This is a genomic window from Actinophytocola xinjiangensis, from assembly GCF_001921215.1.
In the GTDB taxonomy this organism is placed as follows: Bacteria; Actinomycetota; Actinomycetes; order Mycobacteriales; family Pseudonocardiaceae; genus Actinophytocola; species Actinophytocola xinjiangensis.
On record NZ_MSIF01000001.1, the window covers coordinates 115,074 to 228,848 of the forward strand.

Annotated in this window: 111 protein-coding genes and 1 pseudogene (2 of these 112 running past the window's edge); 61 read left to right on the forward strand and 51 right to left on the reverse strand. The window is 71.8% G+C overall.

Going from position 1 to position 113,775, the window contains the following annotated elements:
- The 13 genes from coaBC to BLA60_RS00625 all read left to right on the forward strand — a co-directional run.
- A protein-coding gene (gene coaBC, locus BLA60_RS00565; protein WP_075130682.1) for a bifunctional phosphopantothenoylcysteine decarboxylase/phosphopantothenate--cysteine ligase CoaBC crosses the window boundary here: on the forward strand, positions 1-822 show its 3' portion. Its footprint begins 408 nt before the window's first position; 822 of the gene's 1,230 nt are visible here — the last part of the coding sequence; its start codon lies beyond the left edge, outside the window; the stop codon is at positions 820-822.
- 68 nt (positions 823-890) lie between these two features.
- On the forward strand, positions 891-2,093 hold the full coding sequence (gene metK, locus BLA60_RS00570) for a methionine adenosyltransferase (RefSeq protein WP_075130683.1): 1,203 nt from the start codon (positions 891-893) through the stop codon (positions 2,091-2,093).
- Between the two features lie 9 nt (positions 2,094-2,102).
- Positions 2,103-2,480, forward strand: a complete 378-nt coding sequence (locus BLA60_RS00575; RefSeq protein WP_245811771.1) for a DUF5313 family protein — start codon at positions 2,103-2,105, stop codon at positions 2,478-2,480.
- 3 nt (positions 2,481-2,483) lie between these two features.
- The gene (locus BLA60_RS00580; RefSeq protein ID WP_075130685.1) at positions 2,484-4,463 is read left to right on the forward strand and encodes a primosomal protein N'; all 1,980 of its coding nucleotides are present in this window, start codon (positions 2,484-2,486) and stop codon (positions 4,461-4,463) included.
- Between the two features lie 100 nt (positions 4,464-4,563).
- The gene (gene def, locus BLA60_RS00585; RefSeq protein WP_075130686.1) at positions 4,564-5,112 is read left to right on the forward strand and encodes a peptide deformylase; all 549 of its coding nucleotides are present in this window, start codon (positions 4,564-4,566) and stop codon (positions 5,110-5,112) included.
- 2 nt (positions 5,113-5,114) lie between these two features.
- The gene (gene fmt / locus BLA60_RS00590; protein WP_075130687.1) at positions 5,115-6,050 is read left to right on the forward strand and encodes a methionyl-tRNA formyltransferase; all 936 of its coding nucleotides are present in this window, start codon (positions 5,115-5,117) and stop codon (positions 6,048-6,050) included.
- Entirely contained in the window at positions 6,047-7,486 is a 1,440-nt protein-coding gene (locus BLA60_RS00595) for an RsmB/NOP family class I SAM-dependent RNA methyltransferase (protein ID WP_075130688.1), read from the forward strand. The genes fmt and BLA60_RS00595 overlap by 4 nt, the downstream gene beginning before the upstream one ends.
- Positions 7,483-8,466, forward strand: a complete 984-nt coding sequence (locus tag BLA60_RS00600; RefSeq protein WP_245811772.1) for an asparaginase — start codon at positions 7,483-7,485, stop codon at positions 8,464-8,466. The genes BLA60_RS00595 and BLA60_RS00600 overlap by 4 nt, the downstream gene beginning before the upstream one ends.
- A gap of 74 nt (positions 8,467-8,540) precedes the next feature.
- Entirely contained in the window at positions 8,541-9,188 is a 648-nt protein-coding gene (rpe, locus tag BLA60_RS00605) for a ribulose-phosphate 3-epimerase (RefSeq protein WP_084734505.1), read from the forward strand.
- A complete protein-coding gene (locus tag BLA60_RS00610; protein WP_075130690.1) occupies positions 9,189-9,839 on the forward strand; it encodes a riboflavin synthase in 651 nt (216 codons plus the stop codon).
- Positions 9,836-11,080 (forward strand): bifunctional 3,4-dihydroxy-2-butanone-4-phosphate synthase/GTP cyclohydrolase II, encoded by a 1,245-nt coding sequence (locus BLA60_RS00615; protein ID WP_075130691.1) that lies wholly within the window; start codon positions 9,836-9,838, stop codon positions 11,078-11,080. The genes BLA60_RS00610 and BLA60_RS00615 overlap by 4 nt, the downstream gene beginning before the upstream one ends.
- 117 nt (positions 11,081-11,197) lie before the next feature.
- Complete coding sequence (gene ribH, locus BLA60_RS00620) at positions 11,198-11,695, forward strand: 6,7-dimethyl-8-ribityllumazine synthase (protein ID WP_075130692.1); 498 nt, start codon at positions 11,198-11,200, stop codon at positions 11,693-11,695.
- A gap of 29 nt (positions 11,696-11,724) precedes the next feature.
- On the forward strand, positions 11,725-12,135 hold the full coding sequence (locus BLA60_RS00625; protein ID WP_075131410.1) for a PH domain-containing protein: 411 nt from the start codon (positions 11,725-11,727) through the stop codon (positions 12,133-12,135).
- Between the two features lie 3 nt (positions 12,136-12,138).
- Here BLA60_RS00625 and BLA60_RS00630 read toward each other — a convergent pair whose 3' ends face one another.
- Positions 12,139-12,597, reverse strand: a complete 459-nt coding sequence (locus BLA60_RS00630; RefSeq protein ID WP_075130693.1) for a DUF4231 domain-containing protein — start codon at positions 12,595-12,597, stop codon at positions 12,139-12,141.
- Positions 12,598-12,654: 57 nt separating this feature from the next.
- Between BLA60_RS00630 and BLA60_RS00635 the strand changes: the two genes are divergently transcribed.
- The 4 genes from BLA60_RS00635 to BLA60_RS00650 all read left to right on the forward strand — a co-directional run bounded on the left by BLA60_RS00635 (position 12,655) and on the right by BLA60_RS00650 (position 14,970).
- Positions 12,655-12,867, forward strand: coding sequence for a ribbon-helix-helix domain-containing protein (locus BLA60_RS00635; RefSeq protein WP_075130694.1), 213 nt, complete (start codon positions 12,655-12,657; stop codon positions 12,865-12,867).
- Positions 12,864-13,211: a type II toxin-antitoxin system PemK/MazF family toxin gene (locus tag BLA60_RS00640; RefSeq protein WP_075130695.1), complete on the forward strand. Its 348-nt coding sequence runs from the start codon at positions 12,864-12,866 to the stop codon at positions 13,209-13,211. Before BLA60_RS00635 ends, BLA60_RS00640 begins: the two co-directional genes overlap by 4 nt.
- Before the next feature lie 96 nt (positions 13,212-13,307).
- Positions 13,308-13,787, forward strand: coding sequence for a Rieske (2Fe-2S) protein (locus tag BLA60_RS00645; RefSeq protein WP_245811773.1), 480 nt, complete (start codon positions 13,308-13,310; stop codon positions 13,785-13,787).
- Between the two features lie 148 nt (positions 13,788-13,935).
- Positions 13,936-14,970, forward strand: a complete 1,035-nt coding sequence (locus BLA60_RS00650; protein ID WP_084734507.1) for a GDSL-type esterase/lipase family protein — start codon at positions 13,936-13,938, stop codon at positions 14,968-14,970.
- A gap of 55 nt (positions 14,971-15,025) precedes the next feature.
- Here BLA60_RS00650 and BLA60_RS00655 read toward each other — a convergent pair whose 3' ends face one another.
- On the reverse strand, positions 15,026-15,547 hold the full coding sequence (locus BLA60_RS00655; protein WP_075130697.1) for a hypothetical protein: 522 nt from the start codon (positions 15,545-15,547) through the stop codon (positions 15,026-15,028).
- 53 nt (positions 15,548-15,600) lie between these two features.
- On the opposite strand from BLA60_RS00655, the gene uvrC reads away from it, so the two are divergent.
- The 9 genes from uvrC to BLA60_RS00700 all read left to right on the forward strand — a co-directional run bounded on the left by uvrC (position 15,601) and on the right by BLA60_RS00700 (position 24,586).
- Complete coding sequence (gene uvrC, locus BLA60_RS00660) at positions 15,601-17,589, forward strand: excinuclease ABC subunit UvrC (protein WP_075130698.1); 1,989 nt, start codon at positions 15,601-15,603, stop codon at positions 17,587-17,589.
- Positions 17,586-18,467: an RNase adapter RapZ gene (gene rapZ, locus BLA60_RS00665; protein WP_075130699.1), complete on the forward strand. Its 882-nt coding sequence runs from the start codon at positions 17,586-17,588 to the stop codon at positions 18,465-18,467. Before uvrC ends, rapZ begins: the two co-directional genes overlap by 4 nt.
- On the forward strand, positions 18,464-19,411 hold the full coding sequence (locus BLA60_RS00670; RefSeq protein ID WP_075130700.1) for a gluconeogenesis factor YvcK family protein: 948 nt from the start codon (positions 18,464-18,466) through the stop codon (positions 19,409-19,411). The genes rapZ and BLA60_RS00670 overlap by 4 nt, the downstream gene beginning before the upstream one ends.
- Before the next feature lie 88 nt (positions 19,412-19,499).
- A complete protein-coding gene (gene whiA, locus BLA60_RS00675; protein WP_075130701.1) occupies positions 19,500-20,486 on the forward strand; it encodes a DNA-binding protein WhiA in 987 nt (328 codons plus the stop codon).
- 322 nt (positions 20,487-20,808) lie between these two features.
- Entirely contained in the window at positions 20,809-21,813 is a 1,005-nt protein-coding gene (gap, locus tag BLA60_RS00680) for a type I glyceraldehyde-3-phosphate dehydrogenase (RefSeq protein ID WP_075130702.1), read from the forward strand.
- A gap of 10 nt (positions 21,814-21,823) precedes the next feature.
- Complete coding sequence (locus BLA60_RS00685; protein WP_075130703.1) at positions 21,824-23,023, forward strand: phosphoglycerate kinase; 1,200 nt, start codon at positions 21,824-21,826, stop codon at positions 23,021-23,023.
- Positions 23,020-23,805, forward strand: coding sequence for a triose-phosphate isomerase (gene tpiA, locus BLA60_RS00690; RefSeq protein WP_075130704.1), 786 nt, complete (start codon positions 23,020-23,022; stop codon positions 23,803-23,805). The genes BLA60_RS00685 and tpiA overlap by 4 nt, the downstream gene beginning before the upstream one ends.
- A 139-nt stretch (positions 23,806-23,944) precedes the next feature.
- Positions 23,945-24,178 (forward strand): preprotein translocase subunit SecG, encoded by a 234-nt coding sequence (secG, locus tag BLA60_RS00695; protein WP_075130705.1) that lies wholly within the window; start codon positions 23,945-23,947, stop codon positions 24,176-24,178.
- Positions 24,179-24,244: 66 nt separating this feature from the next.
- Positions 24,245-24,586: an RNA polymerase-binding protein RbpA gene (locus BLA60_RS00700; RefSeq protein ID WP_075123543.1), complete on the forward strand. Its 342-nt coding sequence runs from the start codon at positions 24,245-24,247 to the stop codon at positions 24,584-24,586.
- 67 nt (positions 24,587-24,653) lie between these two features.
- Here the strand turns inward: BLA60_RS00700 and BLA60_RS00705 are convergent, their stop codons facing one another.
- The 7 genes from BLA60_RS00705 to tkt all read right to left on the reverse strand — a co-directional run bounded on the left by BLA60_RS00705 (position 24,654) and on the right by tkt (position 34,256).
- Entirely contained in the window at positions 24,654-25,772 is a 1,119-nt protein-coding gene (locus tag BLA60_RS00705; protein ID WP_075131412.1) for an ATP-binding protein, read from the reverse strand.
- 373 nt (positions 25,773-26,145) lie between these two features.
- Positions 26,146-26,910: a 6-phosphogluconolactonase gene (pgl, locus tag BLA60_RS00710; RefSeq protein WP_075130706.1), complete on the reverse strand. Its 765-nt coding sequence runs from the start codon at positions 26,908-26,910 to the stop codon at positions 26,146-26,148.
- Entirely contained in the window at positions 26,907-27,881 is a 975-nt protein-coding gene (gene opcA / locus BLA60_RS00715; protein WP_075130707.1) for a glucose-6-phosphate dehydrogenase assembly protein OpcA, read from the reverse strand. The genes pgl and opcA overlap by 4 nt, the downstream gene beginning before the upstream one ends.
- Positions 27,878-29,407, reverse strand: a complete 1,530-nt coding sequence (gene zwf, locus BLA60_RS00720) for a glucose-6-phosphate dehydrogenase (protein ID WP_075130708.1) — start codon at positions 29,405-29,407, stop codon at positions 27,878-27,880. The genes opcA and zwf overlap by 4 nt, the downstream gene beginning before the upstream one ends.
- 5 nt (positions 29,408-29,412) lie before the next feature.
- Positions 29,413-31,020 carry a glucose-6-phosphate isomerase gene (locus BLA60_RS00725; RefSeq protein ID WP_075130709.1) on the reverse strand — a complete coding sequence of 536 codons (1,608 nt, stop codon included), beginning with the start codon at positions 31,018-31,020 and terminating at the stop codon, positions 29,413-29,415.
- Between the two features lie 9 nt (positions 31,021-31,029).
- Complete coding sequence (gene tal, locus BLA60_RS00730; RefSeq protein WP_154814039.1) at positions 31,030-32,151, reverse strand: transaldolase; 1,122 nt, start codon at positions 32,149-32,151, stop codon at positions 31,030-31,032.
- Positions 32,145-34,256, reverse strand: coding sequence for a transketolase (tkt, locus tag BLA60_RS00735; protein WP_075130711.1), 2,112 nt, complete (start codon positions 34,254-34,256; stop codon positions 32,145-32,147). The genes tal and tkt overlap by 7 nt, the downstream gene beginning before the upstream one ends.
- Before the next feature lie 199 nt (positions 34,257-34,455).
- Here tkt and BLA60_RS00740 point away from each other — a divergent pair, with 199 nt between their 5' ends.
- The 3 genes from BLA60_RS00740 to BLA60_RS00750 all read left to right on the forward strand — a co-directional run bounded on the left by BLA60_RS00740 (position 34,456) and on the right by BLA60_RS00750 (position 36,315).
- The gene (locus BLA60_RS00740) at positions 34,456-35,388 is read left to right on the forward strand and encodes a heme o synthase (protein ID WP_211288546.1); all 933 of its coding nucleotides are present in this window, start codon (positions 34,456-34,458) and stop codon (positions 35,386-35,388) included.
- An 85-nt stretch (positions 35,389-35,473) separates the two neighbouring features.
- Complete coding sequence (locus BLA60_RS00745) at positions 35,474-35,812, forward strand: ArsR/SmtB family transcription factor (protein ID WP_075130712.1); 339 nt, start codon at positions 35,474-35,476, stop codon at positions 35,810-35,812.
- A complete protein-coding gene (locus BLA60_RS00750) occupies positions 35,809-36,315 on the forward strand; it encodes an SRPBCC domain-containing protein (RefSeq protein WP_245811774.1) in 507 nt (168 codons plus the stop codon). Before BLA60_RS00745 ends, BLA60_RS00750 begins: the two co-directional genes overlap by 4 nt.
- Here the strand turns inward: BLA60_RS00750 and BLA60_RS00755 are convergent.
- From BLA60_RS00755 to BLA60_RS00770, 4 genes are all read right to left on the reverse strand, one after another.
- The gene (locus BLA60_RS00755; protein WP_075130713.1) at positions 36,302-36,610 is read right to left on the reverse strand and encodes a hypothetical protein; all 309 of its coding nucleotides are present in this window, start codon (positions 36,608-36,610) and stop codon (positions 36,302-36,304) included. The two genes, BLA60_RS00750 and BLA60_RS00755, sit on opposite strands and share 14 nt — an antisense overlap.
- A 65-nt stretch (positions 36,611-36,675) precedes the next feature.
- Complete coding sequence (locus BLA60_RS00760; protein WP_211288547.1) at positions 36,676-37,368, reverse strand: HD domain-containing protein; 693 nt, start codon at positions 37,366-37,368, stop codon at positions 36,676-36,678.
- Between the two features lie 114 nt (positions 37,369-37,482).
- Entirely contained in the window at positions 37,483-37,992 is a 510-nt protein-coding gene (locus BLA60_RS00765) for a hypothetical protein (RefSeq protein ID WP_342744688.1), read from the reverse strand.
- A 134-nt stretch (positions 37,993-38,126) separates the two neighbouring features.
- Entirely contained in the window at positions 38,127-39,128 is a 1,002-nt protein-coding gene (locus BLA60_RS00770) for a hypothetical protein (protein WP_075130714.1), read from the reverse strand.
- 170 nt (positions 39,129-39,298) lie between these two features.
- On the opposite strand from BLA60_RS00770, the gene BLA60_RS00775 reads away from it, so the two are divergent.
- Positions 39,299-39,907, forward strand: coding sequence for an FKBP-type peptidyl-prolyl cis-trans isomerase (locus BLA60_RS00775; protein ID WP_075130715.1), 609 nt, complete (start codon positions 39,299-39,301; stop codon positions 39,905-39,907).
- Positions 39,908-39,954: 47 nt separating this feature from the next.
- Here BLA60_RS00775 and BLA60_RS00780 read toward each other — a convergent pair whose 3' ends face one another.
- From BLA60_RS00780 to mptB, 6 genes are all read right to left on the reverse strand, one after another.
- Complete coding sequence (locus tag BLA60_RS00780; RefSeq protein ID WP_075130716.1) at positions 39,955-40,929, reverse strand: quinone oxidoreductase family protein; 975 nt, start codon at positions 40,927-40,929, stop codon at positions 39,955-39,957.
- A 37-nt stretch (positions 40,930-40,966) separates the two neighbouring features.
- A complete protein-coding gene (locus tag BLA60_RS00785; protein ID WP_075130717.1) occupies positions 40,967-41,911 on the reverse strand; it encodes an acyl-CoA desaturase in 945 nt (314 codons plus the stop codon).
- A gap of 82 nt (positions 41,912-41,993) precedes the next feature.
- The gene (locus tag BLA60_RS00790; RefSeq protein ID WP_245811775.1) at positions 41,994-42,944 is read right to left on the reverse strand and encodes a COX15/CtaA family protein; all 951 of its coding nucleotides are present in this window, start codon (positions 42,942-42,944) and stop codon (positions 41,994-41,996) included.
- Between the two features lie 46 nt (positions 42,945-42,990).
- Positions 42,991-43,767 carry an ABC transporter permease gene (locus tag BLA60_RS00795; protein WP_075130718.1) on the reverse strand — a complete coding sequence of 259 codons (777 nt, stop codon included), beginning with the start codon at positions 43,765-43,767 and terminating at the stop codon, positions 42,991-42,993.
- Positions 43,768-43,811: 44 nt separating this feature from the next.
- On the reverse strand, positions 43,812-44,747 hold the full coding sequence (locus BLA60_RS00800) for an ABC transporter ATP-binding protein (protein WP_245811776.1): 936 nt from the start codon (positions 44,745-44,747) through the stop codon (positions 43,812-43,814).
- 10 nt (positions 44,748-44,757) lie between these two features.
- On the reverse strand, positions 44,758-46,389 hold the full coding sequence (gene mptB / locus BLA60_RS00805; RefSeq protein ID WP_075130720.1) for a polyprenol phosphomannose-dependent alpha 1,6 mannosyltransferase MptB: 1,632 nt from the start codon (positions 46,387-46,389) through the stop codon (positions 44,758-44,760).
- A gap of 94 nt (positions 46,390-46,483) precedes the next feature.
- Here mptB and BLA60_RS00810 point away from each other — a divergent pair, with 94 nt between their 5' ends.
- Genes BLA60_RS00810 through BLA60_RS00845 form a run of 8 tightly spaced genes read left to right on the forward strand, consistent with a single transcriptional unit; the run spans position 46,484 to position 53,009 of the window.
- Entirely contained in the window at positions 46,484-47,194 is a 711-nt protein-coding gene (locus BLA60_RS00810) for a helix-turn-helix transcriptional regulator (protein WP_245811777.1), read from the forward strand.
- Positions 47,191-48,633: a Fe-S cluster assembly protein SufB gene (gene sufB / locus BLA60_RS00815; protein ID WP_075130721.1), complete on the forward strand. Its 1,443-nt coding sequence runs from the start codon at positions 47,191-47,193 to the stop codon at positions 48,631-48,633. Before BLA60_RS00810 ends, sufB begins: the two co-directional genes overlap by 4 nt.
- Positions 48,634-49,791, forward strand: coding sequence for a Fe-S cluster assembly protein SufD (gene sufD / locus BLA60_RS00820; RefSeq protein ID WP_075130722.1), 1,158 nt, complete (start codon positions 48,634-48,636; stop codon positions 49,789-49,791).
- Entirely contained in the window at positions 49,788-50,102 is a 315-nt protein-coding gene (locus BLA60_RS00825; protein ID WP_075130723.1) for a non-heme iron oxygenase ferredoxin subunit, read from the forward strand. Before sufD ends, BLA60_RS00825 begins: the two co-directional genes overlap by 4 nt.
- A gap of 19 nt (positions 50,103-50,121) precedes the next feature.
- Positions 50,122-50,895: a Fe-S cluster assembly ATPase SufC gene (gene sufC / locus BLA60_RS00830; protein ID WP_075130724.1), complete on the forward strand. Its 774-nt coding sequence runs from the start codon at positions 50,122-50,124 to the stop codon at positions 50,893-50,895.
- A 28-nt stretch (positions 50,896-50,923) separates the two neighbouring features.
- The gene (locus tag BLA60_RS00835; RefSeq protein ID WP_075130725.1) at positions 50,924-52,180 is read left to right on the forward strand and encodes a cysteine desulfurase; all 1,257 of its coding nucleotides are present in this window, start codon (positions 50,924-50,926) and stop codon (positions 52,178-52,180) included.
- Complete coding sequence (gene sufU / locus BLA60_RS00840) at positions 52,177-52,623, forward strand: Fe-S cluster assembly sulfur transfer protein SufU (protein WP_075130726.1); 447 nt, start codon at positions 52,177-52,179, stop codon at positions 52,621-52,623. Before BLA60_RS00835 ends, sufU begins: the two co-directional genes overlap by 4 nt.
- Positions 52,620-53,009 carry a metal-sulfur cluster assembly factor gene (locus tag BLA60_RS00845; RefSeq protein WP_075130727.1) on the forward strand — a complete coding sequence of 130 codons (390 nt, stop codon included), beginning with the start codon at positions 52,620-52,622 and terminating at the stop codon, positions 53,007-53,009. Before sufU ends, BLA60_RS00845 begins: the two co-directional genes overlap by 4 nt.
- On the opposite strand, the gene BLA60_RS00850 is transcribed toward BLA60_RS00845, so the two are convergent.
- The 3 genes from BLA60_RS00850 to BLA60_RS00860 are packed head-to-tail and all read right to left on the reverse strand — an operon-like array spanning position 53,006 to position 55,454.
- On the reverse strand, positions 53,006-53,968 hold the full coding sequence (locus tag BLA60_RS00850; protein ID WP_075130728.1) for a hypothetical protein: 963 nt from the start codon (positions 53,966-53,968) through the stop codon (positions 53,006-53,008). The two genes, BLA60_RS00845 and BLA60_RS00850, sit on opposite strands and share 4 nt — an antisense overlap.
- Positions 53,965-54,366 (reverse strand): MerR family transcriptional regulator, encoded by a 402-nt coding sequence (locus BLA60_RS00855; protein WP_075130729.1) that lies wholly within the window; start codon positions 54,364-54,366, stop codon positions 53,965-53,967. Before BLA60_RS00855 ends, BLA60_RS00850 begins: the two co-directional genes overlap by 4 nt.
- A gap of 23 nt (positions 54,367-54,389) precedes the next feature.
- Complete coding sequence (locus tag BLA60_RS00860) at positions 54,390-55,454, reverse strand: lycopene cyclase family protein (RefSeq protein ID WP_075130730.1); 1,065 nt, start codon at positions 55,452-55,454, stop codon at positions 54,390-54,392.
- Between the two features lie 23 nt (positions 55,455-55,477).
- Here BLA60_RS00860 and BLA60_RS00865 point away from each other — a divergent pair, with 23 nt between their 5' ends.
- The 3 genes from BLA60_RS00865 to BLA60_RS00875 all read left to right on the forward strand — a co-directional run bounded on the left by BLA60_RS00865 (position 55,478) and on the right by BLA60_RS00875 (position 60,613).
- Entirely contained in the window at positions 55,478-57,031 is a 1,554-nt protein-coding gene (locus BLA60_RS00865) for a deoxyguanosinetriphosphate triphosphohydrolase family protein (protein WP_075130731.1), read from the forward strand.
- Between the two features lie 189 nt (positions 57,032-57,220).
- Complete coding sequence (locus BLA60_RS00870) at positions 57,221-60,019, forward strand: S8 family peptidase (RefSeq protein ID WP_245811778.1); 2,799 nt, start codon at positions 57,221-57,223, stop codon at positions 60,017-60,019.
- Positions 60,020-60,178: 159 nt separating this feature from the next.
- The gene (locus tag BLA60_RS00875) at positions 60,179-60,613 is read left to right on the forward strand and encodes a type II toxin-antitoxin system Rv0910 family toxin (RefSeq protein WP_075130733.1); all 435 of its coding nucleotides are present in this window, start codon (positions 60,179-60,181) and stop codon (positions 60,611-60,613) included.
- A gap of 22 nt (positions 60,614-60,635) precedes the next feature.
- On the opposite strand, the gene BLA60_RS00880 is transcribed toward BLA60_RS00875, so the two are convergent.
- Positions 60,636-61,400 carry an SDR family oxidoreductase gene (locus tag BLA60_RS00880; protein ID WP_075130734.1) on the reverse strand — a complete coding sequence of 255 codons (765 nt, stop codon included), beginning with the start codon at positions 61,398-61,400 and terminating at the stop codon, positions 60,636-60,638.
- A gap of 178 nt (positions 61,401-61,578) precedes the next feature.
- Between BLA60_RS00880 and BLA60_RS00885 the strand changes: the two genes are divergently transcribed.
- Both BLA60_RS00885 and BLA60_RS00890 read left to right on the forward strand, forming a co-directional pair.
- Positions 61,579-63,207: an ABC-F family ATP-binding cassette domain-containing protein gene (locus BLA60_RS00885; protein WP_075130735.1), complete on the forward strand. Its 1,629-nt coding sequence runs from the start codon at positions 61,579-61,581 to the stop codon at positions 63,205-63,207.
- A gap of 131 nt (positions 63,208-63,338) precedes the next feature.
- Complete coding sequence (locus tag BLA60_RS00890) at positions 63,339-63,548, forward strand: helix-turn-helix domain-containing protein (protein WP_075123504.1); 210 nt, start codon at positions 63,339-63,341, stop codon at positions 63,546-63,548.
- Positions 63,549-63,552: 4 nt separating this feature from the next.
- On the opposite strand, the gene BLA60_RS00895 is transcribed toward BLA60_RS00890, so the two are convergent.
- A complete protein-coding gene (locus BLA60_RS00895; RefSeq protein ID WP_075130736.1) occupies positions 63,553-64,851 on the reverse strand; it encodes a glycosyltransferase family 87 protein in 1,299 nt (432 codons plus the stop codon).
- A 104-nt stretch (positions 64,852-64,955) separates the two neighbouring features.
- On the opposite strand from BLA60_RS00895, the gene BLA60_RS00900 reads away from it, so the two are divergent.
- Complete coding sequence (locus BLA60_RS00900) at positions 64,956-66,824, forward strand: ABC transporter ATP-binding protein (protein WP_075130737.1); 1,869 nt, start codon at positions 64,956-64,958, stop codon at positions 66,822-66,824.
- A gap of 2 nt (positions 66,825-66,826) precedes the next feature.
- Here BLA60_RS00900 and BLA60_RS00905 read toward each other — a convergent pair whose 3' ends face one another.
- From BLA60_RS00905 to BLA60_RS00915, 3 genes are read right to left on the reverse strand one after another with little or no spacing between them, the layout of a single operon-like run.
- On the reverse strand, positions 66,827-67,393 hold the full coding sequence (locus BLA60_RS00905; RefSeq protein WP_075130738.1) for a nucleotidyltransferase family protein: 567 nt from the start codon (positions 67,391-67,393) through the stop codon (positions 66,827-66,829).
- A gap of 47 nt (positions 67,394-67,440) precedes the next feature.
- Positions 67,441-68,271, reverse strand: coding sequence for an NAD(P)H-binding protein (locus tag BLA60_RS00910; protein WP_245811816.1), 831 nt, complete (start codon positions 68,269-68,271; stop codon positions 67,441-67,443).
- 5 nt (positions 68,272-68,276) lie between these two features.
- On the reverse strand, positions 68,277-69,140 hold the full coding sequence (locus tag BLA60_RS00915) for an SDR family oxidoreductase (protein WP_075130740.1): 864 nt from the start codon (positions 69,138-69,140) through the stop codon (positions 68,277-68,279).
- 92 nt (positions 69,141-69,232) lie between these two features.
- Between BLA60_RS00915 and BLA60_RS00920 the strand changes: the two genes are divergently transcribed.
- The 3 genes from BLA60_RS00920 (at position 69,233) to BLA60_RS00930 (ending at position 72,005) form a co-directional block, all read left to right on the forward strand.
- A complete protein-coding gene (locus tag BLA60_RS00920; RefSeq protein ID WP_084734512.1) occupies positions 69,233-70,039 on the forward strand; it encodes a TetR/AcrR family transcriptional regulator in 807 nt (268 codons plus the stop codon).
- Positions 70,036-70,722 (forward strand): alpha/beta hydrolase, encoded by a 687-nt coding sequence (locus BLA60_RS00925; protein ID WP_075130742.1) that lies wholly within the window; start codon positions 70,036-70,038, stop codon positions 70,720-70,722. Before BLA60_RS00920 ends, BLA60_RS00925 begins: the two co-directional genes overlap by 4 nt.
- Before the next feature lie 74 nt (positions 70,723-70,796).
- Positions 70,797-72,005 (forward strand): LCP family protein, encoded by a 1,209-nt coding sequence (locus BLA60_RS00930; RefSeq protein WP_075130743.1) that lies wholly within the window; start codon positions 70,797-70,799, stop codon positions 72,003-72,005.
- 4 nt (positions 72,006-72,009) lie between these two features.
- Here the strand turns inward: BLA60_RS00930 and BLA60_RS00935 are convergent, their stop codons facing one another.
- Positions 72,010-72,465: a peroxiredoxin gene (locus BLA60_RS00935; protein ID WP_075131419.1), complete on the reverse strand. Its 456-nt coding sequence runs from the start codon at positions 72,463-72,465 to the stop codon at positions 72,010-72,012.
- Positions 72,466-72,499: 34 nt separating this feature from the next.
- Between BLA60_RS00935 and BLA60_RS00940 the strand changes: the two genes are divergently transcribed.
- Positions 72,500-73,084, forward strand: coding sequence for a hypothetical protein (locus BLA60_RS00940; protein ID WP_075130744.1), 585 nt, complete (start codon positions 72,500-72,502; stop codon positions 73,082-73,084).
- A gap of 101 nt (positions 73,085-73,185) precedes the next feature.
- On the opposite strand, the pseudogene BLA60_RS45190 reads toward BLA60_RS00940, so the two are convergent.
- Both BLA60_RS45190 and paaI read right to left on the reverse strand, forming a co-directional pair.
- Positions 73,186-73,587: pseudogene (locus BLA60_RS45190) on the reverse strand (SEFIR domain-containing protein); the annotation flags it as partial.
- A 138-nt stretch (positions 73,588-73,725) separates the two neighbouring features.
- Positions 73,726-74,091: a hydroxyphenylacetyl-CoA thioesterase PaaI gene (paaI, locus tag BLA60_RS00950; protein WP_075131420.1), complete on the reverse strand. Its 366-nt coding sequence runs from the start codon at positions 74,089-74,091 to the stop codon at positions 73,726-73,728.
- Positions 74,092-74,214: 123 nt separating this feature from the next.
- On the opposite strand from paaI, the gene icmF reads away from it, so the two are divergent.
- Together icmF and BLA60_RS00960 are read left to right on the forward strand one after the other, a co-directional pair.
- The gene (icmF, locus tag BLA60_RS00955) at positions 74,215-77,457 is read left to right on the forward strand and encodes a fused isobutyryl-CoA mutase/GTPase IcmF (protein WP_075130746.1); all 3,243 of its coding nucleotides are present in this window, start codon (positions 74,215-74,217) and stop codon (positions 77,455-77,457) included.
- A gap of 14 nt (positions 77,458-77,471) precedes the next feature.
- Positions 77,472-78,335: a 3-hydroxybutyryl-CoA dehydrogenase gene (locus tag BLA60_RS00960; protein WP_211288548.1), complete on the forward strand. Its 864-nt coding sequence runs from the start codon at positions 77,472-77,474 to the stop codon at positions 78,333-78,335.
- A 118-nt stretch (positions 78,336-78,453) separates the two neighbouring features.
- On the opposite strand, the gene BLA60_RS00965 is transcribed toward BLA60_RS00960, so the two are convergent.
- Together BLA60_RS00965 and BLA60_RS00970 are read right to left on the reverse strand one after the other, a co-directional pair.
- Positions 78,454-79,920, reverse strand: a complete 1,467-nt coding sequence (locus BLA60_RS00965) for a S1 family peptidase (protein ID WP_075130748.1) — start codon at positions 79,918-79,920, stop codon at positions 78,454-78,456.
- A gap of 109 nt (positions 79,921-80,029) precedes the next feature.
- Positions 80,030-81,001 (reverse strand): LysR family transcriptional regulator, encoded by a 972-nt coding sequence (locus BLA60_RS00970; RefSeq protein WP_075130749.1) that lies wholly within the window; start codon positions 80,999-81,001, stop codon positions 80,030-80,032.
- A 136-nt stretch (positions 81,002-81,137) separates the two neighbouring features.
- Here BLA60_RS00970 and BLA60_RS00975 point away from each other — a divergent pair, with 136 nt between their 5' ends.
- Positions 81,138-81,995 carry an oxygenase MpaB family protein gene (locus BLA60_RS00975; RefSeq protein ID WP_154814040.1) on the forward strand — a complete coding sequence of 286 codons (858 nt, stop codon included), beginning with the start codon at positions 81,138-81,140 and terminating at the stop codon, positions 81,993-81,995.
- Entirely contained in the window at positions 81,992-82,597 is a 606-nt protein-coding gene (locus BLA60_RS00980) for a TetR/AcrR family transcriptional regulator (protein WP_211288549.1), read from the forward strand. Before BLA60_RS00975 ends, BLA60_RS00980 begins: the two co-directional genes overlap by 4 nt.
- Here BLA60_RS00980 and BLA60_RS00985 read toward each other — a convergent pair.
- Entirely contained in the window at positions 82,564-83,229 is a 666-nt protein-coding gene (locus tag BLA60_RS00985) for a TetR/AcrR family transcriptional regulator (protein WP_245811779.1), read from the reverse strand. The two genes, BLA60_RS00980 and BLA60_RS00985, sit on opposite strands and share 34 nt — an antisense overlap.
- Before the next feature lie 47 nt (positions 83,230-83,276).
- Positions 83,277-83,762 (reverse strand): CGNR zinc finger domain-containing protein, encoded by a 486-nt coding sequence (locus tag BLA60_RS00990; RefSeq protein ID WP_245811780.1) that lies wholly within the window; start codon positions 83,760-83,762, stop codon positions 83,277-83,279.
- Positions 83,763-84,051: 289 nt separating this feature from the next.
- On the opposite strand from BLA60_RS00990, the gene BLA60_RS00995 reads away from it, so the two are divergent.
- The 4 genes from BLA60_RS00995 (at position 84,052) to BLA60_RS01010 (ending at position 90,511) form a co-directional block, all read left to right on the forward strand.
- Positions 84,052-86,640 (forward strand): bifunctional FO biosynthesis protein CofGH, encoded by a 2,589-nt coding sequence (locus BLA60_RS00995; RefSeq protein ID WP_245811781.1) that lies wholly within the window; start codon positions 84,052-84,054, stop codon positions 86,638-86,640.
- Positions 86,641-86,726: 86 nt separating this feature from the next.
- Positions 86,727-87,812, forward strand: coding sequence for an S-(hydroxymethyl)mycothiol dehydrogenase (locus tag BLA60_RS01000; RefSeq protein WP_075130753.1), 1,086 nt, complete (start codon positions 86,727-86,729; stop codon positions 87,810-87,812).
- A 67-nt stretch (positions 87,813-87,879) separates the two neighbouring features.
- Entirely contained in the window at positions 87,880-89,127 is a 1,248-nt protein-coding gene (locus tag BLA60_RS01005; protein WP_075131423.1) for an aspartate aminotransferase family protein, read from the forward strand.
- Positions 89,128-89,317: 190 nt separating this feature from the next.
- Complete coding sequence (locus BLA60_RS01010; RefSeq protein ID WP_154814041.1) at positions 89,318-90,511, forward strand: outer membrane protein assembly factor BamB family protein; 1,194 nt, start codon at positions 89,318-89,320, stop codon at positions 90,509-90,511.
- Between the two features lie 18 nt (positions 90,512-90,529).
- On the opposite strand, the gene BLA60_RS01015 is transcribed toward BLA60_RS01010, so the two are convergent.
- The 3 genes from BLA60_RS01015 to BLA60_RS01025 are packed head-to-tail and all read right to left on the reverse strand — an operon-like array spanning position 90,530 to position 93,148.
- On the reverse strand, positions 90,530-91,357 hold the full coding sequence (locus BLA60_RS01015) for a class II fructose-bisphosphate aldolase (protein ID WP_075130755.1): 828 nt from the start codon (positions 91,355-91,357) through the stop codon (positions 90,530-90,532).
- On the reverse strand, positions 91,338-92,264 hold the full coding sequence (locus BLA60_RS01020) for a 1-phosphofructokinase family hexose kinase (protein WP_342744690.1): 927 nt from the start codon (positions 92,262-92,264) through the stop codon (positions 91,338-91,340). Before BLA60_RS01020 ends, BLA60_RS01015 begins: the two co-directional genes overlap by 20 nt.
- Positions 92,243-93,148 carry an ROK family protein gene (locus tag BLA60_RS01025; RefSeq protein WP_075130756.1) on the reverse strand — a complete coding sequence of 302 codons (906 nt, stop codon included), beginning with the start codon at positions 93,146-93,148 and terminating at the stop codon, positions 92,243-92,245. The genes BLA60_RS01020 and BLA60_RS01025 overlap by 22 nt, the downstream gene beginning before the upstream one ends.
- A gap of 40 nt (positions 93,149-93,188) precedes the next feature.
- On the opposite strand from BLA60_RS01025, the gene BLA60_RS01030 reads away from it, so the two are divergent.
- Positions 93,189-93,974, forward strand: a complete 786-nt coding sequence (locus BLA60_RS01030) for a DeoR/GlpR family DNA-binding transcription regulator (protein ID WP_075130757.1) — start codon at positions 93,189-93,191, stop codon at positions 93,972-93,974.
- A 4-nt stretch (positions 93,975-93,978) separates the two neighbouring features.
- Here the strand turns inward: BLA60_RS01030 and BLA60_RS01035 are convergent, their stop codons facing one another.
- The 6 genes from BLA60_RS01035 to BLA60_RS42880 all read right to left on the reverse strand — a co-directional run bounded on the left by BLA60_RS01035 (position 93,979) and on the right by BLA60_RS42880 (position 98,654).
- Positions 93,979-94,590, reverse strand: a complete 612-nt coding sequence (locus tag BLA60_RS01035; protein ID WP_075130758.1) for a TetR/AcrR family transcriptional regulator — start codon at positions 94,588-94,590, stop codon at positions 93,979-93,981.
- The gene (locus BLA60_RS01040) at positions 94,587-95,684 is read right to left on the reverse strand and encodes an acyl-CoA dehydrogenase family protein (RefSeq protein WP_075130759.1); all 1,098 of its coding nucleotides are present in this window, start codon (positions 95,682-95,684) and stop codon (positions 94,587-94,589) included. The genes BLA60_RS01035 and BLA60_RS01040 overlap by 4 nt, the downstream gene beginning before the upstream one ends.
- The gene (locus tag BLA60_RS01045) at positions 95,681-96,859 is read right to left on the reverse strand and encodes an acyl-CoA dehydrogenase family protein (RefSeq protein WP_075130760.1); all 1,179 of its coding nucleotides are present in this window, start codon (positions 96,857-96,859) and stop codon (positions 95,681-95,683) included. The genes BLA60_RS01040 and BLA60_RS01045 overlap by 4 nt, the downstream gene beginning before the upstream one ends.
- Entirely contained in the window at positions 96,856-97,308 is a 453-nt protein-coding gene (locus tag BLA60_RS01050) for a MaoC family dehydratase (protein WP_075130761.1), read from the reverse strand. The genes BLA60_RS01045 and BLA60_RS01050 overlap by 4 nt, the downstream gene beginning before the upstream one ends.
- Positions 97,309-97,315: 7 nt before the next feature.
- Complete coding sequence (gene fabG / locus BLA60_RS01055; protein WP_075130762.1) at positions 97,316-98,071, reverse strand: 3-oxoacyl-ACP reductase FabG; 756 nt, start codon at positions 98,069-98,071, stop codon at positions 97,316-97,318.
- 85 nt (positions 98,072-98,156) lie between these two features.
- Positions 98,157-98,654, reverse strand: coding sequence for an XdhC family protein (locus BLA60_RS42880; RefSeq protein WP_075130763.1), 498 nt, complete (start codon positions 98,652-98,654; stop codon positions 98,157-98,159).
- 18 nt (positions 98,655-98,672) lie between these two features.
- On the opposite strand from BLA60_RS42880, the gene nudC reads away from it, so the two are divergent.
- The 4 genes from nudC (at position 98,673) to BLA60_RS01080 (ending at position 102,401) form a co-directional block, all read left to right on the forward strand.
- Entirely contained in the window at positions 98,673-99,563 is an 891-nt protein-coding gene (nudC, locus tag BLA60_RS01065) for an NAD(+) diphosphatase (protein WP_211288551.1), read from the forward strand.
- 40 nt (positions 99,564-99,603) lie between these two features.
- Positions 99,604-100,359, forward strand: coding sequence for a class I SAM-dependent methyltransferase (locus tag BLA60_RS01070; RefSeq protein WP_211288552.1), 756 nt, complete (start codon positions 99,604-99,606; stop codon positions 100,357-100,359).
- A gap of 228 nt (positions 100,360-100,587) precedes the next feature.
- Entirely contained in the window at positions 100,588-101,229 is a 642-nt protein-coding gene (locus BLA60_RS01075; RefSeq protein WP_245811782.1) for a phosphoribosyltransferase, read from the forward strand.
- Complete coding sequence (locus BLA60_RS01080) at positions 101,226-102,401, forward strand: LLM class flavin-dependent oxidoreductase (RefSeq protein ID WP_075130767.1); 1,176 nt, start codon at positions 101,226-101,228, stop codon at positions 102,399-102,401. Before BLA60_RS01075 ends, BLA60_RS01080 begins: the two co-directional genes overlap by 4 nt.
- 22 nt (positions 102,402-102,423) lie before the next feature.
- On the opposite strand, the gene BLA60_RS01085 is transcribed toward BLA60_RS01080, so the two are convergent.
- The 8 genes in view from BLA60_RS01085 to BLA60_RS01120 are tightly spaced (at most 41 nt apart) and all read right to left on the reverse strand, a layout consistent with a single transcriptional unit that may run on beyond the window.
- Positions 102,424-104,937, reverse strand: a complete 2,514-nt coding sequence (locus BLA60_RS01085) for a DEAD/DEAH box helicase (RefSeq protein ID WP_075130768.1) — start codon at positions 104,935-104,937, stop codon at positions 102,424-102,426.
- 41 nt (positions 104,938-104,978) lie between these two features.
- A complete protein-coding gene (locus BLA60_RS46085; protein WP_075130769.1) occupies positions 104,979-105,737 on the reverse strand; it encodes an FHA domain-containing protein in 759 nt (252 codons plus the stop codon).
- 1 nt (position 105,738) lies between these two features.
- The gene (locus tag BLA60_RS01095) at positions 105,739-107,037 is read right to left on the reverse strand and encodes a vWA domain-containing protein (protein WP_075130770.1); all 1,299 of its coding nucleotides are present in this window, start codon (positions 107,035-107,037) and stop codon (positions 105,739-105,741) included.
- Positions 107,034-108,032: a PP2C family protein-serine/threonine phosphatase gene (locus tag BLA60_RS01100; RefSeq protein ID WP_075130771.1), complete on the reverse strand. Its 999-nt coding sequence runs from the start codon at positions 108,030-108,032 to the stop codon at positions 107,034-107,036. Before BLA60_RS01100 ends, BLA60_RS01095 begins: the two co-directional genes overlap by 4 nt.
- A complete protein-coding gene (locus BLA60_RS01105) occupies positions 108,029-110,350 on the reverse strand; it encodes a serine/threonine-protein kinase (protein WP_075130772.1) in 2,322 nt (773 codons plus the stop codon). The genes BLA60_RS01100 and BLA60_RS01105 overlap by 4 nt, the downstream gene beginning before the upstream one ends.
- Complete coding sequence (locus tag BLA60_RS01110) at positions 110,347-111,573, reverse strand: hypothetical protein (protein WP_084734516.1); 1,227 nt, start codon at positions 111,571-111,573, stop codon at positions 110,347-110,349. Before BLA60_RS01110 ends, BLA60_RS01105 begins: the two co-directional genes overlap by 4 nt.
- Complete coding sequence (locus BLA60_RS01115) at positions 111,570-112,583, reverse strand: glutamate ABC transporter substrate-binding protein (RefSeq protein ID WP_075130773.1); 1,014 nt, start codon at positions 112,581-112,583, stop codon at positions 111,570-111,572. Before BLA60_RS01115 ends, BLA60_RS01110 begins: the two co-directional genes overlap by 4 nt.
- Positions 112,580-113,775, reverse strand: the 3' portion of a protein-coding gene (locus tag BLA60_RS01120) for a hypothetical protein (protein WP_084734517.1). Its footprint extends 94 nt past the window's final position; 1,196 of the gene's 1,290 nt are visible here — the last part of the coding sequence; the start codon falls outside the window, past its right edge; the stop codon is at positions 112,580-112,582. The genes BLA60_RS01115 and BLA60_RS01120 overlap by 4 nt, the downstream gene beginning before the upstream one ends.

Consider the following 113,775-nt stretch of genomic DNA (forward strand, 5'->3'; position numbering starts at 1 on the left):
AACGTCGCCAGGCTGCGCTCACGCGGCGTGGTCGTGGCCGAGCCGGCCAGTGGCCGGCTGACCGGCAAGGACTCCGGCAAGGGCCGGCTGCCCGACCCGGCCGAGATCGTCGACCTCGCCCGTCTGCTGCTCGACCGCCAGGACGCGCTGCCGCGTGACCTGGAGGGTCGCCGGGTGGTCGTGTCGGCCGGCGGCACCCGCGAGCCGCTGGACCCGGTCCGCTACCTCGGCAACCGCTCGTCGGGCAAACAGGGCTACGCGCTGGCCCGGACCGCCGTCCAGCGCGGCGCCGAGGTGACCCTGGTGGCGGCCGCGACGGTGTCTCTCCCGGATGTCGCTGGAGCCTCGCTGGTCCGGGTCGGCACGGCCGAAGAACTGCGTGAGGTCATGCACCGCACCGCGGCCGACGCGGACATCGTGGTGATGGCCGCCGCGGTGGCCGACTTCCGGCCGACCGACCGGGCGACCTACAAGATCAAGAAGACCGACCGTGATCCGGACCCGATCGCGCTCACCCGCAACCCCGACATCCTGGCCGAGCTGGTCCAGTCGCGGGTGAACGGCCAGGTCATCGTGGGTTTCGCCGCCGAGACCGGCGACAGCGCCGGCGACGTGCTCGAGCACGCGCGGGCCAAACTCAAACGCAAGGGCGCCGATCTGCTGGTGGTCAACGCGGTCGGCGAGGGCAAGGCCTTCGAGACCGAGGACAACTCCGGCTGGCTACTATCTGCCGACGGATCCGAACGTGCCGTAGCCCTGAGTAGCAAGTCACACATGGCGTCCGATATATGGGACGCGATCGTGGCGCTCATAGAGGCCTGACTCGTTCTCAAGTTCCATCAGTACGCTTTGTGCAACGAATCCGCGAAAAATGACTGGGTAGGTATGACGTGACTGAGTCCGCGAGCAGGCTGTTCACCAGCGAGTCGGTGACCGAGGGACATCCGGACAAGATCTGTGACGCGATCAGCGACTCGATCCTGGACGCGTTGCTGGAGAAGGACCCCCGGTCGCGGGTCGCGGTGGAGACCATGGTCACCACCGGTCAGGTCCACGTCGCCGGTGAGGTGACCACCGAGGCCTACGCCGACATTCCCGCGCTGGTGCGCGACACGATTCTCAAGATCGGCTACGACTCCTCGGCCAAGGGTTTCGACGGCAACTCCTGTGGCGTGAACATCGCCATCGGTTCGCAGTCGCCCGACATCGCCCAGGGTGTCGACACCGCCTACGAGCAGCGGGTCGACAACGAGGAAGACGAGATCGCCAAGCAGGGCGCCGGCGACCAGGGCCTGATGTTCGGCTACGCGTGCACCGACACCCCGGAGCTGATGCCGCTGCCGATCGCGCTGGCCCACCGCCTGTCCAAGCGGCTGACCGACGTGCGCAAGAACGGCCAGCTGCCCTACCTGCGTCCCGACGGCAAGACCCAGGTCACCATCGAGTACGCCGGTGACCAGGCCGTTCGGCTGGACACCGTCGTCGTGTCCTCGCAGCACGCCGAGGGCGTCGACCTGGAGAAGCTGCTCACGGTCGACGTGCTGGAGCAGGTCGTCAAGCCGGAGCTGGCGGAGCTGGAGCTGGACACCGAGAACGTGCGCCTGCTGGTCAACCCGACCGGCCGGTTCGTCATCGGTGGCCCGATGGGTGACGCCGGCCTGACCGGCCGCAAGATCATTGTCGACACCTACGGCGGCATGTCCCGCCACGGTGGCGGCGCCTTCTCCGGCAAGGACCCGTCGAAGGTGGACCGCTCCGCCGCGTACGCCATGCGCTGGGTGGCCAAGAACGCCATCGCCGCCGGCCTCGCGACGCGCGTCGAGGTCCAGGTCGCCTACGCGATCGGCAAGGCCGCCCCGGTCGGTCTGTTCGTCGAGACCTTCGGCACCGAGACGGTGGACCCGACCAAGATCCAGCAGGCGATCAGCCAGGTCTTCGACCTGCGCCCGGCCGCGATCATCCGCGACCTGGACCTGCTGCGCCCGATCTACAAGCAGACCGCGGCGTACGGGCACTTCGGTCGCCCCGAGCTGGACCTGCCGTGGGAGCGCACCGACCGGGCGGACGCCCTGAGGTCGTTGGCCGGCGCCTAGACTGGGCTGGTGCGACGACCCACCCCGAGCAAGTGGCTGTGGTACGCGGTCGGCGGAACACTGCCGGCCGCGTACCGCGAGTGGGTGCTCTACGACCTCACCTGCCAGACCTGGGTGCTGCGGCACCTGGCGCGCGTGCAGGTGATGCTGAGCACCTGGCTGTTGGTCCTTTTCCTACCGGGACCGATGGACATGCTGTGGTGGGTGATGGCACTGGGCTACTTCACCTCGCTGTACTTCTCGTTCTCCTTCATGGAGGACGCGTGTGAGCGGCGGCTGGTGAAGCACGGCTTCCCGCCCGGTCTCAACCGGACGATCCGTGAAGAGTCCACTGTGGATCAGCGGGCGCGGTTGGCGTCGATGTACACCGCCTACTACAGCGGATAGTCGTTGACCGTCGCGCGCAAGGGGGAGCTCGTCGCGGCCAGTGAGCTCCCGGTCGCGAAGGTGGCCGTCGACGTACCGCTCGCCCATCTCGACCGGCCCTTCGACTACCTCGTGCCGGACACCCTGCACGAGTCCGCCGTGCCCGGTTGCCGGGTACGGGTGCGCTTCGCCGGCAAGCAGGTCGACGGCTTCCTGCTGTGCCGCACCGCCGAGTCGGACTTCGGTGGTCGGCTCGGCTTCCTGAGCAAGGTCGTCTCGCAGGAACCCGTGCTGGCGCCCGAGATCGCGACCCTGGCGCGCACGGTGGCCGACCGCTACGCCGGCTCCCTGATCGACGTGCTGCGCCTGGCGATCCCGCCCCGGCACGCCAAGGTCGAGGCCGAACCCCCGCCCGAACCCGCCCCGCGCCCCGCCATGCCGGACGCACCGGGCTGGCGGCGCTACCCGCGCGGCCCCGCCTTCCTGGACGCGGTGCGCGCCGGCCGCCCGGCCCACGCGGTCTGGCAGGCGCTGCCCGGCGAGGACTGGCCGGCCCGCCTGGCCGAGCTGGCGGCCACCGCCGCGGCCAGCGACCGGGGCGCGGTGCTGGTGGTGCCCGACTACCGCGACGTCGCCCGGCTGCACGCCGCCTGTGTCGCGCTGGCGGGCGAGGACGCGGTCGTGGCGCTGTCGGCCGACGCCGGGCCGGCCAAGCGGTACCGCCGGTGGCTGTCGGTGCTGCGCGGCGGCGCGCGGATCGTGGTCGGCACCCGGGCCAGCGTGTTCGCCCCGGTCCACCGCCCCGGCGTGTTCGTGGTCTGGGACGACGGCGACGACCTGCACGCCGACCCGCACGCGCCGTACCCGCACGTGCGCGACGTGCTGATCCAGCGGGCGCACGCGGTCGGCGCGTCCCTGGTGGTGGCCGGGATCGCGCGCACGGCCGAGGCCCAGCTGCTGGTCGAGTCCGGCTGGGCGCCGGAGATCGTGGCCTCCCGCGACGAACTGCGGGCGGCGGCACCGAGGATCGTGGCGCTGGGCGAGACCGACCTGCAGCTCGCGCGGGACCCGGCGGCCCGCGCGGCCCGCGTCCCGTCGGTGGCCTTCGAGGCCGCGCGGGCCGCGCTCAAGGACGGGCGCCCGGTGCTGGTCCAGGTCCCGCGCGGCGGGTACGTCCCGGCGCTGGCCTGCCAGCAGTGCCGCGGCCCAGCCCGGTGCCGGCGGTGCGCCGGCCCGCTCGGGCTGCCGGCCGGGGGAGGGGCCGGCACGCCGACCTGCCGGTGGTGCGGCGTCCCGGACACGGCGTTCCGCTGCGGCAACTGCGGGTCACGTCGGCTGCGGGCGATCGTCGTCGGCGCCAAGCGGACCGCCGAGGAACTCGGCCGCGCGTTCGCCGACGTGCCGGTGATCGGCTCGGGGGCCAAGGAGGTCGTGTCCGACGTCGCGGCCCGCCCGGCGCTCGTGGTCGCCACGCCCGGTGCCGAGCCGGTCGCCGCCGGCGGCTACGGGGCCGCGCTGCTGCTCGACGGCTGGGCGCTGCTCGGCCGGGCCGACCTGCGCGCGTCCGAGGAGGCGCTGCGCCGCTGGATGCAGGCCGCAGCCCTGGTCCGCTCACACCGCGACGGCGGCCGGGTGGTCGTGCTCGCCGAGTCGGCGCTGGCCCCCGTGCAGGCCCTCGTGCGCTGGGACCCCGCCTGGCACGCCAGCCAGGAACTGGCCGCGCGCACAGAACTCGGCTTCCCCCCGGCGGTGCGCATGGCGGCGGTGGACGGCCAGGCCACGGCGCTGGCCACGTTCCTGGAGGAGCTGACGCTGCCACCCTCGGGCGAGATCCTCGGGCCCGTGCCGATCGGCCCCGACGACCGGGAACGCGCGCTGGTGCGCACCACCCGGGCCGAGGGCCGCGCGCTGGCCGCGGTGCTGGCCGCGGCCCAGCACGTGCGGACCGCCCGCAAGGAACCGGACCCGATCCGGGTGCGGCTCGACCCCCTCGAACTGATCTAGCCGGCCGGCGTTCAGGTCGCCGAAGGCGCACTCAGCGTTGCGGCGAACCGGCACTGAATAGACTGAGCAGGCCCGACCCGATTTCGTCCCTGGGAGAACCGTGACCGTCCAGCCCATCCGGCTCTTCGGCGACCCGGTGCTGCGCACCGCCGCCGCCGAGGTCGTCGACTTCGACCGGGAGCTGCGCAACCTGGTCCAGGATCTCTGGGACACCATGGAGTCCCAGGGCGGCGCCGGCTTGGCCGCGCCGCAGCTCGGCGTCGGCCTGCGGGTGTTCACCTACCACTGCGAAGGGGTCGAGGGGCACCTGGTGAACCCCACCTGGGTCGCCACCGACGACCAGACCCAGCTCGGCGAGGAGGGCTGCCTGTCCATCCCCGGCCTGTACTGGGACTGCGTCCGGGCCAGGAGCGTCGTCGCCAGGGGCTGGAACATGCATGGCGAGCCGGTGCAGATCGAGGGCTCGGACCTGCTGGCCCGCTGTTTGCAGCACGAGACCGACCACCTCGACGGCGTGCTGTTCCTCGACCGGCTCGACGCCGAGACCCGCAAGGCGGCGATGAAGCAGATCCGCCAGGCCGACTGGTTCGACGGCGCGGTCCCGACGATCAAGCAGAGCCCGCACTCCCTGTTCGGCGGTGCCGTCTGACGATGCGGTTGGTATTCGCTGGCACACCCGACGTCGCGGTGCCGTCACTGCGCGCGTTGATCGACGGCGGTCGCCACGAGGTCGCCGCCGTGGTCACCAGGCCCGACGCCCCCGCCGGCCGCGGCAGGCACCTGGTCCGCTCACCGGTCGGCGCGCTGGCCGACGAGCACGGCATCGAGGTCCTCACCCCGCCCCGGGCGGGCGACCCCGACTTCCTCGACCGCCTGCGCCAGATCGCCCCGGACTGCTGCCCGGTGGTGGCCTACGGCGGGCTGCTGCCCCAGCGGGCACTGGACATCCCCCCGCACGGCTGGGTCAACCTGCACTTCTCGATCCTGCCCGCCTGGCGCGGCGCCGCTCCCGTCCAGGCCGCGGTCCGCCACGGCGACGAGATCACCGGCGCGAGCACGTTCCGCATCGTCAAGGAGCTCGACGCCGGGCCGGTGTTCGGGGTGCTCACCGAGACCGTCCGCGCCGACGACACCTCCGGCGCGCTGCTGGCCCGGCTCGCCGACGCCGGCGCCGGCCTGCTGCTGTCCACCGTGGACGGTCTGGACGACGGCACGATCCGGGCCGTCGACCAGCCGGCCGACGGCGTGAGTTACGCCCCCAAGGTGAGCACCGACGACGCCCGCGCCGACTTCACCCTGCCGGCCGTGGCCCTCGACCGCCTGGTCCGCTCGGTCACCCCCGAACCGGGGGCGTGGTCGGAGTTCCGCGGCGAACGGATCAAGCTCGGGCCGGTCCGCCGGACCGACACCCCCACCGGCGAGCCCCTGGACCCGGGCGAACTGCGGGTGGAACGCAGACAAGTACTGGCCGGTACCGCGACCACACCGGTCAGGCTCGGTGAGGTGCAGGCACCCGGCAAGAAGCGGATGGCGGCGACCGACTGGGCGCGCGGCGCCCGGGTCGAGCCAGGAGAGCGGCTGACGTGACACAGCAAGGACGGCGACAGGAGCGGTTCTCCCGACCGAGGAGCCCGCATCCGCCCAAGCGGCGCGGCGGCCCCAGCAGACCGCCGGTGGAGGACCCGGCGCGGCAGGCGGCGCTGGACACGCTGCGCGAGGTCCGGGTCCGCGACGCCTACGCCAACCTGCTGCTGCCCCAACTGCTGCGGGAACGCCGGATCACCGGCCGGGACGCGGCGCTGGCCACCGAGCTGGCCTACGGCGCGTGCCGCAGCATCGGCCTGCTCGACGAGATCCTCGACGCCTGCCTGGACCGCCCGCTGAACAAGGTCGAACCCGGCCTGCTCGACGTTCTGCGCCTGGGCACCTACCAGCTGCTGCGGACCAGGATCCCGGCGCACGCGGCCGTCGCCTCGACCGTGGACCTGGTGCGCGGCGAACAGGGCTCGCGCCAGACCGGGTTCGTCAACGCCGTGCTGCGCAGGGTGTCCGAGCTGGACGAGAACGCCTGGATGGACCGCCTCGCGCCCGACCCCGGCACCGACCCGATCGGCAACGTCGCCATGCGCAGCGCACACCCGCGCTGGGTCGCCCGCGCGTTCGCCGACTCCCTCGGCGTCACCGGCGACGAGCTGCGTTCGGCACTGGAGGCCGACAACGAGCGACCGGCCGTGCACCTGGTGGCCCGCCCCGGCGAGGTCACCGCCGAGGAACTGGCGGCGATGACCGGCGGCGAGGTCGCGCCCTACTCGCCCTACGGCGTCCGGCTGGCCGCCGGCGCCGGCGACCCGGCCGGGCTGGACCCGGTGCGCGAGCGCCTGGCCTCGGTCCAGGACGAGGGCAGCCAGCTGTGCGCGATCGCCATGACCCGTCCAGAGGTCACCGGCACCGACACCCGCTGGCTGGACCTGTGCGCCGGCCCGGGCGGCAAGTCCGCGCTGCTCGCGGCGCTGCTCGGGATCTCCGGCGGCCACCTGGACGCCGTCGAGAAGGCGCCGCACCGCGCCCGGCTCGTCGAGCGCTCCACCGCGGGCCTGCCGGTCACCGTGCACACCGGTGACGGCCGTCAGCCGGCGGCGCTGGGCATGGCGTCCGGCTCGTTCGACCGGGTGCTGGTCGACGCGCCGTGCACCGGCCTCGGCTCGCTGCGGCGCCGTCCGGAGTCGCGCTGGCGGCGCCAGCCCTCCGACGTCGGTGAGCTGACCAAGCTCCAGCGTGAGCTGCTGCTGACCGCGATCGACCTGGTCCGCCCCGGCGGTGTGGTCGGCTACGTGGTCTGCACGCCGCACCTGTCGGAGACCGTCGGCGTGGTGGCCGACGCGGTGCGGCGGACCGGGGTCAGCGCGCTCGACGCGCGCGAGTCCTTCCCCGAGATGCCCACCCTCGGCAAGGGCCCGTACGTGCAGCTGTGGCCGCACCGCCACGGCACCGACGCCATGTTCTGCGCCCTGCTCCGCAAGTGAGCGGCCACGTCGCGGTGATCGCGATGGGCGGCACGATCGCCATGGCGCCCAGCGCCTCCGGCGGCATCGTGCCCTCGCTGGGCGCCGACGACCTGGTCGCCGCCGTCCCGGGTCTCGCGGACCTGGCGGTCGAGATCCGCACGACCACGCTGCGTTCGCTGCCCAGCCCGTCGCTGGGGTTCGACGACCTGGTGGCGCTGTCGGACCTGGTCCGCGCGGAGCTGGCGGCCGGCGCGGTCGGCGTGGTGATCACCCACGGCACCGACACCATCGAGGAGACCGCGTTCTTCCTCGACCTCACCGTCGGCACCGACGCGCCGGTCGTGGTCACCGGTGCGATGCGCCACCCCGAGGCTGCCGGGGCCGACGGGCCGGCCAACCTCTACGCCGCCGTGCGGGTCGCCACCGCGCCGGCCGCGCGCGGGCTCGGCGCGCTGGTCGTCATGTCCGACGAGATCCACGGCGCCCGGTTCGTCCGCAAGAGCCACACGTTCAGCACCGCCGCGTTCGTCTCGCCGGCCTTCGGGCCGCTGGGCCTGGTGGTCGAGGGCGATCCGCGTATCCGTGGCGCCGCCAGGACCGGGTTCACCGTCGCCGCCTCCCCGGCCATCGCCGAGCTGCGCGTCGGCCTGCTCACCGTGGCCCTCGGCGACGACGGTGAGCTGCTGCGGCGTGCCGGTGACGCGTTCGACGGCCTGGTCATCGCCGGTCTGGGCGCCGGTCACGTACCGGCCGGGATGGTGGAGCTGGTGGCCGAGTTCGCCTCGGCGATCCCGGTGGTCCTCTCGTCGCGGACCGGGGCCGGCTCGGTGCTGCGCCAGACCTACGGCTATCCGGGCTCCGAGCGCGACCTGCTGGACCGGGGGCTGATCCAGTCCGGGTTCCTCGATCCGGCCAAGGCCAGGGTGCTGCTGGCGCTGCTGCTCGCCTCCGGCGCGACCAGGGACGACCTCGTCTCGGCCTTCGACAGGTATCGATGACCGCGAACTCGGCACGTTGTGAAACACCTGCCGAGTCGGGAGCCAATATGCTCTGGAACGTGCCAGGAAAACCGATGATCGCCCCCAGCATCCTCGCCGCCGACTTCGCCAGGCTCGCCGAGGAGGCCCAAGCGGTGCGCGGAGCGGACTGGCTGCACGTCGACGTGATGGACGGGCACTTCGTGCCCAACCTCACCATCGGCCTGCCGGTCGTCCAGGCGTTGCTGCGCAGTACCGACATCCCGGTGGACTGCCACCTGATGATCGAGGACCCCGACCGCTGGGCCGTCGACTACGCCGAGGCCGGCGCGCACAACGTGACCGTGCACGCGGAGGCGGTCGGCGACCCGGTCAAGGTGGCCAAGAACATTCGGGCGGCCGGCGCGCGGGCTGGTCTGTCGGTCCGGCCGGGTACCCCGCTGGAGCCCTGGACGGAATTACTGATCCACTACGACACGTTGCTGGTGATGTCGGTCGAACCGGGGTTCGGCGGCCAGGAGTTCATGCCAGAGGTGTTGGACAAGGTGCGGGCGGTCCGGCGGTTGGTCGACCGGGGCGAGCTGCAGGTGCTGATCGAGATCGACGGCGGCATCAACGCCGACACCATCGCCGAGGCGGCGGCGGCCGGCGTGGACTGCTTCGTCGCCGGTTCGGCGGTCTACGGGGCGGACGACCCGGCCGAGGCGGTCGGGCGGCTGCGGACTATGGCGGAGGGAAGCTAGATGTTCACCGGGATCGTGGAGGAGCGCGGCACGGTCGTCGCGGTCGAGAGCCTGCCGGACGCCGCCCGGCTGTCCGTGGAGGGGCCGCTGGTCACCGCCGACGTCCGGCACGGCGACTCGATCGCCGTGAACGGCGTGTGCCTGACCGTGGTCGCCGTCGACGGCGGCACGTTCACCGCCGACGTGATGCGCGAGACGCTGGACCGCTCCAGCCTCGGCAAGATCGGCCCCGGTGAACAGGTCAACCTGGAACGCGCCGCCGAGGTCGGCAAACGGTTCGGCGGGCACATCGTGCAGGGGCACGTCGACGGCACCGGTGTGGTCCTCACCCGCCAGCCCTCGGCCCACTGGGACCTGGTCCGCATCGGCCTGCCCAGCTATCTGGCCAGGTACCTGGTGGAGAAGGGGTCGATCACCGTCGACGGGGTATCCCTCACCGTGGTAGACGTGACCGACGACGACTTCTCCGTCAGCCTCATCCCGGAGACGTTGCAGGCCACGACGCTCGGTGTCCGCCAGCCAGGTGACCTGGTGAATCTCGAGGTGGACGTGGTCGCCAAGTACATCGAGAGGTTGGCCGCGCCACACTTGCCCGCCGCCTGGTCGGCGGCGGAGCAGAATGGGCGTAACTCCGAGCGGGAGACACGATGAGTGACATCAGCGGGATCGAGCGCGCGGTCGCGGACATCAAGGCCGGTCGGCCGGTCATCGTCGTCGACGACGAGGACCGGGAGAACGAGGGCGACCTCATCTTCGCCGCCGAGAAGGCGACACCGGAGCTGTTGGCGTTCATGGTGCGCTACACCTCCGGCTACATCTGTGTCCCGCTGACCGAGGCCGACTGCACCCGGCTGGACCTCCCGCCGATGTTCCACACCAACCAGGACGTGCGCGGTACGGCCTACACGGTCACGGTCGACGCCAAGGAGGGCGTGACGACCGGCATCTCGGCCGCCGACCGCGCCCACACGATCCGGCTGCTGGCCAACGAGCAGGCCACCGCCGACTCCTTCACCCGTCCCGGTCACGTGGTTCCGTTACGCGCCAAGGAGGGCGGCGTGCTGCGCCGCCCCGGCCACACCGAGGCGGCGATCGACCTCGCCGTGCTGGCCGGTCTGCGCCCGGCGGGCGTGCTGTGCGAGATCGTGTCGCAGAAGGACGAGGGCGACATGGCGCGGCGCGACGAGCTGGAGGTGTTCGCCGCCGAGCACGACCTGGCGATCATCTCCATCGCCGACCTGATCGACTACCGGCGGCGCAAGGAGGTGCAGGTCGTCCGGGTCGCCGAGGCCAGGATCCCGACCGCGCACGGCACGTTCCGGGCCGTCGGCTACGACTCCAAGCTCGACGGCATCGAGCACATCGCCCTGGTTTTCGGCGAGGTCGGCGACGGCGAGGACGTGTTGGTGCGCGTGCACTCCGAGTGCCTGACCGGTGACGTGTTCTCCTCGCTGCGCTGTGACTGCGGCCCGCAGCTCGACGCCGCCCTCGCGGCGGTGGCGGCCGAGGGCCGGGGGATCGTGCTGTACATGCGCGGGCACGAGGGCCGGGGGATCGGGCTGATGCACAAGCTGCAGGCCTACCAGCTGCAGGACGACGGCGCGGACACCGTGGACGCGAACCTGGCGCTGGGTGTGCCGGCCGACGCCCGCGACTACGGGCAGGGCGCGCAGATCCTGGTCAACCTGGGTGTGAAGTCGATGCGCCTGCTGACCAACAACCCGGCCAAGCGTGTCGGCCTGGACGGCTACGGCCTGCGGATCGCCGGCCGTGTCCCGCTGCCGGTGCGGCCGAATTCGGAGAACCTGCGCTACTTGCAGACCAAGCGCGACCGGATGGGCCACGAGCTGGGTGACCTGGACATGGACCTGTTGGAGGGGGGCCGGCTGTGAGCGGGAGCGGAGCCGCGTGCGCCGTCTGGACTGAGGAGCAGCGCAGGCGCGCCAGCGCCGAGCAGCGGACGAGGGAAGACGGCGTGGTAGCGGCGGAGCGGAGCGAACGAGGACACAGTGAGCGGTGAGGGCCGGCCCGAGGTCGTGGTACCGGAGTGTGAGGGGATCCGGTTGGCGGTCGTGGCGACGCGGTGGCACGCGCGGATCACCGACACGCTGCTGGAGCGGGCGCTGGTGGCGGCCAAGCAGGCCAGGGTCGAGGAGCCGACGGTGGTGCGGGTGTCCGGCGCGGTGGAGTTGCCGGTGGTGTGCCAGGCGCTGGCGCGCAACCACGATGCCGTCGTGGCGCTCGGCGTGGTGATCCGGGGTGGCACCCCGCACTTCGAGTACGTTTGCGACGCGGTGACCGCCGGGCTCACCCGGGTGTCGCTGGACGAGGCGACGCCGGTGGGCAACGGGGTGCTGACGGTCAACACGGAGGACCAGGCGCTGGAGCGCTGTGGTCTGCCGGGGTCGACCGAGGACAAGGGTTTCGAGGCGTGCGTGGCGGCACTGGACACGGCGATGGTCGTGAGGGGGCTGCGTCAGCCGTGGACCGATCGGGGATTCGAGTGACTGTGGTGGCCAGGCCACGCAAGGCGACGATGATCGCCGCGATCGTGGCGGTCGTCCTGCTGGCGGCGTTCACCGTCGCCGGTGTGCTGATGCTGCGGGAACACACCGGGGCGTACTTCCGGCTCTCCGACCAGCTCGCCATGATCGGCATCGGGCTGTTCCTGGCGGCCGGCGCGCTCTGGTTCGCCCGGCCGAGGGTGCGGGCCGGTGAGGGCGGTGTCGAGGTGCGCAACATGGTGGGCACCCGGCACTTCCCGTGGACCGACGTGCGGGGCGTGAGCTTCCCGGACGGCGCGCCGTGGGCGCGGTTGGAGCTGGCCGACGACGAGTACGTTCCGCTGGTCGCCGTGCAGGCGATCGACGGTGAGCGCGCGGTGACCGCGATGCGCACGCTGCGCCGGTTCCGGCGTGAGGCCGGCGAGCGGGCCGGGTCGGCCTGAGGGTCAGGCTCGCTGCCCGGACCGCACGGTCGAGGTCGCCTCGGCGACCTGCCCGGCCCACGAGTCGTGCCCGGCGAGGCCGACCTCGGTGATCCGCACGGAGAACAGCCTGGTCCGTTCGTCGCCGGTGCTGGCCTCGTAGGCGCCGGCGCCCTGTTCGTAGAGGAACTTCTCGACGTGCAGCCGGTTCTGCACCTCGCGGGACAGCGTCCACTGCTCGTGTGAGCGGGTGGCGTTCATCAGTGCGAGGGTCAGCGCCGCGCCGGCGCTGGAGATGACGATCCACCAGCGGGGTACGGCCGGGATGCCGGACATGGCGGTGGTGACGACCGAGAGCAGCACGCTGCCGAAGACCAGTAACCTCGACACCCGCCGGTTGCGCAGTGCCCGTCGTCGCCAGTTCCTGAGCAGGGCCTGCCACTGGTCGAACGCCCGGTTCCGCAGTTCGTCCTCGTCGCTCATGCGCACCATGATGGACCAGGTGGCTACTCGGGTACTACCCCGGGTAGCATCGTGGGTGTGAAGCTGAGTGTGAGCCTGCCCGCCGAGGACGTGGCCTTCGTCGACGAGTACGTCGAGCGCACCGGGGAGCCGTCACGTTCCTCGGCGATCCAGCGCGCCATCGCCCTGCTGCGCACGGCCGAGTTGGAGGACGAGTACGTCAACGCCTTCGACGAGTGGGAGCAGGCCGAGACCGAGGCGTGGGAGCGCGCGAGCGGCGACGGGTTGTGAAACGCGGCGAGGTCTACTGGGTCGACCTCGAACCCGTCCGCGGTTCGGAGGCCAACAAGACCCGCCCGGCGGTGATCGTGTCCAACGACGCGGCCAACCGGGCCGCGAGCCGCGCCGGCCGGGGAGTTGTCACGGTCGTGCCGATCACCTCGAACGTCGGCCGGGTGTACCCGTTCCAGGTGCTGCTGCCCGCCGCCGACTGCGGCCTGCCGGCCGACTCGAAGGCCCAGGCCGAGCAGGTGCGCACGGTCGCCACCGATCGGGTGCGGCGGCGGATCGGGGCGGTGCCGGCGGAGGTGATGGGCCGACTGGACGGCGCGTTGCGCACCCATCTGGCCCTGTGAAGAAATTCGTTCAAGATTGAACCGCGCGCGGCGCGGATGCGTTAGGCCTCCTGTACTGACTGTACTGATGGTCCGATAGCTACCAGGAGGCCCGGTTTGACCGCAGTTGAACCCACCACGCACATCCGTAGTCGCCGCGACATGCTCTGTGGCCTGGCCGTCGCCGTGGTCGCCCCCGGCGCGCTGGTCGTCGCCTGCGGCAGTGATTCCGGCTCCGGCGGCGATTCCGGCGGCGGCTCCGGTTCCGACTCCGGTTCCGGCGGCGGCTCCGGGGGTGCCTCCGGGTCGCCCGGCGCGATCTCGCTGGCCGACATCCCCGATGGCCGCGGGCTGATCGTCGACGCCCCGCAGGGCAAGGCGCTGCTGGTGCGCACCGGCGACGAGGTCAAGGCGTTCAACGCCAGCTGCACCCACAAGGGCACGATCGTCAGCGCGCCGAAGGACGGCGTCGCCGAGTGTCCCAGCCACGGCAGCCAGTTCCAGCTCTCCGACGGCGCGGCGGTCAAGGGGCCGGCCACGAGCCCGCTGGCCGAACTGACCGTGACCGTCGAGGGGGACAAGGTCACCGTCGCGTGAGGAGCGTCCCGGATCCGCCCTCTGACGTGGGCTGAACGCACAAAAGATGAGGGCCATTCGGGTTATAGCCCGGCAGGTTACCGCCTGGTTAAGGTGTTTTCACCATACGTAACCAGGCGGTAACCGCCGTGGCCCCGGGGAGCTGCTCATGCGAGGGGTACGAATCGTCGGAGCCGGGGCAGCCGCCCTGCTGACCGTCGGCCTGCTGGCCACAACACCCACCGCGGCCGCCCAGGAGGCGGTCGACGACCGGCCGACGGCGATCGTCTCCCTCGGCGACAGCGCCATCTCCGGTGAGGGCGCCGGCGACTACGAGAACGGCACCAAGGGCGAGAACGGCAACTGGTGCCACCGCTCGAACAACGCGCTCGTCCACCGCACGACCGTCGCCGACGAGACGATCAACCTCGCCTGCTCCGGCGCGGACGCGGCCAACGTGTCGCTGGCCGACACCTCGCACTACACCGAGGGCTCCCAGGCCCGCCGGCTGATCGACGTCGCCCAGCAGTACCGCGTCACGACGGTGATCGTCCAGGTCGGCGCCAACGACGACCCCGCCTTCGCCGACACGGTGCTCGACTGCATCGCCGAGTGGTTCAACCCGTTCAGCTCCGGCTGCCGCGCCAGCCTGCAGTCCCAGTGGCCGCAACGGGTCGCGGCGATGGCGCCCAAGGTCGAGGTCGCGGTGAACGACGTGAAGTCCGCGATGTCCCAGGCCGGCTACGCCGCCGGCAGCTACAACCTGGTCCTCACCTCCTACGCCTCGCCGATGACCGAGAACATGGACGACATCCTGCACGGACCGCAGGGCTGCCCGTTCAAGATCGCCGACGCGCGCTGGGGCCGCACCGTGGCCGTCCCGCAGCTGTCCGAGGCCCTGCGTGGCGTGGCCACCAGGACCGGCGCGAAGTTCCTCGACTTCTCCCGGGGCTCGGAGGGCCACGAGGCGTGCAGCGGCTACGGCGACTCGTCGACCGAGTGGCAGAACCGGGTGAAGGTCGACCCGTGGGCGTGGGTGACCGGTGGCCTGGACGCGATCGGCATCCACATGGCGCAGGAGTCCTTCCACCCCAACGCCCGTGGACACACGCAGCTCGGCCGGTGCGTGACGGAGTTCGTGAACTCCGGTCGGGGCTCGGCCGCCTGCGTCGTCGGATCGGACGGAAACCTCCACGCCGTGTGATCCACCCGGGCCCACCCGCTCCGCCTCCGGACCGGGTGGGCCCGGCTGTTTCCGCTCACCGCAGCGAACGCGCCCACCGGCCCACCGCCGCCACCTGCTCCCCGGTGATCCCGACCGCCGGATCCACCGCGACCAACTCCGTCGCCACCCCGGCCGCCCGCCGCCGCGCCAGGAACGCCTCCCGCGCCGCCGGATGGATCCCGAAGTCGTCGTCGAACCAGGCCAGCGCCCGTCCGGCGGCGTACCGCGCGACGGGCCCGTACTTCCAGGTGAACGGCCGCCCCGGCAGCGGCTCCAGCCCGGCGGGGAACTCGATCACCGGCAGCCTCGGCAGCCCGATCGCCGGGCCCATGATCGTGTTCGCCTGGTGTTCCCAGCTCGTCGCCCACGCCAGGTCCAGGCCGAGGCCGAGCAGCGCCGGGCCCATCGACGGGTCGAGCCACATCCGCAGCGGGCGGCGGCGGCTCCAGCCGGGCAGCCGGAACCGGTGCTCGACGAACCCGGGCCGGCGGGTCTCGTCGCGGGCGGCCCAGGGGCTCAGTGGTCCGTCGACGTCGAGCAGCAGCAGCGGTCGCACCTCGCCAGGATGCCCTGCCGCACACTGTCGGTGGCCGGCCGTAGGCTGAACGGGTGGCAGATCCGTCGACATATCGGCCGTCGCCGGGCACGATCCCGGACGCTCCCGGGGTGTACAAGTTCCGCGACCCCCGGGGCGCGGTGATCTACGTCGGCAAGGCCAAGAGCCTGCGCGGCCGGCTCAACTCCTACTTCGCCGACCTCTCCCTGTTGCACCCGCGTACCCGGCAGATGGTCACCACCGCCGGCTCGGTCGAGTGGACCGTCGTCGCCACCGAGGTCGAGGCGCTGCAGCTGGAGTACAACTGGATCAAGGAGTTCGACCCTCGGTTCAACGTCCGCTACCGGGACGACAAGTCCTACCCGGTCCTGGCGGTCACGCTCAACGAGGAGTATCCGAGGCTGCACGTCTACCGCGGCCCGCGCCGCCGGGGCGTGCGCTACTTCGGGCCCTACGCCCACGCCTGGGCCATCCGGGAGACCCTCGACCTGCTGCTGCGCGTGTTCCCGGCCCGCACCTGCTCCAAGGGCGTGTTCAGACGCCACGGCCAGATCGGCCGGCCCTGCCTGCTCGGCTACATCGGCAAGTGCTCCGCCCCGTGCGTCGGGCGGGTCAGCGCCGAGGAACACCGCGACATCGTCGACGACTTCTGTGACTTCCTCGCCGGCCAGACCGACCGGATGATGCGGCGCATCGAGAAGGAGATGAACGCCGCCTCCGCCGACCTGGAGTTCGAGCGCGCCGCCCGGCTGCGCGACGACCTCGCGGCGCTGCGCCGCGCCATGGAGAAGCAGGCGGTCGTGTTCGGTGACGGGACCGACGCGGACGTCGTCGCCTTCGCCCACGACGATCTCGAGGCGGCCGTCCAGGTCTTCCACGTGCGCGGCGGCCGGGTGCGTGGCCAGCGCGGCTGGGTCATCGACAAGATCGACGAGATCGACGAGGCCGGGCTGGTCCACCAGTTCGTCAGCCAGTTCTACGGCGACCAGGCCGACCTCGCCGAGGAGGGCACCGCGAGCCCGGTCCCGCGCGAGGTCCTCGTCCCGGCGCTGCCCGACGACGCGCCCGCGATCTCCGACTGGCTCTCGGGCCTGCGCGGCTCCCGGGTGCAGTTGCGGGTCCCGCACCGGGGCGACAAGCGCGCCCTCATGGACACCGTGGCGCGCAACGCGAAGGAGGCCTTCGCCCAGCACAAGCTCCGCCGCGCCGGCGACCTGACCGCGCGCTCGGCGGCTCTTCAGGAACTCCAGGACGCGCTCGGCCTGGAGACCGCGCCGCTGCGCATCGAGTGCGTCGACATCAGCCACATCCAGGGCTCGGACGTCGTCGCCTCGCTGGTCGTCTTCGAGGACGGGCTGGCGCGCAAGTCCGAGTACCGCCGCTTCGCCATCCGGGAGGCCGCGACCGAGGGCGACGTCGCCGCCATCGCCGAGGTCGTCCGCCGCCGCTTCACCCGCTACCTGTCCGAGACCAACGGCAACGGCACCGGGGCCGGGGCCGGGGCCGAACCCGCCGACCAGGAGATCCGGGGCGGCATCGACCCGGAGACCGGGCGGCCGAAGAAGTTCGCCTACCCGCCCAACCTGCTCGTCGTCGACGGCGCCGGCCCGCAGGCCAACGCCGCCGCCGACGTGCTGGCCGAACTGGGCATCTCCGACGTCGCGGTGATCGGCCTGGCCAAGCGCCTGGAGGAGGTGTGGTTGCCGGCCGACCCCGAGCCGACCATCCTCTCCCGCACCAGCGAGGGCCTCTACCTGCTGCAACGCGTCCGGGACGAGGCCCACCGGTTCGCCATCACCTACCATCGCGGGAAACGCTCGAAGCGGATGACCACCTCGGCGCTCGACGGCATCCCAGGCCTCGGGCAGAGCCGCAAGGCGGCGCTCCTCAAACACTTCGGCTCGCTCAAGCGGCTGCGCGAGGCGAGCGTGAACGACATCAGCGGCGTACCCGGTATCGGCACGCACACCGCGGCGCTGGTACACAGCGCACTGGAGCGGGACACGCCGGACAACACGCCGGACAAGGGGAGGGGACTATGACGGAGAAGGATTCGCCGGGAGTCGAAGTCGCGGTGGTCACCGGGCTGTCGGGCGCCGGCCGGAGCACCGCGGCCAAGTGCCTGGAGGACCTCGGCTGGTTCGTGGTGGACAACCTGCCGCCCGAGCTGATCAACACCATGGTCGAGCTGGGCGCCAAGGCCCAGGGCGCGGTCACCAAGGTCGCCGTCGTGATGGACGTGCGTTCGCGCGCGTTCACCGACGACCTGGCCTCGATCATCAAGGACCTCGACGCCAGCGAGTACAAGCCGCGGGTGCTGTTCCTGGAGGCCACCGACGAGGTGCTGGTCCGCCGGTTCGAGCAGGTCCGCCGGGGCCACCCGCTGCAGGGCGACGGCCGGCTGATCGACGGCATCAAGGCCGAGCGCGACCTGCTCGGCCCGCTGCGCGAGACCGCCGACCTGGTGCTCGACACCAGCACGCTGTCCGTGCACCAGCTGCGCGCCAAGATCGAGGACACCTACGGCACCGAGAACAGCACCCAGACCAGGGTCACCGTGCTGTCCTTCGGCTACAAGTACGGCCTGCCGATGGACGCCGACCTGGTCATGGACTGCCGGTTCCTGCCCAACCCGTTCTGGATCCCGGAGCTCAAGGACCTCACCGGCAAGGACTCCGACGTGCGCAACTACGTGCTCACCCAGGAGGGCGCCGAGGAGTTCCTCGACCGCTACCACGAACTGCTGCGGCTCATCGGCGCCGGCTACCGCCGCGAGGGCAAGCGGTACCTGACGCTGGCCATCGGCTGCACCGGCGGCAAGCACCGCAGCGTCTGCATCTCCGAGGAACTGGCCCGCCGGCTCGCCGACGAGGACCGGATGGCCGTCAAGGTCGTGCACCGCGACCTGGGGCGCGAGTGAGGGCGGTCGCGCTCGGGGGAGGCGCGGGCCTGCACGCCACACTCAGCGCCCTGCGCCGGCTCACCCCGGACGTGACCGCCGTGGTGACCGTCGCCGACGACGGCGGGTCGTCGGGCCGGCTGCGCCGCGAGCTCGGGCTACTGCCGCCGGGCGACCTGCGCAAGGCGCTCGCGGCGCTCGCGGGCGAGGACAACGAGCTCTGGCGGACCGTCTTCCAGCACCGGTTCGGGGGAACCGGGGCGCTGGCCGGACACGCCGTGGGCAACCTGCTGCTCGCCGGACTGCTGGAAGTACTACCTGATCCGGTGACCGCCCTGGACGAGGCCGCGCGGCTGCTCGGTCTGCGCGGGCGGGTCCTGCCGATGTGCACCGAGCCGCTGGACATCGAGGCCGACGTGGTCGGGCTGGACGAGGACACCGCCGCCGTGCGGCACATCCGTGGCCAGGTCGCGGTCGCCACGACCCCCGGCAAGGTGCAGCGGATCCGACTGCACACCACCGGAAAGCCCGGCGCGGCGCCGACCGCGTGCCCGGCGGCGGTGCGCGCCGTGCTTGACGCGGACGTGGTGCTGCTCGGCCCCGGCTCGTGGTTCACCAGCGTGCTGCCGCACCTGCTGGTCCCGGAGTTGCACGAGGCCCTCATCACGACTACCGCGTCCCGGATAGTGGTACTGAACCTGGTCCCTCAACCGGGGGAGACCGCCGGTTTCTCCCCGGAGCGGCACCTGGACGTACTCTGCGAGCACGCACCCCGCCTTCGGGTCGACGCGGTGATCGCCGACGTCGACTCGGTGTCCACGCCGGACAGGCTGCGACGGGCGGCGGAAGGGCTGGGAGCGAGCATGCGGTTGGACGGGGTGGCGTCCGCCGACGCTCGTGAACGGCATGACCCGAAGGCGCTCGCGGAGAGCCTTCGGGACGCCCTGGCCGCGGTGCGGGCCTGAGGGTGGTGGGATGTTGGCGGTTCCTGTGGGAGGGGGCCGTCGGCGTTCGCGTTCGGATTCGGCGTGTCGTGGGTAGAGGAGGGGCCTCGTGGCGATGACCGCAGCGGTCAAGGACGAGCTGAGCAGACTTGCGGTGTCGAAGACCTGCTGCCGGCGTGCGGAGGTGTCGTCGCTGTTGCGTTTCGCCGGCGGGCTGCACATCGTGGCCGGCCGGGTGGTCGTCGAGGCCGAGTTGGACACCGGCGCGGCGGCGCGGCGGCTGCGCAAGGAGATTCACGACCTGTTCGGCCACTACGCCGACGTGCACGTGCTGGCCTCCAGCGGCCTGCGCAAGGGCACGCGGTACGTGGTGCGGGTGGTCAAGGACGGCGACGGGCTCGCCAGGCAGACGGGTCTGCTCGACCCGCGCGGCCGGCCGGTGCGCGGGTTGCCGGCGCCGGTGGTGTCCGGCGGGGTGTGTGACGCGGAAGCGGCGTGGCGGGGCGCGTTCCTCGCGCACGGCTCGTTGACCGAGCCGGGCCGCTCGTCGGCCCTGGAGATCACCTGTCCCGGCCCGGAGGCGGCGCTGGCCCTGGTCGGGGCCGCGCGCCGGATGGGCATCCAGGCGAAGTCGCGCGAGGTCCGGGGGGCGGACCGGGTCGTGGTCCGCGACGGCGACGCGATCGGCGCGATGCTGACCAGGCTCGGCGCGCACACCTCGGTGCTGGCCTGGGAGGAGCGGCGGATGCGCCGCGAGGTCCGGGCGACGGCCAACCGGCTGGCGAACTTCGACGACGCGAACCTGCGGCGTTCGGCCCGCGCGGCGGTGGCCGCCGCCGCGCGGGTGCAGCGGGCGATGGAGATCCTGGGCGACACCGCCCCGGACCACCTCAGCGCGGCCGGCAAGCTGCGGTTGTCGAACCGGCAGGCGTCGCTGGAGGAGCTGGGTCAGCTGTCCGACCCGCCGATGACCAAGGACGCGGTCGCCGGCCGGATCCGGCGGCTGCTGGCGATGGCCGACAAGCGGGCCAAGGAGCTGGGGATGCCCGACACCGAGTCGGCGGTCACCCCGGAGATGCTCGAGGCCGAGGTCTGAGGTTCGGTTCACGGCCGAGACGCGGTTGGGCCCGCCTGACTGACCCCCACGCAGTCAGGCGGGCTCACCTTCTCGGGTGCCGCACCCCCGGGTGGCGAGCCGTCCCCCGTCCCGCCACCATCCAGCGCCCCCTACAGGGAAAGAGCGGGTGCGGGCCTCCCAGATACCCCCGTGTCGAAATTCCTCGCCATTCCGGTGGGGGACCGGCTGTCGGGGCCGGCAACTGATTCGATACAGTCAGATGGCTCCCACGAGCCGCTACCAGGCGAGTCCTGGGAGATAGGGTGACCAACGGCAATCAACGAGCACGAGGAGACGCACCGTGACGGTTCGAGTTGGCGTCAACGGCTTCGGCCGCATCGGCCGTAACTTCTGGCGCGCGGTTGCGGCCAGCGACCACGACATCGAGATCGTGGCCTTCAACGACCTCGGCGACGTCGCGACCATGGCCCACCTTCTCAAGTACGACAGCATCCTCGGCCGGCTCCCGTACGACGTCCGGGTCAACGACGACGGCATCGAGGTCGACGGGAAGACGATCAAGGCCCTGGCCGAGCGCGACCCCGGCAAGCTGCCCTGGAAGGACCTCGGGGTCGACGTGGTCGTCGAGTCCACCGGCTTCTTCACCAAGGCCGCCGACGCCCGTCGCCACGTCGACGAGGGTGGCGCCAAGAAGGTGATCATCTCCGCCCCGGCCAAGGGTGAGGACCTGACCGTGGTCCTCGGCGCGAACGACGCCGCCTACGACGGCTCGCAGACCGTCATCTCCAACGCCTCCTGCACCACCAACTGCCTGGCGCCGCTGGCGAAGGTCCTGCACGACGAGTTCACCGTCGAGAAGGGCCTGATGACCACGATCCACGCCTACACCCAGGACCAGAACCTGCAGGACGGCCCGCACAGCGACCTGCGCCGCGCCCGCGCCGCCGCGCTGAACATCGTGCCGACCTCCACCGGCGCCGCCAAGGCCATCGGCCTGGTGCTGCCGGAGCTGAACGGCAAGCTGGACGGGTTCGCGCTGCGGGTGCCGGTGCCCACCGGCTCGGCGACCGACCTGACGGTCACCGTTGGCCGCGAGACCAGCGTCGACGAGGTCAACGCCGCGTACCGCAAGGCGGCCGACGGTGCTCTGAAGGGCATCCTGCGCTACAACGAGGACCCGATCGTCTCGGCGGACATCGTCACCGACCCGGCGTCCTGCATCTACGACGCGCCGCTGACCAAGGTCATCGGCAACCAGGTCAAGGTCATCGGCTGGTACGACAACGAGTGGGGCTACTCCAACCGCCTCGCCGACCTGACCGCGCTCGTCGCCTCCAAGCTGTAGGGACCGGTACGTGAAGACTCTCGACGACCTGCTCGCCGAGGGTGTGTCGGGTCGGCGCGTGCTGTTGCGCGCCGACCTGAACGTGCCACTCGACGGCGAGACGATCACCGACGACGGCCGCGTGCGGGCCTCGCTGCCCACGCTGCGCCGGCTCACCGGGGCCGGCGCGCGGGTCGTGGTCACCGCACATCTCGGGCGGCCCAAGGGCGCCCCGGACCCGAAGTTCTCCCTGGCGCCGGTCGCCGCGCGGCTCGGTGAGCTGCTCGGCGCGCCGGTGGCGCTGGCCGCCGACGTGGTCGGCGCGTCCGCCAGGTCCACTGTGGACGGGCTGGTCGACGGCGGCGTCGCGCTGCTGGAGAACATCCGGTTCGACCCGCGTGAGACGTCCAAGGTCGACGGCGAGCGCGCGGAGTTCGCCGGTGAGCTGGCGGCGCTCGTCGGCGACGGCGCGGCGTTCGTGTCCGACGGTTTCGGCGTGGTGCACCGCAAGCAGGCCTCGGTCTACGACGTGGCCACCCTGCTGCCGGCCTACGCCGGCGGGCTGGTGCTCGCCGAGCTGGAGGTGCTGCGCCGGCTGACCGGCACGCCCGACCGCCCGTACGTGGTGGTGCTCGGCGGCTCGAAGGTCTCCGACAAGCTCGCGGTGATCGAGTCCCTGCTGCCCGGTGTCGACCGGCTGCTCGTCGGCGGCGGGATGTGCTTCACCTTCCTCGCCGCCCAGGGCCACGGCATCGGTGACTCGCTGCTGGAGGCCGACATGGTCGACACCTGCCGGCGGTTGCTGGCCGACGCCGGCGACAAGATCCAACTGCCGGTGGACATCGTCGAGGCCGACGCCTTCGCCGCCGACGCGACGGTCGCGACCGTGGCCGCGACGGAGATCAGCGAGGGCTGGAAGGGCCTGGACATCGGTCCGGCCACCGCCAAGCGCTACGGCGAGGTGCTCGCCTCGGCCGGCACCGTGTTCTGGAACGGCCCGATGGGCGTGTTCGAGCTGGCGCCGTTCGCCGAGGGCACCCGGGCGGTCGCCCAGGCCATCGTCGACTCGCCGGCCTACAGCGTGGTCGGCGGCGGCGACTCGGCGGCCGCGGTCCGCGCGCTGGGCCTGCCGGAGGACGGCTTCTCGCACATCTCCACCGGCGGCGGCGCGTCGCTGGAGTTCCTGGAGGGCAAGACCCTTCCCGGCATCGAGGTACTGGAGCGCTCATGAGTCGTGGCGTGTTGATCGCCGGCAACTGGAAGATGAACCTCAACCACCTCGAGGCCATCGCCCTGGTGCAGAAGATCGCGTTCTCCCTGCCGGAGAAGTACTTCGCGAAGGTGGAGGTCGCGGTCCTGCCGCCGTTCACCGACATCCGTAGCGTGCAGACGCTGGTGGACGGCGACAAGCTCAAGCTGCGTTACGGCGCCCAGGACGTGTCCCGGTACGACTCGGGTGCCTACACCGGTGACATCTCCGGGCCGATGCTGGCCAAGCTCGGCTGTTCCTACGTCACCGTCGGGCACAGCGAGCGCCGCGAGTACCACGGCGAGACCGACGAGCAGGTCAACGCCAAGGTCAAGGCCGCGCTCAAGCACGACATCGCGCCGATCCTGTGCGTGGGCGAGCCGCTGGCGGTGCGGGAGGCCGGCGAGCACGTCGCGCACACCACCGACCAGCTGATCGCCGGCCTCAAGGGCTGCAAGACCGACCAGCTGACCAAGGTCGTGCTGGCCTACGAGCCGGTGTGGGCCATCGGCACCGGCCGGGTGGCGACGCCGGCCGACGCCCAGGAGGTCTGCGGGGCGCTGCGGGCGCGGCTGGCCGAGAAGTACGGCGCCGAGATCGCGGGCGACATGCGGATCCTCTACGGCGGGTCGGTCAAGTCGGGCAACATCGGTGACCTGGTCAAGCAGGACGACATCGACGGGGCGTTGGTCGGCGGGGCGAGCCTGGACGCGGAGGAGTTCACCAAACTCTGCGCGATGGCCGCGGGCGGTCCGCTTCCCTAGCGGTGCGTTCACCCGATAGTTCAACTGGACAACAATTTCCACCCGGTGGTGTGGGGGTGGGTGAAACGCTCCGCGACCACCAGGTAACCTGTGTATTCCCCGCGTGCCGCGCGGGCACCGGGTCGACAGCGAGGATGACATGGTTCTTGGTCTGCAGATTGGTCTGATTGTCACCAGCCTGCTGCTGATCCTGCTGGTGTTGCTGCATCGCGGCCGGGGCGGCGGTCTGTCGTCGCTGTTCGGCGGCGGCATGCAGTCGAGCCTGTCCGGATCGAGCGTGGCGGAGAAGAACCTGGACCGCTTCACGCTGCTCATCGGCGCCGTCTGGCTGATCTGCGTGATAGGCCTGGGCCTGCTCATCAAGGTCGCCTGAGCCGCTAGTCGTTGTGTTGGTGCGGGAGTCCCGCACCTGTTCTCCGCATTGGGGTGTGAGAGTCAGATGGCCGGTGGTAGTGCGATTCGAGGTACTCGGGTCGGCGCTGGACCAATGGGCGAGTCGGAGCGGGGGGAATCCGCGCCGCGCCGGAGGGTTTCCTACTGGTGTGCCAACGGGCACGAGTCGCGTCCGTCGTTCGCGCTGGACGCCGAGGAGCCGGAGTCGTGGGACTGCCCGCGCTGCGGTCTTCCTGGCGGCCGTGACGAGCAGGAGCCGCCGAAGGCTCCCCGCAACGAGCCCTACAAGACGCACCTGGCGTACGTGAAGGAGCGGCGTTCGGACGCCGACGGCGAGGCCATTCTCGCCGAGGCGCTCGCCAAGCTCCGCAAGCAGCGCGAGGGCTGAGAAACTTCTGGATCGGCAGGCCGCCCGTGGTGCGTGTGCACGGGCGGCCTGCCGCGTTTCAGGGGTGTCACCCGGCCAGCGGGTAGGTCGCCGAGACGCGGAAACCGCCCTCGGACGTCGGTCCGGCGGAGAACGTGCCGCCGAGCAGCCCAGCCCGCTCCCGCAGGCCGATCAGCCCGTGCCCACCCGAGGGCAGCGACGGCGCACGGTTGCCCGACCGCTCGTTGCGCACCTCCACGAGCAGCGTGTCGCGCTGCGCGGTGACCCGCACCGAGGCCCGCGCGCCGGACGCGTGCTTGCGCACGTTGGTCAGCGCCTCCTGCACCGTCCGGTACACCGCGTGTGACACCGACCGGGGCAGCCGCGACAGCTCGGCGGCCATGTCCAGCGCCACCGGGACCGACTCGCTGCGGAAGTTGCGGATCAGGTCGCCCAGCTCGTCCAGGCCCGGCTGGCCGGCGTCGGCCGCGTCGCCCGACCGCAACACACCCACCAGGCTGCGCAGTTCCTCCAGCGTCCTGGTCGACAGCTCGCGGATGGTCGTCGCGGACGTCCGGGAGCTCTCGTCCGGGGCCGCCACCTGCAACGCGCCGGCCTGCATGGCGATCAGCGTGACCTGGTGGGAGACCACGTCGTGCATCTCCCTGGCGAGCTTGGCGCGTTCGGCGGCGCGCACGGTCTCCGCGTAGAGCGCCTTCTCCCGCTCGCGGCTCGACGCCAGCTCCCGGATGCGCTGGGACAGCTCCTGGCGGACGGTGAACAACAGGCCGATCGCCACCGGCATCCCGGCCACGATCACCCCCCAGATCACGTGCAGCACGTGCTCACGCCAGGTCAGCGCGAAGAACTCGGTCAGCGGCCAGCGGATGAAGTAGCACAGGAACACCAGCACCGATCCCACGACCAGCTGCCAGTTCCAGCCCCGGCGTTTGGCCAGCGTCCCCAGCGCGACCATCGCGGCCAGCTGCGACCAGCCGGTCAGGAACCCGGGGACGGTGACCAGCACGGCCACGAACGGCACGTGCCGGCGCAGCACCATCGCCGCGACCGCCGCCCCGGACAACCACAGTGAGTAACCGGGGGCTTCCTCGGGGATCACCAGCCACACGTCGAGGATGGCCAGCACCACGGCGAACACGTCCGAGGCGATGTTCTTCGCGCGCTGGCTGGCGCGCAGGGCGGTCAGCTTGCGCGGCAACGCGCGCGTCACCAGGCGGGACCGGGGGATGAGCCGGAACTCGTCCGAGCCCAGGGGCGTGGTGATCGGCTGGGCAACCAGGGCAGACCCTCCTTGCTCGATCGGTGCACGATCGGCTGACGGGTCTCCGGCCGGTGTGGCGAAGTCCGGCGAACCCGCTCGCTGGCGTGGCAACTCGGCTCCGAGGGTCACGGTACGGCCTTGCTCGGCCGGTTGCTCCTGTTGCCGTGGCGACATGGCTCGGCCTCCCTCCGGAAATTGCCCCGTGTCAAGTAAAGACAGGAGTATCGTCCGGAGGGGACGAATCATTACAGATAACTGTGCTGGAGCAAATCACCAGTTGCCGGTCACCCGGCGCTGGTCACGCCGAGTGAGCGGGAACGCCGGACCCGGCGGTGCGATCCAGCAGCCACAGCGTGCGCCGCCGGCCACGCGCCCCGGCCGCCGGCAACGCCACCTCACTCGCCCCGCCCAACGCCGCCGCCACGGCCTCCGCCTTGGCCTCCCCGGTCGTCATCAGCCACACCTGCGCCGAATTCCGGATCGCCGGCAGCGTCAGGCTCACCCGGATCGGCGGCGGCTTGGGGCAGTCGCGTACGGCCACCACCGACCGGCCGGTCTCGTGCACGGCGGGGGAGTCGGGGAAGACCGACGCCGTGTGGCCCTCCTCGCCGACCCCCAGCAGGCACACGTCGAACACGGGCGCCGGGTACGTGTCGTCCGTCGCCCGCGCCGCCAGCAGCTCGGCGTAGGCCGCGGCCGCCGCCTCCGGGTCGTCGCCGAACTCACCGTCCGGCGCGGCCATCGCATACACCCGGTCCGGGTCCACCGCGACGTGGTCCAGCAGCGCCACCCTGGCCTGGGTCTCGTTGCGGTCCGGGTGCCCGGAGGGCAGGAAACGCTCGTCTCCCCAGTAGAAGTCGACCCGCGACCAGTCGACCGCGTCGCGCGCCGGGGCGGCGCGCAGCTGCTCCAGCACGGCGGTGCCGGTGCGCCCACCGGTCAGCACCACCGACGCCGCGCCCCGCGCGGCCTGGGTGTCGACGATCGCGGTCACCAGCCGGGCCGCCGTGGCCGCGGCCAGCAGCTCCCCGTCGCGGTGGATGATCGCCTCGGGTCGGCTCACGAGCCCGCCTTGGCCTTCACCGGCTTCTTCGCCGCCGGGGTCGTCGTGCGGGACCGGCGGTCGATCTTGCCCAGCGACCGCAGCGCGGAGGCGTAGATCTCGTCCGCGTCGAGCCGGCGCAGCTCCTCGGCGAGGCAGTCACGCACCTGCCGGCGCTGCAACGCCACCCGCCTCGGCGGCTGACCCGGCTGGCTCAGCTCGCCGACCGCGCCGTCCGGCCGGCTCAGCACGACCGGACCCGAGCGCCGGTCCAGCTCCACCCGCACGATGCCCGGCCCGGACGTCGCCTTGGCCCGCCGCACCGGCAGCCGCAGCCGCGCCGCGAGCCACGCGGCCAGCAGATCGGCCGACGGCGAGTCGGCCTCACCGGTCACCGTCGCGCCCTGCACCCGCTCGTGCGGCGGCAGGTCCAGCGCCGAGGCCAGCACCGCCCGCCACAACGTCAGCCTGGTCCACGCCAGGTCGGTGTCGCCGTCGGCGTAGGACTTCGCGCGGGCCTCCAGCGCCCGCGTGGGGTTCCGCTCGGCCGCCGCGTCGGTGATCCGGCGGGTCGCCAGCATGCCGATCGGGTCGCGCGAGGGCACCGTCGGTGCCTCGAACGGCCACCACGCCACCACCGGCGCGTCCGGCAGCAGCAGCGGCACCACGCACGACGCGCCCTCGCTGGCCAGCGGGCCGTAGAGCCGCAGCACGATCACCTCGCTGGCCCCGGCGTCACCGCCGACCCGGATCTGGGCGTCCAGTCGGGCGGCGGCCTTGCGCGCGCCCCGGGCGACCACGATGACCCGGCACGGGTGTTCCCGGCTGGCGTGGTTGGCCGCGTCGATGACCTCCTCGGTCCGCTCGCTGTCGTCGGCGACGACGACCAGCGTCAGCACCCGGCCGATCGTGTAGGCGCCACCCTGTTCGCGCAGGTGCACGAGCTTGCTGTTCACCTGTGAGGTCGTGGTGGACGGCAGGTCGATGATCACGGGCGCCTCCAGTGCCGGCCGGTACGGGCGAGCATCTCGGTCGCCGAGTCCGGCCCCCAGGTCCCCGCCTGGTACGGCTCGGGGCGACCCGACGCCCGCCACGCGTCGAGAATCGGGTCGAGGATCTCCCACGACCGCTCGACCTCGTCGTTCATCGGGAACAGTGACGGCTCACCGAGCAGCATGTCCAGGATCAGCCGCTCGTAGGCCTCCGGCGAGGACTCGGTGAACGAGTGCCCGTAGCTGAAGTCCATCGACACGTCCCGGACCTCCATGGTGGAGCCGGGGACCTTCGAGCCGAACCGCATGGTCACGCCCTCGTCCGGCTGCACCCGGAACACCAGGGCGTTCTGGCCCAGCTCCTCGGTGGAGGTGTCGTCGAAGGGCAGGTGCGGGGCGCGCTTGAACACCACCGCGATCTCGGTGACCCGCCGGCCCAGCCGCTTGCCGGTCCGCAGGTAGAACGGCACCCCGGCCCAGCGGCGGGTCTCCACGGCCAGGGTGATCGCGGCGAAGGTCTCGGTGATCGAGTCCTTCGCGAAACCCTCCTCCTCCAGCAGACCGGGGACCTTCTGGCCGCCCTGCCAGCCGCCGGTGTACTGGCCGCGCGCCGTGGTCTCGACGAACGGCTCGACCGGCTTGGTGGCGGCGAGGATCTTGGCCTTCTCCGCGCGCACCGCCTTGGGGTTGAACGAGATCGGCTCCTCCATGGCCACCAGCGCGAGCAGTTGCAGCAGGTGGTTCTGGATCACGTCGCGGGCGGCGCCGATGCCGTCGTAGTACCCGGCGCGGCCACCGAGACCGATGTCCTCGGCCATGGTGATCTGCACGTGGTCGACGTAGTGGCTGTTCCAGATCGGCTCGAACAGCTGGTTGGAGAAGCGCAGCGCCAGGATGTTCTGCACGGTCTCCTTGCCGAGGTAGTGGTCGATGCGGAACACCGACTCCTCGGGGAAGACGTCGTTGACGATGTCGTTGAGTTCCTTGGCGCTGGCCAGGTCGTGGCCGAACGGCTTCTCGATGACCACCCGGCGCCACTGGTCGGGGGCCGGCGCGGCGAGCCCGGTCCGCGCCAGCTGCTTGATCACCACCGGGAACGCCGCCGGCGGGATCGACAGGTAGAAGGCGTGGTTGCCGGCCGTACCCCGGATGTGGTCGAGGTCCTCGATCGTCTTGGCCAGGTTGTCGAAGGCGTTGTCGTCGTCGAAGGTGCCCTGCACGAACCGGCAGCCCTCGGCGAGGCGGTCCCACACCTGCTCGCGGAACGGGGTGCGGGCGTGCGCCTTGACCGCGTCGTGCACCACCTGGCTGAAGTCCTCGTCCGCCCAGTCGCGGCGGGCGAAGCCGACCAGCGAGAAGCCGGGCGGCAGCAGGCCCCGGTTGGCCAGGTCGTAGATGGCCGGCATCAGCTTCTTGCGCGACAGGTCGCCGGTGACGCCGAAGATCACCAGGCCGCACGGTCCGGCGATGGTGGGTAGTCGTTTGTCCCGCTCGTCGCGCAGCGGGTTCTGCCAGGTGGGTGTCAAACGTGTCAAGAGCCAACCTCCTGAACGACGGTGACCAGATGGGCCAGGCCCGCTGCCCGGTCGGTGAGGTTCAGCCGTAGCACCGGGCGGCCGTGCTCGATCAGCACCTGCCCGTCGCCGATGGCCTGCGCGTGCTGGAGCGTGCCGAGGGTGTACGGGCGGCCCGGCACCGCGAGGTCCTCCTCCACGGCACCGGTGATCTGCAGGAACGCGCCGTTCTGGTGGCCGCCCTTGTGGTACTGGCCGGTGGAGTGCAGGAACCGGGGTCCCCAGCCGAACGTGGTCTGCACGCCGGTCCGCCGCGCCAGTTCGGTCCGCAGCAGCACGGTCGAGGCGTCGGCGATCCGGTCCAGGTAGGCCTGCACCGCGAGGTAGCCGAACTCCGGGACGGCGTCGAGGAACGCGCGCAGCGCCTCGGCCAGGGTGGCCGTGCCATCGGGCAGCAGGCCGGGGGAGCCGAAGACCTCCACCGGGCCGTCCACCACGGCCGGCGCGGCGTCGTCGGTCGACGGGGAGTCCAGCAGCGACCGCGCCGCCTTCTTCGCCGCCTCAACGTCGGGCTGGTCGAACGGGTTGATCCCCAGCAGCCGCCCCACGACCGCGGTGGCGAACTCCCACAGCAGCAACAGCCCGCCGAGCCGGCCCTCGGTGGCCAGCATCGTGGTGTCCAGGGCCGGTCCGATGGCGACCAGCGTCGCGTCCTCACGCGCACCGGTGAAGCCTGGGCTGTCCGCGTTCTCCACCACCACCGGCAGCAGACCCGTGCCGTCCTTGCCGGTGGACTCGGCGATCAGCTGCTCGGCCCACTCACCGAATCCCTTGATGCCCGAACCGGTGTCGGCCAGCACGACCTTCTCCGCGCCGCGGATGTGCGCCGCGCCCAGGGCCGCGGCCAGGACCAGCGCGGGGTTGGCCGGCGAGTCGGCGCCCAGCTCACCGGCGGTGGACTCGGCGTCGTCGAGCAGCCCGCGGATGTCGACCCCGGCGAGCCCGGAGGGCACCAGGCCGAACGCGGTCAGCGCCGAGTAGCGCCCGCCGACGTGCGGGTCGGCCAGGAACACCCTGCGGTAGCCGGCCTCGGTGGCCGAGGCGGCCAGCGGCGAGCCGGGGTCGGTGACCACGACGATGCGTGACGCGGCGTCGATCCCGTTGGCGGTGAAGGCTTCCTCGAAGATCCGGCGGTGGCTGTCGGTCTCCACGGTCGACCCCGACTTGGACGAGACCACCAACACCGTGCGGTCCAGGTCGCCCTCCAGCGCGTCGGCGACCTGACCCGGATCGGTGGTGTCCAGCACGACCAGCGGCACCCCGGCGGTGTTGGTGATGACCTCCGGCGCCAGCGACGAACCGCCCATGCCGGCCAGCACGACCCGGTCGACGCCCTCGGCGTGCAGTTCGCCGCGCAGTGCCTCGATCTCGCCGACCAGCGGGCGCGAGGTCCGGTGCAGGGTGGTCCAGGACAGCCGGATGGACGCCTCCGGCTCGGCGTCGGCGCCCCACAGGGTGGGGTCCTTGGCCATCAGCCGGGAGGCGACCTTGTCCGCCACCAACTGCTCGATCAGCGGCGTGGTCTCGGCGAGCAACCGCTCCTCGACGGACTTGTCCACGGTCATCTGCTTAGCTCAGCTCCCTGCCGAGGTCGCGGCCTTCAGCTGCCCGCTGACGGATTCGAGCAGCTCTTCCCAGGACTTCTCGAATTTCTCGACGCCCTCGTTCTCGAGGACGACGAAGACGTCCGCGATGTCCACGCCGGCCTCGCCCAGCTTGTCGAACACCGCTTGGGCCTCGGTAGAGGTGCCGGTGACCGTGTCGCCGCGCAACTGGCTGTGCTCGGCGACGGCGTCCAGCGTGGCCTCGGGCATGGTGTTCACCGTGTCGGCGACGACCAGTTCGTCCACATAGAGCGTCGGCGAGTAGTCGGGGTTCTTCACCCCGGTCGAGGCCCACAGCGGACGTTGCGGTCGGGCGCCGTCGGCGGCCAGCGCCGCCCAGCGCGGTCCGGCGAAGACCTCCTCGAACGCCGCGTAGGCCAGCCGTGCGTTGGCCACGGCCGCCTTGCCGCGCAAGGAAAGCGCCTCGTCGGTGCCGATCGCCTCCAGCCGCTTGTCGACCTCGGTGTCCACACGGGACACGAAGAACGAGGCGACCGAGACCAGCGTCGACACGTCGTGGCCGTTGGCCTTGGCCTGCTCCAGCCCGGCGACGAACGCCTCCATCACCGCGCGGTAGCGCTCGACGGAGAAGATCAGCGTGACGTTGACGCTGACGCCCTCGGCGAGCGTGCGGGTGATCGCCGGCAGCCCGGCCTCGGTGGCCGGGATCTTCACCAGCAGGTTGGGCCGGTCGACGGTCTTCCACAGGTCGAGCGCCTCGGCGACGGTCTTGTCCGTCTCGTGCGCCAGGCGCGGGTCGACCTCGATCGACACCCGGCCGTCGACCCCGTTGGTGGCCTGCCACACGTCGCGGAACAGGTCGCAGGCGTTGCGGATGTCGGTGGTGGTGATCTCCTTGACCGCGGCGTCGAGCGAGGCGCCGCGCGCGGCCAGCTCACGGACCTGGTCGTCGTAGTCGGCGGCCTCGGCCAACGCCTTGGCGAAGATCGTCGGGTTGCTGGTGACGCCGACGACGTGCTTGTCGCGCACCAGACCGGCCAGGTTGCCGGTGGTGAGCCGCCGGCGGGAGACGTCGTCGAGCCAGATGGACACGCCGGCGTCGGAGAGCTGGGCGAGGTTGTCGGTCATGATTGCCCTTCCAGTCGCGTGAGGGAGCGGCGGGCGGCCGAGACGACGGCTTCCGGGGTGAACCCGAACTCCCGGAACAGGGTCTGGTGGTCGGCCGAGGCGCCGAAGTGTTCGATGGAGACGATCTCGCCGGCGTCACCGGTGAACCGGTACCACGGCTGCGCGATCCCGGCCTCGACCGCCACCCTGGCCCGCACCGAGGGCGGGATCACCGAGTCGCGGTAGGCCTGGTCCTGCGCGTCGAACCACTCCACCGACGGCATCGACACCACCCTGGTGGCAACGCCGTCGGCCTCCAGGGTCTTCCGCGCGGCCACCGCCAGCGACACCTCCGAACCGGTGGCGATCAGCACCACCCGGGGAGCGCCGTCGCTGGCGTCGGCGAGCACGTAGCCGCCGCGCCGCACGCCCTCGGTGGCCAGTTCCTTCGTGCCGTCGAGTACCGGCAGGTTCTGCCGGGTGAGCGCGAGGCCGACCGGGTGGTCGGACTGCTCCAGCAGCGCCCGCCACGCGGCGGCGGTCTCGTTGGCGTCGCCCGGCCGGACCACCGCCAGACCGGGGATGGCGCGCAGCGCGGCCAGGTGCTCGATCGGCTGGTGGGTCGGGCCGTCCTCGCCAAGGCCGATCGAGTCGTGCGTCCAGACGTAGGTCACCGGCAGCTTCTGCAGCGCGGCGAGCCGGACCGAGGGGCGCATGTAGTCGCTGAAGACCAGGAAGGTGGCGCCGTAGGGGCGGGTGGGCCCGTGCAGCACGATGCCGTTGAGGATGGCACCCATGGCGTGCTCGCGGACACCGAAGTGCAGCGTGCGGCCGTAGGGGTGGGCGTTCCACTCCTTGGTCGCGGCGCTGGTCGGGCCGAACGAGTCGGCGCCCTTCATGGTGGTGTTGTTGGACTCCGCGAGGTCGGCCGAACCGCCCCACAGCTCGGGCAGCACGCCGGACAGCGCGTTGAGCACCTCGCCGGAGGCCTTGCGGGTGGCCACGCCCTTGGGGTCGGGGTCCCAGCTGGGCAGGCCGTCGGCCCAGCCGTCGGGCAGCCGGTAGGCCGAGGCCCGCTCCAGCAGCGCGGCGCGCTGCGGGTTGGCCCTGGCCCACGCGTCGAAGTCGACCTGCCACCGCGCGTGCGCCTGCTGGCCGCGCTCGACCACCATCCGGCTGTGCGCGAGCACCTTCTCCTCGACGACGAAGTCCTGCTCGGGGTCGAAGCCCAGGATCTTCTTGACGGCGGCGACCTCGTCGGCGCCCAGCGCGGCGCCGTGGGCCTTGCCGGTGTTCATCTTGTTCGGCGCCGGGTAGCCGATCACGGTCCGTAGCACGATGAACGACGGGCGGGTGGTCTCGGCCTTGGCGGCCTCGACGGCGGCCAGGATCGCGGTGACGTCCTCGCCGCTGTCCACGACCTGCACGTGCCAGCCGTAGGCGGCGTAGCGGGCGGCGGTGTCCTCGGACAGGGCGATGTTCGTGTCGTCCTCGATGGAGATCTTGTTGTCGTCCCAGAAGACGATGAGGTTGCCCAGTTCCTGGCGCCCGGCCAGCGACGACGCCTCGGAGGAGACGCCCTCCTCGATGTCGCCGTCGGAGCACACCACGTAGACGTGGTGGTCGAACACGCTCGTGCCGGGACTCGCGTCCGGGTCGAACAGGCCTCGTTCGCGGCGGCTGGCCATGGCCATGCCGACCGCCGAGGAGATGCCCTGGCCGAGCGGGCCGGTGGTGATCTCCACGCCCCTGGTGTGGCCGTGCTCGGGGTGGCCGGGGGTCAGCGAGCCCCACGTGCGCAGCGCCTTGATGTCCTCGAGTTCGAGCCCGTAGCCGCTGAGGAACAGCTGGAGGTAGAGCGTGAGGCTCGAGTGCCCGGCGGAGAGCACGAACCGGTCGCGGCCGATCCAGTCCGGGTCGCTCGGGTCGTGGCGCATGACACGTTGGTAGAGCGCGTAGGCCAGCGGTGCCAGGCTCATCGCGGTGCCCGGGTGGCCGTTGCCGGCGTTCTGGACCGCCTCCGCGGCAAGGACGCGGACCGTGTCGACGGCTCGCTTGTCGAGGTCGGTCCAGTCGTCCGGAGTCCGCTGCGTGGTCAGGCGGGTGAGTTCGTCAGTACTGATGGACACGGAGTCAGGCTCCCCATTTCCTCGGTGTTCTCAAACCTGCGAGCGGCCCCGTGCTGTTCATGATCCACGGGGTGACTTTCCTCGTGAGTTTCCTCAACGTCCCTCGTCAGGGACAGCCTAGCCAAGCGACCCGACAACGGCCGTTCATGGTCACGCGGCTACCATGCGGAGCGTTGCCGAACTGACCATGAGGAGCTACATGCCGCCGGTGAGCGCCGTCCACGACGAGGCTCGTGGCACGCGCCGTCGCCGCAGGGACGTGCTGCTGGCGTATGTCGCGCTGACCAAGCCGCGGATCATCGAGCTGCTGCTGGTGACCACGGTGCCGGCGATGATGCTCGCCGAGCGGGGGATCCCGTCGCCGTGGTTGGTGTTCGCCACGTTGTTCGGCGGGACGCTGGCCGCGGGTTCGGCCAACGCGCTGAACTGTGTCGCCGACGCCGACATCGACGCGGTGATGAAGCGGACCTCGGCGCGGCCGTTGCCCCGTCATCAGGTTCCTCCCCGTAACGCGCTGGTCTTCGGTGTCGTGCTCGGCGTGCTGTCCTTCGCCTGGCTGTGGCCGACGACGAACCTGCTGGCCGCCTGCCTGTCGGTGGCCGCCATCCTCTTCTACGTACTGATCTACACAATGGTTCTGAAGAGGCGGACGGCCCAGAACATCGTGTGGGGCGGCGCGGCCGGCTGTATGCCGGTGGTGATCGGCTGGTCGGCGGTGACCGGGAGCATCGAGTGGCCGGCGCTGGTGATGTTCGGTGTGATCTTCTTCTGGACGCCGCCGCACTTCTGGGCGCTGGCGATGAAGTTCAAGGACGACTACGCGCGGGCCGGCGTGCCGATGTTGCCGGTGGTGACCACCGCGGACCGGGTAGCCCGGCAGATCGTCACCTACTCGTGGGTGATGGTGCTGTGGACGTTGCTGCTGGTGCCGGCCGCCGGTTGGGTCTACGCGGCGTTCGCGGTCGGTGTCGGGGTGTGGTTCCTGGCGGTGGCCCACCGCCTGTACGCGGCGATCCGCCGTGGTGAGCCGGGCAAGCCGATGAAGTTGTTCCACATGTCGAACACCTATCTGACGCTGGTGTTCGTGGCGCTCGCGGTGGACTCGGCGATCTCCCTGCCGACCGTCTTCTGAGTTTCCGACCTGACCCGTCCGTGGTTGGTTGACACTGTGTACACGGGTTCATTACCGTCTGGTTATCGAACCCGGAGGTGATGGAGTGGTCGCCACACTCGAACGGCTCGACGCCACGTTCGCCGCCCTGGCCGACCCGACCCGGCGGGCCATCCTCAGCCGGCTGGCCAAGGGCGAGGCCACGGTCAAGGAGCTCGCCGCGCCGTTCGACATGACCCAGCCGGCCATCTCCAAGCACCTCAAGGTGCTCGAACGCGCCGGCCTGGTGTCGCGCGGACGCGACGCCCAGCGCCGGCCGTGCCGCCTGGAGGCCGGGCCGCTGCGCGAGGCCACGGAGTGGCTGGTCGGCTACCGTCAGTTCTGGTCGGAGAGCTACGAGCGGCTCGACGCGCTGCTCGGCGAGCTGACCGAGGGCCAGTCGTGAGGATCGAGCCGCACGGCGAGCGCGACATCGTCATGACCAGGGAGTTCGCCGCGCCGCGCCGGCTGGTCTTCGACGCGCACACCCGCCCCGACCTGCTGGCGCGCTGGTACGGGCCGCACGGCTGGCGGCTGGAGCACTGCGAGGTCGACCTGCGGGTCGGCGGCGGCTGGCACTACCGACTGCGCGGGCCGGAGGGGGTCGCGATGACCCTGCGCGGGACCTACCTCGACCTGGCCGCCCCGGAGCGGATCGTCACCACGGAGTCCAATGTGGACTGCGAGGCGCGGGCGGCGCACGAGGCGGTCGTGACCACCGTGCTCGTCGAGCACGAGCGACGCACCCTGCCGACCACCCTGCTGACCACCACCGCCCGGTTCCCCACCCGCGCGGTTCGTGACGCCGTGCTCTCCTCCGGCATGGAACGCGGCGTGGTCCAAGGGTTCGAACGCCTGGACGCGGTGCTCGCGGCGGGCCGGGTCGCGGGGCGGATCACCGCCACCTGACACCGGTACCGAACGCCCGCCACTCGTCGTTGCGCCGGCGGGTGGACATCAGCCGTTCGGAGCCGGTCGCGTACAGCGACAGGCCGAGCACCGCGTCGGCGCCGCGCTCCAGCGCGTTCCGCGCCAGGGTGCGCAGCGCCTCGGCCTCGTGCGGCGCGGCGTCGCCCCACACCAGCCCGACCTCCTCGAACGGCCGGTCGGTCACCGACAGGGTTGACAGCGCCACCCGGGCGAGCAGAACGTCCTCCTCGGCCCGGGCGGCGGCCCGCTGCTGTTTGCGTTTCCCGAACACCATGCGCACACCGTGTCAGCCACGCCCGTCCCGTTCGGGCGGAACGGGCGAAGACGATCAGGTGGCGCTCAGGACGCGGCGGCGTGGGCGTTGACCGCGGCCAGCAGGTCGGTCACGTCGTCGTCGTCGAGGGACTCCTGGATGTGTTGCCAGAGCATCAGGTTCGTCGCGGCCCACCGGGAGTAGGTGGCCGCGGCCTCGGGGTTGTAGAAGTAGTAGCCGTCGTCGACCTTGTGCTGTTGCTCACCCACGATCTTGTCGGCTAACTCACGCAGGGTGATGCCGTTCTCGGCGAGGTAGCGGTGGGAGAGCATCACCGGGGTCACCGGCAGAGCCTTGAACAGCGTGTCGGCGTCGGACAGCGCCTGGGCCTCCACCGAGATGTACCGGCCTCGGTTGGCCATCTCGGCCTCGACCACGATCCGCTCGATCCAGTCGATGGTCGCCGCGCCGATACCGGCCTGGGCCAGCAGACCGCCGCGGAGCTGGACGCCCTCCGCGGCGGGGGAGTTGCGGCGCACCAGGTAGTTCACGTCGTGCACCAGGGCTGCGGTCTCGACAACGCTCACCTCGGCACCGTTGGCTCTGGCGAACTGGACCGCTTTCGATCTGACGAAGCTGACGTGGTGCCAGCCGTGGAACGGGAGTCGTTTGGCGTAGCGGGAGCAGAGGCTGCGCACCTTCGCGTCGACGATCGTGAGTGCGTCAGCCGGGACAGTGGGCGCGACGGCGCGGACCGTCGCGACGTTCTCGGACTGCATCGGCCCTCCCCAACAACCCTGCCCAGCGGCATGGTTGGTTGGGCCTGATGGTAAACGCCACGGACGGTCGTTGTCTTGCCTTGTGCTTCTCCTTTCTCACGGACAGGTAACGCTCTACAGCCGATTTGCCAGGTGTTCCAGGCGAGTCTCCACCGGTACGTGCTTGTGTCCCTCCTGCGTCTCCGGGTCGAACGACAGGCTCCAGGGCATGACCTCACGCGACTTGACCAGGAATGTCATCGTGCCGTCGGTGGCCCTCGGAATCCGGTGGAAGTCCGACGCCAGTAACGATTCGGTTGCGCCGACCGGACAGGGCGTGCTGAGCCGCAGTTCGGTCGAGCCGATCATCTCCGTGGTGGGGTTGATCGTGGCGGTGTAGCGCTCGTGCAGATACCCGCCGCGCAGGATCGTCGTGCAGAAGTGGTAGCGGTGGTTGTGGATCGAGTCGGCGTAGCCGGTGCGCCAGTCCCGCTGCTGCTTGTACTCGTTGAGCCAGAACGTGAACGGCTCGTCGGGCCGGTCACGCAGGCACCACGCGAAGTGCGTCGTGGTCTCCCGTGACCGTCTGATCACCGCGTCCGCCTGGTCGTTGGGCAGTTCGAGCAGGTGGTGTCTCAGGTTCATGCGCAGACCGGGCCGTTCCGCCCAGTTCTGGAACCATGTGTTCACCTGCTCCCACCGCGCGATCAGGTCGAATTCGGCGTCGCTCAGTTGTGCTGCCAGTTCTCCCAGGGCGGAAACCCGTAGCGACATGGCCATCAGCCCCCCAACTCGGCGGTGACGGAGAATTCCCGGAGGAATCGGTGGAACTCGGCGGTGAGCTCCAGAAAGGTCTCTTCGGTGAGCTTCGAGCCGGTGACCTGCTCGAACTGCGCGATGAACTCGTCACGCGTCGTGCTCGGTCCGATCACCATCTGGTGGGCGAACGGCGAGGCACAGATACGGCCGAACTCGGTGCGCTCCATGTTGTAGATGAACGACCCCTCGGAGAACCGCAGCGTGCGCGGGAACTCGTTGGTCGACCGGGCGTCGCTGTACAGCGTCACCCAGACACTGCCGTCGAAGATCTCGACCCGGTCGATCGGCGGGTCGGAGATCACCGAGACCTCCATCCTGGTGCACCGGCTCCGGGCGAGATACAGACCGACGAGGCCGATCCGGATCTCGTCGTGCAGCCGCGCGTTGATCGTGTCCTGATCGACGTCGGCCGCTGAATGACGAATCAGATAACGTGCCCGACCACTGATGCCGGACAAATTCTGTGGGTCTGAAACCACCGCTCGAATTTCCCACTCCGCTCGCGACAGCAGCAGTCGGGCGGCCGCGTGGCGGCCGGAGAACCCGCGAAACAGGTACTGCCGGGTGCTCTGCAGATCCTGCATCATCAACCGATTGAACGCGGGATCAGGCTCGGCTGTCGGCTCGAACACGTGCGTGGGGAAGAATTCCCGGTTCATCGATCGGTACTCGGCGGACAGGTCACGCAGTGCCTGGCGGCTCTCTTCGATGAGTGGCGTGAGCATGGCCCGCTGGGACGCGGTCGCGGTGATCAGGGTCTGGCCGAAGCCGACGATCGCTGAGACGAGGGTGCCGGTGGCCAATGCGGTGACCAGGTTCTTCCCGGTACCGGCGGCCATGGCGCTCGACACGATCATGGCCAGCCCCGATGTCACCAACAAGATCAGGAGTAGGAGGCCGGTTCTAGTCCAGAAGATCTCTTGAATCGGGTTCTTGCGGCGGCCAGTGCCGTCCGCTGACAACGGGCATCACCTCCAAGGTGAGCACTCGAACGCTCTGCGTGTTCGATCGAGTGCGGGGAGTAACTCTACCCCGAGATTCACTCCGGGAGATATAGGCGAAAAGGGTGACCTGGACCGGTTACCGTCAGCCGCTGACCGGGGCTGATGCGGTACCTCTAAGCTCGCCAACCATGCGCAACGTGAGCAAACTCCTCATCGTCGTGGCGGCGGCAGCGCTGGCCGTCACCGGCTGCACCGCCTCGGAACAGGCCTCGGACGAGCCGCCCGGTGCCGACACCCAGTCGTTCGCCCCGCCGTCGGAGCCCGAGCCCTCCGAGGTCGAGCCGACCGAGCCGGCCGACTCCGGCGACGCCGGCGGCCCGGCCTGCACGGCCGCGGACATCACCGTCGAGGGGGCCGCCGGCGAGAAGCCGACGATCACGTTGCCTGACACCTGCTCCCCGCCGACCGAGCTGGTCATCGAGGACCTCACGCCCGGTACCGGCGCGGAGGTCACCGAGGGCTCCACGGTACAGACCAACTACCTGCTGATGACCTGGTCCGACCGCCAGATCGTGGACAACTCCTACGACCGGGGCCAGCCGTTCCCGGTGGAGAACGTCGGCTCCGCCCCGGTCATCCCCGGCTGGAACGAGGGCATGATCGGAATCAAGCAGGGCGGTCGCCGCCTGCTGATCATCCCGCCGGAGCTGGGCTACGGCCCGCAGGGCCAGCCGCCGGTGCAGCCGAACGAGACGCTCGTGTTCGTCGTCGACGCCGTGGAGGTCACCGGCGCCTGAGATCGCGGCCTGAACACCGCCTGACTCGCGTTCCGAAGGCCGGTGGATCACCCGGGGATGAGCAGCACCTTCCCGGTGGTCCGCCGGCCTTCGAGGTCCTCATGGGCCCGGCGGACCTCGGCCAGCGGGTACCGCGCGCCGACCCGCACCGAGAGCCGCCCGCCCGCGATCGCCGCGAACAGCTCCTCGCAGCGCCGGCGGAACTCCTCCGGGGTGGCGATGTGGTGGGCCAGCGTCGGCCTGGTGAGGAACAGCGAGCCGCCCGCGTTGAGCCGCTGCGGGTCCACCGGCGCCACCGCCCCGCTGGACGCCCCGAACAGCACCAGGTAGCCGCGCGGGGACAGGCACGTGAGGCTGCGGTCGAAGGTGTCCCGGCCGACGCCGTCGTACACCACCGCCACCCCGGTCCCGCCGGTGATCCGCGCGACCTCCTCGGCGAAGTCGACCTCGGTGTAGCGGATGACCTCGTCGGCGCCGGCCCCGGTCGCCAGTGCCGCCTTCTCCTCGGTGGACACCGTGCCGATGACCTTGCCGCCCCGGGACTTCGCCAGCTGCGTGAGCAACAGCCCGACGCCGCCCGCCGCGGCGTGCACCAGGACGGTGTCACCCGGCTTGACCGGGAAGGTGGAGGTGACCAGGTAGTGCGCGGTCAGCCCCTGGAGCATCGCGGCCGCCGCCGTCTCGGTGTCCACGCCGTCGGGCACCGGGAACGCCGAACCGGCCGGCACGACCGCCTGGCGCGCGTAGGACCCGGGCGCGTGGGCCCAGGCGACCCGGTCGCCGACGGCGAGGCCGGTGACGCCCTCGCCGAGCTCGGCGACCACGCCGGCACCCTCGTTGCCCGGCACGAACGGCAGCTCCCGGGCGTACATGCCGTTGCGGTGGTAGGTGTCGATGTAGTTCAGGCCGGCGGCCTCGACGTCCACCAGCACCTCACCGGCGCCGGGCCGGGGCGGGTCGATCTGTCCGAACTCCAGTACGTCCGGGCCACCGGTGGCCCGGACGACGACCGCGTCAACCACGTTGTCCTCCGCCAGGATCAGGGAACCTTCCCGGACCCTAGCTGGTTCGCCTGGCCGCCAGACGTTCCGGCTTGGGCCAGCGGACCTCGCGCGCCCAGCCGAGCTTCTCGAAGATCCAGATGACCCTGGCGGAGATGTCGAGCTGACCACGCAGGACACCGTGCCGCGCACCGGTCGGGTCGGCGTGGTGGGAGTTGTGCCAGGACTCGCCCATCGACAGCAGGGCCAACGGCCAGAAGTTCGCCGCCCGGTCGCGGCTGGCGAACGGACGCGAGCCGACCATGTGGCAGATCGAGTTGACCGACCAGGTCACGTGGTGCAGGAAGGCGATCCGCACCAGCCCGGCCCAGAAGAACCCGGCGACCGCGCCGCCCCACGACATCGTGATCAGGCCGCCGAGCAGCGCCGGCAACAGCAGGCTGACCAGGGTCAGCGGGATGAACAGGCGGTCGATCAGGCGCAGGTCGCGGTCGGCCAGCAGATCCGGGGCGAACCGCTCGGCGTTGGTGATGTCACGCTCGAACAGCCAGCCCATGTGCGCGTGCCAGAAGCCCTTGGCCAGCGCGCGGGCGCTGGTGCCGAACAGCCAGGGGGAGTGCGGGTCCCCCTCGCGGTCGGAGAAGGCGTGGTGGCGGCGGTGGTCGGCGACCCACGCCACGACCGACCCCTGGGCGGCCAGCCCACCGGCGAGCGCGAGCGCCACCCGCAGCCCCCGGTTGGCCTTGAACGAGCCGTGGGTGAAGTACCGGTGGTAGCCGACGGTCACACCGAGCGCCGACACCAGGTAGAACCCGGCGGCGAGGCCGACCTCCGTCCAGCCGAGTCCCCAGCCCCAGAACAGCGGGACGGCGGCGATCAGCGCGGCGAACGGGACGAGGATGAACAGCTTGACGAGGAACGTCTCCGGCAGCGAGCGCCGGCGACCGATCAGGGGTTTGGGCTGGGGCCGGTCTTCGCGCGTGGGCGAGAGGGTGGGTGCGATGGGTTCGAGGACCTCGTAACTCGGCCGGGACGCGGCCTGTCAACGTACCTACGGTTACGTAACCGTAGGTTCACCGTCCACGTTAGGTCCTCTGCGGCTGCTTCGCCACCAGTGACTCGGTGGTCCGCACGCCGCACCACAGCGAGGCGGTGGCCACGATGACCGACATAGCGCCCAGGACGTGCAGCGACACCAACATCTCCGGCACCCCGGTCCAGAACTGGACGAGTCCGATCGCGCCCTGCGCGACGACCACCGCCAGCAGGATCCGGTAGCGCCGCCACGGCGGGTTCGTCGTGCCGCGCAGCCAGAAACCGACCAGCACCAGCGAGCCGAGGAAGGTGTAGAGGAACGCGGCGTGCACGTGGGCCAGCGTCTCCACCGGCACGTCGAAGCGCGGGGTCTCCGGGTCGCCGCCGTGCGGGCCGGCGCCGGTGACCATGGTGCCGGTGACCAGCACGCCGGCCAGCAGCCCGGCCGGGACGTAGAGCAGTTTCGAACCGTGTCCGCGCGGCCGGTCGTCCCGGGGCACGGCGTGCACCAGCAGGGTGGCCAGCCAGACCATCACCGTGGAGGCCAGCAGGTGGATGGCCACGGTCCACCACAGCAGGTCCAGCCGCACGGTGATCCCACCGATGACGGCCTGCACGGCGACCCCGACGGGCATCGCGATGGCCAGGCGCAGGTAGCGCTTGTCGGTCGGGCGGTGGCGGTAGGCCAGCACGAACGCGGCGACCGCGATCAGCCCGACGACCCCGGTGAACAGCCGGTTGCCGTACTCGATCCACTGGTTGAGCGTCGCGAACTCGGGGTGCTCGACGGGCACCATGCTGCCCGGGAAGCACTCCGGCCAGGTCGGGCAGCCCAGCCCCGAGCCGGTGACCCGGACGATCGCACCGGTCATGGCGATCAGGGCCTGGGTGACGACCACCGCGATCGCGACGCCCAGCTGGAGGCGGTAGCTGGGGGCGGGAATCCGGTCGATCCGGGACTTCAACTGTGCGAGCCGGGACTTCAGCTGTGCGAGCACCACGGCACGATCGTATGGAAGGGACGCCGGGACCCCGCGCGAGGGTTCGCTAGGAGAGCCTGGTCGTGCGGGTGGCCAGCACGGCGGCGACCCCGCCCCACCCGAGGAGGGTCACGAACACCGACCAGCCGGGGACCGCACCGTCCACCAGCGCGGTGTGCAGGCCCTCGGCCAGCGCCCCGGACGGCAGGAACGGCACGATGTCGGCCAGTACGCCGGGCATCGAGGTCGCCGGGACGACGATCCCACCGGCCAGCAGCAGCACGAACCAGACCAGGTTCGCCAGGGCCAGCACGACCTCCGCCTTGAGCGCGCCGCCGAGCAGCACGCCCAGCGCGCCGAAGGACAGCGTGCCCAGCAGCACCAGCACGACCGCCCAGCCGATGCCGGCCGGTGACGGTGACCAGCCGAGCACCGCGGCCACCACGCCGAGCACCACCAGCTGCACCGCCACCACGACCAGCGCCGCGCTGGTGCGCCCGGCCAGCAGCAGCCAGCGGGGCAGCGCGGTCGCGGCGAGCCGCTTGACCACGCCGTAGCGTCGGTCGAACCCGAGAGCGATGGCCTGGCCGGTGAACGCGGAGGACATCACCGCCAGCGCGAAGATCCTCGGCGTCACCGAGTCGACCCGTGGCTCGGGCAGCGAGAAGATGTCCAGCAGCGTGAGGCCGACGAGCAGCGCGAGCGGGATCAGCAGGGTGAGCAGGATCTGTTCGCTGTTGCGCAGCGTCAGCATCGCCTCGGTGCGGGCGTGGACGAGCAGCATCCGGCCGGTCCGGCCCCGGCCCGGCGCCGGGGTGAAGGTGCCGGCGGGAAACGTGGTCATCGGCCGGGCTCCCTCAGCGGGGTTCTGGGCGGGGGTACGGGCGGTCAGCGCAGCTCACGTCCCGTCAGTTCGAGGAAGACGTCCTCCAGGCTGCGCCGGCCGACGTGCAGTTCCTCGGCCAGCACGCCCTGCTGGGCGCACCACGTGGTGACCGCCGAGACGACCTGCGGGTCGATGCTGCCGGACAGCAGGTACGCGCCGGGGGCGTGCTCGTCGATGCGGCAGTCGGCGGGCAGCGCCGCGCACAGCTGGCTGGTGTCCATGCCGGGGCGGGCGCGGAAGCGCAGCCGGGCGGCGTCGGAGCTCTCGGCGGTGAGCTGGCGCGGGGAGCCCTCGGCGACGACCCGGCCGTGGTCGATGATCACGACCTGGTCGGCCAGCTCCTCGGCCTCCTCCATGATGTGCGTGGTCAGCAGCACGCTGACGCCGTCGGTGCGCAGCGCCCCGACCAGCTCCCACACCAGCCGGCGGGCCTGCGGGTCGAGGCCGGCTGTCGGCTCGTCGAGGAAGACCAGCTCGGGGCGGCCGACCAGCGCGCAGGCCAGCGACAGGCGCTGCTGCTGGCCGCCGGAGAGCCGCTTGAACGGCGTGCGGGCGACCGAGGCGAGCCCCAGCACGTCCAGCAGCCAGTCGGGGGACAGCGGGTTGGCCGCGCAGGAGGCGACCAGCGCGAGCATCTCCCCGGCGCGCACGCCGGGGTAGGCACCGCCGCCCTGGGGCATGACGCCCACGCGCGGGCGCAGTTTCTCGCCGTGCACCGCCGGGTCGAGGCCCAGCACGTTCACCGAGCCGCCGTCGGCGCGCTGGAATCCCGAGCAGATCTCCACCGTGGTGGTCTTGCCGGCGCCGTTGGGGCCGAGCAGCGCGAGCACCGTGCCCTGTTCCAGCCGCAGGGCGAGACCGTCGACGGCGGTGGTCGTGCCGAAGCGCCGGACCAGTCCCGAGACGTCCACGGCTGGGACGGGCGTGCGTGCGCTCACGGGACCAAGGTTAGGACGCGGCGCTGGAAGGCTGGTTGCCGGCACCACGTGCGCCGCGTGGCGGGCGGGTCGAGGCCGGGATGTGGCGGCGGACCAACACCACCGCGATGACCACCACGAGCACGGCTCCGGCGTAGGCGTAGGGCAGTTGGTAGGTGCGGCCGTCGAAGGTGCTGCCGGTCGGTGGCAGGGCGACCGCCAGCCCGGCGCTGACCACCGTGGCCATCGTGCGGAACCGGATGTTGCCGGCCGCGACCGCCAGCGGCAGGATCGCCCACAGCAGGTACCAGGGCTGCACGGTCGCGCCGAAGACCAGCACCGCGCCGATCGCGGCCCCGAGCCCGATCATCGGTCGCAGCCGCCACCGGAAGCTGTCCAGCAGCAGCTTGGCGGCCAGCAGCGGGCCGAGCAGCGTGCCGACCATCCGGCTGACGGTGATGGCGGCGTCGATGTGGTTGCCCAGGCCGAGCATGATGCCCAGCCCGCCGGCGCCGAAGCCGAGCGCGGTCATCGGTGCCATCCACGACTTGATGCTGCTGGCCGTGTTGAGCGTGGTCGTCCAGCCGAAGCCGAGGCCGCTGCCGAACGAGATGATGGCGAGCACCCCGACGAAGATCACCATCAGTGCGCCGGCCGTGGCGAACAGGTGTTTCCACCGCCCGCCGAGGCGCCGGGCGATCATCACGCCGAGGAAGCCGAGGGCGAGCGCGGCGGGGATCTTCACCGCCGCGCCGAGGGTGATCACCCCGGCGCCGATGCCGTACCAGAGCAGCTCGCCCGGCTGCCACGGCGGGAACGGGCCGGCCGGCCCGCAGCGCGGCATCCTGGCCAGCGCCAGCTCGATGCCCACGAGCATCAGGCCGATGGCCAGCGCCTCGTTGTGGATGCCGACCACCAGGTGGAACAGCACCAGCGGGTTGGCGGCGCCCAGCCACAGCGCGCTGACCGGGTTGATCCCGAAGCGCCGCGCCAGCCGGGGCAGCGCCCAGACGATCATCGCGAAGCCGACCAGGGCCAGCAGCCGGTGCAGGGCGACGCCCATCACCACGTGGTTGCCGGCCACCCAGTTGATCGCCCGGCCGACCATGATGAACGCCGGCCCGTAGGGCGAGGGCGTGTCCCGCCACATCGTCGGCACGCCGTCGGTCAGCGGGTCGTCCAGGCCAAGCCCCTCGGCCGGTCCGACGGTGTACGGGTCGAGGCCGCGCGCGGCGATCTCACTCTGCGCGAGGTAGCTGTAGACGTCCTTGGAGAACATCGGGACGGTGAACACCAGCGGCGCGGTCCACATCATCAGCGTGCGCGCCATCTGCGGCAGCGAGACCATCCGGTCACGGCCGGGCATCGCCAGCCGGCCAAGGCCCAGCCAGGCCAGCACGATCATGAACACGCCGATGAACGCGATGGTCAGCGAGACCGTGGTCATCCGGCTGAAGATGCCCAGCACCGGCAGTCGCCACACCGGGTTGAACACCGGAGCGGCCCCCGCGCCCAGTGAGCCGACCGCCAGCAGCAGCGCGCCGACCGTGCCGAAGCGGCGGATGACGTCGAGCTGGCGGCGCTCGCGGGTGTCCAGGACGCCGGTGGGCCCCTCGTCAGGTCGATCGTTGACGTCCTCACGCACCGTGTCTCCCGCCACCACGGGGGAAGAGTAGCGACCCACCTGACCGGTGATGCCGATCACCTCACGGAGGGGCGTCTTTGCCGCCTCCCGGGAAATAGGACACACTGGTGTTGTGAAAAACGAGCAGCAGGCCGAGGGCCGCACCAGGCATGGTGTGGCGCGTCTGCTGCTGGAGGAGGGCCCGATCACGGCGGCAGCGGTCGCCGAGACCCTCGGGCTCAGTCCGGCAGCGGTACGCCGGCACCTCGACACGCTGGTCGCCAACGGTGAGGCGGAGTTCCGCGACGCGCCCCGGCGCGGCCAGCGGGGCCGTGGGCGGCCGGCGAAGCTGTGGTTGCTCACCGAGACCGGACGGGCCAGGTTCGGCCACGCCTACGACGACCTCGCCATCGCGGCGATCCGGTTCGTCGCCGAGGGCGGGGGCGAAACGGCCGTTCGGGAGTTCGCCGCGCGGCGGGTCGCCTCCATGGTCGACCGGCACCGCACGGCGGTCACCGACAAGGACGGGCCGGCGGAGCGGGCCAAGGCCCTCGCCGACGCGCTCACCAGGGAGGGATACGCTGCGTCGACGCGGCGGGTAGGGACAGGGGAGCAGCTGTGCCAGCACCACTGTCCGGTCGCCCACGTCGCCGCGGAGTTCCCCCAGCTGTGTGAGGTCGAGACGGCGACGTTCGCCGACCTGCTCGGCACCCACGTCCAGCGCCTGTCGACCATCGCGCGCGGTGACGCCGCGTGCACCACCCATGTCCCGCTCAGCGGTACCGAACCCACTGAGCACGGACGCCCGACCGCTCCCACCACGACCGAAGGGACGCCTTCATGACCACCGCCCCGGAGCGCGCAGGTTCGCCGCCGCTGACCCAGGAGGAGACGCTGGCCTCGCTGGGCCGGTACCAGTTCGGCTGGTCGGACTCCGACGCCGCCGGTGCCAGCGCGCAGCGTGGCCTGTCCGAGGCCGTCGTCAGGGACATCTCGGCGAAGAAGGGCGAGCCCGAGTGGATGCTCGAGTCGCGCCTCAAGGGCCTGCAGCTGTTCGACCGCAAGCCCATGCCCAACTGGGGTGCTGACCTGTCCGGCATCGACTTCGACACGATCAAGTACTTCGTGCGGTCCACCGAGAAGCAGGCCCAGAGCTGGGAGGACCTGCCCGAGGACATCAAGAACACCTACGACAAGCTGGGCATCCCCGAGGCCGAGAAGGCCCGGCTGGTGGCCGGTGTCGCCGCCCAGTACGAGTCCGAGGTGGTCTACCACAAGATCAACGAGGAGCTCGAGAAGCAGGGCGTGATCTTCCTCGACACGGACACCGCGCTCAAGGAGCACCCGGAGCTGTTCGAGGAGTACTACGGCTCGGTCATCCCGCACGGCGACAACAAGTTCTCCGCGCTCAACGGCGCCGTCTGGTCCGGCGGCTCGTTCATCTACGTCCCCAAGGGCGTGCACGTCGAGATCCCGCTGCAGGCCTACTTCCGGATCAACACCGAGAACATGGGCCAGTTCGAGCGGACGCTGATCATCGTCGACGAGGGCGCCTACGTGCACTACGTCGAGGGCTGCACCGCGCCGATCTACTCGTCGGACTCGCTGCACTCGGCGGTCGTCGAGATCATCGTGAAGAAGGGCGGCCGCTGCCGGTACACGACCATCCAGAACTGGTCGAACAACGTCTACAACCTGGTCACCAAGCGCGCCAAGGCCGAAGAGGGCGCGACCATGGAGTGGATCGACGGCAACATCGGCTCCAAGGTCACCATGAAGTACCCGTCGGTGTTCCTGATGGGCGAGCACGCCAAGGGCGAGGTGCTGTCGATCGCGTTCGCCGGCGAGGGCCAGCACCAGGACGCCGGCGCCAAGATGGAGCACCTCGCGCCGCACACGTCCTCGACGATCGTGTCCAAGTCGGTGGCCCGTGGTGGCGGCCGCACCTCCTACCGGGGACTGGTGAAGGTCGCCAAGCGCGCGCACCACTCGAAGTCCACGGTGAAGTGTGACGCGCTGCTGGTCGACCAGATCAGCCGCAGCGACACCTACCCCTACGTCGACATCCGCACCGACGACGTGGCGATGGGGCACGAGGCGACGGTCTCGAAGGTCAGCGAGGACCAGCTGTTCTACCTGATGTCCCGGGGCCTGACCGAGGACGAGGCGATGGCGATGGTCGTGCGCGGCTTCGTCGAGCCGATCGCGCGCGAACTGCCCATGGAGTACGCGCTGGAACTGAACCGGCTCATCGAGCTGCAGATGGAAGGGGCCGTCGGCTAAATGACGTCCGTCGCACAGACACCGCACTCCCACGGCGCGGTGGTTCCCAAGGCGTCCAGGGCCGAGCAGTTCGCCTCCTTCGACGTCGAGGCCTTCGAAACGCCCGGCGGGCGTGAGGAGATCTGGCGTTTCACCCCGATGCGTCGGCTGCGCGGCCTGCACGACGGCAGCGCGCCGGCCACCGGCGAGCTGACCGTCGAGGTCGACGGTCCCGACGTGACCGTCGAGACCGTCGGCCGTGACGACGACCGGCTCGGCGCCGCCGGCACCCCGGGTGACCGGGTGGCGGCGCAGGCGTACTCGTCGTTCACCACGGCCACGGTCCTCACCGTGCCCCAGGAGGTCCGGGCGGGCGTCACCACGGTGACGCTCACCGGCCCCGGCGAGGGCAAGGTCGCCTACGCGCACCTGCAGGTGCGGGCCGAGCGGTTCGCCGAGGCCGTGGTCGTGCTCGACCACCGGGGCAGCGGCACGGTCGCCGACAACGTGGAGATCCTCGTCGGTGACGGCGCGAAGCTCACCGTGGTCAGCGTGCACGACTGGGCCGACGACGCCGTGCAGGTCTCCGCGCACCACGCGAAGCTCGGCCGTGACGCCACGCTCAGGCACCATCTGGTCTCCCTCGGTGGCGACCTGGTGCGGGTCAGCCCGACCGCGGTGTTCGCCGCGCCGGGCGGTGACGCCGAGCTGAACGGCCTGTACTTCGCCGACGCCGGCCAGCACATCGAGCTGCGTACCTTCGCCGACCACGCCCAGCCCAACTGCAAGTCCAACGTGACCTACAAGGGCGCGTTGCAGGGCGACGGCGCGCGGACCGTGTGGATCGGCGACGTGCTGATCCGGGCGGCCGCCGAGGGCACCGAGACCTTCGAGCTGAACCGCAACCTGGTGCTCACCGAGGGCGCTCGCGCCGACTCGGTGCCGAACCTGGAGATCGAGACCGGCGAGATCGCCGGTGCCGGTCACGCCAGCGCCACCGGCCGGTTCGACGACGAGCAGCTGTTCTACCTGCAGGCCCGAGGGATCCCGGAGGGGGTGGCGCGCCGGTTGGTGGTGCGCGGCTTCTTCCACGAGCTGCTGATGAAGATCGGCGTCCCGGAGATCCGCGAGCGCCTGGAGGCGGCCATCGAGGCGGAGCTCGAGGCGGTCGGCGCATGATCCGCGCCTGCGCGTTGTCGGATCTGGACGACGGGAAGCCGTTCGGCGTCGAGGTCGACGACGAGCCGGTCGTTCTCGTTCGCCAGGGTGACGTCGTGCACGCGCTGCGTGACGAGTGTTCACACGCGACGCTCGCGCTGTCCGAGGGCGAGGTGACCCGCAAGGGCATCGAGTGCTGGCTGCACGGGTCGTGCTTCGACCTGCGCACCGGCGCCCCGTCCTCGCTGCCGGCCACCGAACCGGTCGACGTGTTCCCGGTCGAGATCCGCGACGGTGAGGTCCATGTGGACGTCACCACCACCACGAACTGAGCTAGGAGAAACGCACGACATGTCCACGCTGGAGATCAAGGGTCTGCACGTCTCGGTCGCCACCGACGAGACGTCCAAGGAGATCCTGTCCGGGGTCGACCTGACCATCAGGGCGGGCGAGACGCACGCCATCATGGGCCCCAACGGGTCCGGCAAGTCCACGCTGTCCTACGCGATCGCCGGGCACCCCAAGTACGAGGTGACCTCGGGCGAGGTGACGCTCGACGGCGAGGACGTGCTCGCGATGTCGGTCGACGAGCGGGCCCGCGCCGGCCTGTTCCTCGCGATGCAGTACCCGGTGGAGGTGCCGGGCGTGTCGATGTCGAACTTCCTGCGTACCGCGGCCACCGCGGTCCGGGGCGAGGCGCCGAAGCTGCGGCACTGGGTCAAGGAGGTCAAGGAGGCGATGGCCGAGCTGGACATCGACCCGGCCTTCGCGGAGCGCTCGGTCAACGAGGGTTTCTCCGGCGGTGAGAAGAAGCGCCACGAGATCCTGCAGCTGGCCCTGCTCCAGCCCAAGATCGCGATCCTCGACGAGACGGACTCCGGTCTGGACGTCGACGCGCTGCGCGTGGTGAGCGAGGGCATCAACCGGGTCAAGGCCGGTGGCGAGGTCGGCATCATGCTGATCACCCACTACACCCGGATCCTGCGCCACATCACCCCGGACTTCGTGCACGTGTTCGCCGGCGGCCGGATCGTCGAGTCGGGTGGTTCCGAGCTCGCCGACCAGCTCGAGGAGCACGGCTACGTTCGGTTCACCGGCAAGCAGGAGCCGGCCGCGATCGGCTGATCCGCGCTCTCGAAACGAGGTTCCTGAGGTGACCACCACCACCGCGCCGCTGGACGTCGAGACGATCCGCAAGGACTTCCCGATCCTGTCCCGGCTCGTGCACGGCGACAAACCGTTGGTGTACCTGGACAACGCGGCGACGTCGCAGAAGCCGCGCCAGGTCATCGACGCGCTCGTGGGGTACTACGAGCAGCACAACGCCAACGTCCACCGTGGCATCCACGCCCTGGCCGAGGAGGCCACGGCGCTCTACGAGGGTGCGCGGGACAGGATGGCGAGGTTCATCAACGCGCCCAGCCGCGACGAGGTGATCTTCACCAAGAACACCTCGGAGGCGATCAACCTGGTCGCCAGGGTGCTCGGTGAGGCCGGTCCCGACCACCGGGTCGGTCCCGGTGACGAGATCGTCATCACCGAGATGGAGCACCACTCCAACATCGTTCCGTGGCACCAGCTCGCCGAGCGCACCGGCGCGACGGTGCGGTGGTTCCGGATCACCGAGGAGGGCCGGCTCGATCTGTCCACTCTGGACAGCGTGATCACCGAGCGGACCAAGATCGTGTCGCTGACGCACGTGTCCAACCTGCTCGGCACGATCAACCCGGTGGACGTGGTGATCCGGCGGGCGCGGGAGGTCGGCGCGTTGGTGCTGGTCGACGCGTCGCAGTCGGCGCCGCACCTGCCGCTGGACGTGGCCGCGCTGGGCGCCGACTTCGTCGCGGTGACCGGGCACAAGATGCTCGGCCCGACCGGGATCGGCGTGCTGTGGGGCCGGTTGCCGCTGCTCAACGAGCTGCCGCCGTTCCTCGGCGGTGGCGAGATGATCGAGCTGGTGACGATGGAGCGGTCCACCTACGCCGCTCCGCCGCACAAGTTCGAGGCCGGCACGCCGCCGATCGCGCAGGCCGTGGGCCTTGGCGCGGCCGTGGACTACCTGACCTCGGTCGGGATGGCGGCGATCGCCGCGCACGAGCACGAGCTGACCGCCTACGTCATCGACCGGTTCGCCGAGGTCGATGGCCTGACGGTGATCGGCCCGAACACCGCGACCGACCGGGTCGCCGAGGTGTCGTTCTCGTTGGAGGGCATCCACCCGCACGACGTCGGGCAGATCCTCGACGAGCAGGGCATCGCGGTGCGGGTCGGCCACCACTGTGCGCGGCCGGCGGTCGTGCGCTTCGGAATTCCGGCGACCACCCGGGCGTCGTTCTACCTGTACAACACGCGCGCCGAGGTGGACGCGCTGGTGGCGGGGCTGGACCGGGTGAAGAAGGTCTTCGGATGAACCTGGAGTCGATGTACCAGGAGATCATCCTGGACCACTACAAGAACCCGCACGGGCGGGGACTGCGCGAGCCGTTCGACGCGGAGTCCTTCCAGGTCAACCCGACCTGTGGGGACGAGGTGACGCTGCGGGTGGCGCTCGCGGGGTCGACCGTCGGCGACGTGTCCTACGAGGGCCAGGGCTGTTCGATCAGTCAGGCGTCCACGTCGGTGCTGACCGACCTGGTCACCGGGCGCTCGGTCCAGGACGCCCTGTCCACGATGGACGCGTTCGTGGAGATGGTGCAGGGGCGGGGTCAGGTCGAGCCGGACGAGGACGTGCTGGAGGACGGTGTGGCCTTCGCCGGTGTCGCGAAGTACCCGGCGCGGGTGAAGTGCGCGCTGTTGGGCTGGATGGCGTTCAAGGACGCGGTGTCCCGAGTCGAAGGAGTTGCTGACCGATGAGCACCGAGAGCACCGAGCGGGGCGTCGAGTCGCTGCCCGAGCCGCCGGCGCCGAAGGCGGACGTGGCCGCGGTCGAGGACCTTGAGGAGGCCATGCGTGACGTGGTCGACCCCGAGCTGGGTATCAACGTGGTCGATCTCGGGCTGGTCTACGACATCCGGGTCGAGCAGGACAACACGGCGACCCTGGACATGACGCTGACGTCGGCGGCCTGCCCGCTGACCGACGTGATCGAGGACCAGACCCGGGCCGCGCTGACCGCGGGTCCCGGTGGCGGGCTGGTGAGCGACTTCCGGATCAACTGGGTCTGGATGCCGCCGTGGGGTCCGGAGAAGATCACCGACGACGGCCGCGAGCAGTTGCGCGCCCTCGGCTTCACCCTCTAGACCCAGGTGTTGCACGCGGCCAGCTGGCGGGTGTCGGAACCCTTCGCCAGCCAGGTGGCCGCGTCCTCCGTAGCGTCCACTTCGGACAGTCGGGCGCGGATCTCGCCGGTGATGTTGTCGTCCACCGCGCCGCGCCCGTCCATCGCGCCGGACGCGATGCCGGCCAGGCAGGTGGCCTGGTCGGCGATCCGGCCGGCGATGTCGCCGTCGACCTTCTCGTAGAGGGGGCCGAGCCCGCCGGTCTCCAGCAGTGCCTTGGCGTACTCGCGTAGGAACACCCCGACGTAGCGGCCGGGGTAGCGGTCGTTGCCCTCGGTGTCCCGCAGGTGCGCGGGTGTCATGTAGACGGTGCCGGCGCACTGGGTCGCCGGACTGGTCGGTTCCACGGTGCCGCACGGGGTTTCGACCGGTCCGGTGTAGACGGTGACGGCCTCGACGGGGACCGGCGACAGGTCGTTGGCCGACAGCAGGGCGCCGAACGCGGTGTCCGCGCACACCGCGACGGCCTGGTAGAAGCTGGCCTGGGCGGCGTCGGCCGGGTCGAACCTCGGCAGCGCGCAGGTCTGGTCGGGCATGGTGGCGGTCCCCGTGGACAGCGGGTGGGTGGCCAGCTCCGCGTACGGGTCCTCGCCGGTGGCCGGCGGTGCGGTGGTGGTGGCCTCGGCGGGGGCGGACTCCGTGCCGGTCGGCGGTTCCACGACGTCGGGCGCCGAGGGGGTCCCGGCGACCCGGGTCACCGGGGGCGCGGTGGCGAGCACCGCCAGGCCGGCGATCAGGCCGATCACCAGCATCACCGCGACGGTCAGCCCGACGTAGTACGCGGGCCGGCGGGGCGCGCGCACGGGCACGGGCGGTCCGGGCGGTGGGGGCGCGGCCGGCAGGGGTTCCTGGAAGAAGTCCTCGATCGGGGACGGGCCCGTCGGTTCGTCGCCGCCCTGGGGCGGGTCCGGTGTCGTCATGCGCCCTCCCGTGCGGGAGCCAGTTCCGGTGCGGTGCCCGCCATGGCCCGGCGGTAGTTCGAGATCTTGGCACGGATGTGGTCCTGCTCGGCCAGCAACAGCTCGATCTTCCGGTTGATGTCCCGGTCGTGCTCCTCGAGCAGGGCGAGCCGCTCGGCGATGGTCTCGTCACCGCCCCTGGCCAGTTCGGCGTAGCGGACCATCCGGGAGATCGGCATGCCGGTGTCGCGCAGGCAGCGCAGGATGCGCAGCCAGTTGAGGTCGTTGTCGTCGAACACCCGGCGCCCGCCGGAGTCACGTTCGATGCCGTCGAGCAGGCCGATGCGCTCGTAGTAGCGCAGGGTGTCGAGGCTGAAGCCGGTCTGCTCGGCCACCTGGCCGGGGCGGTAGCGCACCATCCGGGCGAGTCTAGTCGGCGGGGTCAGCGGCGGAGCGCCATCGCGCGACGCAGCCGGGGGCTCGCGCGCGCGAACATGGTGGCCATGGCCGCGACGTTGCCGGCCAGGTCGTCGCGACCGCCGAGGAACGCCAGTTGCAGCCTCGGCGGCAACCCGAAGAACAGGCCGAAGAACTCGGCGGTCCGGTCGGCCGGCAGCGCGAGCAGCGTGCCCAGCCCGGCCCGCCGCAGCCGGTACACCGCCCGCGCGGCCGGCGGCCACAGCACCCGCCCGGCCGCCCGCCCGGCCCGTGCCGGACCGGCGAGCCGGATGGCCCTGGCGAGCACCGGCGCCAGCCGCAGCGAGTCGGCGACGCTGTAGCCGGTGGCCGGGTGCACCAGCCCGGCGGCGGCCCCGAACGGGATGACGCCGGTCCGCACCGCCGGTCGTTCCAGCGGGAAACGCACCCGGTCGACCGGCGCGTCGCCGGGGTCGATGCCGTGCGCGGCGAGCCGGGTGAGCAGCCGTTCGCGCAGATCGGCCAGGCCGAGACCGGGACGGCTGGCCAGCGAGGTCTCCTCCAGCAGGACCTGGCCGTCCGGGCGGGGGATGGCGTAGAGGAAGGTCGGTGGCCCCGGCGCCGGCTGGCGCCAGTCCATGAACACGGCCTGGCCAGGACCGACCAGGGCGGCGGCGGTCCGCGCGGGGACCACGACGCCGTAGGCGGTCTGCTCGACCGCCGTACGGCCCGGCCGGTGGGCGCCGGTCGCGTCGATCACCACCCGGGCGGTGCCGAGCCGGTCGGCCAGCCGACCGTCCAGGACGGTCACCTCGGGGTGGGTCAGGGCGGCGCGGACGCTGTCGTTGTCCAGCACGGCGTAGTCCCACGCCAGTCGCCGCGCCCCGCCGGCGTGCACGTGGGCGGTGGCCGTGGTGTAGCGGGCGGTCGGTGGCAGCAGCGCCGTCTCGTGGGCGAGCAGGCCGTAGGTCGCCGGCCACGGCGCGTCGGGTCGGGGGGCGACCAGCGCGGTCGCCAGGCCCTGTGCGGCGCACGCCGAGGCGATCGCCCGGCCGGCGGGCCCGGCGCCCCCGACCAGGACATCGATCACCGTCTCAGCCTAGAGTGACCCGTGTGGGTGATCTCGCCGAGCAGCGCGCGTCCAGGCGGTACGGGACCAGCGCGGGTGACCTGGCCGCCAGCCCGTTCCGCGCCGACCGGGACCGGGTCGTCGCCTCCCCGTTCTTCGCCAGGCTCGGGGGTGTCACCCAGGTCGTCAGCGTCAGCGGGTCGGGCCTGCTGCACAACCGGCTGACCCACAGCCTCAAGGTCGCCCAGGTCGCCAGGGCCATCGCCGAGCGGCTGATCGCCGACCCCCGGCTTGCTCCGGAGCTGGACAAGCTCGGCGGGTGCGACCCGGACGTCGTCGAGGCAGCGGGTCTGGCCCACGACCTCGGGCACCCGCCGTTCGGGCATCTCGGTGAGCAGGTCCTCGACCGGCTCGCCCGCCACCGCTTCGGCCTGCCCGACGGGTTCGAGGGCAACGCGCAGAGCCTGCGCATCGTCACCACCACCGACACCGGCGGGCCCAGCGGCAAGGGCCTGGACCTCACCGCCGCCGTGCGGGCCGCGATGCTCAAGTACCCGTGGACCCGCCTGAGCCACCCGCGGCCGCATCCCCGGGGCATGGACGACCCGCCGCGTGGGGCGTCCGAGCCGTCGGGGGAGAAGGGCACCGGCTCCAGCAAGTTCTCCGTCTACGTGACCGAACTGGACGATCTGGCCCAGGCCCGCGCGCCGTTCGCCGCCCGCCTCGCACCCTGGCAGCAGACGGTCGAGGCGTCCGTGATGGACATCGCCGACGACATCGCCTACGCCATCCACGACCTGGAGGACTTCCACCGCATCGGGGTCCTGCAGCACGCCCCGGTCGCGGCCGAGCTTGGCCGCTGGGTCGGTGCCGCGCTGGAACTGGCCGAACTGGACGACCAGCTGTTGGCGCAGCGGGCCCGCCGCCCCGGGTACTCGCTGGAGATCCTGCGCCGGCGGCTGCACCGGCGGGACTCGTGGATCGTCAACGACGAGGCGTTCGTCGCGGCCGTGCGGCGGGTGCGGGCCGAGCTGGTGGACAACCTGCTCACCACGCCGTTCGACGGTTCGGTGGAGGCCGAGCAGGCCGTCGGCCGGTTCTCCGCCGGCTGGACCGCGCGGCTGATCGACGGCATGAGCGTCGTGCTGGACCCGCCGAACCGCGCCGGGCACGTGCTGCTCGGGTCGGCGCAGTGGCACGAGGTGCAGGTGCTCAAGTTCGTGCACCGGCGCTTCGTCCTGCTTCGTCCGGATCTCGCGCTGCACCAACGAGGTCAGGCCCGGTTGCTGACCGCGTTGGTGCGCGCGCTCGAGCAGTGGCTCGCCGACCGCTACGAGTCCGACCGGCTGCCGCGCCGGCTCCAGGATCTGGTCGGTCTGGCCGAGGAGGAGTACAGCGAGCTGGCCGCGACCGATTCGTCCACTTTGGTCGGTGCGGTCGGTGAACCGCCCCAGGGCGAGGCCGGCATCCGTGAACTGGCACGGGGACGGGCTGTGATCGACTTCGTGGCGTCGCTCACCGACAGTCAGGCCTCCTCCCTGCTGGACGCCCTGTCCGGGCGAACCGCACAACCGTGGTCAGACGCTTTCGTGCTGTAGTTCGCTAACAGCAGGCAATTGGTAACACACGAAGCGTGTGGTTGCGCCGAATGGCCGCTGTGGTGGGGAACCTTCCAAACATACGTTGGTCGCGGCCGGGGGCAACCGGTGTCGGTCCGTCGTGTGTCGGGGGCACGGCCCAGGATTCGCGGAGGATCCGTGCGCAAACCCTCACGAAGACCACGTACCTTGCTGACCACGGCGGCGTGTCTGCTCGCCGTGGTCGGAATGGCGAGCCCGGCGGCAGCCGCGCCGCCGCGGGACACCGCCGCCGAGAAGGCCGAGGCGAACGCGGCCCGGCAGATCGGTGCCCTGCAGACACTGAAGAAGAACGCCACCAAGACCGAGGCCAAACTGGACAGCGCGTTGCTGGTGGCGCTCAAGGCGCGCACCAACCGCGCGACCACCTCGGCGCTGCCGCGACTCCAGAACGGGATCACGGTCGCCGGCGACAAGACCTCGGTGGACATTCGCGCCACCGTCTCCCCGGCACTGCTCAAGGCCCTGACCGGTCTCGGCGCCGACGTGAAGGCGGTGTCCAACCGGTACGGCAGCATCCGCGCCGACGTGCCGCTCGCCGCACTGGGCACGCTCGCCGCCCGGGCTGACGTCAAGCGGGTCGAGGAGGCCGGCGGCGCCATGACCGCCCGCCAACTCGACCCCGGTGCCGCGCCGGCCGCGCCGGCCAAGGCCGAGTCCAAGGACGAGAAGGCCGCCAGGATCGCCGCGAACACCCGCGCCGCCCTGGCCGACCGCGCCGGCCCGGTGAACAGCGCCGGCGACCGCGCGCACAACGCCGACACCGCCCGCGAGGAGATCGGCGTCACCGGTGTCGGCGTCAAGCTGTGCGCCCTGTCCGACGGCGTCGACTCGCTGGCCACCTCCCAGGCCGCCGGCGAACTGCCGGCCGTGGACGTGCTGGCGGCGCAGGCCGGCTCCGGCGACGAGGGCACCGCGATGCTGGAGATCCTGCACGACATCGCGCCCAACGCCGAACTCGGCTTCGCCACGGCGTTCACCAGCGACGCGAGCTTCGCCGACAACATCCGCGCGCTGCGCTTCCAGGGCGAGTGCGACGTGATCGTCGACGACGTCATCTACTTCAAGGAGGCGCCGTTCCAGGACTGGATCATCGCCCAGGCCGTGAACGACGTGATCGCCGACGGCGCGCTGTACTTCTCCTCGGCCGGCAACGAGGGCAACACCGTCGACGGCACCGCCGCGCACTGGGAGGGTGACTACGTCAACTCCGGCCAGCTGATCGGCAAGTACGCCGGCTACGCCCACGACTTCGACCCGTCGGCGAACACCCAGGTACTGCAACCGATCTCCGCCGCGTCCTCGGCCGGCGTGCCGGTGCTGCTGAACTGGTCCGACCCGCTCGGCGCCTCCAGCAACGACTACGACCTGTACCTGCTGGACGCGGCCGGCAACGTGGTGGACGCGAGCCAGAACTACCAGCTCGGCGCGGAGGACCCGTACGAGCGGGTGGACACGCCGTTCTTCGGCGGTTCGGGCCTGCGGCTGGCGATCGTGAAGTTCACCGGCGCCGACCGCTACCTGTCGCTCTCGGCGCTGCGCGGCCGGTTCGCCGACTCCGCCGACGGCCTCAAGGCGTTCAACACCCCCGGCGTGACCTTCGGCCACTCGGCGGCCAGGGGCGCGTTCAGCGTCGCCGCCGCCCCGGCCGACGCGGCGTTCCCCCGCAGCCTGGAGCCGGGTGACCCGCCGAACCCGCGCGGCCCGTTCCCGGGAGCCTACGACGAGAACACCGCGCTGGAGAGGTTCAGCTCCGACGGCCCGCGCCGGGTCTTCTACGAGGCCGACGGCACCCCGATCACGCCGGGGAACGTCAGCTCCACCGGCGGCGAGCTGCGGCAGAAGCCCGACATCACCGCGGCCGACGGTGTGGCGACCAGCGTCGACGGGTTCGAGCTGTTCTACGGCACCTCGGCGGCGGCCCCGCACGCGGCGGCGATCGCCGGCCTGGTCCTGTCCGGCAACCCCGGCATCGACCCGGCCGAGGTCCGCGAGGCGCTGACCAGCACGGCGATCGACATCGTCGCGCCGGGCGTCGACGGCCGCAGCGGCCACGGCGTGATCCTGGCCGACCGGGTGCTGGCCTACACCGGCGCCAGCCCGCAGCCCTACGCGCACGCCGGCAAGGTGTCGGTGAACCCGGCCGACGGCGGCGCGTACCTGCATCCCGGCGACACCGCGACGGTGGACCTGCCGGTGGTCAACACCGGTGACGCGACCGCGCTGTCGACCAGCGTGGTGCTGACCTCGCCGACGCCCGGGGTGACGATCACGCCCAGGTCGCGTTCCTACGGCGCGATCGAGAAGGGCCAGGAGGTGTCGCGGTCGTTCAGCGTGACGTTGCCGGCCTCGCACCAGCCGGGGGTGCCGCTGGTGCTCACCACCCGGGTGACCTACGCCGGTGCGCTGTCGCCGACGACCACGTCGATCTCGGCGGAGGTCGGTGAACCGTCGAACGTGACGGTCGATTTCGGCTACGCCGGTGCGCCGGTGGCGATCCCGGACGCCAGCACGGTCGGGGTGAGCGTGCCGATCGAGGTCAGCGGGGTGGGCCGCGCGTCGCGGCTGTCGCTGTCGATCGACGGCGAGACCTGCTCGACCGCGACCGGCGCGACGACCGTCGGTCTGGACCACACCTACGTGTCGGACCTGGTCGGTCTGCTGACCTCGCCGTCGGGCAGGACCGCCCAGGTGTTCGCCGGCGCCGGCGGCAGTGGCAACAACATCTGCCAGGCGGTGTTCGACGACGGGGCCGAGACCCGGTTCTCGTCGCTGAGCTCGGCGATGGCGCCCTACACCGGCACGTGGGGTCCCGACGACGCCCTCGGCGGCCTGCGCGCCGACGGGGTCGACGGCACGTGGACGTTCAGCGCGTTCGACCTGTATGCCGCCGACACCGGTTCGATCCGTGCGGTGTCGCTGCACCTCAACGGGTACGTCACGCCGTGACGGCCTGACGGCCCGCTGACGGGTCGCTGACGGGTCGCTGACCAGGGCCGCCGCCGGTTCACCATGGCCGGCGGCGGCCCCGTTCGTTGAGCTGTCTACATTGGACGTCGTGGCATTGTTGGGTTTCGTGGCCGCCGGCCTGCCGGCACGGGAGGGTTGATGGCCCACGTGCACGCGTCGGTTCTGGTGCCGGCGTCCCCCGCGCGAACGTGGGAGACGGCGGCGGACCTGTCCCGCTTCGGCGAATGGCTGACCCTGCACGACGGCTGGCGAAGCGACCTGCCCGACGAGTTGGGCGAGGGCACCACGGTGACGTCGGTGGTGTCGGTGATGGGCCTGCGCAACCGCGTGGACTGGCGCATCGAGCGCTACGCCCCGCCCAAGGGCCTGCGCATCACCGGAACCGGTGTCGGCGGCGTCCGGATCTCGCTGAACCTGGCCGTGCGCCCCGACGGCACCGACCGGGCGACGGTCACCGTGGACGCCGAGGTGACCGGCGGCCCGGTCCTGGGCCCGATCGGTCTGGCCATCGGCCGCGCGCTGCGCGTCGACCTCCGCCGCTCGGTCGCCGCCCTCGCCGACCTTCTCAGCTGAGCCGGCCCGCCGGGGTCGAGGGTCAGGACAGGCCGCCGGTGGCGAGCATGCCGCCGTCGACGCGGACGGTTTCGCCGGTGATCCAGGAGGCCTGGTCCGAGGCGAGGAAGGCGACCAGCGCGGCGACGTCGGTGGGGGCGCCCAGGCGCTTCATCGGGTAGCCGGCGGCGGCGCGTTCCTCGTCGGCGTAGAGGGCCTCGGCGAACTTGGTCTTCACGACCGCCGGGGCGACGGCGTTGACCCGGACGCCGGGGCCCAGCTGCCAGGCCAGTTCCTCGGTCAGCCGGATCAGCGCGGCCTTGCTGGCGCCGTAGGCGGCGATCAGCCCGGAGGAGCGCAGGCCGGCCACCGACGCGATGTTCACGATCGACCCGCCGTGCTCGGCCATCCACGCCCGCAGCGCGAGCTGCACGTAGCCGAGCGCGGCGACCACGTTCACGTCGAAGATCTTGCGCACGGCGTTGAGGTCGGCGTCGGCCAGCGGACCGTAGGTCGGGTTGATGCCGGTGTTGTTGATCAGCACGTCCAGCGAGCCGAACTCCTCGACGGTCTGCCGCACGACCCGCTCGCGGTCCTCGTCGACGCCGGTGTTGGCCGGGATGGCCAGCACGCGCGCGCCGGGCACCAGGCCGCGCAGTTCCTCGCCGGCCGCCGCGATCTGGTCGGGCTTGCGGGAGGAGATCGTGACGGCCGCGCCGCCTCGGGCCAGCTCGGTCGCGATCGCGTGGCCAATGCCCCGGCTCGCGCCCGTGACCAGCGCGACCTTGCCCGTGAAGTCAGCAGTCATGGGCAGACTCTAGCTAAGCGGGTGCTTAGTGCACGAGTGGCCGGCAAACCGGTTGCCGAGCACCCGTACACTCGGGGACGTGGTGGTTCGGACTGCCTAGGCGGCAGGCGAGCCCGCCGGCCACGGCCGGTGGGCGGCCAAGCCCTGCCCACGACCACTATCCCGGAGTCTCCGAAACATGATCACCGCCACGGACCTGGAACTGCGCGCCGGCACCCGGATCCTGCTCTCCGACACGACCCTGCGGGTCCAGCCGGGCGACCGGATCGGCCTCGTCGGCCGCAACGGCGCCGGCAAGACCACGACCCTGCGCGTGCTCGCCGGCGAGGGCGAGCCCTACGCGGGCACCCTGCGCCGCACCGGCGAACTCGGCTACCTGCCGCAGGACCCGCGCGAGGGCAACCTCGACGTCAGCGCCAAGGACCGGGTGCTGTCCGCGCGCGGCCTCGACCAGCTGCTGCGCGACATGGAGAAGGCCCAGTCGGCCATGTCCGAGCACGTCGACGACTCCCACCGCGACCGCGAGATCCGCCGCTACGGCCGGCTCGAGGAGCGCTTCGCCGCCCTCGGCGGCTACGCGGCCGAGAGCGAGGCCGCCCGCATCTGCGCGAACCTCGGCCTCGCCGACCGGGTGCTCGCCCAGCCGCTGTCCACCCTCTCCGGCGGGCAGCGCCGCCGCGTCGAGCTCTCCCGGATCCTGTTCGCCGCCGCCGACACCGGCGGCAGCGACGGCACCGGCACCACCCTGCTGCTCGACGAGCCGACCAACCACCTCGACGCCGACTCGATCACCTGGCTGCGCGGGTTCCTCAAGGGCCACAACGGCGGCCTCGTGGTCATCAGCCACGACGTCGAGCTGCTGGCCGACGTGGTCAACAAGGTCTGGTTCCTCGACGCCACCCGCGGCGTGGTCGACCCGTACAACATGGGCTGGAAGCGCTACCTCGACGCCCGCGCCGCCGACGAGAAGCGCCGCCGCCGCGAACGCGCCAACGCCGAGAAGAAGGCCTCGGCGCTGATGCAGCAGGCCGACAAGATGCGGGCCAAGGCCACCAAGGCCGTCGCAGCGCAGAACATGGCCAAGCGGGCCGAGCGGCTGCTCTCCGGGCTGGAGGAGGTCCGCCAGGGCGACAAGGTCGCGCGGATCCGCTTCCCCGAGCCGGCGCCGTGCGGCCGCACCCCGCTCACCGCGTCCGGGCTGTCGAAGACCTACGGCTCGCTGGAGGTGTTCACCGGGGTCGACCTGGCGATCGACCGCGGCAGCCGGGTGGTCGTCCTGGGCCTCAACGGTGCCGGCAAGACCACGCTGCTGCGCCTGCTCGGCGGCATGGAGGAGTCCGACGCCGGCGAGGTCGTGCCCGGTCACGGACTGCGCATTGGCTACTACGCCCAGGAACACGAGACCATCGACCACGAGGCCTCGGTCTGGCAGAACGTGCGACACGCCGCGCCCGACACGCCGGAGCAGCAGCTGCGTTCGCTGTTGGGCACGTTCCTGTTCAGCGGTGAGCAGCTCGACCAGCCGGCCGGCACGCTCTCCGGCGGTGAGAAGACCCGGCTGGCGCTGGCCGGACTGGTCTCCAGCGCGGCCAACGTGCTGCTGCTCGACGAGCCGACCAACAACCTGGATCCGGCCAGTCGCGAGCGCGTCCTGGAGGCGCTGCACAGCTACGCGGGAGCCGTCGTACTGGTTACGCACGACCCGGGAGCGGTCGAAGCGCTTGCACCCGAACGGGTGATCTTGCTGCCTGACGGTACCGAAGATCACTGGTCGCCGGACTACCTGGAACTCGTTCAGCTGGCCTAACGCGCCACGGACAGGTTCGCGAGTTCGTAGCTATTTTCGATCTCACCTGGCATTCCACGCCTCAGTGTTCGATCATTGCGAAGGCAGGTGTATCAGAAACCTCCGTCACCACGCTACGGAAGGCGGACGACGTGGCTGATCTGAAGAAGGGCGCGCGGATCACCGGTACTACGCGCGACAAGCTGGCCGCTGACCTCAAGAAGAAATACGAGAAGGGCGCCAGCATTCGTGCGCTGGCCGAGTCGACGGGCCGGTCCTACGGATTCGTGCACAGGGTTCTCTCGGAATCCGGTGTGACGCTCCGCGGCCGTGGCGGCGCGACGCGCACGAAGAAGAAGTAACTCGTCAGGGTTGGCTGCCGCGGGAGTCGGGGTTCGTGACCAGACCGGTCGGGCCCGCGGTAGTCCAGGTTGGTCGAGCCGAACCGTCGAGGGAAGAGAACCCGATCATCGCACCGAACAACGCGAGTGGGTAGACCAGATAGCCCCACCGCGTTGCCGGAGCGAGGACGATCGCCACGCCCAGACCGGTGGCGATCCGCGCCATCGCGTCGGCAGGATCCCTGGGGGGACGCAACACCAGCCAGGCGGCGACACCGCAGGCCGCCGCGGCGAGCAGGACCAGCGCCGCGGTGTGCCCGGCCGTGCCCAGGGACGCGAGCAACTGTCCCGGAAGTGGGCTGGCGGCCGGTGAACTCGCCGCACCCAACCCTGCGGGGTAGAGGATCACGTGCTCCACGAACGACACCGGATCGACCAGGAGCACGGGCACGGTGATGACCGCGCCCGCCGCGACCAGCGCGCCGAGGAAGACCAGCACGGCGCGCCGCCCGTGGCGGGCCGCGATCGCGACCAGCAGCACGGCGATCGCCGGCAGCGCGGTCAGCTTCATCGTGAGCACCACGGCGCCGACGAGCCCGGCCCAGGCCGGCGGGGCGCGATAGGCGAGCACCGTGGCGAGCACGATCAACGCGATCACCGGGACGTCGTCGCCGGCCACGACGAGCGTCAGCAGGGTGAGTGGGCTGACCGCTGCCAACTGCGCGGCCCGCACCGGCACCGGCGGCCAGCCCAGCAGGTACAGCGCCAGCGCGACGATCAGCACCGTGCCGAGCGCGAACCAGATCCTGGCGTCGGTCAGCGCGCCGTCGCCGAGCAGCGCGCGCGGCAGGCCGAACACGGTCATCGACGGGCCGTAGGGCGTGTAGTCGTCCGGATGCGCCGCGCGGTCGAGCAGCGTCAGGTCCGGGTAGGGCGTGCCGTTCTCCAACAGCAGCCGCGCCGAACGCTCCACCACCCACACCTCGGGCTGCGACGGGAACGCCCACGGCCAGTTCCCCCACACGAAGCTCGGCGAGCGGCGGAACACCAACACCAGCAGCGGCACGACGCCGGCGAGCAGCCCGGCCAGCGCGACCGGGGTCCACCGGGAGGTGATCACGCTCGATCTGCGCCCGAGGCCGGTACTGGAGAATAGGGCGACGCAAGTGATCATGGTAGCCAGCCCGTAACCGACCGTCGCGAAGTTGCCCCAGACCCGGTACCCGTAGAACTCCGAGAACAGGGCGTTGCCCGCCGCGAAGACCAGGCTCACCCCGTAGACGAGCAGGTCGAGACGACGTGCCCGCTGCCCCGTCCGCTCCACGCGGGCAGGTTACCGATGGGCACCCGGCTGTTCGCTCTCCGGGTAAGCGGGAAGCCCGGCCGCCCCCGCGGCGTTGGTCGGGGGCGGGGGAGAAAGAGGTGGATGTGGACAACGCATGGCACATCGTGCGCGGAGCGGCGCGCGCCGGGGACACGCCCAAGGGGCTGAAGAAGGGCACCATCCGGCGGGTGTACCGGTTCGCCGCGCCGCACCGGGGCAAGCTGATCGTCTTCCTGGCGCTGACGGTGATCTCGGCTGTGCTCGCGGTGAGTACGCCGCTGCTGGCCGGTCAGGTCGTCGACGCGATCGTCGGTGGGCACGACGTGTCGTTGGTGGTCTGGCTCGCGGTGGCCATCGCGGGCGTGGCGGTGCTTGATGCTGGGCTGGGCATGGCTGAGCGGTGGCAGTCGGCGCGCATCGGGGAGGGGTTGATCTACGACCTGCGGCGGGCGGTGTTCGAGCACGTGCAGCGGATGCCGGTGGCGTTCTTCACCAGGACCCGCACCGGTGCGCTGGTGAGCCGGCTGAACAACGACGTGATGGGCGCGCAGCGCGCGTTCACCTCGACGCTGGCCGGTCTGGTGACCAACGTGATCCAGCTGGTGCTGTCGGTCGCTGTGATGGTGACGCTGTCCTGGCAGGTGACGGCGCTGGCGCTTGTGTTGCTGCCGGTGTTCGTGTTGCCAGTGAGGCGGATGGGGCAGCGGATGGCCGACCTGTCACGCGAATCCGCGACGCTCAACGCGTCGATGACCACCCAGATGACGGAGCGGTTCTCGGCGCCGGGCGCGACGCTGGTGAAGTTGTTCGGCCACCCGAGGGTCGAGGCGGAGGAGTTCGGCGGTCGCGCCGGGCGGGTACGCGACATCGGGGTGCGCACGGCGATGCTCACGCGCTGGTTGATGACCAACCTGACGCTGGTGTCGGCTCTGGCCCAAGCGCTGGTCTACGGCCTCGGCGGCTACCTGGCGATCACCGGGGCGCTCGCGCCCGGAACGGTGGTCGCCCTGGCACTGCTGCTCACCCGGTTGTACACACCGCTGACCGCGCTGGCGAACGTGCGGGTGGACGTGATGACCGCGCTGGTGTCCTTCGAGCGGGTGTTCGAGGTGCTCGACCTGAAGCCGATGATCGCCGAGGCGGAGGAGCCGAGGGCGGTGCCCGACGGCGAGGTCGCCGTCGAGTTCGTGGACGTGCGGTTCGGGTATCCGACGCCGGACAAGGTGTCGCTGGCCTCGCTGGAGGAAGTCGCGGTGCTGGACAAGCGCGGTGGCGAGGAGGTGCTGCACGAGGTTTCGTTCCGGGCCCAACCGGGGCAGATGGTGGCGCTCGTCGGGTCGTCCGGTGCGGGGAAGTCGACGATCGCGTCGCTGGTGTCGCGGCTTTACGACGTCAACGAGGGCGCCGTACGTCTGGCCGATGTGGACGTTCGGGAGCTGTCGTTCGACTCGCTGCGGGCCACTGTCGGTGTGGTGACCCAGGACGGGCACCTGTTCCACGACACGATCCGCGCGAACCTCGCCTACCCGAGGCCCGAGGTGACCGAGGACGAGATCTGGGACGCGCTCGCCAAGGCGCGGCTGGAGACCATGGTCCGGTCGCTGCCCGACGAGCTGGACACCGTCGTCGGCGAGCGCGGCTACCGGCTCTCCGGCGGTGAACGGCAACGGCTGACGATCGCGCGGTTGCTGTTGGCCCAGCCCAAGGTGGTGATCCTCGACGAGGCGACCGCGCACCTGGACTCGGAGTCCGAGGTGGCGGTGCAGGAGGCGCTGGCCAGTGCGCTGGCCGGGCGGACGGCGCTGGTGATCGCGCACCGGCTGTCGACCGTGCGGGCGGCCGACCAGATCCTGGTCGTCGAGGACGGCCGGATCGTGGAGCGTGGCGACCACGACACGTTGCTGGCGGCCGGGGGCCGGTACGCGGACCTGTACCGGACCCAGTTCGCGAACCAGCCGGCGACGGCTGCCTGAGGTCAGCCGGGCAGGTCCTCGGGCCGGTCGATGTCGTCGCCGGTGGCGATGTCCTCGCACGGCACCGGGACCGGCCGGTGGGCGGCCAGGTAGTGGCGGGCGCCGGCGTCGCCGGTGGCCTGCTCGGTGACGGCCGCCCAGTGGTCGCGTCCGATCAGGACGGGGTGGCCCGGGTGGCCGTCGTAGGTGGCCCGGGCGAGGGCGTCCGGGGCGGCGAGCGCGACGAGCCGGCGGACGGCGGCGGGGGTCACGCCCGGGGTGTCGACCGGCAGGACGACCGCGGCGGTCGCGTCGGTGTCGTCGAGGGCGGCGAGGCCGACGCGCAGCGACGACCCCATGCCGGTGGTCCACTGTGGATTGTCCACGAAGGAGTCTGAGGGAAGTGTCGCGGCGGCACGGATCTCGGTGGCCGACGCGCCGAGGACGACGACGACCGGGGTGAGACCGGCGGTACGCAGAACGTGGTGGGCGCGGTCGACGAGGAGGGTGCCGTCGAGGCGGACGAGCGCCTTCGGCATGCCGAATCGCCGCCCGGCTCCGGCGGCGAGCAGTACCCCCGCGACTCCCACGGGAGGAGCTTACGGGCTGGGTTGGCCGCCGGCCCCCGGTTACCAGCTTACCGGTGGGGGCCGACGGTTCCGGGGGGACGGCGGTGCGGCTGTGGATGGTGGGGGGAGGGCCGGGTGAAGGCGGGGGCGTGGTCGGCGGCCCACTGGGTGAGGGTGCGGGCGGGGTGGCCGGTGACCTGTTCGACGGTGCGGGTGGGGTGGGCCAGTGGGGCGGGGAGAGCCACCCTGGTTCGCGACGGGGTGATCTCCGCGAGCCTGAGGGGGCGGCCGATGCCGGCGGCGACGGCCGCGACCTGGTCGCGGACGGTGAGGGCCTGGGGGCCGGTGAGGACGTGGCGACAACCGTGGTGGCCGGCGGTGAGCAGGGCGGTGACGGCGACCTCCGCCACGTCGCGTTCGTGGATGGGGGCGCTGGTCGCGGTGGGATGCGCGGCGTGGATGACGTTGCCGGCCCTGGCCATGGGGGCCCAGTCGGCCAGGCGGTTCGCGGCGTACTCGTCGGGGCGCAGGATGGTCCATTCCCTGGCCGTTGACTCGACGGCGTGTTCGAGGTCGTGCAGGGCCGCCGAGGAGCCGAGCATGACCACGCGGCGGACACCGGCCAGGGTGGCGGCCAGCAGGATCGGGCGGGTGTCCACCGTGTCGGCGGGGTGGCGTAGTGGCTTTGTCAGGTACGCCAAGGGGAACAGGAACATCGCCGACACGCCGGACAGCGCGTCCACACAGGACTCCGGTGCGGCCAGGTCGCCGGGGACGATCTCCGTTCCCGGTGGCAGCCGGGCGGTGGCCGGGGTTCTGGTGAGGGCGCGGACCCGCGCGCCGTCACGCAGCAGCCCCGCCACCACGTGGCGGCCCACGGTTCCGGTCGCGCCGGTCACCAGGATCAACGGAAGTCCTTGGCGTGGTCGGTGGCCCACCGGGCGAACGTGTGGGCCGGGCGGCCCAGTACCCGCTCGACGGTCGGCAGCGGCTCCAGCATCCGGTCCCACTCCTCTGCCGTGAACTCGGGCACGTCGCTGGGGGAGTAGGACTCGAAACCGGTCAGGAAGTCGGCGTTCTCCGCCGCCCAACCGCCCTGGGCGCGCAGGATCCGGCGGGACTGCTCGGCGGTCACCGTCTCCACCCGGATCGGCTCGCCCAGGGCCTCGCCGATCAACCGGGCCTGCTCGCGCGCGCTGAGACGGTGCGGGCCGGTCAGGTCGTAGGCCCGGCCGTGGTGCCCCTCGCCCAGCAGGGCCTCGACGCCGACCGCGGCGATGTCCGCCTCGTGGGTCGGCAGGCCGCGCCAGTCCGGCTGATGGTGGCGCACCACCCGCTCGGCGCGGATCGACGGGCCCCACAGCCGCAGCGTGTTCGACGCGAACTCGCCGGGGCGCAGGTGGGTCCACTCGCACCCGGACGCCTCGACCGCCTGCTCGACCGGCAGCTGGAAATCCGTGTCCAGGCCGCCAGTCACCGCCCCGGACGACAGCGTCACGATCCGCCGCACGCCCGCGCGCACCGCCGCCGCGACCACCTCGACCGCCGTACGCGGCTCCGGGAACAGGTACAGCCGGTGCGCGCCGGCCAGCGCCCGGGTCACCGACGGCACGTCCAGCAGGTCGCCGCCCACCACCTCCACGCCGGCCGGGACACCGGCGGTGGCCGGGTTCCGGCTCATCGCCCGCACCCGCTCACCGCGCGCGGCCAGTTGGGACACCACGTGCCGGCCGACGTGGCCCGTCGCGCCGGTCACCAGGATCGTCATGCGTCACCTCTCGAAAAATGGGTACAGTGTACGCGAACTCTAGACAAGTGGGTGCGATGTACGCAAATTCCATTCCCTACGATGGGTGCGCGATGAGGACAACCAGCGACACCAGCAGCGACACCAGCGGCGACACCAGCGGCGACACCAGCGGCGACACCTCGGCCAGCTTCGGCGGGTCGGCCGCCGTCGCGCGCAGCATGGAACTGCTCTGGGGCACCAAACCGGCGCCGACCCGGGGCCGCAAACCCGGGCTCACCCTCGACCAGATCGTCGCGGCGGCCATCGAGGTCGCCGACGCCGAGGGCCTGGACGGGCTGTCCATGCGCCGGGTCGCCGACGCGCTCGGCGTCGGCACCATGTCGCTCTACCGCTACGTGCCGTCCAAGGCCGAGCTGCACGACCTGATGCTCGACGCCGTCACCGGCGAGGACCTGCCGATGGACCTCACCACCGGCGGCTGGCGCGCCGGCCTGGAGCGCTACGGCCGGCTCAGCGTCGAGGGCTACCTGCGCCACCCCTGGCTGCTGCGCGCCTCGCTGACCAGAGGCGCCATGGGACCCAACCAGGCCACCGCGCTGGACGCCGTGCTCGCCGCCGTCGACGGGATCGGCCTGAACAGCGGGCAGATGATGGCCGTGGTCGAACTGGTCACCAGGTACGCCCAGGGCGTCGCCCGCGAACGCATCGAGGCCGCCGCCGCCCAGCGCGGCGGCGGACAGTCCGACGAACAGTTCTGGGCCGAGTACGCGCCCCTGCTCGACCGCCACCTCGACCAGCGGCGCTTCCCCGCGCTGACCGCGCTCTGGCGCGACGAGAACTCGACCTGGGTGGACTCGTTCGACTTCGGCCTCGCCACGATCCTCGACGGCGTCGCGCGACTGGTCGACGGCGCGTGAGCCGCCCCGCGCTGCGCGCGTTCGGCTCCGCCGACCCGACGGCGATCGTGCTGGTCCTGCACGGCGGCCAGGAGACCAGCACCGAACCCGCCCACCGGCTGCGCCCCGCCTACCTGCGGATGCTGCCCTTCGCCCACGACCTGGCCAGGGCCGGTCGCCGCGCCGGGATCGGGGTGTTCGCCCTGCGCTACCGGTTCCGGGGCTGGAACGGCGACGCCATGGACCCGGTCGCCGACGCCCGCGCCGCGCTCGACCGGATCCGGCGCCACCACCCCGGCGTGCCCGTCGTACTGGTCGGGCACTCGATGGGCGGGCGGGTCGCCCTGCGCGTCGGCGGCGAGCCCGAGGTGGTCGGGGTGTGCGCGCTGGCGCCGTGGACGCCGTCCGGCGACCCGGTGGCACACCTGGCCGGACGCGCCGTGCTCATCGCGCACGGCACCCGCGACACCGTCACCGAACCCCGTCTGTCCCACGCCTACGCGCTGCGCGCCAAGGACGTCACCGACCGCACGTGCCGGTTCGAGATCCGTGACGAGACCCACGCGATGCTGCGCCGCGAACGGGAGTGGCGTTCGCTGGTGCGTTCGTTCACGCTGGGTGTGCTGGACGTGACCGAAATGGATCATGTCATCGCGAGTGCACTGGCCAAGCCGTCGCCGGGTGGGTTGAGGGTGGTGCTCTGAGTGACGTCTCGTACGGTGTCGCGCAACCTCCTTGGCGGCCCCCACGTCTTGGGAGACGACGGAAGGTTGGGGAGATGAGCTACGGCTACCAGGGCGGCCCTCGGCGCCCCGAGCACAACCGAGGACCGGGCTACGGCCCGCCACCGGGACCACCACCGGGGCAGCGCCGGCGCCCGGCCTACCACGAGACCAGGGCGCTGCCGATCCCCCCGGTCGACCAGCCCTACCAGGCGGGGCCGCCGCCAAGGGACCGCTACGACCGCCGTAACGAGGGGCCGCCGCCGGAGGACTTCGGCGCGCCACCGCGTGCTCCCCGGCCGCCACGGCGGCGCCGCTTCGGCCGCAAGCTGCTGATCTTCTTCATCGTCCTGCTGCTCGGGATCGGCGGTGTCTGGCTGTGGCTGGACATGTCGCTCAACCGCATCGAGGCACTGGCCGACTACCCCGGCCGCCCGGCCGAGGGCGCGGGCACCAACTGGCTGATCGTCGGCTCGGACAGCCGCGAGGAGCTGACCGAGGAGCAGCGCGCTGAGCTGTCGACCGGCGCGCCGACCAGCAAGCTCACCGACACCATGATGTTGCTGCACATCCCGGACAACGACACCAAGCCGACGCTGATCAGCCTGATGCGCGACTCCTATGTGGAGATTCCCGGCAAGGGCATGAACAAGCTCAACGCCGCCTACGCCTCCGGTGGACCGAAGTTGTTGGCGCAGACCGTCGAGCTGAACACGGGTCTGCGGCTCAACCACTACGTCGAGGTCGGACTCGGTGGCTTCGTCGACGTCGTGGACGCCGTCGGCGGGGTGGAGATGTGCGTCAAGGAACCGATCGACGACCCGCTCGCCGGGCTGAAACTCCAGGCCGGCTGCCAGGAACTGGACGGGGCGCAGGCGCTGGGCTACGTGCGCACCCGCGCCACCCCGCGCGCCGACTTCGACCGGGTCGTGCACCAGCGGGAGTTCATCGGCGCGCTGACCGACAAGATCGCCAGCCCGGGGACGTTCCTCAACCCCTTCAAGCTGATCCCCGTGCTGTCCAACGCACCGGACGCGGTGACCGTCGACGAGGGTGACCACCTGCACCACCTGCCGGGCCTGGCGTTCGCCATCGGCGGCGCGAGCGACGGCAGCACGCTGTCGACCACCGTGCCCATCGGCGGCTCGCAACGCACCGACGTCGGTGCGGTCGTGCTGTGGGACGAGGACCGCGCCGGCCGGATGTTCGAGGCACTGCGCACCGACCAGCCGGTGCCCGAGGACACGATCGAGAAAGCTCCCTGACAGCTCAGGCCGGCCGGGCCCGCAGGACCTCCAGGGCCCGGTCGGCGTGCACCGCCATCCGCAGTTCGCTCTTGACCACCTCAAGGACCTTGCGGTCGGTGTCGATGACGAAGGTCTGCCGCCGGGTCAGCAGCGGCCCGAACGAGCGCCGCACCCCGAACTGGCTGGCGACCGTCCCGTCCGGATCGGACAGCAGCGGGAAGTCGAACGAGTGCTTGTCGCTGAACTCCTGCTGCTTGCCGACCGCGTCCGGGCTGATGCCCACCCGGCTCGCGCCAACGGCGGCGAACTCGGCGGCCAGGTCACGGAAGTGGCAGCTCTCGGCCGTGCAGCCCTTGGTCATCGCGGCGGGGTAGAAGAACAGCACCAGCGGACCGTCGGCGAGCAGGGCGGAGAGCCGGCGGGCCGTGCCGGTCTGGTCCGCCAGCTCGAAGTCGGGGGCGAGATCACCTGGCTTCATCGGCATGCTCCTAGCCTTGGCATGATCGCGTTCCATGGACCCTAGTCGCCTCGCGCGGATCGTGACCGAGGCCCTGTCCCCGGCGGTGGTCGTGATCCTGCTGCCGCTCGCGGTGGCCTGGCACGCCACCGGCGGGGCGCTGGGCGCCACCGTCGGCTGGAGTGTGCTGGTGGCGGTGTTCTACAGCGTCGTGCCGATGGCGTTCCTGGTCCACGGCGCCCGCCGGGGACGCTGGGACGGGCACTGGGTGCGCGACCGCGAGCAGCGCACGTTCCCGCTGCTGATGTGCCTGGTCTCCGCGTTGGTCGGGATGGGCGTGATGCTCCTGTTCGACGCGCCGGAGGCGGTCGTCGCCCTGGCCTGGGCGATGATCTGCACCTTGGTGGCCTGCCTGGTGATCACCCGCTGGTGGAAGATCTCGGTGCACGCGGCGGTCGCCGGGGGAGCGGCGGCGATGGTGGTCTTCCTCTACGGGCCGTGGTTGCTGCTGCTGGTCCCGTTGGTGGCCCTGGTCTGCTGGTCCAGGGTCGAGGTCACCGACCACACGGTCGGCCAGGTCCTGGCCGGCGCGCTGCTCGGTCCACTCGTCGGCGGCGCGATCTTCCTTGCCCTGTCCTGAGATCCGCCGCGTTCGGGCAGCGGAACACGGGCGACGCCGCGCAGCGCGGCCAGCAGGTGCTCGGCGGCGTCCACGGTGAGCGCCTCGACCCGGTAGTGCGTGGTCGTGTGCGGGCGCAGGAACGTGGGCAGTTCGGTGACCGACCGGCCGGGCAGCACCACGGGCAGGATCCGCCGGGTCTGGGTGGCCAGGTCGCGGGTGAGCCGGTCGCGGATCAGCGCCGCCTCGTACTGGACGTTGCGGCCCTCGCCCCGGGGGGCGAGTCCCTCGGTGCGCAGCCGGAAGGCGGGCGAGGCGATCGCGAGGATGTAGTCGGCCTCGCGGATCTGGTCACCGGCCCACGCCGACCAGTCGCGCGGGCCGTCGTCGTACCACTGGTCGAGGTGCACGTCGACGCCGGCGTCGCGGCGCAGCAGGGTGGCGAACCGGAGCACGAGGTCGACGTGCTCGGCGCAGTCGTGGGCGTAGGTGACGAAGACGCGGGGTTCGTGGTCCTCGGTCATGGGGCACCGTCCTTGGTGTCGGCTGGCGAACGTGATGACACCGGGTAACTCGGTCGGCGTGACGGGAACGCTCGGGCTTGGCCGGGGACTGGCGAGGTTCTGGCGGGTTCCTGTCGTGTTTGCGTTCGGACCGGGCGCTCAGCGCAGGGTGCGGCTGCGGCCACGGAACTCCGCGACCACCTCGTCACCGCGAGTCACCGTGACGTCGTAGATGCCGCTACGGCCATAGGTCACCCGTTCGGTGGCCCTGGCGGTCAGTTCGTCACCCAGCCGGGCGGAGGTGACGAAGGTGATGTCGGCGCCGGCCGCCACGGTCACCGGTCCGTGGCTGTTGCAGGCGCACGCGAACGTGGTGTCGGCGAGCAGGAACAGGTAGCCGCCGTGGGCGATCCCGTGCCCGTTGACCATGGTCGCCGTGACGGTCATCGAGACCACGGCGGAGCCGGGTCCTGCCTCGACCAGCGACATGCCCAGTGACCTCGACGCGAGGTCGTCGTCCAGCATCCTGCGTACCGACTCGGGGATCACGGCGACATCATCGCAGGTCCCTTACGTGAACGTGCTCGATCGGGCGAGACCTGGACCACAATGGTTGCACGTACGAAAGTAGGACATCAAACTATTCTTATGAGCAACGCCGCCTTGTACCGCCCCGAGCACCCGGTCCGGTTCGTCACCGCCGCCAGCCTGTTCGACGGGCACGACGCGGCGATCAACATCATGCGCAGGATCCTGCAGTCGCAGGGCGCGGAGGTCGTGCACCTCGGGCACAACCGCTCCGTGCGCGAGGTCGTCCAGGCCGCCGTCCAGGAGGACGTCCAGGGCGTGGCGATCAGCGCCTACCAGGGCGGCCACGTCGAGTACTTCAGCTACCTGGTGGAGCTGCTGGAGGAGGTCGGCGCCGGGCACGTCAAGGTCTTCGGCGGTGGCGGCGGGGTGATCGTCCGCGAGGAGATCGACCTGCTGCACTCCCGGGGCGTCGCCCGGATCTTCTCCCCGGAGGACGGCCAGCACCTCGGCCTCGCCCGCATGATCAACACCATGGTCCAGGCCTGCGACACCGACCTCGCCGCCCGGCCGCAACCCCCGCTGGAGGCCCTGTTCAGCGGCCACCAGGACGCGCTGGCCAGGGTCCTCACCGCGATCGAGGCCGGCCGGCTGCCCGACGACACGCTCGCCGGGATCCGCGAGGCCGCCGCGCGCCGCCAGGTCCCGGTCCTGGGCATCACCGGCACCGGCGGCTCCGGCAAGTCCTCGCTCACCGACGAACTGGTCCGCCGGCTGCGCGTGGACCAGCAGGACAAGCTGCGGATCGCGGTCATCGCCGTCGACCCGACCCGCCGGCGCGGCGGCGGGGCACTGCTCGGCGACCGCATCCGGATGAACACCCTCGACGGCGACCAGGTGTTCTTCCGCTCGATGGCCACCCGGGGCGCCGGCAGCGAGGTGCCCGCCGGGCTCACCGACGCCATCGCAGCCGCCCGCGCGGCCGGCAACGACCTGGTGATCGTGGAGACCCCCGGCATCGGCCAGGGCGACGCGGCGATCGTGCCCTACGTGGACACCTCGCTGTACGTGATGACCCCGGAGTTCGGCGCGGCCTCCCAGCTGGAGAAGATCGACATGCTGGACTTCGCCGACGTCGTGGCGATCAACAAGTTCGAGCGCCGGGGCGCCGAGGACGCCCGCCGCGACGTCGCCCGCCAGCTCGTACGCAACCGCGAGGCGTTCGGCTCCTCCTGGGAGGACATGCCGGTCTACGGCACCAGCGCGGCCACCTTCGACGACGACGGCGTCACCGCGCTCTACCACCACCTGCGCGACGTGCTCGCCGACCGGGGTCTGCCCGTCGGCGAGCCGGCGCTGGGCGCGGTCGAGGGCCGGGTCTCCACCCGCGCGGCGACCGTCGTGCCGCCCAAGCGGGTGCGCTACCTCGCCGAGATCGCCGAGACCGTCCGCGACTACCACCGGCACACCGACGAGCAGGTCGCCGCCGTGCGCGAGCGGGACGCGCTCACCACCGCCAGCCTCGCGCTCCAGCGCGCCGGCTCGGACACCGCCGGCATCGACGAGCTGGTCGCCCAGGCCCGCCACCGCGTCGAGCGCGACAGCGCCGAGCTGCTGGAGCGCCACCACGCGCTGGCCAAGGACTACGCCGGCGAGGAGCTCGTGGTCCGCGTGCGGGACAAGGAGCTGCACACCGCGCTGTGGCGGGAAACCCTGTCCGGCACCAGGGTGCCACGCGTGGCGCTGCCCGCCGACGACGAGGACGGCGCGCTGCTGCGCTTCCTGCGCAAGGAGAACCTGCCGGGCTACTTCCCGTTCACCGCGGGCGTCTTCCCGTTCAAGCGGGAGGGCGAGGACCCGGCGCGGATGTTCGCCGGCGAGGGCGACGCGTTCCGCACCAACCGGCGTTTCCGTTACCTGTCGGAGGGTTCGGCCGCCACGAGGCTGTCCACCGCGTTCGACTCGGTGACCCTCTACGGGCACGACCCGGACACCCCGCCCGACATCTACGGCAAGATCGGCACCTCCGGCGTCTCCATCGCCACGCTGGCGGACATGAAGGCGCTCTACGACGGCTTCGACCTGACAGCGCCGTCCACCTCGGTGTCGATGACGATCAACGGCCCGGCGCCGACGATCCTGGCGTTCTTCCTCAACACCGCGATCGACCAGACCGTCGACCGGTTCGTCCTCGACCAGGGCCGCGAGCCCTCGGCCGAGGAGCGCGCCGAGCTGACCGCGTGGACCCTGGCCAACGTGCGCGGCACCGTGCAGGCCGACATCCTCAAGGAGGACCAGGGCCAGAACACCTGCATCTTCTCCACCGAGTTCTCCCTGCGGATGATGTCCGACATCCAGGAATGGTTCATCGCCAACAAGATCCGCAACTTCTACTCGGTGTCGATCTCCGGCTACCACATCGCCGAGGCCGGGGCGAACCCGATCAGCCAGCTGGCCTTCACCCTGGCCAACGGGTTCACCTACGTCGAGGCCTACCTCGCGCGCGGCATGGACATCGACGACTTCGCGCCGAACCTGTCGTTCTTCTTCTCCAACGGCCTGGACGCCGAGTACAGCGTGATCGGCCGGGTCGCGCGGCGGATCTGGGCGGTGGCCATGCGTGAGCGCTACGGCGCCAACGAGCGGTCGCAGAAGTTCAAGTACCACGTGCAGACCTCCGGGCGCTCGCTGCACGCCCAGGAGATGCACTTCAACGACATCCGCACCACGTTGCAGGCGCTGTGCGCGCTCTACGACAACTGCAACTCCCTGCACACCAACGCCTACGACGAGGCGGTCACCACCCCCACGGAGAGCTCGGTGCGCCGCGCGATGGCCATCCAGCTGATCATCAACAAGGAGTGGGGCCTGTCGAAGAACGAGAACCCGTTGCAGGGTTCGTTCGTGATCGACGAGCTGACCGACCTGGTCGAGGAGGCGGTGCTGGCCGAGTTCGAGCGGATCTCCGAGCGCGGCGGCGTCCTGGGCGCCATGGAGACCGGCTACCAGCGCGGCCGCATCCAGGACGAGTCGATGCTCTACGAGCAGCGCAAGCACGACGGGTCGCTGCCGCTGATCGGGGTGAACACCTTCCAGCCCAGCGCCGAGAACGCCGAGGAGGCGCCGGTGATCGAGCTGGCGCGGGCCACCGAGGACGAGAAGCGCTCCCAGGTCGAGCGCACCCGCGAGTTCCGCGCCGCGCACGCCGAGCCCGCCCAGGAGGCGCTGCGCCGGCTGCGGGAGGCGGTCGCGAGCGGCTCGAACGTTTTCGGCGAGCTGATGGACGCGGCTAGGGTGTGCTCGTTGGGCCAGATCACCGAGACCTTCTTCGAGGTCGGCGGGCAGTACCGGCGGAACGTGTGATGGAGGAGTTGGGGTTGTCGGACATCGAGCGGGTTGGCGTCGTCGGCTGCGGCCTGATGGGTTCGGGTATCGCCGAGGTCTGCGCGCGGGCCGGGCTGGACGTGGTGGTCAACGAGGTCGACGCGACCGCGCTGGCCGCCGGCCAGGCCAGGATCGAGAAGTCCCTCGCGCGGGCCGTGCGCAACGGCAAGCTCGACGAGGGTGAGCGGGACGCGGCGGTCGCCAGGATCCGGTTCAGCACCGACCTCGACGAGTTCGCCGACCGCCAGCTGGTGGTCGAGGCGGTCGCGGAGAACGAGCAGCTCAAGACCGACGTGTTCACAGGGCTGGACAAGGCGGTCACCGACCAGGACGCGATCTTCGCGTCGAACACCTCGTCCATCCCGATCATGAAGCTGGGGATGGCGACCTCGCGCCCGCAGCAGGTCATCGGCATCCACTTCTTCAACCCGGTGCCGGTGCTCAAGCTGGTGGAGCTGGTGCCCTCGCTGCTGACCGGCGCGGAGACCGGCGAGCGGGCCAAGTCCTTCGTGGAGACGAAGCTGGGCAAGGAGGTCATCCGCTCCCAGGACCGCGCCGGCTTCGTGGTCAACGCGCTGCTGGTGCCCTACCTGCTCTCGGCGATCCGCATGCTGGAGTCCGGGTTCGCCTCCCCGGAGGACATCGACACCGGCATGGTCCAGGGCTGCGCGCACCCGATGGGTCCGCTCGCGCTGACCGACCTGATCGGCCTGGACACCACCAAGGCGATCGCCGAGTCGATGTACGCGGAGTTCAAGGAGCCGCTGTACTCCCCGCCGCCGCTGCTGCTGCGGATGGTCGACGCCGGCCTGCTGGGCAAGAAGAGCAACCGCGGCTTCTACGACTACGGCAGCTGACACCAGGACGAAGAGTTGGCCGCCGTCACCACGCCGGGCGGGGAATGGCGTGGCGACGGCGGCCAGGGTGGCGGTGCGGAGTCCCCCTGCTACCCAGGTACTCCGCGACATCGCCGGATCACGGGCTGGTCATACCCAGCGTGTACTGGCCGGAGCCGCTGTAGGCATGCACCTGGTACCGGTAGTACCCGGACGTCCCGTTGTAGGTCAGCGTCTCGTCCGCGTTGGGCGTGGTCCCACTGGCCACGTTCGCCCACGTCGAGCCGTTCCACTTCTGCAGGTACAGGTCGAAGTCGGTCCCCGACGGCCCGTCCAGGCACCCGGTGTGCGTACCGGAGGCGTTGGACACGTAGTAGCTGCCGTTGGGCTGGTAGGCGCTGGCACCCGAGGTGAGGGTGCCGGACCCGGTCTGCTCGGCGTCGTCACAGTCGCCGCCGGGCGGGTCGGGGTCGCCGCCACCCTGGGTGACCAGCGTCAGGTTGTAGGCCTGCAGGATCTCGTTGACCGGCTGGAAGTACGTCGTGCCGCCGCTGGAGCAGTTGCCCGAGCCGCCGGAGGTCACGCCCTGGGCGTGGTTGCCGGCCAGCAGCGAGCCACCGGAGTCACCCGGTTCGGCGCACACGGTCGTGCGGATCAGGCCGGAGACGGTGCCCTGCGGGTAGGTCACCGACGAGTTGCGGGCCTGGATGGCGCCACACTTCCACCCGGTGGTCGACCCGGAGCGGCACACGGTCGCGCCGATCGCCGCGTCCTGCGACCCGTGGACCGCCACCCGGCCGCCGGCGTAGTTGTTCACCGCGCCGATCATCGTGTTGCCGGCCGCGACCCGTACCCACGCGTAGTCGTTGCCGGGGAAGCTCGACCCGGCGAACTGACCGGTGGGCTGCGAGGTCGTCGCCCCGGTCTGTCCACAGTGGCCGGCGGTGACGAACCCGCCGTTGACCGAGAAGCCGATCGAGCAGCGGGTACCGGCGCCGATGTAGTAGGGGTTGCCGCCGACCACGTCGATCAGCGGCCGGGGTGCCTCGGCGGAGCGCACGACCCGCACGGCGTCCCGTTCGACGCCGCTGGCCCGCACGAACGACCAGGCCGCCGCCGGCGAGCTGGCGTTGATCACCACCGAGTTCGTGGTGACGTCGACGTACCAGCTGGCCACGCCGGCCGGGACCGACGCCCGCTTCGAGTCCAAGATGGACCGCACGGCGTCCAGGTCGGCCACCGAGTGTTCGACCATCCTGGCCGTCGCGCCGCTGCCGCGGACCTCCTTGGCCGCCGCCTCGTCGGTCACCGCCACGACCAGCGTGTCGCCGTTGCCGGTCAGCCAGCCGCCGGCGTAGCGCTCGCCAAGGTCCTTGCGCAGTTGGAGATCGTTCTGGCTCGCCCGAGCCTCGTTCGCCAGCCGGGTGCGGGCCTGGTCCTCGGTGACGTCGAGGTACTCGGCGGCCGCGGCCAGCATGCCCGGGTTCGCCGCCGCGGTGGTGCTGTCCTGAGCTGGCGGGGCCGCTGCCGCCGGCACCGCCAGGGCGGTGGCCAGACCGGCGACCATGGCCGCGGCCAGGATTCCCGATTGGAGTCTTCGATCCATGTTCCGTGTCTCCCTTGACAACCGGTGCAGGGTGGATCAACAAGGGAAACGCTAGAACGGAAGTTGACCATTGGGGACATATCAGCTGGGCCATACCACCGGGCTTATGTCAGGCCGGTGAGTGTTCCTGGGCGCCGAACCGGGGGTGCGCGGCCAGCCAGCGGGCGTAGTTCGGGCTGTGGCGCAACGAGTCGGTGTAGGCGGCCATCGCGTACTGGTGGACCTTGGCGGCCACCGCCTGTGCTGGCGCCTCGGGGTGCCAGCCGAGCAGGTGGCGCCAGCGCAGCGGCGCGCCGGCCAGCGGGTAGGCCCGCATGTCCGACAGCTCGCGGAACGTCGGCTGCGCCAGCGCGACCGCCTGACCGCCCTCCACCAGGTCGATGCACACCCGCAGATCGGTCTCGTACATGGGTTTCGGGGTGAACCCGACGCGGGCGCAGGCGGTGGCGAAGCACTCGCCGAAGCAGCCCTCGCCGGGGGCGGCGACCCAGCGCGAGTCGGCCAGGTCGGCCAGATCGACCTCGGCCCCGCCGGCCAGCGGGTGGTCGTCGCACAGCAGCACGCCGACCGCGTCGACGGCGATCAGCCGCCACTCCAGGCCGTGCTCGGCCGGCGGCTGCATGTCCCCGCAGATGCCGATGACCGCGAAGTCCAGCCGTCCCTCGGCGACCTTGTCGACCAGTTCCTGGGCCGACCACGAGGTGTGCGGGATGACGGTGGCCTCCGGCTGGTCCTCCGACAGCAGCCTGACCAGCCCGCTGACCATCGAGTTCCCGGTCGAGCCGATCCGGCAGCGCAGGGTCGCCGGGTCGATCCCGGACAGTCGCACGGCCTCGTCGCGCAGGTCCTCGACCGCCGGCAGCAGGACCTTGGCGCGGGCGAGGACCAGTTCGCCGAGCGGGGTCGGCCGGGTGCCGCGCCGGTCGCGCTGGAACAGCGGACCGCCCAGGGCGCGTTCGATGCGGCCGAGCTGTGTGGTGAGCGCGGGTTGGGCGAGCCCGAGTCGCGCGGCGGCCTTGGTGATGCTGCCGCTCTCGGCGACGGCACAGACCACCCGCAGGTGCCGTAGCTCAAGCTCCATGTGATGACGCTAGGCCGCGAACCGGTCACCGGGAAGAGCCCAAACCGGTCTTTCGCTGTACCACTTGATGATCATGTGATACAAAGATTCAAGAATGTCTCATTGACTCGGTGATCGATGTGGCGGGGGAGTGGACGTGACCACCAGCGAGCACGCGCGGGTCGAGGTCGAGATCCCGGGACCGGGATCGCTGCACTGGCGGTGGGCGGGGGAGACCCGGGGCTACCTGATGCTGGTCAAGGCCGGGTTGCTGCAGCTCATGCACCCCGGCCTCGGCGCGGGCGTCGAGCAGCACTCGGACTTCTTCAACGAACCGTGGGAGCGGGTGCTGCGGTCGGTCCCACAGATCCAGGGCGTCACCTTCGACTGGCCCGACGGCGCCGCCACCGCGCGCCAGATCCGCGAGTACCACCACCACATCAAGGGAGTCGACGGTCAGGGCCGCCGCTACCACGCGCTGGACCCCGACGTCTTCTTCTGGGCCCACGCCACCATCTTCGACGCGCTGCTGCGGATGATCGACCTGTTCGACCACCCGATGAGCGACGCCGAGAAGGAGAGCCTCTACGCCGAGACGCGCCAGGTGTTCCGCGCCTACGGCGTCAGTGACCGGATCGTGCCGCCGGACTGGGCCGCCTTCGAGGACTACTTCGACCGGATGTGCCGCGAGGAACTGGTGATCACCCCGGCGGCCCGGGGGCTGATCGAGTTCGCCAAGGAACCGCCGGCCACCTTCCCGCTGCTGCCGGCGCCGCTGTACAGGCTGGTGCGCAAGCCCTCGGCCAAGCCGCTGTGGTGGATCGCGGTCGGCACGCTGCCGCCGCCGGTCCGCGACCTGATCGGCGAGCGGTGGACCGAACGCGACGAGCGCTGGCACCGCCACTTCCGCCGCGCGGTCGCCACGGCCTGGCGGGTCGTGCCGCCGAGGCTGCGCTACACCGAACGTGCTCGGGCGGGCTACCGGCGGGCCGGGGTGGGACCATCGGGCCGGTGAACCTCCTGGACCTGGTGCTCAACGGCCCGGAGACCGACACGGTCGGCGAGTCGATCATCGACGCGGCGCTGGAGGAGTTCCTGACCTACGGCCTGCGGCGGACCAACGTCGACGTCGTGGCCCGCCGGGCCGGAGTCTCCCGGGCCACGCTCTACCGGCGTTTCGTCGGCAAGGACGCGCTCGTTCAGGCCGTGCTGGTCCGGGAGTCGCGGCGGTTCTTCGCCGCCATCGCCGACGCCGTCGAGGGTGTCGAGGGCGCGCGGGAGCGGCTGGTGGAGGGTTTCGTCGTCGGCGTGCGCCACGCCAGGGCCGACCGGCTGCTCAACCGGCTGCTCGCCTCCGACCCCGAGGCGCTGCTGCCCTACCTGACGACCAACGGTCACCTCGTGGTCGCCGGGGCGCGGGACTTCCTGGTCCAGCAGGCGCCCGACGCGCCCCGCCCGGCCGCCGGGCGCACCCCGGAGGGCGTCGCGGAGGTGTTCGTCCGGCTGGCGATCTCGTTCACGCTCATGCCGGAGGGCGCCATCCCGCTGGACTCCGACGCGGCCGTGCGGGCCTTCGCCCTGGGCTACCTGGCGCCGCTGATGGGCGCCGAGGACTGAGCGAGCACGGCGTCGAGCATCAGCCGCAGGTCGGCCTTCGCGTGCCGCCAGCGCTCCCGCAGCGCGGCGGTGTCCGAGACCGGGATCTCGGACAACAGCACCCCGCGCACCGCGTACATCGCGGTGTTGACCACCCGCCGGAACCGCTCCCGGTCGGCATCGGTGCCGGTGTCGGTCCCGCACACGACCGTCAGCACGAACTCGGCCACCGCCTCGCGGGCCGCCGGTTCGACCTCGGCGGCGACCGCCGTGAGGTCGGGGTCGGTGCGCGCCGCCATCCACAGTTCGAGGGTGGCGAACCGGACCGGCTGGTGGTGCACCTCCCAGAGCAGGTCCAGCGCGGCGTCGAGCGGGTCGGCCGCCTCGCGGACGGCGTCGAGCCGTTCGGCCGCCAGCTCCGTGCGCATCGCCATCAGGTGCCGCACGGTGGCGGCGATGAGGTCGGCGCGGGTGGCGAAGTGGTGGACCTGCGCGCCCCGGGTCACGCCGGCCAGTTCGGTGACCCGGGTGGTCGTGGTCGCCGCGTACCCGAACCGGTCGAGGCACTCGACGGTCGCGTCGAGCAGGCGCCCGCGCATGGCGGCGCTGCGCTCCTGCTGGGTGAGTCCGGTCTTGGACCTTCGCGGGGACATCGGGTGGATTCTATTTCGCCTGGGCGGCCGGCCGGGGTGGATCCGGGTCAGCCGGCGGCCCGCGCGCGGTGGCGGCGTACGGCGTCGCGGTTGGCGCACGCCGGTGAGCAGTAGCGTTGGCGCCCGCCCCGGGTGAAGTCGGCGTAGGGCCGGGCGCAGTCGGCCAGCGCGCAGCGGCCGAGCCGGTCCATGCCCCGGCTGGTCAGGTGCAGGGCGGTGCCGACGCTGATCAGCGCGCGCAGCACCGCGCCCAGGGGCAGGTCGTCGCCGCGGAAGTGCAGGTGCCAGCCGGTGCCGGCGTGGTCGGTGAGCCGGGGGGAGGAGGACGACTCGGCGAGCAGGTCGTTGAGCAGCGCGGCCCGTCGGGCGGGGTCGGTGGCGTCGACGACCGCCAGCCAGCGCACCAGGAACGCGCGCACGGCGGCGAGGTCGTGCTCGGTGCCGGCGCGGTCGGCGACCACGCCGGCGGCGCGGCAGCGGTCGGTCAGTTCCCCGGCGGTGGCCGGCGGCGTCCACGTGAGGTCGGTCGCCAATCGGACGGGATCCTCGCCGTAAGGGTTCAAATGCACAAGGCCATTACAGCAGACTGCCGGCATGCCCGCATCACACCGCTGGACCACCACGTCCAGCCACATCACCAGCGATGGCTGGGTCCACTACCAACACTGCGGCTGCGGCGCCACCAGGCTCGTGCTCAACAGTGAGCCGGTCGGCCGTGCGTGGGAACCGCCCGCGAGGAATGATCCAGAACCGGTCGCGGTTGTCGAGAAGCAGAAACGCTAGCTTGGGGACATACCGATCCGCGCGCCAGGAGGATTGCCCGTGACCGAGGGTTTCGTGCCTACCGAGTCGGCACTTCGTCGGGCGTTGCGCCGGGCACGGGACGGGGTGGTGCTGGACCGCACCGAGGCCGAGACCCTGCTGCACGCACGCGGCGACCACCTCGACGACCTGCTGGCCTCCGCCTCCCGGGTGCGCGACGCCGGACTGGAGCAGGCCGGACGCCCTGGGGTGATCACCTACTCCCGCAGCGTCTTCGTGCCGCTCACCAAGCTGTGCCGGGACCGTTGTCACTACTGCACCTTCGCCACGGTCCCCGGCCGCGTGCCGGCGGCCTTCCTCAGCGAGGACGAGATCCTCGACCTCGTCCGCCAGGGCGCCGAACTGGGCTGCAAGGAGGTCCTGTTCACCCTCGGCGACCGCCCCGAGGACCGGTGGAGCGCCGCGCGGGAGTGGCTCGACGAGGCCGGCTACCCCGACACGCTGTCCTACGTCCGGGCGATGTCGATCAAGGTCCTGGAGGAGACCGGGGTCCTGCCGCACCTCAACCCCGGCGTGCTGACCTGGACCGACTTCCAGCGGCTCAAGCCGGTGTCGGCGTCGATGGGCATGATGCTGGAGACCACCGCGACCCGGCTCTGGTCGGACAAGGGCGGCCCGCACTACGGCTCGCCCGACAAGGAGCCGGCGGTGCGGCTGCGCGTGCTGGAGGACGCCGGCCGCAGCGCGGTGCCGTTCACCACCGGCATCCTCATCGGCATCGGCGAGACCCTGGCCGAACGGGTCGACTCGCTGTTCGCGATCCGGGGCGTGGCCCGGCAGTACGGCTCGATCCAGGAAGTCATCGTGCAGAACTTCCGCGCCAAGCCGGACACCGCGATGGCCGGCATGGCCGACGCGACCCTGGAGGAACTCGCCGCCACCGTCGCCGTCGCCCGGCTGGTACTCGGCCCCAAGATGCGCCTCCAGGCACCGCCCAACCTCATCGGCGGCGAGTTCGACCTGCTGCTGCGGGCCGGCATCGACGACTGGGGCGGGGTGTCGCCGCTGACCCCCGACCACGTCAACCCCGAGCGGCCCTGGCCCCAGGAGGAGACCCTGGCCCGGCACGCCGCCGCCGCCGGCTTCACACTGGCCGAGCGGCTGCCGATCTACCCCGAGTACGTGCTGCGCGGCGAGCCGTGGCTCGACCCGCGGGTCGCCGGGCACGTCGCCGCGCTGGCCGACCCGGCCACCGGCCTGGCCGCGCCCGGCGCCGTCCTGGCCGGCCGGCCGTGGCAGGAGCCGGAGGTCGCGCTGGTCGCCACCGGGCGCACCGACCTGAACACCGCCATCGACACCGAGGGCCGCACCACCGACCGCCGCGACGACTTCGACTCCGTCTACGGTGACTGGGAGTCCCTGCGTGCCCAGGTCGCCGCCATGCCGACGGTCGCCGCGCCCGGGCCGGCCGGCGCGCTGCGCCACGAGTTCTCCGCCGCACTGCTGCGCGCGGAGGCCGACCCCGCCGGCCTGTCCGACGACGACGCCCTGACGCTGCTCTCGGCCGGTGAAGGCGCGGAGATCACCGCGCTGGCCGCGCTCGCCGACGACATCCGCCGGGACACGGTCGGCGACGAGGTCACCTACGTCGTCACCCGCAACATCAACTTCACCAACGTCTGCTACACCGGCTGCCGGTTCTGCGCGTTCGCCCAGCGGCGCACCGACAGCGACGCGTACACGCTCTCCCTCGACCAGGTCGGCCAGCGCGCCGCCCAGGCCTGGGGTGTTGGCGCCACCGAGGTCTGCATGCAGGGCGGGATCCACCCCGACCTGCCCGGCTCGGCGTACTTCGACATCGCGGCGCGGGTCAAGCGCGAGGCGCCCGACCTGCACGTGCACGCGTTCTCGCCGATGGAGGTGGTGAACGGTGCGACCCGGACGAACCTGTCGATCCGCGACTGGCTGACCGCGGCCAGGGAGGCCGGCGTCGACTCGCTGCCCGGCACCGCCGCCGAGATCCTCGACGACGACGTGCGCTGGATCCTGACCAAGGGCAAACTGCCGACCGCGCAGTGGATCGAGGTCGTCACCACCGCCCACGAGGTCGGCCTGCCGACCACCTCGACGATGATGTACGGCCACGTCGACAACCCTGGCCACTGGGTCGCGCACCTCAAGCTGATCCGCGACCTCCAGGCGCGGTCGGGGGGTTTCACCGAGTTCGTCCTGCTGCCGTTCGTGCACACCAACGCGCCGCTGTACCTGGCCGGCATCGCCCGCCCCGGCCCGACCCATCTGGAGAACCGCGCGGTGCACGCGCTGGCGCGGCTGCTGCTGCACGGCCGGATCGACAACATCCAGACCAGTTGGGTCAAGCTGGGCGAGCGTGGCGTCGTGGACGTGCTGCGCGGCGGTGTGAACGACCTGGGCGGCACGCTGATGGAGGAGACCATCAGCCGGATGGCCGGCTCGGAGAACGGCAGCTACAAGACGATCGCCGATCTGGAGGCGCTGGCGGCCTCGGCCGGTCGCCCGGCCCGCCAGCGCACCACGACCTACGGCCAGGTCCCCGAGGAGCGCCTGACCGCCGGCCGCGCCCACGACGGGGTGTGGCGGCCGAACCTGCTGCCGCTCGTCAGCGGCTGAGCCCCACGGGCACGACGATCACTCACGCGTGCCGCGTGGCTGGTAGAAGTACACCAAGCAACGGCGCACGGAAGGTGGGTGGCTCAATGGCTCAGCAGGTTCTCGGTGTCATCGCCAGGTCGAAGGGCGCGCCGGTCGAGGTCGAGACGATCGTCGTCCCCGATCCCGGTCCCGGCGAGGCGGTGGTCGCGGTGCACGCCTGCGGCGTGTGCCACACCGACCTGCACTACCGCGAGGGCGGTATCAACGACGAGTTCCCCTTCCTGTTGGGACATGAGGCGGCCGGGGTGGTCGAGGAGGTCGGTGAGGGCGTCACCGACCTGGAGCCGGGCGACTACGTGATCCTCAACTGGCGCGCGGTCTGCGGCACCTGCCGTGCCTGTCTGCGGGGTCGCCCCTGGTACTGCTTCTCGACGTTCAACGCCTCCCAGCCGATGACCCTCACCGACGGCACCGCGCTCACCCCGGCGCTGGGCATCGGCGCGTTCGCCGAGAAGACGCTCGTCCACAGCGGACAGTGCACGAAGGTCGACCCGAACGCCTCGCCGGCCGCCGCCGGCCTGCTGGGCTGCGGGATCATGGCCGGCATCGGCGCGGCGGTGAACACCGGCGCGGTCACCCGGGGCGACAGCGTCGCGGTGATCGGCTGCGGCGGGGTCGGCAGCGCGGCCGTCGCCGGCGCCCGGCTCGCCGGCGCGACGAAGATCATCGCCATCGACCTGGACCAGCGCAAGCTCGACTGGGCGACCGGGCTGGGCGCCACCCACACGATCAACGCCACCGACGCCGACGTCGTCGAGGCGGTCCAGGAACTGACCGGCGGGTTCGGCGCGGACGTGGTGATCGACGCCGTCGGCCGCCCGGAGACCTGGAAGCAGGGCTTCTACGCCCGCGACCTCGCCGGCACCCTGGTGCTGGTCGGCGTGCCCACCCCGGACATGCGCCTGGAGATGCCGCTGATCGACTTCTTCTCCCGGGGCGGCTCGCTCAAGTCCAGCTGGTACGGCGACTGCCTGCCCTCACGCGACTTCCCGTACCTGATCGACCTGTACCTGCAGGGCCGGCTCGACCTGGACGCGTTCGTCACCGAGAAGATCACGCCCACCCAGGTGGAGGAGGCGTTCACCAAGATGCACCACGGCGACGTACTCCGTTCGGTGGTCGTCTTCTGACGGGGCCACTGGCCACATCCCGCAACCAGTCGTAGGATTGTCGACAATCTACGGGAGGGTTGTGCTGATGTCTGGGTTGTCCCCGATTCTGAAGCAGGCGACACCGGTGCTCGCCGAACGCGGCGAGGGCGTCTACCTCTACGCCGAGGACGGGCGCCGGTACCTGGACTTCACCGCCGGTATCGGCGTGACCAGCACCGGTCACTGCCACCCGAGGGTGGTCGCCGCCGTTCAGGAGCAGGCCGCCAAGCTGATCCACGGCCAGTACACGACGGTCATGCACCGTCCGCTGCTGACGCTGTCCGAACGGCTCGGCACGGTCCTGCCCGAGGGCCTCGACTCGCTGTTCTTCGTCAACTCCGGCAGTGAGGCGGTCGAGGCCGCGCTGCGGCTGGCCCGGCAGGCCACCGCCCGGCCCAACGTGATCGTCTTCCACGGCTCGTTCCACGGCCGGACCATCGGCGCGGCCTCCATGACCACCTCGGCCACCAAGTTCAGTGCCGGGTTCGCCCCGCTGATGGGCGGGGTGGTCGTCTCGCCGTTCCCCACGGCCTACCGCTACGGCTGGAGCGAGCAGGAGGCGACCCGGTTCGCGCTGCGCGAGCTGGACTACGTGCTGCAGACGCTGACCACCCCGGGCGAGGCGGCCGCGTTCTTCGTCGAGCCGGTGCTCGGCGAGGGCGGCTACGTGCCGGCCAACACCGAGTTCATGCGCGGACTGCGTGAGCGCGCCGACCGGCACGGCATCCTGCTGGTGCTCGACGAGGTGCAGACCGGGTTCGGCCGGACCGGCAGGTTCTGGGGCCACGACCACTTCGGTGTCCGCCCCGACGTCGTGATCACCGCCAAGGGCCTGGCCAGCGGTTTCCCGCTGTCGGCCATCGCCGCGCCGGCCGAGCTGATGGCCAAGGCGTGGCCCGGTTCGCAGGGCGGCACCTACGGCGGCAACGCGGTCGCCTGCGCCGCCGCGCTGGCCACCCTGGAGGTCGTCCAGTCGGAGAACCTGGTGGCCAACTCGGCCGAGATGGGCGCCCGGCTGAGGGAAGGGCTGGCCAAGGTGGCCGCCGACACGCCGGCCATCGGCGACGTGCGCGGCCTGGGCCTCATGCTGGCCAGCGAGTTCGTCGACCAGGACGGCAACCCCGACGCGGCCGCCGCCGCCCGGGTCCAGCAGGCGGCCTCGGCGGCCGGGCTGCTGCTGCTCACCTGCGGCGCGGCCGGCAACGTCGTGCGGATGATCCCGCCGCTGATCGTGACCGCCGAGCAGATCGACGAGGGCCTGGCGCTGTGGCGGGAGGCGGTCGCCTCGGCCTGACCCGGAACCGCGGGCGCGGCCGGCGCGTCCCTGGTCAATGATGATCAGGGTTGTGCTCGTGGTGGGACTGCTGGTGCTGGCCGGGGCGTGTTCCAGACCGGGTGTCCCGTCCACGCTCGAGTCGAGCACGTCCCCGGCCACGTCCCCGGCGCCGGCCCCGACGGCCTCGACAACCTCGACAACCTCGACCGTGACCCCACCGCCGGCGCCCGCGGTCCTCGACGAGCGGCCGCTGTGGAGCGGCGCGGTGACCTCGCGCCCCGGCGAACTCGGCGCGACCTTCGTCGGTGACGCCCTGGTCCAGGTCGGGCTGGAGGGCGGCGAGGACTACCGGCGGACGCTGTCGGTGGTGGACGCCGCCACCGGGAAGGTCCGCTGGTCGCTGCGAGAGGAGGCCGCGCTCGGCGGCGACGGCGCGCGCCTGGGCTTCGTGACCTACCACACGACGGTGCTCGACGCCGACGGCGACTGGTCGGTCGTGGTGCAGTACGAGAAGGCCGTCACGATGCCCAGCGGGAAACCCGGCCGGGAGGAGGGCCTGGCGGCACTGTCCGGGGCCGACGGCTCGGTGCGCTGGCGTTTCCCGGTGCTCACCGACCGCCGGCTCGGCCCGGCGACCGGCGAGCCGTGGTCGAACCTGACCAGCTTCCGGGCGAACGAGCGGTACGCGGTCGCGCTGGTCACCCGGAACGGCGCGCGCAACGAACGCACTGCCGACACCTGGATCGGGTTCGACCTGGCGTCGCGCCAGAAACTCTGGGAGGTCCCGTGGGCCGCCGCCGACGGCCGGTTCGACCTCGCCGGTGACATGGTGGTCGGGGACGTCACCCCGGTCGGCAAGCCCGTTCCGGAACTCACCGGCGCCGGGGTGAAGATCGTCGCCGGCGTCGACGCGGCGACCGGCCGGACCCGCTGGACGACCGCCGAGACCCCGCCGTCCGGGACCAGCGGCCTCACCGGGACCGGCGTCCTGATCACCACCGGCGAGCGGGGCGCCCAGCGGGTGACTCTGGTCGACCCCGTGACCGGTGACCAGCTCTGGGACCCCGAACTCACCCTCACCGCCACCGACGTGCGGTGCCGCGCCGGGACACGGCTGCTGGCCTGCCACGACGACGACGGCGGCATCGTGGTCCTCGACCCGGCGACCAGGAAGTCGACCCGGTTCGAACCGGAGTCGGGCTACGAGCTCTCCCGGATCTGGGAGGACCGCCTCGTCCTGGTCGCGCGGGAGGAGTCGGCCCTGATCACCGACCGGGACGGCAACCCGCTGGTCACGCCCCTCCCGGGAGTGATCCGTGACCTCGACGCGGACCACGTCGCCGTGGTCGTCCAGGAGGACCCTGAGCGGGGGAGGCTGGCGGTCCACCGGCTGCCGCTGTGAGCCGGGCGGCGGCCACGGTCAGGTCAGGACGCCCAGCACCCGGGTGACCTCGGCGGCGACCGCGTCCCGGCCGGCACCCAGGTACTTCCTGGTGTCCACGACCAGCGGGTCGTCCGCCAGATGGGCACGCACGGCCGCGGTGAACGCCTTGTTCAGCTGGGTGGCGATGTTGATCTTCGTCATGCCGGCGACCACCGCGCGGCGCAGGTCGTCGTCCGGGACACCGGACGAGCCGTGCAGCACCAGCGGCACCGGGACCTCGGCCCGCAGCCGGGCGATCAGGTCCAGGTCGAGCGCCGCGTCCTTGGTCAGCATCGCGTGCGAGGTGCCGACGGCCACCGCCAGCGCGTCGACCCCGGTCGCCGCCACGAACGACCGCGCCTGGCCGGGATCGGTCCGCGCACCCGGCGCGTGCACCCCGTCCTTGCCGCCCACCTCACCCAGCTCGGCCTCCACCCAGACGTCGTGCGCGTGGCAGTGCTCGACCACCGCCGCCGTCGTCGCCACGTTGTCCACATAGGACATCGTGGAGGCGTCGTACATCACCGAGCCAAGGCCGAGCGCGACCGCCTCGCGCACGAGCCCGGCGTCGGTGGCGTGGTCCAGATGCACGGCCACCGGCGTCGAGGACGCGTGCGCGATCGCCAACGTGGCCCGCGCCAACGGTTCCAGCGCCCCGTGGTAGCGCACCGCGTTCTCGCTGAGCTGGAGCACCACCGGCGCCCCGGCCGCCTCCGCGCCGGCGACCACGGCCTGCGCGTGTTCGAGCTGGATGACGTTGAACGCCCCGACCCCCCGGCCGGCCGCCGCCGCGGGCCCGACGATCTCAGCGGTCGGTGTCAGCATGGGGTCCCTCCACCTCGATGAGCGGCGCGAGTCGCCGGTAGACGTCCAGATCCACGTCGCCGGCCAGCGGGCAGGCGACGGCGGCGGCCGAGAGCGCGACCGCGTCGGCCAGCACCACCGGCCAGTCCGCCCCGGCGGCCAGCCCCGCCGCCAGCGCGGCGACGCACGCGTCACCCGCGCCGGTCGGGTTACCGGTCCGGGGCCGCGACCGCGCCCGCCACACACCCTCGCCGGTGACCGCGACCAGCCCGTCGGGCCCGAGCGAGGCGACCACCGCGCCCGCGCCGTGCGCCCGCAGTCTCGCCGCCCCGGCCAGCGGGTCACCGGTGCCGGTGGCCTCGGCCAGCTCCTCGGCGTTCGGCTTGACCAGCCTCGGCCCGGCGGGCACCCCGCCGAGCAGCGCCGGCCCCGAGGCGTCCAGGACGACCGGTGTCGTGGTGGCGCCGATCAGCCGGGCGTAGGCGTCGGCCGGCAGCCCCGGCGGCAGGCTGCCCGACAGCACGACCACCTCGGCCCGGTCGGCCAGCGTCGGGAACACGGCGGCCAGCCGCTCCCAGTCCCGCGCGGCGACCGGCGGGCCCTGCTCGTTGAACGCGGTCGCCGCGCCGTCGCCCGACACGACCGTCACCGTGCGGCGGGCCGGGGTGGTGACCGACACCAGCCGCTCGGCGATACCGGCGGCGGCGAGGTCGTCCTGGATCTCCCGGCCGCCGGCCAGCCCGGTGACCAGCGTCTCGTGGCCCAGCGCGTGCAACACCCTCGCCACGTTGACACCCTTGCCGCCGGCTCGCACGGCGACGTCGGTGACCCGGTGCGCCGCGCCCGGCCGCAGCGTCGGCACGTGGTAGGTGACGTCCAGCGCCGCGTTCGGCGTGACGGTCAGGATCACCCGGCGGCCGCCCGCCACGCGAGGATGCCGGCGCCGATACAGCCGGCGTTGTCCCCGAGGGCGGCCCGCACGAGCGTCGGCATCCGCTGGAAGCTCATCCGCCCGCTCAACGACTCCTTGAGCGGCACCAGCAGCGTGTCCCCGGACTCGGCCAGGCCGCCGCCGATCGCCACCACCTCCGGCGCGACGAACGTGATGGCCGTGGTGAGCGCGGCGGCCAGCCCGTCGACCGCCCGCGACCACACGGCCTGCGCGTCCGGGTCGCCGGCCTCGACGGCGGCGGCCACCTCGGCGGCCCTGGTCACCGGCCGGCCCGAGCGCGCCGCGTAGTGGCGGGCGATGAACGCCGCCGACGCCACGGTCTCCAGACAGCCCCGGATGCCGCACCCGCAGACCGCGCCCTGGGGGTCGACGACGATGTGGCCGAGTTCGCCGGCGTACCCGTCGGCGTCCAGCCGGTGCCCGTCGACCAGGACGGCGGCGGCGATCCCGGTACCGATGGGCACGAACATCGCGTTGCGCACCCCGGTCGCCGCGCCGACGGTGAACTCGGCCAGCCCGCCGCTGCGCACGTCGTGGCCCAGCGCGACCGGCAGTCCGCAGGCGTCGGCGAGCCGGTCACGCAGCGGCAGGTCCCGCCACCCGAGGTTCACCGCCGCGCGGGCGATACCGGCCCGCTCGTCGATGATCCCCGGTGCCGCGAGCCCGACACCGACGACCTCGTGGTCACCGGCGGCCGCGCGTAACTCGTCGATCAGTTCGATGATCTGCTCGACGTCGACACTGCCCTCGACCCGGCGGGTCGCGGTCCGGTGCGTGTGGCGGACCCGCAGGTCCTCGGCCACGAGCGCCGACTTGATCGAGGTGCCGCCGACGTCGATGGCCGCGACGAGCCGGTCCATGTGCCGTCCTCCGCAGGTCAGGGGGAATACATTGCACCACGTGGACCGCTACGAACGGCTGAGCACCCTGCTCGATCTGCTCGGCCGGCAGGGTCGGGTCGACGTCGAGCGGCTGGCCGGCCAACTGGACGTGTCGGCCGCGACCATCCGCCGTGACCTCGACCACCTCGCCGACCAGCAGCTGCTCACCCGCACGCGGGGCGGCGCGGTGGCCACCAACGTCGCCTACGACCTGCCGTTGCGCTACCGCAGCGCCCGGCGGGCGTCGGAGAAGGAGCGGATCGCCCGCGCGGCGGCCGCGTCGGTCACCCGGGGCAGTGTCGTGGCCCTCAACGGCGGCACCACCACGACCGAGATCGCCCGAGCCCTGGCGACCCGCCCGGACCTGGCCGCCCCCGCCGACGAGCCGGCGCTGACCCTGGTGACCAACGCCCTCAACATCGCCGGCGAGCTGGCCGTGCGCCCCCAGGTGAAGCTGGTGCTCACCGGTGGTGTGGCCCGCCCCCAGTCCTTCGAACTGTCCGGTCCGCTGGCGACCCACGTCCTGGCCGAGATCACGGTGGACGTGGTGTTCCTCGGCGTCGACGCGGTCGACCCGGCCCAGGGCGCCTACGCCCACCACGAGGGCGAGGCCAGCGTCAACCGGCTGATGGCCGAACGCGCCCGGCGCACCGTCGTGGCCGCCGACAGCTCCAAGCTCGGCCGGCACGCCTTCGCCCGCATCTGCGCCACCACCGCCATCGACACGTTGATCACCGACAGCGCGGTGGCACCGGAGCTGGTCGCCGCGTTCGAGGTGGAGGGCGTGCGCGTCGAGGTGGTCTGAGCGCTCACCGGTGGCCGAGCATCTTCAGCACCAGGTCGGCGTACTGGCGCCCCAGCTCGTCGGGAGCCGGTTTGCTCGACGGCGTGTACCAGCGGGACACGTCGATCCCCAGGCCGAGCACGGCCCGGGCGGCGGTGCGGACGTCGGGCACCTCGAACGCCCCGGCCTCGACCCCGGCGGTGATCACGTCCCGCACCAGCTGCTCGGTCCGCCGCCGCAGGTCGGCCACCACCGCGTAGTCCTCGGGCGGCAGCGCATTGAGCTCGTGCTGGACGACCCGCGCCACGACGTGCCGGTTGGCGTGCCAGGCCACGAACTTCTCCACCAGCGCCCGCATCGCGACCGGCGGGTCGTCCGGCGCCCCGGCGACGACCCGCTCGACGGTCGTCAGCATGCGTTGGTGCCCGCTGCGGCTGATGGCGAACAGCACCGCTGACTTGGCCGGGAAGTGCACGTACAGCGCCGCCGGGCTCATGCCGGCGGCGGTGGCGATGTCCCTGGTCGTCGTGGCGTGGTAGCCGCGTTCGGCGAACGACTGCACCGCCGCCGCCATGAGACGGCGGGCCGTCTCCGGCCGGACGTCCGGCCAGAGGTCCTCGGACAGCGGCAGGGTCACCGCGGGCCTGGGAGATCGACCAGCGGCGCGAGCAGCTGGCGCAGTTGCCCCGGCGTGCCGAACGCGATCTGGTCGGCCTTGGCGCGCTTGAGGTACAGGTGCGCCGGGTGCTCCCAGGTCATGCCGATCCCGCCGTGCAGCTGGACGCACTCCTGGGCGGCGTGCACCGCGACGTCCGAGCACAGCGAGTTCGCCAGCAGCGCCGAGAGCTTCGCCTCGTCGCCGCCAGGATCGGCGGCGGCGGTGTCGGCGGCGTTGCGGGCGGCGGCGCGGGCCAGCGCCAGGTCGCCGAACAGGTCGGCCAGCCGGTGCTTGAGCGCCTGGAACGAGCCGACCGGACGGCCGAACTGGTGGCGGTCCTTGAGGTAGGCCACCGTCGTGGTCAGGCACCACTGCGTGACACCGATCTGTTCGGAAGCCAGCAGCGCCGTGGCCGTCCACAGCGCGCTGTCCACCGCGGCGTCGGGGCCCAGCGGGGTACCGGTCGCGCCGTCGAGGCGGACGTCGGCGACCGGGCGGGTGAGGTCGAGCGAGACCACGGGGGTGACGGCCACCGCCGGCTGGTCGGTCCGCACCGCGTACAGCGTGCCGCCCGCCGGGACCAGCAGCACGTCGGCCGGTCCGGCGTCGGCGACCGAGCGGACCGCGCCGCGCAGCTGTCTGTCCACGACCTCCACGGTCGGGGGCGGGGGAGCGCCCGGTGCGGTGGCCAGCGACACCACCAGCGCGCCGACCGACCGGCCGGTGCCCAGGGCGGCCAGCAGGTCGCGGACCTCGGTGGTCGGCTCGCAGGCCAGCAGCGCGCTGGTCGCCAGTACGGCGCTGCCCAGGAAGGGCACCGGCGCGACGTGGCGGCCGAGTTCCTCCAGCACCACCGCGACCTCCCGGACCGAGGCGCCCTGGCCGCCCAGCTCCTCGGGCACGTGCAGCGAGCCGGCGCCGAGGTCGGCGGTCAGCGTGCGCCACAGGTCGAGGTCGTGGGGCGTGTCGGTCTCGCAGCGGGCCAGTACCGCCGAGGGCTGGGCCCGGTCGCCGAGCAGGTCGCGGACGCTGGCCCGCAGCTGCTCCTCGACATCGGTGTACAGGAGGTTCATCGGGGCAGGTCCTTCCACGGAACCTTGGTGTCCACCCGGGGTTCGGCCGGCAGGCCGAGCACCCGCTCGGCGATGATGTTGCGCAGCACCTCGGAGGTGCCGCCCTCGATCGAGTTGCCCTTCGCCCGCAGGTAGCGGTAGCCGGCCTCGCGGCCGAGGAAGTCGACCTGGTCGGGGCGGCGCATCGTCCAGTCGTCGTAGCGCAGGCCGTCCTCGCCGAGCATCTCCAGCTCCAGGCCGGTCAGCTCGTGGTTGAGGGTGGCGAACGCCAGCTTCATCGCCGAGCCCTCCGGGCCGGGGTTGCCGGCCGCGAGCTGCTGGCGCAGCCGCGCGCCGGCCAGCCGCAGCGCCTCGGACCGCACCCACAGCGCGACCAGCCGGTCGTGGCGCTCGGCCGTGCGGACCTCCGGGCGGTCCCGCCAGGTCGCGGCGACCGGGCCGATCATGCCGCCCTCACGCGGCACCGGCCGCCCGCCGATGGCCACCCGCTCGTTCATCAGCGTGGTCTGCGCGACCCGCCAGCCGTCGCCGACCTCACCGAGGCGGTTGCTGTCGGGGATCCACGCCTCGGTCATGAAGACCTCGTTGAACTCCGCCTCGCCGGTGATCTGGCGCAGCGGGCGGACCTCGACGCCCGGGTCGGTCATGTCGAGCAGGAAGTAGGACAGGCCGGCGTGCTTGGGCACGTCCGGGTCGGTGCGGGCCAGCAGGATCGCCCAGCGCGCGGTGTGCGCGCTGGAGGTCCACACCTTCTGGCCGGTGAGCCGCCAGCCGTCGCCGTCGCGCACCGCGCGGGTGCCGACCGCCGCCAGGTCCGAGCCGGCACCCGGCTCGGAGAACAGCTGGCACCACACCTCCTCACCGGTCCACAGTGGACGAAGGAAGCGCTTCTTCTGGTCCTCGGTGCCGAAGGCGAGGATGGTCGGCGCCGCCATCCCCAGGCCGATGCCGATGCGGCGCGGGTCGTTGTCCGGCGCGCCGGCCCCGGCCAGCTCGGCGTCCACGACGCCCTGCAGGTCGCGTTCGGCGCCAAGCCCGCCCAGGCCCTCCGGGAAGTGCACCCAGGCCAGGCCCGCGTCGAACCTGGCGCGCAGGAAGTCCAGCCGGTCGGTGGTCGCCGGGTCGTTGGCGGCCAGCAGCTCGCGTGTGCGCTCGCGCAGCGTGTCGGCGTTCACGCGACGTAGAGCACGATCGTCTCGGCGACACAGACCGGCTTGTCGCCACCCTCCAGCTCGAACGTCCAGCGCAGCGTGGCCTGCCGGCCCTGCTGCCGGTCGACCACGTCGACCAGTTCGGCCCCGACCCGGATCCGCCCGCCGACCGGGAGCACCGTCGGGAACCGGACCTTGCCCAGGCCGTAGTTGATCCCCATCGCGACCTTGTCGACGGTGTAGATCTCCTTGCCCAGCGTGGGAATCAGCGAGAGCGTGAGATAGCCGTGGGCGATCGTGTGGCCGAACGGGCCGTCCTTGGCGCGTTCGGTGTCGACGTGGATCCACTGGTGGTCCCCGGTGGCGTCGGCGAACGCGTCGACCCGTTCCTGGGTGACGGTGAACCAGTCGCTGTGGCCGAGGTGCTCGCCCTTGGCCGAGGCGAACTCGTCGAGATCGGCGAATGTGCGCATGGCGCCCTCAGTCCTGTGGCCCGCCGGCCACGTAGATGACCTGACCGGACACGAAACCCGACTCCTCGCCCACCAGGAACGAGGTGAGCGCGGCGATGTCCTCCGGCTGACCGACCCGGCGTACCGGGATCGCCGCCGCCGCGCCGTTCTTGAAGTCCTCGAAGCTGATGCCCATCCGCTCGGCGGTGGCCGCTGTCATGTCGGTCTCGATGAACCCGGGGGCGATCGCGTTGACCGTGACGCCGAACTTGCCCAGCTCGATGGCCAGGGTCTTGGTGAAGCCCTGCATGCCGGCCTTGGCCGCGGAGTAGTTGGCCTGGCCCCGGTTGCCCAGCGCCGAGGTGCTGGACAGGTTGACGATGCGCCCGTGGCCCTGCTCGGTCTGGTGCTTCTGCACCTCGCGGCTCATCAGGAACGCGCCGCGCAGGTGCACGCCGAGCACGGCGTCCCAGTCGTCCTCGGTCATCTTGAACAGCAGGTTGTCCCGGGTGATGCCGGCGTTGTTCACCAGGACCGTCGGCGGGCCGAGCTCGTCGGCGACCCGGGCCACCGCGGCGGCGACCTGGGCCGCGTCGGTGACGTTCGCGCCGACGCCGATCGCCTTGCCGCCCTCGGCGGTGATCGCCTCGACGGTGGCGGTGCAGGAGTCCTGCGCGAGGTCGATCACCCCGACGGCGAAGCCGTCCTTCGCCAGTCGCTTGGCGATCGCCGCACCGATGCCACGGGCGGCACCGGTGACGATCGCGACACGGGAGTTGGCCACTTGTTCTGTCCTCCACGCTGAGATCGCTGCTGTGTCCACTTGCTAAGCAAGCGCTTAGTAACGTAGCTCGCGTGGCGGCGGCTGTCTAGGTGAGGTCGAAGACGAACCCGCCCGGCTTGCCGTTGCGGTCGGCCACCAGCCCGGCCAGCGTGGCGATGGCGATCTCGGCCGGCGTGCGGGAGCCGATGTTGAGCCCGATCGGGCGGTGCACCCTGGCGATGTCGTCCTCGCCGACGCCCAGCGCGCGCAGCGCCTCGACGTGCGGACCGGGATGGCGCGGGTTTCCCATGATGCCGACCCACCGGACCTCCCGCGCCAGCGCGTCGCGCAGCAGCGGGCCGAGTTCGGCGCGGTGGTGGTCGGTGACCACGACGTCGGTGCCGGCGTCCAGGTCCTCGGGCAGCTCGGGAAGCGCCCCGCTGCCGGGCTCCGGGTCGACCAGCGCGGTGCGGTAACCCAGGTCGCCCGCGTAGCGCAGCAGGTGCTCGGCCACCGGCGTGGCGAACACGGCCACCAGGGCACGTGCCGTCACCGGGGCCGGTCGCGCGCCGTGGGCGACGGCGCAGCTGGCGTCGGTGTCCATGAGCCTAGGGTGGCACGCGTGCTGACACTTCCGTACAACGGACTGCTGCTGGACCGGGCGGGGGCGCGGCGCCCGGACGCCGCCTGGGTGGAGACCGTGCGGGCCGCGCCCGGCTCGCGGGTCCTCGCCTTCTGGCGCGACGGTTGCCTGGTCGCCGGTGGTGTCCCGGTGTCGGCGGTCGTCGACGACCGGGACGCGGTGTTCCTCGGGCTCGACGGCTCCGCCGGGTCCGACGCCGGGGTGTTCGCCGTCGACCTGTCCGACCTGGACGAGGCGGCGGCCGTGCCGCGGGCCGGGGCGGACGCGGTGGTGGACGTGCGGCGGCTGTTCCCCACACTCGGCGAGGCGGAGGCCGCGGTGCTGGCCTACGCGCGCGGAATGCTGCACTGGCACCGCAACCAGCGCTACTGCGGGGCGTGCGGCGCGCGGACCTCGGTGCGCCACGCCGGCCACCAGCTGGTCTGCACCGGGTGCGGGAAGCTGCTGTTCCCCAGGATCGAGCCGGCGGTGATCATGCTGGTGGTCTCGCCCGACGGTCATCGCGCTCTGCTGGGCCGCCACCGGGGCGCCGCCGCCGACGCGTACTCCACGCTGGCGGGGTTCGTGGAGATCGGCGAGAGCCTGGAGGGCGCGGTGCGCCGCGAACTGGCCGAGGAGGCCGGGGTGGCGGTGAGTTCGGTGAGCTACCAGGCGTCCCAGGCCTGGCCGTTCCCGTCCGGGCTGATGGTCGGCTTCCGCGCGGTCGCGGTGTCCGAGGAGGTCGCGGTGGACCAGGACGAGCTGCTGGAGGCGCGCTGGTTCACCCGCGAGGAGCTGGCGGAGCTGATCGACCGGCACCGCGCGGCGGGCACCGACCGCCGCGACTCCATCGAGACCCACCTCGTCCAGACCTGGCTCGCCGAGCGGTAAACCGGCTGCCGCCGGCCGGATGGATCGGCAGGATGGCCGGATGGACTTCGACGCGTTGCTCGCCCAGGCGCAGGCGGCGCCCGTCGACGGCTGGGACTTCTCCTGGTTGGCCGGGCGGGCCACCGAGCAGCGGCCGTCCTGGGGCTATGCCCGGCTGATGGCGCAACGGATGGCCCGCTCGCGGGTCGCCCTGGACGTGCAGACCGGTGGCGGCGAGGTGCTGGCGACCGCGCCCCGGCTGGCGCCGCTGACCGTGGCGACCGAGGGCTGGCCACCCAACCTCGCGCGGGCGGCGCGGCTGCTGGGGCCGCGCGGGGTGGCGGTGCTCGCCCACGGTGAGGACCGCTTCCCGTTCCGGGACAGCGTGTTCGACCTGGTCGTGAGCCGGCATCCGGTGCGCACGCAGTGGCCGGAGATCGCCAGGGTGCTCGCGCCCGGCGGCACGTACCTGTCCCAGGAGGTCGGGCCGGCGAGCGTGTTCGAGCTGGTGGAGTTCTTCCTCGGGCCGCAGCCGGAGCACGTGCGCGACGGCCGGCACTCCCGGTGGACCCGGCGTGGCGCGCACGACGCCGGCCTGGAGGTCCTCGACCTGCGCACCGAGCGCCTGCGGACCGAGTTCCACGACATCGGCGCGGTGGTCTTCTTCCTGCGCAAGGTGATCTGGATGGTGCCGGACTTCACCGTCGACGGGTACCGGGACACGCTGCGCCGGCTGCACGACCGCATCCAGGCCGACGGGCCGTTCCTGGCGCACACCACCAGAACGCTGGTGGAGGCGCGCAAACCGGCCGGCTAACGCGGGCTCATGGACCTCGTCCGGCTGACCGGGGTCAGATTGGCCTCGCGGGAGTACGGATCCTCGGGTGGTGCCTCGGTGTGGTCGATGGGGTTTTCGATGGTGTCTCCCGTCGGGGAACGGCCGCAGCCTGGGCACGAGCAGGTTTCGCTCATGTGTTCGATTGTACGGGGGTTTGACCGGAGCGGCAACCGGGGGACACTGGGGGGAGGAGGTGACGGCATGCGCATGCGTGATCGCGCTTCCGCCGGCCGGAAACTGGCAGGCGAACTGACCGAGTTGCGCGCCGAGAACCCGATCGTCGTGGGGTTGCCGCGTGGGGGAGTCCCGGTGGCCGCCGAGATCGCCGCCGCGCTGCACGCCCCGCTGGACATCGTGCTCGTCCGCAAGATCGGTGCGCCGCACCGACCCGAACTCGCGGTCGGCGCCGTCGGCGAGGACGACGTGACCGTCCGCAACGACGCTGTGCTCGCCGAACTCGGCCTGACCTGGTCCGACCTGACCGCCCAGATCGAACACGAACGCGTGGAGATCGACCGCCGCGCCAGGGCACTGCGCCCCGGCGGCCCCCGGCCGAGCCTGCGCGACCGGACCGTGGTGCTCGTCGACGACGGGATCGCCACCGGGGCCACGGCCGTCGCCGCGATCCGGGTGCTGCGCCGGCTCGGGGCCGCGCGGATCGTGCTCGCCGTCCCGGTCGCCCCGGCGCAGGCGTTACCCGGGCTGCGCGAGATCGCCGACGACGTGGTGTGCGCCATGGCCCCACGCCGGTTCGTCGCGGTGGGGCAGTGGTACGAGGACTTCGCCCAGGTTCCCGACCAGCGGGTGCGTGACCTGCTGGCCAGCGCGGCCGTGGAGCACCACCGGTGAAGGTCGACGTCTTCAACGAGATCCAGGACCCCAAGCCATGGCCGGCCGACCACGAACACCGGCGCATCACCCAGACCATCGAACAGGCCGAACTCGCCGACGAACTCGGCTACGGCTGCTGGTGGCAGGTCGAACACCACGGCGCCGCCGAGTTCAGCCTCTCCTCAGCGCCCGAGGTGCTGCTGGCCGCGATCTCCCAGCGCACCAGCCGGATGCGCCTGGGGCACTCGGCCGTGCTGGCCCCAGGGCGGATCAACCACCCGATCCGGATCGCCGAGCGCGCCGCCATGCTCGACCACCTCAGCGACGGCCGCCTCGAACTGGGGCTGACCCGCTCCACCCACCCCGAGTGGCGGCTGTTCGGCATCGACCCCGACCAGGTGCGGGCCCAGACCGCGCAGGCGTTCGAGCTCGTCCCTCGCCTGTGGACCGAGGAACGCCTCACCCACGACGCCGAGCCCTACCGGATCACCGACGCCGCGATCGCGCCGAAGCCTTACCAGAAGCCACATCCACCGCTGTGGCAGGCGGCGACCAGCCCGTCCTCGTTCGAGGAGGCCGGCCGCCGGGGCGTCGGCGTGCTCGGCACGACGCTGTGGGAGCCGCTGCCCCGGGTGGCGGCGCTGGTCGAGCTGTACCGGGCGGCCGTGCGCGAGTGCGCCCAACCGGTCGGCTCGTTCGTCAACGACCAGGTCGCGTTCTTCACCTTCGTGCACTGCGCCGACACCGACGCCGAGGCGATCCGCGACGGCGCGGCAGCGGCCGCCGCCTGGTACACCGTGGCCGCGCTGACCTTCTTCGAGGCGCGCACGGCGTTCATCGAGATGGCCGCCCGCCAGCGCGCCATGCTCGACTCGCCCGACGGCGGCGGGCTCACCGGCGAGTTCCTCCGCGCCGACGCGGCCGTGCCGCCCAACCACGCGCAGATCTGCATCGGCCGGATCCTGGAGGGCGAGCAGGTCTCCGACGAGGAGATCTTCGAGGCGCTGCGCGACCAGGACTCGCTGATCGTGGGCAGCAAGGCCACCTGCCGGGAGAAGCTGCGCCGCTACGCCGACCTGGGCATCGACCGGCTGATGTGCTTCCACCAGGTCGGCCGGCTGCCGCACGAGTCCGTGCTGCGCAGCATCCGGCTGATCGGCGAGCTGATCCCCGAGTTCGACCGGCCCTGAGCGCCCGAGTCCCCGGGTGGCCTCAGAGCTGCCCGGCGGCGGTGATGGTCACCGCCGCCGCGCCGATCTCGTCGGAGGCGTCGAGGTCGATGTCGGCGGTGAAACCCCAGTCGCGGTCGCCGGCCGGATCGTCGAAGACCTGCCGGACCTCCCAGTGGTCGGTGTGCTGCTCGATCATCAGGAACTTCGGGCCGCGCGCGTCCGGCCCGGTGCCGATCTCGCCGTGCAGCTCGAAGTAGGGCACCAGCGCCGCCGCCCACTCCTGGGCGTCCCACCCCGACTCGGCGTCCAACGCGCCCAGCCCCGCGTAGTCCCGGCGGGCGGCCAGCTGCACCCGGTGGAACAGCGCGTTGCGCACCAGCACCCGGAACGCGCGGGTGTTCGTGGTGACCGCCGGGGTCCGGTCGATCGACTCGTCCAGCGGTTCGTCGGTCGGGTTGGTCAGCTGCTCCCACTCGTCGAGCAGGCTGGAGTCGACCTGGCGGACCAGCTCGCCCAGCCACTCGATCAGGTCCGACAGCTCCTCGGTCTTGGCCTCGTCGGGCACCGTCTGGCGCAGCGCCTTGTACGTGTCGGCCAGGTAGCGCAGCACCATGCCCTCGCTGCGCGCCAACTGGTAGAACCCGACGTACTCGACGAAGGTCATCGCCCGCTCGTACATGTCCCTGGCCACCGACTTGGGGGACAGGTGGTAGTCGGCGACCCACGGGTGCCCGCGCCGGTAGGTCTCGTAGGCGGCGTGCAGCAGCTCGGCCAGCGGCTTGGGGTGGGTGATGTTCTCCAGCAGCGCCATCCGGTCGTCGTACTCGATGCCCTCGGCCTTCATCGCCGACACGGCCTCGCCGCGCGCCTTGTGCTGCTGGGCCGAGAGCACCTGCCGGGGATCCTCCAACGTGGACTCGATGACCGACAGCACGTCCAGCGGGTAGCTCGGGTCGGACCGGTCGAGCAGCTCGATCGTGGCCAGCGCCAGCGGCGAGAGCGGCTGGTTGAGCGCGAAGTCCAGCTGCAGGTCGACCGTCAGCCGGATCCGCCGGCCCTGCTCGTCGGGCTCGTCGAGCCGCTCGACCACCCCGGCGGCCAGCAGCGCCCGGTAGATGGCGATCGCCCGGCGGATCAGCCGCCGCTGCGCCGGGCGCTCCTCGTGGTTGTCCTCCAGGAGCTTGCGCATCGCGGTGAACGCGTCGCCCGGCCGCCCGATCACGTTCAGCAGCATCGCGTGGCTGACCTGGAAGCTGGAGATCAGCGGCTCCGGCTCGGCCTCGACCAACCGCTGGAAGGTCGGCTCGCCCCACCCGATCGAGCCCTCCGGCGGCTTCTTGCGGACCACCTTGCGGCGCTTCTTCGGGTCGTCGCCGGCCTTGGCCAGCGCCTTCTCGTTCTCGATGACGTGCTCGGGGGCCTGGACGACGACGTTGCCGACGGTGTCGAAGCCGGCCCGCCCGGCGCGGCCGGCGATCTGGTGGAACTCGCGCGCCTTGAGCAGCCGCACCCGCTGGCCGTCGTACTTGGACAGCGCGGTGAACACGACCGTCCTGATCGGCACGTTGATGCCGACGCCGAGGGTGTCCGTGCCGCAGACGATCTTCATCAGCCCGGCCTGCGCCAGCCGCTCGACCAGCCGGCGGTACTTGGGCAGCATGCCGGCGTGGTGCACCCCGATCCCGTGGCGCACCAGGCGCGAGAGCGTCTTGCCGAAACCGGCGGTGAACCGGAAGTTGCCGATCAGCGCGGCGATCCGGTCCTTCTCCTCCCGGGTGCACACGTTGATGCTCATCAGCGACTGCGCGCGTTCCAGCGCCGCCGCCTGGGTGAAGTGCACGACGTAGATCGGCGCCTGGTTGGTGGCGAGCAGTTCCTCGATCGTCTCGTGCAGCGGCGTGAGCCGGAAGGAGTAGAACAGCGGCACCGGGCGTTGCGCGGAGGTCACCACCGCCGTGGACCGGCCGGTGCGCCGGGACAGGTCCTCCTCGAACCGGGTCACCTCGCCCAGCGTCGCCGACATCAGCAGGAACTGGGCCCGGGGCAGTTCCAGCAGCGGCACCTGCCAGGCCCAGCCCCGGTCCGGCTCGGCGTAGAAGTGGAACTCGTCCATCACGACCTGGCCGACGTCGGCGCCCGCACCCTCGCGCAGCGCGATGTTGGCCAGGATCTCGGCCGTGCAGCAGATGATCGGCGCCGCCGGGTTGACCGCCGAGTCGCCGGTCAGCATGCCGACGTTGACCGCGCCGAACACCTCGCACAGCGCGAAGAACTTCTCCGACACCAGCGCCTTGATCGGCGCGGTGTAGAAGCTCCGCTGACCGTTGGCCATGGCCACGAAGTGCGCCCCCATGGCGACCATGCTCTTGCCGGACCCGGTCGGGGTGGACAGGATCACGTTCGACCCGGAGACGATCTCGATCATCGCCTCCTGCTGGGCCGGGTAGAGCGTCAGGCCCTGGGACTCCGCCCACGTCGTGAACGCGTCGAACAGGGCGTCCGGGTCGGGGTCGGCGGGCAGCGCGTCGGTGAGTGTCGCCTCGGTGCGTGTCATGGTGCTACCGATCGTGCCTGATCGGGGCCGGGCCGCCCACGTCAGGTCGCGCGCAGCGTGAGGCGGGTCCACGCCCCGAGGTAGACGCGGTCACCGTCGGCCAGCGGGCGGGGCGTGTTCGGGCGCAGCGGCGCCACCTCGTCGTTGACCGAGACACCGTTGGACGAGTCGAGGTCGACGACCGCCCAGGTGCCGTCGTCCTGGGCGACCAGCAGCGCGTGCAGGTGCGACACACCCGGGTCCTCCGGCGGACCGGTGAGGTCGATGTCCGGGTCGATGCCCCGCCGGCGGCTCTGCCGGCCGATGCTGATCTGCGTGCCGCGCAACGGGAAGTTCCGTTCCGGGCAGAACGGCGGGAAGGTGATCCCGCCGGCGTCCGGGCCCTCCGCGCCGATCACCGTGTCGAAGTACGCCCGGTCGGCGGCCACCGTCACCGTCCACGCCGTCGCGACCGCCGGTTCCGGGGTCGGCTCCGGGGCCGGGGTCGTGTCCGCCGTCGGCCAGGCCGGCTCCGGGGTCGCGACCGGCGGCGGGCTCACCGGCTTGGGCGGAGGTGCGGCCAGCGAGTCGTGGCCGCACTGCTCGCAGAAACGCCCGTAGAGCGGGGCGCCGCAGGCCGCGCAGGGCGTGTCGGGCGCGGGGACGTCCTCCGGTTCCGGCAGCGGGGGAGCGGCCGTCCCCGACGGACCCGTCCCCGACGGCACGGCCGCCGGCGCGGGACCGTCCATGGCACGGCCGCAGACGTCGCAGTACTCGGGGTCGGCCGAGGCGTGGCCGCTGGGGCACGTCGACGTCGCCATGTCAGCTCTCCGGGGACTTCCGGCGCACCCGCATCGTCTTGCTGGACCGGGTGTCCAGGGTCATCTCGTCGACCGCGGCGACCTTGCGCTTGAGCCGCACCGTGCCGGTCCGCGCGTCCTCGATGTCGACGACCTTGGACAGCAGCTTCGCGGTGTCGGTGTGGCCGGTCTCGGTCGCCAGCTTCACCGCGCGGCCCAGCTTGGCCGTCGCGGTCTCCACGTCGCCGGCCTTGCGCGCCTCCAGGCCCTCCTGGATCGCGTCCGCCAGCTCGGCCTGCCCGGTGTAGTGCGCGACCTCGCGGTTGATCCTGGTCGACAGCGCCGTGTCGTCGGTCCACTGGGCCAGGATGTTGCCCTTGCCGACGACCTGGCCGTCCGGTAACACCAGGCTGATCCGGCCGGCGAGCATCTTCTCCCCGGTCGAGGCCGCCGGCACCTGCACGCACACGTGGTAGTCGCGGGTCTCCGAACCCCACGAGCCGGTCGGGTAGTCACCGCTGCGCGGCGGGAACTCGGTACGCCGGCCGGTCAGGTCCGCCAGGGTCGGCTCGACCTGCTTGACGAACTTCACCGCCGCGCCCTGCGGGGTCCACAGCCGCAGCGACACGTCGGCCACCGCCTTGCTCATCGCCCCGGCCGCCATCGCGCGGAAGTCGGCCTCCAGCTCCTCCGGTTCGGCGACGATGTCGACCGTGCCGAGCAGCGCGTCGGCGATCGTGCGCAGCTCCTTGACCTCCCAGTCGGTGCCGATGCCCCGGCAGTCGCAGACGAAGTGGCCGGTGACCGCCTCGATCGCCTTGGCGAGCTGACGCGGCGTCTCGTGCATGTTCTGGCCGTCGGTCAGCAGGATGGCGTGGCGCATGGAACTCGGGCGGGTGCCGAACAGCTCGTCGGCCAGCCGCAGCCAGGAGCCGATCGCGGTGCCGCCGTTGGCGGCGAGCCGGTCGACGGCGTTCTTGGCCTCCTCTCGGGTGCGCGGGCCGGCGGGCACCAGGTCGTGGCTGCGCGGGTAGACGACGTTGGCCTCGTCGGTGCCGGCGACCACGGCGAACAGCACGCCGTCGCGCAGCGTGTCGATCGCCGCCTTCGTGGCCTGCTTGGCCGCCAGCAGCTTGCTGCGCGGCACGTGCATCGACCCCGAGCAGTCGACGATGATCACCTCGGCGGCGGTCTCGGACGGCGAGGTCATCATCGGCGTACCGGTCGCGGTCACCGTGACGATCGCGTTGACCTCGGTCGCGCCCTGCGACAGGTACTCGTTCTGGTAGACGTCGACCGTGAAGTCCGGTGCGGCGTTCATCCTTCGCTCCTGGTCCTCTCGGGGTTCGGGGGGAACGGGACGAGCACGGTGGTGATGTTGTCGTGCCCGCCCAGCTCCAGGGCGACCCTGGTCAGCTCGTCGGCCGCGCGCGTCGGGTCGACGTCGACCGGTGAGCCGGGCAGCGCCTCGACCAGTGCCGAGGGCTCCGGCAGGTAGTTCCACAGCCCGTCGCTGCACAGCAGCACCAGCCCGGGGCCCTCGGGCTGGATGGTCAGTGTCCGTGGCTCGATCTGGCCGGCGTCAGCGCCGATCCACTTGGACAGCGCGTGCGCCTGGTGCACGGCCATCGCCTGCTCCTCGCTCATGCCCTCGGCGACGAGTTCGGTGGCGACCGTGTCGTCGATGGTCAGCACCCGCGCGCCATCGGGCGCGAGCCAGTACGCGCGGCTGTCGCCGACCCAGCCGACGGTGACGTCGGTCGCGGTGACCACCGCCGAGACGTAGGTGCACGACGGCGCGGTGCCGGGGACCGACGGGTCGGCCAGCGCGGTGACCACCTCGATCGCCCTGGCGACGGCCGAGCGGGTGGCCGCGTCGGCGTCCTTGCCCTCCACCGCCGCCTCGAGCATCACCGCGAGCGCCTCGTCCACGGCGCGCTGGGAGGCGTTCTCGGCGCGGTCGGAGGTCGCGACGCCGTCGCACACCACCGCGACCACCGTGGGGTTCTCGCCGGCGGTGGTGCCGAAGGCCATCGAGTCCTCGTTGCGCGCCCGGCGGCGGCCCTTGTCGCTGATGCCGGTGACCACGCCCAGGTCGGACTCCATCCGGTCGCGGCCGCCGGGCTGGGCCCGTCCGCAGTCCTCGCAGAAGCCGTCCGCGCTCAGGTTCGTCCCGCCGCACGCGACACACGTCCCGGTGGTCGCGGTCCCCAGCGGGCCGCCCTCCGGGGTGCGGGTGACCAGCAGGTTCGATCCGCAACCTTCACAGAAGCGGTCGTTGGTACCGGCGGACTCGCCGCAGTTGGGACATTTCATACCCAGGTCCTCGGCCGGATCCGGTTGGCGGTGTCCACCAATGCGATGCGCTCCTTCGTGTTGTCGGCGTGCCTGGCCAGCGTCCGGTAACACCTTTCCAGACCCGTCCGCAGCCCGTGCTCGGTGAGCGCGTAACCGAGCACCGTGGTGCTGGCGGTGGTGCCGCCGGTGGGGTTGTGTCCGGCCCGGAGCCGGTCGAACGCGGCCGTGAGGACGTCGGTCGTGGCCCGGACCCGCCGCTGCGCATCGACCTCCAGGTCGGTGAGCAGCGTGCCGGCCGCGGTCAGGTCCTCGTCGGTGAGCTGGGTGATCGACCCGACCGTGGTACGCGCGCCGACGGCGGCCAGCCGCGCGGCGACGTAGTGGTTGGAGGTCTCGGGCACCGAGCAGAGCACCTCGAACGCCTCGTGCCGCTCGCCCCTGGCCAGCAGCGAGCGCGCCAGCCCGAACGCGGCGCTGACGTAGGCGCGGTCGGTGCGCCAGACCACCCGGTAGTAGCGGTCGGCGGCCAGCCAGTCCTGCATGGCCTCCGCACACGCGGCGATCGCCAGCTTGGGCGCCGCCTCGCCGGGCACGGCCGAGTACACCCGGTCGAACCGGTCCCGGGCGGCGGCCGGGTTGTTCTCCGCCAGGTGGGCCAGGCCCCGGTGCCAGTCGACCAGCCACAGCCGGTCGTGGTCCACGGCGTCACGGGCGACGTCGTCGAGCCGGCGCAGCGCCGAGACCAGGTCACCCAGCTCGATGTAGGCGCGGGCGATGCGCAGCCGCACCTCGATGCTCGACTGCGGCGCGGTGTGCAGTTCCTCGATCAGCGCGGCCGGGTCGGTCGAGGTGACCGAGGCGAGGAAGGCCGCCGCCGGGTCGGCGCCGTCGATCCTGGGCGCCGGCAGCGAGGTCACCAGCTCGCCGAGGTCGGGGCCCGACCGCACGCCGTTGCGCACGCCGAAGGCGCGCCGCTCGGGGGTGAACTCGGTCGAGGCGCCCGGCCGGGGCAGGCCGTCCTCGGTGGCCAGCACCTCACGCAGCACGCCGGTGAGCTGCTCGCGCATCTCCTCGGCCGACCCGAACCGGGCGGTCGGCTCGGCGGCGGCGGCCCGGCGCAGGAACCGGTCGTAGGACTCGAAGGTGGCCAGCAGCGGCTCGTCGACCGGGTTGGGCAGCGTCTCCCGGTTGCCGTGCTGGAAGTCGAACGGGAAGGTCATCACCGCGAGCGTGCGGCCGATCGTGTACAGGTCCGACGAGCGCGACGGGCCGACCGAGGCGATCTCCGGCGCCTGGTAGCCGATGGTGCCGTAGACCGGGCTGTCCTCGTCGTCAACGTGCCGCACGGCGCCGAGGTCGATCAGCTTGAGCTGCTCCTCGGTCTGGATCACGTTGTCCGGCTTGAAGTCGCAGAACAGCAGGTTCAGCGAGTGCAGGTAGCCGATCGGGGGCAGCATCTCCAGCACGTAGGCGATCGCCTGGGGCAGCGGCAGTACCGCCTCGGCGCCCTGGCCCTTGCGCAGATTCTTGATCATGTCCTTGAGGGACTGACCGCCGACGTACTCCATCACGATGTAGCCGACCATCGCGCCGGACTCGGCGTCCCGGTGCTGGACGAAGTTGTGGATCTTGACGATGTTCGGGTGCTCGACCTCGGCCAGGAAGCGCCGCTCGGCCACCGCGGCGGCCATCGCGTCCGCGTCGCCGGTGTCCAGCAGGCCCTTGAGCACGACCCAGCGGTCGGCCACGGCCCGGTCCAGCGCGAGGTAGATCCAGCCGAGGCCACCGTGGGCCAGACAGCCCAGCACCTCGTACTGGTCGTGCAGCACCTCGCCGGGGGACAGCTTCGGGCTGAAGGAGAACCGGTGCCCGCACTTGGTGCAGAAGCCCTCGGTGCGGCCCGGCGTGCCCTCGCTGCCCCGGCCGACCTTCGTCCCGCAGCTGCTGCAGAAGCGCTTGGACTCGGGCACCTTCGGGTCGGCCAGCACCGCCGACCTCGGGTCGCGGTAGGGCACCCGGGGGATCTCCACCAGCCCGGCGCCCAGCAGCCCGCGCGAGGACGACCGGGTGGAGCCGCGCCGCGACCTGGTGGTCACCGCGCCGGACGCCGCCGTCGGGCTCGTCCAGTTGGTGGCCGTGCTGCCGGTGCGGGTACTGCGGGTGCTGACGGTCGGCCCGTCCAGTTCGGCGGGTGCCGGCGCACCGGTCGCGGGGGCGGCCGACGCACCGACCGTGGCCGGCGCCGGCGCGGTGACCGGTGCCTCCAGGCCGCAGGTGTCGCAGTAGCCGTCCTCGTCGATGGTGCCCGAGCAGTCCGGCCGGGAGCACGCGGTCATCTGGTCGCCTCCTCGGGTGGCCGCTCCCTGTCCTGGAGAGCCTGCTGGTATCGGTTGAGCGCGCGGGTCGCCGCCGGCAGGTCGCACGGTGCGGTGAACAGCAGCTTATGCGCGGTGGTGTGCAGTTCCTGCAGCGCGAGGTCCTCGGCGTGGCCGAGGCGGGCGGCCTTCACCTGGAAGGCCTCCAGCCGGCCCCGCAGTTCGGCGCGCCGGTCGAGCAGCCCGCCGATGGTCCGCACCGACCGGCGGACCGCGTCGAGCGTGGCGGCGGCCAGCCGGTCCAGCCGGTCGGCGGTGGCCGCCAGCTCGGCCCAGCGGCCGGTGTCGCGGCGGGCGGCCAGCGCCCTGAGCTCGGCGTGCAGCCGGGTCGACCCCTCGCTCGTCGGTTCGGCCAGCCCGGGGTTGGCGATCTTGTCCACGACCGCGGTCCAGGTCTGGCGGGCGGTCGCCTCCGCCGCCTCGATGTCGGCGCACACCTGGTCGAGGGCGCCGAGCCGGGCGTCGAAGGTGTCCCGCACGGTGGCGGTCTCGGCCAACCGCTCGCGCAGCGCCGCCAGCTCACTCTCGATCCCGGCCAGCGGATCGGTGGCGGCCACCGACAGCGGATCGGTCACCACCCGTTCGCGGGCGTCGTCGAGTCCGGCGCGGATCCGGTCGAGCTGACCGGTCGTGGCCCCGTCGCCGGCGGCGACCGACTCGACCAGGATCGACACCGAGCGCAGCTGGTCGGTCAGCGGGTCGAGCCGGCCGATCGTCGCCGACCAGGTCGACTCGGCGGTGGAGAGCACCTCGATCACCTTCGCGAAGGACTGCTTCATCCGCGCCAGCAGCTCGTCCATGGTGATCCGCTCGACGATCACCGCCGGGCCGGTCAGCCCGCGCTGTTCCAGGGGGATGTGCTCGGGCTTGAGGCTCACCACCGACCCGGTGAGCAGGGTGTGGAGTTCGGCGAGGTCGTCGTCGTTGGGTCGGGAGCGCCGGCCACGGATCTCCCGCGCCTTGTCGATCAGCCCCTTGTAGGTGCCGAACTGGTCCCACAGCGCGGCCATCGCCGCCGCGGTCTCCGCCCAGCGGCGCTCGGTCAGCCCGGTCAGCGCGGCGCCACGCAGCAGCTGGTGCCCGGGGTGTCCGTCCATCTCGACCAGCGACTGGCCGATGGTGTCGCTGTCGGCGACCAGGCGCTCCAGCTCGTGGTCGGCCTGCTCGCGGGTCAACGCACTCACGAGCGGTACCTGGCCACCGGCGGCTGGGCCGGGACGTCGAGCAGCGGCTTCATCCAGTGGTCGTAGCTGCGGACCCAGGCACCGCTGGTGCGGGTCTGCTCGATCACGCCGTTGACGAACCGGACGAAGTCCGACTCGCCCTTGGGGATCGCCATGCCGTACGGCTCGGTGTAGATCGGGTCGCCGACGACCATGGTCGTCGGGTCCTGGGCGACCAGCCCGGCCAGGATCGTGTCGTCGGTGGACACCGCGTCGACCTGGTGCTGCTGGAGCAGCACCAGGCAGTCGGTCCAGTTCTGGACCTGTACGGGCACCGGCTTGGACGGCGCGGCGGCGATGTTGCGCAGCGACGTGGACCCCTCGGCCGCGCAGACCCTCTTGTCGCCGAGGGACTCCATGCCGGTGTGGCCGGAGTGCTTCTTGACCAGCACCCGCTGGCCGGCCTCGTAGTACACCGAGGAGAAGTCGACCTTCTCCAGCCGCTCGCAGGTGATCGACATCGTGCGGATGACGATGTCCACGTCACCGTTCTCCAGCACCGGGATGCGCTGGGAGGAGGTGATCGCGCGCAGCCGCACCTTGTTCGGATCACCGAAGATCGCGTTGGCGATGGCGCGCGCCATGTCGATGTCGAAGCCGACGATCTCGCCGGTGTCCGGCTCGCGGTAGCCGAAGTTGAAGGTGTTCTGGTCGACGCCGACGGTCAGCATCCCCTTGGCCCTGATCCGCGCCATCGTCGAGCCGGACGGCATGTCGCCGGGCGCCGGCAGCGCGCCGGCGGGCGGCAGGCTCTGCGCGGTCGGGTCCTCGCAGTTCTGCTCGGCCGGGGTGTCCAGCGGCTCGGTCACCACGCGTGCGCCCGCCGGCCAGGGCGGCTTCACCTCGATCGCCGGCGACCCGACCGTCTCGCCGGTGCCGCAGGCGGTGACGGTGGCGGTGGCGACGGTGAGGGCCAGCGCGGCCAGCGCGCGACGGTGGCGGGTCGGTCGATGGGTCGGTCGGCGGGTCATCGGTACTCCTTGAGCCGCTGCCAGATTCCGGTGGCCGAGCCGACGGCCATCAGCACGGCGAGCACGATCACTCCGATCACGGTGCCGGTGACCGCGTTGCTCGCCTGGGAGATCTCGTCGGTGAACACGGTGTTGGACTCCCCGAGCGCGGTCCCCAGGTCCTCGTCGACGGCGTCGAAGTGTGTCCGGGCGCCGTTGGCGTCCTCGCCGACGGCCAGGTCGACGGCGCGGCCGTAGTCGCCGCCGTCGTCGGCCTCGCGGAGTTCGTCGTGGACCTGCTTCCACTTCGCCCAGGCCGTCTCGGCGTCGGGCAGGCCCGCCTCGCCCAGACGGGACTCCAGGCCGGGGAAGATCTCGTCGAACTCGTCGTTGAACGCGCCGCCGCTGCCCCGGGCGACGAGGGTGAGGGTCTCGTTGGCGCGGGCGGTGAGCGCGGCGATCCGGGTCTCGGTCAGCTCGCCGATCCGCTCGGAGCCGGCGCGGCTCTGGTCGACGTTGTGCGAGACGCCGAGCACGGCGATGAGCACCCACAGCACCGAGACCAGCGCGGCGCCGGTGGCCACCAGCAGGCCGACGTTGAACACGCGCCGGGTGGTCCGCCGCAGGTAGACCTGGGTGATGATCAGGATGGCCAGGGCGATGATCCCGAGGACCACCTCGACGACGGGGAAGCCGTCGGCGCGGTCCTGGTCGGCGGCCAGGCGCGCGGACTCGGCCGCGAACAGCTCCTCGGCGGCCGGCAGCAGCTCGGTCCGCATGAGGTTGGAGGCCATCTGCTGGTCGGACGCGCCGACCGGGAAGCCCTGGAGGTTGTTGGCGCGGGCGCGCTCGATGATGCCGGTGTAGACCGACAGCCGGGTCGACAGGACGTCCAGCGGCCCGTCGCCGACCGACATCTCGGCCGGCTCCCTGGCGGCGACCGCGACCGCGATGGCGGACTCGGCCTGGGCGATGTCGGTGAGATATCGGTTGCGTAACTCGGCCGACTCGGCGCCGCTGGACAGGAAGGCACTGGTCGCGGTGACGTCCGCGTCCGACAGTGCCCGGTAGATGTCCTGGGCGGCGACGCTGAGCGGTCCACTGCGCTGCGCCAGGTCCTCGAGAGCGGCACTGCGTCCGCGCACTCCGACGGCTGTCAACACCCCGACGAGGATGCTCACCAGCACCAATGCGCCCGTGAGCACGGTGAGTA

Bases quoted from the DNA above. Each gene is read 5' to 3' on its own strand.
- fmt (WP_075130687.1), top strand. From the start codon at position 5,115: ATGCGGTTGGTATTCGCTGGCACACCCGACGTCGCGGTGCCGTCACTG.
- rpe (WP_084734505.1), top strand. From the start codon at position 8,541: ATGATCGCCCCCAGCATCCTCGCCGCCGACTTCGCCAGGCTCGCCGAG.
- BLA60_RS00610 (WP_075130690.1), top strand. From the start codon at position 9,189: ATGTTCACCGGGATCGTGGAGGAGCGCGGCACGGTCGTCGCGGTCGAG.
- BLA60_RS00615 (WP_075130691.1), top strand. From the start codon at position 9,836: ATGAGTGACATCAGCGGGATCGAGCGCGCGGTCGCGGACATCAAGGCC.
- BLA60_RS00625 (WP_075131410.1), top strand. From the start codon at position 11,725: ATGATCGCCGCGATCGTGGCGGTCGTCCTGCTGGCGGCGTTCACCGTC.
- BLA60_RS00630 (WP_075130693.1), bottom strand. From the start codon at position 12,597: ATGAGCGACGAGGACGAACTGCGGAACCGGGCGTTCGACCAGTGGCAG.
- BLA60_RS00650 (WP_084734507.1), top strand. From the start codon at position 13,936: ATGCGAGGGGTACGAATCGTCGGAGCCGGGGCAGCCGCCCTGCTGACC.
- rapZ (WP_075130699.1), top strand. From the start codon at position 17,586: ATGACGGAGAAGGATTCGCCGGGAGTCGAAGTCGCGGTGGTCACCGGG.
- tpiA (WP_075130704.1), top strand. From the start codon at position 23,020: ATGAGTCGTGGCGTGTTGATCGCCGGCAACTGGAAGATGAACCTCAAC.
- secG (WP_075130705.1), top strand. From the start codon at position 23,945: ATGGTTCTTGGTCTGCAGATTGGTCTGATTGTCACCAGCCTGCTGCTG.
- BLA60_RS00700 (WP_075123543.1), top strand. From the start codon at position 24,245: ATGGCCGGTGGTAGTGCGATTCGAGGTACTCGGGTCGGCGCTGGACCA.
- BLA60_RS00725 (WP_075130709.1), bottom strand. From the start codon at position 31,020: ATGACCGTGGACAAGTCCGTCGAGGAGCGGTTGCTCGCCGAGACCACG.
- BLA60_RS00740 (WP_211288546.1), top strand. From the start codon at position 34,456: ATGCCGCCGGTGAGCGCCGTCCACGACGAGGCTCGTGGCACGCGCCGT.
- BLA60_RS00755 (WP_075130713.1), bottom strand. From the start codon at position 36,610: ATGGTGTTCGGGAAACGCAAACAGCAGCGGGCCGCCGCCCGGGCCGAG.
- BLA60_RS00760 (WP_211288547.1), bottom strand. From the start codon at position 37,368: ATGCAGTCCGAGAACGTCGCGACGGTCCGCGCCGTCGCGCCCACTGTC.
- BLA60_RS00765 (WP_342744688.1), bottom strand. From the start codon at position 37,992: ATGAACCTGAGACACCACCTGCTCGAACTGCCCAACGACCAGGCGGAC.
- BLA60_RS00775 (WP_075130715.1), top strand. From the start codon at position 39,299: ATGCGCAACGTGAGCAAACTCCTCATCGTCGTGGCGGCGGCAGCGCTG.
- BLA60_RS00795 (WP_075130718.1), bottom strand. From the start codon at position 43,767: ATGACCACGTTTCCCGCCGGCACCTTCACCCCGGCGCCGGGCCGGGGC.
- sufB (WP_075130721.1), top strand. From the start codon at position 47,191: ATGACCACCGCCCCGGAGCGCGCAGGTTCGCCGCCGCTGACCCAGGAG.
- sufD (WP_075130722.1), top strand. From the start codon at position 48,634: ATGACGTCCGTCGCACAGACACCGCACTCCCACGGCGCGGTGGTTCCC.
- BLA60_RS00825 (WP_075130723.1), top strand. From the start codon at position 49,788: ATGATCCGCGCCTGCGCGTTGTCGGATCTGGACGACGGGAAGCCGTTC.
- sufC (WP_075130724.1), top strand. From the start codon at position 50,122: ATGTCCACGCTGGAGATCAAGGGTCTGCACGTCTCGGTCGCCACCGAC.
- sufU (WP_075130726.1), top strand. From the start codon at position 52,177: ATGAACCTGGAGTCGATGTACCAGGAGATCATCCTGGACCACTACAAG.
- BLA60_RS00845 (WP_075130727.1), top strand. From the start codon at position 52,620: ATGAGCACCGAGAGCACCGAGCGGGGCGTCGAGTCGCTGCCCGAGCCG.
- BLA60_RS00850 (WP_075130728.1), bottom strand. From the start codon at position 53,968: ATGACGACACCGGACCCGCCCCAGGGCGGCGACGAACCGACGGGCCCG.
- BLA60_RS00855 (WP_075130729.1), bottom strand. From the start codon at position 54,366: ATGGTGCGCTACCGCCCCGGCCAGGTGGCCGAGCAGACCGGCTTCAGC.
- BLA60_RS00875 (WP_075130733.1), top strand. From the start codon at position 60,179: ATGGCCCACGTGCACGCGTCGGTTCTGGTGCCGGCGTCCCCCGCGCGA.
- BLA60_RS00880 (WP_075130734.1), bottom strand. From the start codon at position 61,400: ATGACTGCTGACTTCACGGGCAAGGTCGCGCTGGTCACGGGCGCGAGC.
- BLA60_RS00885 (WP_075130735.1), top strand. From the start codon at position 61,579: ATGATCACCGCCACGGACCTGGAACTGCGCGCCGGCACCCGGATCCTG.
- BLA60_RS00915 (WP_075130740.1), bottom strand. From the start codon at position 69,140: ATGACGATCCTGGTGACCGGCGCGACGGGCCACGTCGGCCGGCACGTG.
- BLA60_RS00920 (WP_084734512.1), top strand. From the start codon at position 69,233: ATGAGGACAACCAGCGACACCAGCAGCGACACCAGCGGCGACACCAGC.
- BLA60_RS00930 (WP_075130743.1), top strand. From the start codon at position 70,797: ATGAGCTACGGCTACCAGGGCGGCCCTCGGCGCCCCGAGCACAACCGA.
- BLA60_RS00935 (WP_075131419.1), bottom strand. From the start codon at position 72,465: ATGAAGCCAGGTGATCTCGCCCCCGACTTCGAGCTGGCGGACCAGACC.
- BLA60_RS00940 (WP_075130744.1), top strand. From the start codon at position 72,500: ATGGACCCTAGTCGCCTCGCGCGGATCGTGACCGAGGCCCTGTCCCCG.
- paaI (WP_075131420.1), bottom strand. From the start codon at position 74,091: ATGCTGGACGACGACCTCGCGTCGAGGTCACTGGGCATGTCGCTGGTC.
- icmF (WP_075130746.1), top strand. From the start codon at position 74,215: ATGAGCAACGCCGCCTTGTACCGCCCCGAGCACCCGGTCCGGTTCGTC.
- BLA60_RS00965 (WP_075130748.1), bottom strand. From the start codon at position 79,920: ATGGATCGAAGACTCCAATCGGGAATCCTGGCCGCGGCCATGGTCGCC.
- BLA60_RS00970 (WP_075130749.1), bottom strand. From the start codon at position 81,001: ATGGAGCTTGAGCTACGGCACCTGCGGGTGGTCTGTGCCGTCGCCGAG.
- BLA60_RS00985 (WP_245811779.1), bottom strand. From the start codon at position 83,229: ATGTCCCCGCGAAGGTCCAAGACCGGACTCACCCAGCAGGAGCGCAGC.
- BLA60_RS01000 (WP_075130753.1), top strand. From the start codon at position 86,727: ATGGCTCAGCAGGTTCTCGGTGTCATCGCCAGGTCGAAGGGCGCGCCG.
- BLA60_RS01005 (WP_075131423.1), top strand. From the start codon at position 87,880: ATGTCTGGGTTGTCCCCGATTCTGAAGCAGGCGACACCGGTGCTCGCC.
- BLA60_RS01015 (WP_075130755.1), bottom strand. From the start codon at position 91,357: ATGCTGACACCGACCGCTGAGATCGTCGGGCCCGCGGCGGCGGCCGGC.
- BLA60_RS01025 (WP_075130756.1), bottom strand. From the start codon at position 93,148: ATGGACCGGCTCGTCGCGGCCATCGACGTCGGCGGCACCTCGATCAAG.
- BLA60_RS01040 (WP_075130759.1), bottom strand. From the start codon at position 95,684: ATGAACCTCCTGTACACCGATGTCGAGGAGCAGCTGCGGGCCAGCGTC.
- BLA60_RS01050 (WP_075130761.1), bottom strand. From the start codon at position 97,308: ATGCGCACATTCGCCGATCTCGACGAGTTCGCCTCGGCCAAGGGCGAG.
- BLA60_RS42880 (WP_075130763.1), bottom strand. From the start codon at position 98,654: ATGGACACCGACGCCAGCTGCGCCGTCGCCCACGGCGCGCGACCGGCC.
- BLA60_RS01070 (WP_211288552.1), top strand. From the start codon at position 99,604: ATGGACTTCGACGCGTTGCTCGCCCAGGCGCAGGCGGCGCCCGTCGAC.
- BLA60_RS01075 (WP_245811782.1), top strand. From the start codon at position 100,588: ATGCGTGATCGCGCTTCCGCCGGCCGGAAACTGGCAGGCGAACTGACC.
- BLA60_RS01085 (WP_075130768.1), bottom strand. From the start codon at position 104,937: ATGACACGCACCGAGGCGACACTCACCGACGCGCTGCCCGCCGACCCC.
- BLA60_RS46085 (WP_075130769.1), bottom strand. From the start codon at position 105,737: ATGGCGACGTCGACGTGCCCCAGCGGCCACGCCTCGGCCGACCCCGAG.
- BLA60_RS01095 (WP_075130770.1), bottom strand. From the start codon at position 107,037: ATGAACGCCGCACCGGACTTCACGGTCGACGTCTACCAGAACGAGTAC.
- BLA60_RS01100 (WP_075130771.1), bottom strand. From the start codon at position 108,032: ATGAAATGTCCCAACTGCGGCGAGTCCGCCGGTACCAACGACCGCTTC.
- BLA60_RS01105 (WP_075130772.1), bottom strand. From the start codon at position 110,350: ATGACCGCGTGCTCCCGGCCGGACTGCTCGGGCACCATCGACGAGGAC.
- BLA60_RS01115 (WP_075130773.1), bottom strand. From the start codon at position 112,583: ATGACCCGCCGACCGACCCATCGACCGACCCGCCACCGTCGCGCGCTG.